The 91,301-nt window shown below is 61.2% G+C and carries 78 protein-coding genes and 3 pseudogenes; 44 read left to right on the forward strand and 37 right to left on the reverse strand.

Annotated features, from left to right (window positions below):
* Positions 1-31: 31 nt before the first annotated feature.
* On the reverse strand, positions 32-2,230 hold the full coding sequence (locus HX823_RS23475) for an OsmC domain/YcaO domain-containing protein (protein WP_177076963.1): 2,199 nt from the start codon (positions 2,228-2,230) through the stop codon (positions 32-34).
* A 222-nt stretch (positions 2,231-2,452) separates the two neighbouring features.
* Here HX823_RS23475 and HX823_RS23480 point away from each other — a divergent pair, with 222 nt between their 5' ends.
* Both HX823_RS23480 and HX823_RS23485 read left to right on the forward strand, forming a co-directional pair.
* On the forward strand, positions 2,453-3,958 hold the full coding sequence (locus tag HX823_RS23480) for a methyl-accepting chemotaxis protein (protein WP_371317979.1): 1,506 nt from the start codon (positions 2,453-2,455) through the stop codon (positions 3,956-3,958).
* Positions 3,959-4,228: 270 nt separating this feature from the next.
* Complete coding sequence (locus tag HX823_RS23485) at positions 4,229-4,849, forward strand: LysE family translocator (RefSeq protein ID WP_033896568.1); 621 nt, start codon at positions 4,229-4,231, stop codon at positions 4,847-4,849.
* On the opposite strand, the pseudogene HX823_RS32360 reads toward HX823_RS23485, so the two are convergent.
* From HX823_RS32360 to HX823_RS23500, 3 genes and pseudogenes are all read right to left on the reverse strand, one after another.
* A pseudogene (locus tag HX823_RS32360) lies at positions 4,836-6,013 on the reverse strand (arabinose transporter). The gene HX823_RS23485 and the pseudogene HX823_RS32360 sit on opposite strands and share 14 nt — an antisense overlap.
* A 13-nt stretch (positions 6,014-6,026) precedes the next feature.
* Positions 6,027-6,893, reverse strand: coding sequence for an SDR family oxidoreductase (locus tag HX823_RS23495; protein ID WP_038849643.1), 867 nt, complete (start codon positions 6,891-6,893; stop codon positions 6,027-6,029).
* Between the two features lie 15 nt (positions 6,894-6,908).
* Positions 6,909-7,565 carry an O-methyltransferase gene (locus HX823_RS23500; RefSeq protein WP_038849641.1) on the reverse strand — a complete coding sequence of 219 codons (657 nt, stop codon included), beginning with the start codon at positions 7,563-7,565 and terminating at the stop codon, positions 6,909-6,911.
* A gap of 111 nt (positions 7,566-7,676) precedes the next feature.
* Between HX823_RS23500 and HX823_RS23505 the strand changes: the two genes are divergently transcribed.
* Positions 7,677-8,342, forward strand: a complete 666-nt coding sequence (locus HX823_RS23505; protein ID WP_177076967.1) for a TetR family transcriptional regulator — start codon at positions 7,677-7,679, stop codon at positions 8,340-8,342.
* On the opposite strand, the gene HX823_RS23510 is transcribed toward HX823_RS23505, so the two are convergent.
* A complete protein-coding gene (locus HX823_RS23510; RefSeq protein ID WP_177076969.1) occupies positions 8,296-8,817 on the reverse strand; it encodes a GNAT family N-acetyltransferase in 522 nt (173 codons plus the stop codon). The two genes, HX823_RS23505 and HX823_RS23510, sit on opposite strands and share 47 nt — an antisense overlap.
* A 102-nt stretch (positions 8,818-8,919) precedes the next feature.
* On the opposite strand from HX823_RS23510, the gene HX823_RS23515 reads away from it, so the two are divergent.
* Positions 8,920-9,489 (forward strand): cysteine hydrolase family protein, encoded by a 570-nt coding sequence (locus HX823_RS23515; protein WP_177076971.1) that lies wholly within the window; start codon positions 8,920-8,922, stop codon positions 9,487-9,489.
* Here HX823_RS23515 and HX823_RS23520 read toward each other — a convergent pair.
* Positions 9,471-9,920: an HIT family protein gene (locus HX823_RS23520; RefSeq protein ID WP_177076973.1), complete on the reverse strand. Its 450-nt coding sequence runs from the start codon at positions 9,918-9,920 to the stop codon at positions 9,471-9,473. The genes HX823_RS23515 and HX823_RS23520 overlap by 19 nt on opposite strands.
* Before the next feature lie 66 nt (positions 9,921-9,986).
* Here HX823_RS23520 and HX823_RS23525 point away from each other — a divergent pair, with 66 nt between their 5' ends.
* On the forward strand, positions 9,987-10,637 hold the full coding sequence (locus tag HX823_RS23525; RefSeq protein WP_038849629.1) for an aspartate/glutamate racemase family protein: 651 nt from the start codon (positions 9,987-9,989) through the stop codon (positions 10,635-10,637).
* Here the strand turns inward: HX823_RS23525 and HX823_RS23530 are convergent.
* On the reverse strand, positions 10,605-12,104 hold the full coding sequence (locus tag HX823_RS23530) for an FAD-dependent oxidoreductase (RefSeq protein ID WP_177076976.1): 1,500 nt from the start codon (positions 12,102-12,104) through the stop codon (positions 10,605-10,607). The two genes, HX823_RS23525 and HX823_RS23530, sit on opposite strands and share 33 nt — an antisense overlap.
* 50 nt (positions 12,105-12,154) lie before the next feature.
* Between HX823_RS23530 and HX823_RS23535 the strand changes: the two genes are divergently transcribed.
* Positions 12,155-12,652, forward strand: coding sequence for a MarR family winged helix-turn-helix transcriptional regulator (locus HX823_RS23535; RefSeq protein WP_038849624.1), 498 nt, complete (start codon positions 12,155-12,157; stop codon positions 12,650-12,652).
* 52 nt (positions 12,653-12,704) lie between these two features.
* Here HX823_RS23535 and nirD read toward each other — a convergent pair whose 3' ends face one another.
* Positions 12,705-13,067 carry a nitrite reductase small subunit NirD gene (nirD, locus tag HX823_RS23540; RefSeq protein ID WP_122727345.1) on the reverse strand — a complete coding sequence of 121 codons (363 nt, stop codon included), beginning with the start codon at positions 13,065-13,067 and terminating at the stop codon, positions 12,705-12,707.
* Positions 13,067-15,607 (reverse strand): nitrite reductase large subunit NirB, encoded by a 2,541-nt coding sequence (gene nirB, locus HX823_RS23545; protein WP_177076977.1) that lies wholly within the window; start codon positions 15,605-15,607, stop codon positions 13,067-13,069. The genes nirD and nirB overlap by 1 nt, the downstream gene beginning before the upstream one ends.
* Before the next feature lie 587 nt (positions 15,608-16,194).
* On the opposite strand from nirB, the gene HX823_RS23550 reads away from it, so the two are divergent.
* The 3 genes and pseudogenes from HX823_RS23550 to HX823_RS32370 all read left to right on the forward strand — a co-directional run bounded on the left by HX823_RS23550 (position 16,195) and on the right by HX823_RS32370 (position 22,258).
* Positions 16,195-20,169, forward strand: a complete 3,975-nt coding sequence (locus HX823_RS23550) for a bifunctional nitrate reductase/sulfite reductase flavoprotein subunit alpha (RefSeq protein WP_177076979.1) — start codon at positions 16,195-16,197, stop codon at positions 20,167-20,169.
* A gap of 232 nt (positions 20,170-20,401) precedes the next feature.
* Positions 20,402-21,403 (forward strand): annotated as a pseudogene (locus HX823_RS32365) (cache domain-containing protein); the annotation flags it as partial.
* 87 nt (positions 21,404-21,490) lie between these two features.
* Positions 21,491-22,258, forward strand: a complete 768-nt coding sequence (locus HX823_RS32370; RefSeq protein WP_371317980.1) for a methyl-accepting chemotaxis protein — start codon at positions 21,491-21,493, stop codon at positions 22,256-22,258.
* Here the strand turns inward: HX823_RS32370 and HX823_RS23560 are convergent.
* The 3 genes from HX823_RS23560 to HX823_RS23570 form a co-directional block, all read right to left on the reverse strand.
* Complete coding sequence (locus tag HX823_RS23560; protein WP_177076983.1) at positions 22,248-23,042, reverse strand: alpha/beta fold hydrolase; 795 nt, start codon at positions 23,040-23,042, stop codon at positions 22,248-22,250. The genes HX823_RS32370 and HX823_RS23560 overlap by 11 nt on opposite strands.
* A gap of 78 nt (positions 23,043-23,120) precedes the next feature.
* Entirely contained in the window at positions 23,121-24,023 is a 903-nt protein-coding gene (locus tag HX823_RS23565) for a LysR family transcriptional regulator (RefSeq protein WP_177076985.1), read from the reverse strand.
* A gap of 55 nt (positions 24,024-24,078) precedes the next feature.
* Positions 24,079-24,855 (reverse strand): nucleotidyltransferase domain-containing protein, encoded by a 777-nt coding sequence (locus HX823_RS23570; protein ID WP_038849610.1) that lies wholly within the window; start codon positions 24,853-24,855, stop codon positions 24,079-24,081.
* 136 nt (positions 24,856-24,991) lie between these two features.
* Between HX823_RS23570 and HX823_RS23575 the strand changes: the two genes are divergently transcribed.
* Positions 24,992-25,942, forward strand: a complete 951-nt coding sequence (locus tag HX823_RS23575) for a transporter (RefSeq protein ID WP_016979971.1) — start codon at positions 24,992-24,994, stop codon at positions 25,940-25,942.
* 6 nt (positions 25,943-25,948) lie between these two features.
* On the opposite strand, the gene HX823_RS23580 is transcribed toward HX823_RS23575, so the two are convergent.
* Positions 25,949-26,977: a UV damage endonuclease UvsE gene (locus HX823_RS23580; protein ID WP_177076987.1), complete on the reverse strand. Its 1,029-nt coding sequence runs from the start codon at positions 26,975-26,977 to the stop codon at positions 25,949-25,951.
* A 172-nt stretch (positions 26,978-27,149) separates the two neighbouring features.
* On the opposite strand from HX823_RS23580, the gene HX823_RS23585 reads away from it, so the two are divergent.
* The 3 genes from HX823_RS23585 to HX823_RS23595 all read left to right on the forward strand — a co-directional run bounded on the left by HX823_RS23585 (position 27,150) and on the right by HX823_RS23595 (position 29,843).
* The gene (locus tag HX823_RS23585) at positions 27,150-27,563 is read left to right on the forward strand and encodes a DUF2231 domain-containing protein (protein ID WP_038849606.1); all 414 of its coding nucleotides are present in this window, start codon (positions 27,150-27,152) and stop codon (positions 27,561-27,563) included.
* The gene (locus HX823_RS23590; protein ID WP_033896589.1) at positions 27,560-28,852 is read left to right on the forward strand and encodes a sorbosone dehydrogenase family protein; all 1,293 of its coding nucleotides are present in this window, start codon (positions 27,560-27,562) and stop codon (positions 28,850-28,852) included. Before HX823_RS23585 ends, HX823_RS23590 begins: the two co-directional genes overlap by 4 nt.
* Positions 28,853-28,922: 70 nt before the next feature.
* Positions 28,923-29,843, forward strand: coding sequence for a helix-turn-helix domain-containing GNAT family N-acetyltransferase (locus HX823_RS23595; protein ID WP_177076989.1), 921 nt, complete (start codon positions 28,923-28,925; stop codon positions 29,841-29,843).
* A gap of 37 nt (positions 29,844-29,880) precedes the next feature.
* Here HX823_RS23595 and HX823_RS23600 read toward each other — a convergent pair whose 3' ends face one another.
* Entirely contained in the window at positions 29,881-31,284 is a 1,404-nt protein-coding gene (locus HX823_RS23600; protein ID WP_033896592.1) for an MFS transporter, read from the reverse strand.
* Between the two features lie 143 nt (positions 31,285-31,427).
* The gene (locus HX823_RS23605; protein ID WP_177076991.1) at positions 31,428-31,958 is read right to left on the reverse strand and encodes a GNAT family N-acetyltransferase; all 531 of its coding nucleotides are present in this window, start codon (positions 31,956-31,958) and stop codon (positions 31,428-31,430) included.
* 153 nt (positions 31,959-32,111) lie between these two features.
* Between HX823_RS23605 and proP the strand changes: the two genes are divergently transcribed.
* The 3 genes from proP (at position 32,112) to HX823_RS23620 (ending at position 36,829) form a co-directional block, all read left to right on the forward strand.
* Positions 32,112-33,614: a glycine betaine/L-proline transporter ProP gene (proP, locus tag HX823_RS23610; protein WP_038849597.1), complete on the forward strand. Its 1,503-nt coding sequence runs from the start codon at positions 32,112-32,114 to the stop codon at positions 33,612-33,614.
* Positions 33,615-33,666: 52 nt separating this feature from the next.
* Complete coding sequence (locus tag HX823_RS23615) at positions 33,667-34,173, forward strand: GAF domain-containing protein (protein ID WP_177076993.1); 507 nt, start codon at positions 33,667-33,669, stop codon at positions 34,171-34,173.
* 73 nt (positions 34,174-34,246) lie between these two features.
* Positions 34,247-36,829 (forward strand): EAL domain-containing protein, encoded by a 2,583-nt coding sequence (locus tag HX823_RS23620; RefSeq protein ID WP_177076995.1) that lies wholly within the window; start codon positions 34,247-34,249, stop codon positions 36,827-36,829.
* On the opposite strand, the gene HX823_RS23625 is transcribed toward HX823_RS23620, so the two are convergent.
* Positions 36,822-37,643 (reverse strand): helix-turn-helix domain-containing protein, encoded by an 822-nt coding sequence (locus HX823_RS23625; RefSeq protein WP_033896597.1) that lies wholly within the window; start codon positions 37,641-37,643, stop codon positions 36,822-36,824. The genes HX823_RS23620 and HX823_RS23625 overlap by 8 nt on opposite strands.
* Positions 37,644-37,741: 98 nt before the next feature.
* On the opposite strand from HX823_RS23625, the gene HX823_RS23630 reads away from it, so the two are divergent.
* A complete protein-coding gene (locus tag HX823_RS23630) occupies positions 37,742-38,953 on the forward strand; it encodes an MFS transporter (protein WP_016979981.1) in 1,212 nt (403 codons plus the stop codon).
* 109 nt (positions 38,954-39,062) lie between these two features.
* Complete coding sequence (locus HX823_RS23635; RefSeq protein WP_177076997.1) at positions 39,063-40,229, forward strand: GGDEF domain-containing protein; 1,167 nt, start codon at positions 39,063-39,065, stop codon at positions 40,227-40,229.
* On the opposite strand, the gene iolG is transcribed toward HX823_RS23635, so the two are convergent.
* Together iolG and HX823_RS23645 are read right to left on the reverse strand one after the other, a co-directional pair.
* Positions 40,226-41,230, reverse strand: a complete 1,005-nt coding sequence (gene iolG / locus HX823_RS23640) for an inositol 2-dehydrogenase (RefSeq protein ID WP_177076998.1) — start codon at positions 41,228-41,230, stop codon at positions 40,226-40,228. The two genes, HX823_RS23635 and iolG, sit on opposite strands and share 4 nt — an antisense overlap.
* A 34-nt stretch (positions 41,231-41,264) precedes the next feature.
* Complete coding sequence (locus HX823_RS23645; protein ID WP_177077000.1) at positions 41,265-42,290, reverse strand: LacI family DNA-binding transcriptional regulator; 1,026 nt, start codon at positions 42,288-42,290, stop codon at positions 41,265-41,267.
* A gap of 124 nt (positions 42,291-42,414) precedes the next feature.
* Between HX823_RS23645 and HX823_RS23650 the strand changes: the two genes are divergently transcribed.
* Genes HX823_RS23650 through HX823_RS23660 form a run of 3 tightly spaced genes read left to right on the forward strand, consistent with a single transcriptional unit; the run spans position 42,415 to position 45,349 of the window.
* The gene (locus HX823_RS23650) at positions 42,415-43,251 is read left to right on the forward strand and encodes an SDR family oxidoreductase (protein WP_177077002.1); all 837 of its coding nucleotides are present in this window, start codon (positions 42,415-42,417) and stop codon (positions 43,249-43,251) included.
* Entirely contained in the window at positions 43,251-44,384 is a 1,134-nt protein-coding gene (locus tag HX823_RS23655; protein ID WP_177077004.1) for a phytanoyl-CoA dioxygenase family protein, read from the forward strand. Before HX823_RS23650 ends, HX823_RS23655 begins: the two co-directional genes overlap by 1 nt.
* A gap of 41 nt (positions 44,385-44,425) precedes the next feature.
* Complete coding sequence (locus HX823_RS23660) at positions 44,426-45,349, forward strand: sugar ABC transporter substrate-binding protein (protein WP_177077006.1); 924 nt, start codon at positions 44,426-44,428, stop codon at positions 45,347-45,349.
* A gap of 174 nt (positions 45,350-45,523) precedes the next feature.
* Here the strand turns inward: HX823_RS23660 and HX823_RS23665 are convergent, their stop codons facing one another.
* Positions 45,524-45,829, reverse strand: coding sequence for a DUF2834 domain-containing protein (locus HX823_RS23665; RefSeq protein ID WP_177077008.1), 306 nt, complete (start codon positions 45,827-45,829; stop codon positions 45,524-45,526).
* Positions 45,830-45,913: 84 nt separating this feature from the next.
* On the opposite strand from HX823_RS23665, the gene HX823_RS23670 reads away from it, so the two are divergent.
* Together HX823_RS23670 and HX823_RS23675 are read left to right on the forward strand one after the other, a co-directional pair.
* Positions 45,914-46,702, forward strand: coding sequence for a helix-turn-helix domain-containing protein (locus HX823_RS23670; RefSeq protein ID WP_177077009.1), 789 nt, complete (start codon positions 45,914-45,916; stop codon positions 46,700-46,702).
* Between the two features lie 54 nt (positions 46,703-46,756).
* Positions 46,757-48,466, forward strand: a complete 1,710-nt coding sequence (locus HX823_RS23675; protein ID WP_177077011.1) for an amidase — start codon at positions 46,757-46,759, stop codon at positions 48,464-48,466.
* 169 nt (positions 48,467-48,635) lie between these two features.
* Here the strand turns inward: HX823_RS23675 and HX823_RS23680 are convergent, their stop codons facing one another.
* Both HX823_RS23680 and HX823_RS23685 read right to left on the reverse strand, forming a co-directional pair.
* On the reverse strand, positions 48,636-49,106 hold the full coding sequence (locus HX823_RS23680) for a RidA family protein (protein ID WP_038841835.1): 471 nt from the start codon (positions 49,104-49,106) through the stop codon (positions 48,636-48,638).
* A complete protein-coding gene (locus HX823_RS23685; protein WP_038841838.1) occupies positions 49,103-49,321 on the reverse strand; it encodes a DUF6434 domain-containing protein in 219 nt (72 codons plus the stop codon). The genes HX823_RS23680 and HX823_RS23685 overlap by 4 nt, the downstream gene beginning before the upstream one ends.
* A 247-nt stretch (positions 49,322-49,568) precedes the next feature.
* On the opposite strand from HX823_RS23685, the gene HX823_RS23690 reads away from it, so the two are divergent.
* Positions 49,569-50,000: a nuclear transport factor 2 family protein gene (locus HX823_RS23690; RefSeq protein WP_016979456.1), complete on the forward strand. Its 432-nt coding sequence runs from the start codon at positions 49,569-49,571 to the stop codon at positions 49,998-50,000.
* A 28-nt stretch (positions 50,001-50,028) separates the two neighbouring features.
* Here HX823_RS23690 and HX823_RS23695 read toward each other — a convergent pair whose 3' ends face one another.
* Positions 50,029-51,354: a PLP-dependent aminotransferase family protein gene (locus HX823_RS23695; protein ID WP_177077013.1), complete on the reverse strand. Its 1,326-nt coding sequence runs from the start codon at positions 51,352-51,354 to the stop codon at positions 50,029-50,031.
* A gap of 90 nt (positions 51,355-51,444) precedes the next feature.
* Here HX823_RS23695 and HX823_RS23700 point away from each other — a divergent pair, with 90 nt between their 5' ends.
* Complete coding sequence (locus HX823_RS23700) at positions 51,445-52,335, forward strand: DMT family transporter (protein ID WP_038841842.1); 891 nt, start codon at positions 51,445-51,447, stop codon at positions 52,333-52,335.
* On the opposite strand, the gene HX823_RS23705 is transcribed toward HX823_RS23700, so the two are convergent.
* Entirely contained in the window at positions 52,332-52,886 is a 555-nt protein-coding gene (locus HX823_RS23705) for a YceI family protein (protein ID WP_038841845.1), read from the reverse strand. The two genes, HX823_RS23700 and HX823_RS23705, sit on opposite strands and share 4 nt — an antisense overlap.
* A gap of 134 nt (positions 52,887-53,020) precedes the next feature.
* On the opposite strand from HX823_RS23705, the gene HX823_RS23710 reads away from it, so the two are divergent.
* The 4 genes from HX823_RS23710 to ampC all read left to right on the forward strand — a co-directional run bounded on the left by HX823_RS23710 (position 53,021) and on the right by ampC (position 56,328).
* Positions 53,021-53,515, forward strand: coding sequence for a PaaI family thioesterase (locus HX823_RS23710; RefSeq protein WP_177077015.1), 495 nt, complete (start codon positions 53,021-53,023; stop codon positions 53,513-53,515).
* A gap of 43 nt (positions 53,516-53,558) precedes the next feature.
* On the forward strand, positions 53,559-54,446 hold the full coding sequence (gene yghX / locus HX823_RS23715; RefSeq protein ID WP_177077017.1) for a YghX family hydrolase: 888 nt from the start codon (positions 53,559-53,561) through the stop codon (positions 54,444-54,446).
* Positions 54,447-54,598: 152 nt separating this feature from the next.
* Positions 54,599-55,126, forward strand: a complete 528-nt coding sequence (locus HX823_RS23720; RefSeq protein ID WP_177077019.1) for a hypothetical protein — start codon at positions 54,599-54,601, stop codon at positions 55,124-55,126.
* 47 nt (positions 55,127-55,173) lie between these two features.
* Entirely contained in the window at positions 55,174-56,328 is a 1,155-nt protein-coding gene (ampC, locus tag HX823_RS23725; RefSeq protein ID WP_177077021.1) for a class C beta-lactamase, read from the forward strand.
* A 132-nt stretch (positions 56,329-56,460) separates the two neighbouring features.
* Here ampC and dctM read toward each other — a convergent pair whose 3' ends face one another.
* The 8 genes from dctM to HX823_RS23765 form a co-directional block, all read right to left on the reverse strand.
* On the reverse strand, positions 56,461-57,741 hold the full coding sequence (gene dctM / locus HX823_RS23730) for a C4-dicarboxylate TRAP transporter large permease protein DctM (RefSeq protein ID WP_016979464.1): 1,281 nt from the start codon (positions 57,739-57,741) through the stop codon (positions 56,461-56,463).
* Positions 57,741-58,373, reverse strand: coding sequence for a TRAP transporter small permease (locus tag HX823_RS23735; RefSeq protein WP_033896622.1), 633 nt, complete (start codon positions 58,371-58,373; stop codon positions 57,741-57,743). The genes dctM and HX823_RS23735 overlap by 1 nt, the downstream gene beginning before the upstream one ends.
* 173 nt (positions 58,374-58,546) lie before the next feature.
* Positions 58,547-59,530: a TRAP transporter substrate-binding protein gene (locus tag HX823_RS23740; protein ID WP_177077023.1), complete on the reverse strand. Its 984-nt coding sequence runs from the start codon at positions 59,528-59,530 to the stop codon at positions 58,547-58,549.
* A 238-nt stretch (positions 59,531-59,768) separates the two neighbouring features.
* Entirely contained in the window at positions 59,769-60,584 is an 816-nt protein-coding gene (locus tag HX823_RS23745; RefSeq protein WP_177077025.1) for a CoA ester lyase, read from the reverse strand.
* Positions 60,585-60,602: 18 nt separating this feature from the next.
* Positions 60,603-61,796, reverse strand: a complete 1,194-nt coding sequence (locus HX823_RS23750) for a CaiB/BaiF CoA-transferase family protein (protein WP_177077027.1) — start codon at positions 61,794-61,796, stop codon at positions 60,603-60,605.
* A gap of 9 nt (positions 61,797-61,805) precedes the next feature.
* Positions 61,806-63,155, reverse strand: coding sequence for an MmgE/PrpD family protein (locus HX823_RS23755; RefSeq protein WP_177077029.1), 1,350 nt, complete (start codon positions 63,153-63,155; stop codon positions 61,806-61,808).
* Between the two features lie 10 nt (positions 63,156-63,165).
* Positions 63,166-64,329 carry an acyl-CoA dehydrogenase family protein gene (locus tag HX823_RS23760; protein WP_038841872.1) on the reverse strand — a complete coding sequence of 388 codons (1,164 nt, stop codon included), beginning with the start codon at positions 64,327-64,329 and terminating at the stop codon, positions 63,166-63,168.
* A gap of 28 nt (positions 64,330-64,357) precedes the next feature.
* Positions 64,358-65,176 carry a MaoC family dehydratase N-terminal domain-containing protein gene (locus tag HX823_RS23765; RefSeq protein ID WP_177077031.1) on the reverse strand — a complete coding sequence of 273 codons (819 nt, stop codon included), beginning with the start codon at positions 65,174-65,176 and terminating at the stop codon, positions 64,358-64,360.
* A 131-nt stretch (positions 65,177-65,307) separates the two neighbouring features.
* Here HX823_RS23765 and HX823_RS23770 point away from each other — a divergent pair, with 131 nt between their 5' ends.
* The 5 genes from HX823_RS23770 to HX823_RS23790 all read left to right on the forward strand — a co-directional run bounded on the left by HX823_RS23770 (position 65,308) and on the right by HX823_RS23790 (position 70,201).
* Complete coding sequence (locus HX823_RS23770; RefSeq protein WP_177077033.1) at positions 65,308-66,198, forward strand: LysR family transcriptional regulator; 891 nt, start codon at positions 65,308-65,310, stop codon at positions 66,196-66,198.
* A gap of 33 nt (positions 66,199-66,231) precedes the next feature.
* Positions 66,232-66,720, forward strand: coding sequence for a GFA family protein (locus HX823_RS23775; RefSeq protein ID WP_177077035.1), 489 nt, complete (start codon positions 66,232-66,234; stop codon positions 66,718-66,720).
* Between the two features lie 126 nt (positions 66,721-66,846).
* The gene (locus tag HX823_RS23780) at positions 66,847-67,743 is read left to right on the forward strand and encodes a dihydrodipicolinate synthase family protein (protein WP_177077037.1); all 897 of its coding nucleotides are present in this window, start codon (positions 66,847-66,849) and stop codon (positions 67,741-67,743) included.
* Between the two features lie 75 nt (positions 67,744-67,818).
* The gene (locus tag HX823_RS23785) at positions 67,819-69,393 is read left to right on the forward strand and encodes an aldehyde dehydrogenase (NADP(+)) (protein ID WP_177077038.1); all 1,575 of its coding nucleotides are present in this window, start codon (positions 67,819-67,821) and stop codon (positions 69,391-69,393) included.
* A 109-nt stretch (positions 69,394-69,502) separates the two neighbouring features.
* Positions 69,503-70,201: a GntR family transcriptional regulator gene (locus tag HX823_RS23790; RefSeq protein ID WP_177077040.1), complete on the forward strand. Its 699-nt coding sequence runs from the start codon at positions 69,503-69,505 to the stop codon at positions 70,199-70,201.
* A gap of 43 nt (positions 70,202-70,244) precedes the next feature.
* Here HX823_RS23790 and HX823_RS23795 read toward each other — a convergent pair whose 3' ends face one another.
* Both HX823_RS23795 and HX823_RS23800 read right to left on the reverse strand, forming a co-directional pair.
* Positions 70,245-71,246 (reverse strand): 4-hydroxyproline epimerase, encoded by a 1,002-nt coding sequence (locus HX823_RS23795; RefSeq protein WP_177077042.1) that lies wholly within the window; start codon positions 71,244-71,246, stop codon positions 70,245-70,247.
* 21 nt (positions 71,247-71,267) lie between these two features.
* Positions 71,268-72,512 (reverse strand): FAD-binding oxidoreductase, encoded by a 1,245-nt coding sequence (locus HX823_RS23800; RefSeq protein WP_177077044.1) that lies wholly within the window; start codon positions 72,510-72,512, stop codon positions 71,268-71,270.
* 371 nt (positions 72,513-72,883) lie between these two features.
* On the opposite strand from HX823_RS23800, the gene HX823_RS23805 reads away from it, so the two are divergent.
* From HX823_RS23805 to HX823_RS23835, 7 genes and pseudogenes are all read left to right on the forward strand, one after another.
* Positions 72,884-73,714 carry a transporter substrate-binding domain-containing protein gene (locus HX823_RS23805; RefSeq protein ID WP_177077046.1) on the forward strand — a complete coding sequence of 277 codons (831 nt, stop codon included), beginning with the start codon at positions 72,884-72,886 and terminating at the stop codon, positions 73,712-73,714.
* Between the two features lie 51 nt (positions 73,715-73,765).
* Positions 73,766-74,428 carry an amino acid ABC transporter permease gene (locus tag HX823_RS23810; RefSeq protein WP_177077048.1) on the forward strand — a complete coding sequence of 221 codons (663 nt, stop codon included), beginning with the start codon at positions 73,766-73,768 and terminating at the stop codon, positions 74,426-74,428.
* A 5-nt stretch (positions 74,429-74,433) separates the two neighbouring features.
* Entirely contained in the window at positions 74,434-75,093 is a 660-nt protein-coding gene (locus tag HX823_RS23815) for an amino acid ABC transporter permease (RefSeq protein WP_177077049.1), read from the forward strand.
* Positions 75,086-75,825 (forward strand): annotated as a pseudogene (locus HX823_RS23820) (amino acid ABC transporter ATP-binding protein). The gene HX823_RS23815 and the pseudogene HX823_RS23820 overlap by 8 nt, the downstream one beginning before the upstream one ends.
* A 110-nt stretch (positions 75,826-75,935) precedes the next feature.
* Positions 75,936-77,750, forward strand: a complete 1,815-nt coding sequence (locus HX823_RS23825) for a serine hydrolase (RefSeq protein WP_177077051.1) — start codon at positions 75,936-75,938, stop codon at positions 77,748-77,750.
* Positions 77,751-77,767: 17 nt separating this feature from the next.
* Positions 77,768-78,559 (forward strand): MipA/OmpV family protein, encoded by a 792-nt coding sequence (locus HX823_RS23830; RefSeq protein ID WP_080642322.1) that lies wholly within the window; start codon positions 77,768-77,770, stop codon positions 78,557-78,559.
* Positions 78,560-78,682: 123 nt separating this feature from the next.
* Entirely contained in the window at positions 78,683-82,750 is a 4,068-nt protein-coding gene (locus HX823_RS23835) for a hypothetical protein (RefSeq protein WP_177077053.1), read from the forward strand.
* A gap of 9 nt (positions 82,751-82,759) precedes the next feature.
* Here the strand turns inward: HX823_RS23835 and HX823_RS23840 are convergent, their stop codons facing one another.
* On the reverse strand, positions 82,760-84,037 hold the full coding sequence (locus tag HX823_RS23840) for an ATP-binding protein (RefSeq protein WP_177003597.1): 1,278 nt from the start codon (positions 84,035-84,037) through the stop codon (positions 82,760-82,762).
* Complete coding sequence (locus tag HX823_RS23845; protein ID WP_177077055.1) at positions 84,038-84,745, reverse strand: winged helix-turn-helix domain-containing protein; 708 nt, start codon at positions 84,743-84,745, stop codon at positions 84,038-84,040. It abuts the gene before it with no gap.
* 157 nt (positions 84,746-84,902) lie between these two features.
* Between HX823_RS23845 and HX823_RS23850 the strand changes: the two genes are divergently transcribed.
* The gene (locus tag HX823_RS23850; RefSeq protein ID WP_177077057.1) at positions 84,903-86,102 is read left to right on the forward strand and encodes an MFS transporter; all 1,200 of its coding nucleotides are present in this window, start codon (positions 84,903-84,905) and stop codon (positions 86,100-86,102) included.
* On the opposite strand, the gene HX823_RS23855 is transcribed toward HX823_RS23850, so the two are convergent.
* Positions 86,058-86,660 carry a tRNA-(ms[2]io[6]A)-hydroxylase gene (locus tag HX823_RS23855; protein ID WP_016979482.1) on the reverse strand — a complete coding sequence of 201 codons (603 nt, stop codon included), beginning with the start codon at positions 86,658-86,660 and terminating at the stop codon, positions 86,058-86,060. The two genes, HX823_RS23850 and HX823_RS23855, sit on opposite strands and share 45 nt — an antisense overlap.
* A gap of 151 nt (positions 86,661-86,811) precedes the next feature.
* Between HX823_RS23855 and HX823_RS23860 the strand changes: the two genes are divergently transcribed.
* A complete protein-coding gene (locus tag HX823_RS23860) occupies positions 86,812-87,675 on the forward strand; it encodes a universal stress protein (protein ID WP_038841892.1) in 864 nt (287 codons plus the stop codon).
* A 3-nt stretch (positions 87,676-87,678) separates the two neighbouring features.
* Here HX823_RS23860 and HX823_RS23865 read toward each other — a convergent pair whose 3' ends face one another.
* A complete protein-coding gene (locus tag HX823_RS23865) occupies positions 87,679-88,149 on the reverse strand; it encodes a DUF1289 domain-containing protein (protein ID WP_016979484.1) in 471 nt (156 codons plus the stop codon).
* Between the two features lie 397 nt (positions 88,150-88,546).
* On the opposite strand from HX823_RS23865, the gene acnB reads away from it, so the two are divergent.
* On the forward strand, positions 88,547-91,156 hold the full coding sequence (gene acnB / locus HX823_RS23870) for a bifunctional aconitate hydratase 2/2-methylisocitrate dehydratase (RefSeq protein WP_033898481.1): 2,610 nt from the start codon (positions 88,547-88,549) through the stop codon (positions 91,154-91,156).
* Positions 91,157-91,301 lie beyond the last annotated feature (145 nt).

The raw sequence follows: 91,301 nt of genomic DNA on the forward strand, positions 1-91,301 counted from the left end.
AAGCCCGCTCACTACAACAAGCCAAGTTGCGTCAGGCTGAGGTGATATTGGCCCGCGCCGCATGCAGCTTCTTGTAGCTGTCAATCAAGCGCAAATGCCGGTCCAGCCCTTCCAGCTTCATGCTGGTCGGCGTCAAGCCATAGAAACGCACATCACCCTGCACCGAGCCAATCACCGCATCCATCCGCTCATTACCAAACATGCGACGGAAGTTGGCTTCGTAGTCGGCCAGTTCCAGGTCGTCGTCCAACTCCATCTCCAGCACCGCATTCATCGCCTGGTAGAACAGGCCACGTTCAGCAGTGTTGTCGTTGTACTGCAGGAACATCTCCACGCACTCCTTGGCCTCTTCATATTGCTGCAAGGCCAGGAAGATCAGCAGCTTCAATTCCAGGATGGTCAGTTGGCCCCAGGCGGTGTTGTCATCGAACTCGATACCGATCAGCGTGGTGATATCGGTGTAGTCGTCCAGTTCGCTTTCGATCAGGCGCTCGACCAAGGCTTGCAACGCTTCCTCGTCGAGGCGGTGCAGGTTGAGAATGTCCTCGCGGAAAAACAGCGCCTTGTTGGTGTTATCCCAGATCAGATCGTCTACCGGGTAGATTTCCGAATAATCCGGCACCAGGATGCGGCACGCGGTGGCGCCAAGGTGTTCGTACACGGCCATATAGGACTCTTTACCCATGCCCTCCAGAATGCCGAACAAGGTTGCGGCTTCCTGGGCATTGGAGTCTTCGCCTTCGCCTGAGAAGTCCCACTCGACAAACTCGTAGTCCGACTGCGAACTGAAGAAGCGCCACGACACCACGCCGCTGGAGTCGATGAAGTGCTCGACAAAGTTGTTCGGTTCAGTCACCGCCTGACCTTCGAAGGTCGGTTGCGGCAAGTCGTTGAGGCCCTCGAAACTGCGGCCTTGCAGCAGCTCGGTGAGGCTGCGTTCCAGCGCTACTTCCAGGCTTGGGTGCGCGCCGAACGAGGCAAACACACCACCGGTGCGCGGGTTCATCAGGGTCACGCACATCACCGGGAATTCGCCGCCCAGGGACGCGTCTTTCACCAGTACGGGGAAGCCTTGGGCTTCGAGGCCCTGGATACCGGCGAGAATGCCGGGGTACTTGGCCAACACCTCGGCCGGTACGTCAGGCAAGGCGAACTCGCCTTCGATGATTTCACGCTTCACGGCGCGCTCGAAGATCTCCGACAGGCACTGCACCTGGGCTTCAGCCAAGGTGTTGCCGGCGCTCATGCCGTTGCTGAGGTAGAGGTTTTCGATCAGGTTGGACGGGAAGTACACCACCTCACCATCCGATTGGCGCACGAACGGCAGCGATACAATCCCGCGCGCTTCGTTGCCGGAGTTGGTGTCGAACAGGTGCGAGCCACGCAGTTCACCCTCGCGGTTGTAGACTTTGAGGCAGTAGGCATCGAGGATTTCACCTGGCAGCTCGTCGTTGGGGCCTGGCTGGAACCAGCGCTCATCCGGGTAATGCACAAACGGTGCATTCGCCAGTTCCTCACCCCAGAACTGATCGTTATAGAAGAAGTTGCAGTTGAGCCGTTCGATGAACTCGCCCAGTGCCGACGCCAAGGCGCCCTCTTTGGTCGCGCCCTTGCCGTTGGTGAAGCACATCGGCGAATGCGCGTCGCGGATATGCAGCGACCACACGTTGGGCACGATATTGCGCCACGACGCAATTTCAATCTTCATGCCCAGGCCGGCCAGGATGCCGGACATGTTGGCGATGGTCTGCTCCAGCGGCAGGTCTTTGCCGGCAATGTAGGTGCCGCCCTCGGAGGTGGAGTTGGGCATCAACAAGGCCTGGGCGTCGGCGTCCAGGTTTTCGACTTCTTCGATGACGAACTCAGGCCCGGCCTGCACCACTTTCTTGACCGTGCAACGGTCGATGGAACGCAGGATGCCTTGGCGGTCCTTATCGGAAATGTCCGCCGGCAGCTCGACCTGGATCTTGAAGATCTGGTTATAGCGGTTTTCCGGGTCGACGATGTTGTTCTGCGACAGGCGAATATTCTCGGTGGGGATATTGCGCGTCTGGCAGTACAACTTCACGAAGTACGCCGCGCACAACGCCGACGACGCCAGGAAGTAATCGAACGGCCCCGGTGCCGAGCCATCGCCTTTGTAGCGAATGGGCTGGTCGGCAATCACCGTGAAGTCGTCGAACTTGGCTTCAAGCCGGAGGTTGTCGAGAAAATTGACCTTGATTTCCATGGGGGCACACCAGAATAACGGCTAAACAAAAATGGCCGCCATTATGAGGGGTTTCACCGGGAAGTTTCAGGCTTTTGACCAGTGGCTGGCGAATTGGCCAATGTGGATTAACCTTTTCGCAGATGGCGCCGATGGACTGAGGGCAACCAGGGAGTAGTCGGAATGCGCAATAACCAGCCTGTAACACAGCGTGAGATTTCCCTCGCGCCTTCGCAAAAACTCATCTCCGCCACGGATGTCCGAGGTGTCATTACTTACTGCAACGACGCCTTCGTCGACATCAGCGGCTTTGAACGCGCTGATTTGATTGGCGCACCGCAGAACATCGTGCGTCACCCCGATGTGCCCCCCGCCGTGTTTGCGCACATGTGGAGTGCGCTCAAGCAAGGTCTGCCCTGGATGGGCATCGTCAAGAACCGCTCGAAAAACGGCGACCATTATTGGGTCAATGCCTACGTCACCCCCATATTCGATGGCAGCAAAGTGGTGGGTTTCGAGTCTGTACGGGTCAAGCCCACGGCCGATGAGATCCGTCGAGCCCAGGCCCTGTACCGCCGCATCAGCCAGGGCAAGCCGGCTGTTTCACGCCAGGAAGCCTGGCTGCCTGCCGCCATCAGCTGCGTGCCTTGCCTGGCAACCGGGTTAGCCGGCAGCCTCGCCGGCCTGTTCCTCAGTGCGCCCGTCGCCATTGCCGTGGCCGTTGCGGTCGCGGTACCGGTGGGCGTGCTCTGCTCGCGCGCGCGCCAAGGCAGCACATTGCGCCTGTTGCAAGGTGTGGAGCCCTCGACCTCGGATGCCTTGATCGCGCAGATGTACAGCGACGCACGTGGGCCCCAGGCACGTCTGGAAACGGCGTTTCTCAGCCAGAACGCACGCCTGAAAACCTGCCTCACCCGCCTGCAGGACAGCGCCGAGCAACTGAGCGCCCTGGCCGGGCAATCCGATCAGTTGGCCACCGCCAGCTCCAAGGGCCTGGACCGCCAGCGCGTCGAAACCGAACAGGTCTCGGCCGCTGTCAACCAGATGGCCGCCACCACCCAGGAAGTCGCAAGCCACGTGCAACGCACCGCCGACGCCACCCAGCAGGCCAACGTCCTGACCGGGCGCGGCCGCGAAGTGGCACGCGACACCCGCGAGGCGATCGAGCGCCTGTCTGCGGTGGTCAGCGAAACCGGCGCCACCGTGGCGCAACTGGCCAAAGACAGCGACGAAATCGGCAGCGTGGTGGATGTGATCAAAGGCATTGCCGACCAGACCAACCTGCTGGCCCTCAACGCCGCCATCGAAGCAGCGCGTGCCGGCGAACAAGGCCGAGGTTTTGCCGTGGTGGCCGACGAAGTGCGGCAGCTGGCACAACGCACGTCCCAGTCCACCACCCAGATCCACGGGTTGATCACCCAACTGCAAGCGTCCTCCAACAATGCCGTGCAAAGTATGGAACACGGCCAACGCCAGGCCCTGGAAGGCGTTGCCTGGGTGCTGGAGGCGGACCAGGCGCTGGTCGGCATCAGCGAAGCGGTGTCCCATATCACCGACATGACCACCCAGATCGCCGCCGCCACCGAGGAACAGAGCGCGGTCGCCGAGGAAATCAGCCGCAACATCACCACCATCGCCGAACTGGCTGACCAGACGTCGATACAAGCCCATCAATCCACGGACCTGAGCAAGGAGCTGACGAACACCGCATCTACCCAATATGCGTTGGTGGAGCGGTTCAATCGCTGAGCCTACGTTAACAGTGGCATGCCCGCTTTCTGTAGTGAGCGGGCTTGTTGTGGTGAGCAGGCTTGCCCCGCGCTGGGCTGCGAAGCAGCCCCATAGCCAGGCACCGTGGTATGCCTGACACACCACGTCGCTCATCGATGGGGCCGCTTCGCAGCCCAGCGCGGGGCAAGCCCGCTCACCACATAAAGCCTGCTCGCCACGACAAGCTCGCTCGCTCTCCGCTATTGCCTATATGCTGGGTGTAACGCCCAGCCAATCATGAATCCCCCCATGTCCATCACCGATAACCTCCTCGCTTTCACCTTCGCCGCCACGCTGCTGACGCTCACGCCCGGCCTCGATACGGCGCTGGTACTCAGGACCGCCACGGTGGAAGGCAAGCGCCAGGCGTTGCAAGCCACGCTGGGGATCAATGCCGGTTGCCTGCTGTGGGGCGCGGCGGTTGCCTTTGGCCTGGGTGCGTTGATTGCGGTGTCGGAAGTCGCCTTCAACCTGCTCAAGTACTGCGGCGCCGCGTACCTGGCCTGGCTGGGCTTGAACATGTTGCTGCGTCCACGTCGCTCATTGGCGAGCGCCGAGGTGCAAGGCAAACCTGCCGGCAACTGGTTTATCAAGGGCATGCTGGGCAACGTGCTCAACCCCAAAGTGGGGATTTTCTATGTGTCGTTCCTGCCGCAATTCATCCCCCAGGGTCAGCCGTTGATCCTCTGGACGTTCGGTCTGGTCAGTATTCACGTGCTGCTTGGCGTGATCTGGGCACTGGTGCTGATCGGTGCTACGCAGCCGCTTTCCGGCTTCCTGCGCCGCGAAAAGGTGATCCAGTGGATGGACCGCACCACCGGCCTGATCTTTGTGTTGTTCGCTGCACGGCTGGCGTTCAGCAAGCGTTGAGCAGCGGCTTTCTCGCCAGCAACGCCCAAGCGACCACCCCCGACAGCGCCACCGCGACCGCGCCTGCCAAATACACCGACGCCACCCCTGCCGCCCCAGCCAAAGCCCCCGCCAATGGGCTGGCGGTGCCCAGGGAAATATCCAGGAACGCCACATAGGCCCCCATCGCCAGCCCACGGGTGTGCGGCGGCGCGCGCTTGATCGCTTCCACTCCAAACCCCGGAAACGCCAGCGAATAACCAAAGCCCGTAAATGCCGCGCCCAGATACGCCATCAACGGATCATTCGCGCCCCAGATCAACAACTGCCCCGCCGCCTCGATCAGCACGCAGACCAGCGCCACCTTCGCACCGCCGAGCTTGTCCGGCAGATGCCCGAAGAAAATCCGCGCACCGATAAACGCCAGCCCGAATGAGGTAAAGGCAAACGACGCATTGCCCCAATCCTTGGACGCAAACAGCAGCGCGACAAATGCGGCAATCACGCCAGAACCGATGCTGGAAAATGCCAGCCCCAAGCCCGGCAGCCAGACCGCCCCGAGTACCGAGTAGAACGACGTACGCCGCTGACTGGTCGGTGCAACGCCCTTCGCACCGATCACGATGCCAACCGCCAACAACGGCATGATCAAGCTGGCATGGACAGCCCACTGAACCCCCATTGGTTGTTGATTGCCACACCCAACGGCGCACCCAGCGCGAAGGCGGCGTAGATCGCGATACCGATCCAGGCCATCACCTTACCGGCATTCTGTGGCCCTACCCGCCCCATGCCCCAGCCCATGGAGCCGGTGATGACCAGGCTTTCGCCCAGTGCCAACACCACACGCCCGGCCAGCAGCAACCAAACCGACAGCACCGGCGAATCGACAAACGCCAGCGAAGCCAGATACAGCAGCCCCGAACTGGCCGCCACCAGCATGCCCAGCAACATAGCGCGCTTGGGGCCACGCATATCAGCAAAGTTGCCGGCCCAAGCCCGCGACAGCAACGATGCCGCGAACTGCGCGCCAATCACCACGCCCACCACCAGCGTGCCCATGCCCAATGTCTGATTCAGGTGCAAAGGCAACACGGGCAACTGCATGCCGATAATCAGGAAACCGACGAACACCGCCAACGTAATCGGCAACATACTCATCAGCACGGTTCTGTGTTGCGTCATCAAAACTCTCCGCTCAGCACCGGAAGTAATCGGCGTGATCAAGGTCTGCCAACAAGCTTGGGCCCGTCGGTGTCCACCGCAGCCGCTCGCGGGTCTGCTCACTGGAAACGGCCATATCAGCGCCGGCCATATTGGCGAACCAGCCAAAATGTTCGCGTGGTCGGGATTCAACCGGCACGCCCAGCCGGCGCCCGATCACCTCGGCAATCGCCTTGAACGGCACCGCCTGGTCCGCGACCGCGTGATACGCCGCTTGGCTCAGACCATCATCCAGGACCCGGCGATACACCCGCGCCGCATCGGTGCGGTACACCCCCGACCAGCAGTTCTGCCCGTCGCCGATATACGCCGACACGCCAGTCTCGCGGGCCAGGCGGATCAGGATCGGCAAAAAACCGTGGTCGCCCACGCCATGCACCGAAGGCGCCAGGCGCACCGTTGCCGCCCGCACGCCGCGTGCAGCCAGCGCCCTCGCGGCGGCTTCGGACTGGCGTGGCGATGCGGCATTCGGCAGGTCTGCCTCGACCGCACCGCATGGCAGGCCGGACAAACCCGAAGTGACGATCAGCGGCGTGTCCGAACCTCTCAACACCGACTCGAACGCCTCGATCACCCGGCGGTCCTGTTCGCAGTTTTCGATAAAGCGCGAGAAGTCGTGATTGAACGCGGTGTGAATCACCGCATCCGCCGTCCAGGCGGCGCGGCGCAAGATGTCCAAGTCATCCAGGGTGCCGCGCAGCACCTTGGCGCCGGTGGCGGCAAGCGCCTGCGCCTTGTCGTCGGCGCGAGCCAGGCCGGTCACCAGGTAGCCTGCATTGAGCAGGTCCTTGACTACTTCGGAGCCAACCCAACCGGTGGCTCCCGTGACAAATACGTGCATGAGTTGAGTCCTCGATTAGCCCAGGCGCATTGAAAGTTCGATGTCATCGGTAAAGGGCACCGACAAGTAGCCGTTCTCCGGGGCGCGTACGTAGGCCAGGTATTCAGGGCAATAATCGGTGTTGTCTGCCACCACCAGTGCGCCGGGGCGCAGGTGGCGTTCCACCAGGTTCAACACGTCGCCATACAGCGTCTTGGCGCCGTCCAGCAGCAACAGATCGACAACTTCTGGCAAGTCGCTGGCCAGGGTCACCAGCGCGTCACCTTCGCGGATATGGATCAGGTCGCTCACGCCGCCTTCGATGAAATGCTCGCGCGCCAGGGCGATTTTCGAGGCTTCGAATTCGCTGCCGATCAGCACACCGCCGCCGTTGTCGCGCAGTGCGGCAGCCAGGAACAAGGTCGACAGCCCAAACGAAGTACCAAACTCGACAATCGCCCGCGCCTTATTGCTGCGCGCCAGCATGTAGAGCAGCGTGCCGGTGTCCTGGGACACGGGTAGCCACAGGTCCTTGAGCATCGAATACAGCGCCACGTACTCGGTTTTGCTGTGCATCAGCCGTTCGCGTTCTGCCTGAGAGACCGAGTTCAGCAGCGGGCTGGTGGCCGCATCGGCCTGGGCGTAAAGACGTTCAATCAGGGGCGCCAAAGGCGCGGTGGTCAGGCTCGACATAATTGATTTCCAGTGAGTTGGGACTAAGATGCGACTAATTCATCGCATTAAAAGTATGCGAGTGATTCGCATCCTTCGCTATTCGCATTAGCCCTGCTTCAGGAGCCCTGTATGACCAGCCGCCAGACCCCGCGCATTTCCACGCGCAAGCAGCCGCAACAGGCCCGCTCCACCGAGTTGGTGGCGGCGATTCTGCAAGCGGCTATTCAGGTTTTGGCCAAGGAAGGCGCCACCCGTTTCACCACCGCACGGGTCGCGGAAAAAGCTGGCGTGAGCGTGGGTTCGGTCTACCAGTACTTCCCCAACAAAGCGGCGATTCTGTTCCGGTTGCAGAGTGATGAGTGGCAGCAGACCACCCAGATGCTGCGCGACATCCTGGAAAAACGCGACGAAACGCCGTTGGACCGCCTGCGCGCGTTGGTGCACGCCTTTATCGAGTCGGAATGCGAAGAAGCACAGATGCGCGGCGCGCTGAGCGACGCGGCGCCGCTCTATCGCGATGCACCGGAGGCCCTGGAGGTGCGTGCGGCGGGACGCCAGGCGTTCAAGGGGTTCATGCTGGAGTTGTTGCCTGAGGTGTCGGTTGATACGCGGATATTGGCCAGTGATTTGATCCTGACCACGCTCAGTTCAGTGGGGAAGGAATTCTCCAACAGTCCGCGAACGGCTGAAGAAATTGCGGTGTACTCCGAGGGGATGGCTGATATGTTTCGTGCGTATGTGAATGCGCTCAACCTGGTCGAAAGGGCAACCGATATCTCATTTCTTCCAGAGTGACACCTCCCCTCTGAAGATGACGTTCACTCCCCGGGTCCTCAACGCAGCCCACCCTGCGATAAAACCGGACAGCCCTTTCATTACGGCTCAAGACCCAAAGCGTCAAACACTCATACCCCTGCTCCATCAAGAACTGCAGGCCCGCATTCCACAACGCCAGCCCAACGCCGGCTTGCCAATACTTGGCTAAAACATAAATGGCCATGACCTCACCGGTGTTTGCTCCGGCAGCTTCTTCGTCTCGACTGGCACCGACCGATATCCAGCCGACGACCTGCCCGTCCAGCTCCGCGACCCACACATCGGACTCGCCCGACTCAATCGAGCGAACCCAAAAGGATTCACGCCGAGCCAGCGTTGCGTCCAATCCCTTCAAGAACTCGGCGGGCATCAGGTCGCGATAGGCTTCCTGCCAACTGCGGATATGCACCTGGGCGATGGCGTTGGCGTCGCCAGGTAACGCTTTGCGGATCATTGATCGATTCCTTATTCAGTCAATGTCCTTCAAGTAAACCCAACCTTCATGACCGTTTACCCTCATGGTATGTTTCGACCCTCGACCGCAAAAGGAGGTGCCATGCAATCGTTAGCCACCAACGCTGCACTGCTGATCATCGACATGCAGCAAGGCATGAACCAGCCCAAGCTGGGGCGACGCAACAATCCGGATGCAGAAGTGCAGATGCAGCGCCTGCTGAATGCATGGCGTCAATCCAGCCGCCCTGTCGTGCATATCCGGCACATGTCCCGCTCGCCCGACTCGGTGTTCTGGCCCGGCCAGCCGGGCTGCGAATTCCAGCCCGCGCTGCAACCGCTGGCGCATGAGCATGTAGTCGAAAAGAACGTTCCAGACGCCTTCACCGCCACGGGGCTGGAGCGCTGGCTGCATGCACGCGGGATCCGGCAGTTGGTGATCGTCGGCGTGATCACCAACAACTCGGTCGAAGCCACGGCACGCTCCGGCGGCAACCTGGGTTTTGCGGTGACGGTGGTTTCAGATGCCTGCTACACCTTCGATCAAACCGATTTGTCCGGGCGCCTGTGGCCTGCTGAAGACGTGCACGCACTGTCGCTGAGCAACCTGGCGATGGACTATGCCCGTGTCGTAGCGACTGACGAGATCCTCGCTCACCTCACGACGGGCTGAGGCTCGCTTAACAGAGCCGCAATCTTTTTACGCAACTCCCCATGCTCACTTTCGGCATACAGCACCGCGTTTTTCCAGTCATAAAACCACGCCGGCATCTTGCGTTTGTCGTCCGGCTCCGAGGCATAGCGTGGGAAGAGGTGACAATGCAGTTCCGGCTCGGAATTACCCAAAATCTCGTAGTTCATACGCAGCGCACCAGAGGCCTGCAACACCGCATCGCCCAGGCGGGCCATGTCCAGCAGATAGGCAGTGCGGGCCTCGGTGTCCAAGTCGTTCAGGCTGGCAACGACTGGGTCTGGCAGCAGCAGGCAGTAACCAGGGAGAAACTGTACATCACCCATGACCGCCCAGCCCGAGGCCATGCGGCAGATGACTTTGTCGTTTGCGCCATTGCGGGCCAGCGCGACGCGTTCCGTGATAAGCGGCATGCAGTGTCCTTGATCTGAGTGAGTCCAGGCGGCATCTTAACGCTCTTACAGCACCGGACCTATTCCATGCGAATCGCCTGCCTGCACACCGCAACCAGCAATATCGGCGTGTTTGACACGGCCGCGAGCACCTTGGGTATCGACCCAGGCGTGATCCACCATACAGTCCGTGCCGACCTGCTGGCCGCAGCAGAACACGCCGGTCGCCTCACCGAAGAGATTGCCGAGTCAACCCAATCGGCACTGCTCGCCCTCGCCCAACACGCGGATGTGGTGGTGCTGACCTGTTCGACCTTGGGTCCATCGATCGAGAGCATCCCGCCTGATGTTCGAGTGCCTATCTTGAGAGCTGATGAAGCGCTGGCGGCGACGGCGCTGGGGGCTGGCAAAAAGGTCGTGGTGTTGTGCGCCGTCGAGACCACCTTAGAGCCAACCTCGCAGCTTTTTCACACGGCTGCACGGCGATCAAATGCAGTGATCGATATACAGTTGGTGGCGGGAGCATGGGCCTTGTTCAAGGCAGGTGACATTGACGGCTACCTGGCAGCCATCGCCAAAGCTGCTGATCAAGCCTATGAGCATGGCGCGGATGTGGTTGCGCTGGCACAGGCCTCAATGAGCGATGCCGCGCGCTATGTCACCTTGGGCCCGCGCCCCCTCACCAGTACAATAGCCGGGCTCGAGTCAGCCGTGCGCACACTGCAAAACCCTCTCTAGGTAAGCGTCCAGGACCTCGACATTCGCTGACGATACAATCGCGCCGATATAGCCATCAGGTCGCACCAGCACCCAATCGCCAATTGCCAGCCCGTAGGCCTGTTGAAAGTGACCCTGGTCGTCGAGCAGGTCACCCCCTGACCCAACGATGTGGACACGCATGCCTGGCCGTGCCTGCACTGAATCCCGTGTTACGCCATAGCCCAGCAGCGTCCAGTGCGTTCCCTTGAACAGGTTGAACAGCCGCACTACTTGCCCAGCGGCGCCTCGGACGGGCGCATCCGGTGCTCGATTCCCTGGCGAAACGTTGATGCGCACAGGGTGCGCCAGCGCCAGCGAGGACGCCGGATAGCCAATATCCAACTGATGCACTTCCCTGCCCCGACGCAGTTCACCGTTCTTCATCTCATCCAGCAGTTGGGTGGACAGACCTAGCACGGAAGCAGCGACAGGCCGACGCTCCTCTTCATAGCTATCCAGTAAATCATCACACGCCCCCTGTACCACCGCCGCCAGCTTCCAGCCAAGGTTGTAAGCGTCCTGCACGCTGGTATTCAGACCCTGGCCGCCGGTGGGCGGATGGATATGGGCGGCGTCCCCCACCAGCAGCACTCTCCCCACGCGGTATTGATCCGCCAGGCGAGCATTCATGGTGTAGGCCGACGACCAAGACACCGCGTGCACCTGGATATCGGCGCGACCGGTGCGATGGGCGATGATTGCGGTGAGCCCCTCGGCACTGAGATCGACGTCAAGATCCGCGGGAATCGGCCCCTGAATCTGGAACAGTTCGGTGCCGGCCAGGGGGCATATTGCAATCTGGTGCTGCATATCGCCTTCGCCAAAACGGTGCCAGGCATCACGCGTGAGGCCGCTAAGTTCGACATCCGCCACTAAAGCGCGTACGCCAAGGGTCTTGCCGGGAAAGCCGATATCCAGGGCATGTCGAACAAAACTGCGCCCCCCATCAGCACCCACCAACCAACGCACACGGATGTGCTCTTCACCTGCGTTGCCGATCAGCCGTGCGGTGACTGCGTTGCCGTCCTGCTCAAACCCTACCAGTTCACAAGCAAATTCAGGCTGATGCCCCCACTCAAGCAGACGTTCGCGCATCACGCGCTCGGTCAAAAACTGCGGCACCATCAACGGTTCTCGGTAAGGCTCGGCGGGCATCGACGCCTTGGATTCTGTGAATTCTGTTTCGCTGTAGCTGCCATCGTCGCGGTAGCGCCGGTCAGTCGGATAGACTCCACCCACTGCCATCAGACGGTCGAGTATCCCCAGGTCTTCGAACACTTCCTGAGACCTTGGCTGGATACCTTTGCCGCGTGAACCCTGGAAGGGATGCGCATTTTTTTCGATCAGCCGAAAAGTGATACCCCTTCTCGCCAGGTCGATTGCCAAGGTCAGGCCGGCGGCACCGGCACCGCAAATCAGTACATCGACAGCGAATTGCGCTTTCATACTGGACCACCTATATGTGCAATACGCACATATTAAGAGAGGCGAACACCGTGTCAATTAAAAATGTGCAAAACGCACATATATCCGCCCAGCTGCGTGACCTGCATGGTTCATTGGTTGAGATCGTGGGGGTGATGAACCGCCCGCAGCGCGACGAAGCGATGGTGCGCGAAGCCGGGATTTCACTGGATCGCGCCCTGTTTCCGCTGCTGGTGCTGGTGGAAAGGTTGGGGCCGATCGGCGTAGTCGAACTGGCTGACCGCGTGGGCCGTGACTACACCACCGTGAGCCGGCAGGTGGCGAAGCTGGAAAGCCTGGGCTTGGTTCTGCGCCAGGCAAGCGCAGTCGACCGCCGCGTACGCGAGTCGGTGATTACCGAGAAAGGCAAAGCCATGACTGACCGCGTCGACGACGCGCGGGAGAGGATCGGTGTATCGATCTTCTCCACCTGGGATGAAGGCGACTTCGACAATCTGGTGCGGCTGATGCGCAAGTTTGCCGAGGATATCAAGGATGACTCGGTGCGTGCGACGAAGGGCATTTCCTAAGGCCATGCACGTTTCCTGTGGCAAGCGGGGCAAGCCCGCTTGCCACACAGCATCAATCCAATGCCAATTCCACCACCCCAGCATTCAACCGCACCGGCCAAACCCGCAGCCTCTGATCAGGTGCCTCCAGGCACTGCCCATCCTCGAGCCGGTAATGCTGCTTGTAGATCGGCGCCGCCACCACCAGGTCGCCCTTGATGCTACCGATCAAGCCACGCCCGATCACATTCGCGCCGGATTCCGGGTCGTGGTTGTCGATGGCGAACAACGTCTGGTCCTGCGCACCCGGCAGGTAGAACAGCGCCACTTGCGCGCCGTCCAGCCACACCACCACGCCGGAATTGCTCACCAGGTCGGTCTCGCTGCACACACCTTTCCAGGTGGCCAGGTTGCGTTGCGGGTTGGCTTGGCTCATCAGGCAATCTCCTCGGTGACGGGAATCAGGTTGAGTTCGGCGGCCATGATCGGCCGGCGTTGGCCGCGTTCCTGGACGAAGTGGATGTCCGGGTCGGGGCGTTTGTCGTTGACGAAGGTGCGAAAGCGCTTGAGTTTTTCCGGGTCTGCGAGGGCGTTGGCCCATTCGCATTCGTAGCGGTCGACCACCAGTTGCATCTGCGCTTCCAGTTCTGCGCCAAGGCCCAGGCTGTCGTGCAGGATCACGTCCTTGAGGAAGTCCAGGCCGCCTTCGAGGCTTTCGCGCCAGACCGAGGTGCGTTGCAGCTTGTCGGCGGTGCGGATGTAGAACATCAGGAAGCGGTCGATGTAGCGGATCAGCGTGGCGTCATCCAGGTCAGTGGCGAACAGCTCCGCATGGCGTGGGCGCATGCCGCCGTTGCCGGCGATGTAGAGGTTCCAGCCCTTCTCGGTGGCGATCACGCCGACGTCCTTGCTCTGGGCTTCGGCGCATTCGCGGGTACAGCCGGACACTGCGAACTTGAGCTTGTGCGGCGAGCGCAGGCCCTTGTAGCGATCCTCGATCAACAGCGCCATTTTCACGCTGTCCTGCACGCCGTAACGGCACCAGGTGCTGCCCACGCAGGACTTCACCGTACGCGTGGATTTGCCGTAGGCGTGCCCGGTTTCAAACCCGGCGGCGATCAGTTCGCTCCAGATATCCGGCAGTTCATGCAGTTGCGCACCAAACAGGTCGATGCGCTGGCCGCCGGTGATCTTGGTGTAGAGGTCGTATTTCTTCGCCACCTCGCCGATCACAATCAGCTTATCCGCAGTGATCTCACCCCCAGGAATACGCGGCACCACCGAGTAGGTGCCGTTCTTCTGCATGTTGGCCATGAACGTATCGTTGGTGTCCTGCAACGGCACCAGCGACGCGTCCATGATCGGCTGGTTCCAGCACGACGCCAGGATCGAGCCCACCGCCGGCTTGCACACGTCGCAGCCGGTGTGACCACGGCCGTGTTTGGCCAGCAGTTCGTCAAAGGTGAGGATGCCTTCCACACGCACCAGGGCGTACAACTCTTGACGGGTGAAGGCGAAGTGTTCGCAGAGGCTTTTGTCGACGCTGACGCCACGGGCGATCAGCTCATGCTCGAACACCTGTTTCAGCAAACCGGCGCAGCCGCCGCAACCGGTGCAGGCCTTGGTCTGGGACTTGAGCAGGCCGAGGTCGCTGCAGCCGCCGTCGATGGCCGAGCAGATCGCACCTTTGGTCACGTTGTGGCAGGAGCAGACGGTGGCCGATTCCGGCAAGGCGCCGGGGCCGAGGGTCGGGGCGCCGCTGGAGGATGGCAGGATCAGGCTGGCCGGTTCGGACGGCAGCGTGATGCTGTTTTGCATGTATTGCAGCAGCGTGTCGTAGTAGCTGTTGTCGCCCACCAACACCGCGCCAATCACGTGCTTGCCCGAGGCATCCACCACCAGGCGCCGATAGCTGGCGCTGGCTTCGTCGATGAACTGGTAGCTGCGCGCGCCCGGCGTGTGGGCATGGGCGTCACCGATGGAGCCCACGTCGACGCCGAGCAACTTGAGTTTGGTCGACATGTCGGCGCCCACAAACGGTTCGGCGGTTTGCGCGCACAACAACGCGGCAACCCCACGGGCCATCTGGTAACCCGGCGCGACCAGGCCGAACAGGCTGCCGTTCCAGGACGCGCATTCGCCAATCGCGTAGATGTTCGGGTCGATGCTCAGGCATTCGTCATTGATCACCACACCGCCGCGCGGGCCGATGTCCAGGCCGGCCTGGCGGGCCAGTGCATCCTGGGCGCGAATACCGGCGGAGAACACGATCAGGTCGGTTTCAAGGAACTCGTCATTGGCAAAATTCATACGGTAGCGGTACTGCTCGCCCGCGCTGATGGATTGGGTGGCGCGCGACAAATGCACGCCCACGCCCAGCCGTTCGATCTGCGCCTTGAGCGCCAGGCCGCCAAAGTCGTCGAGTTGCACCGGCATCAAGCGCGGCGCGAACTCCACCACATGGGCCTCGAGGCCTAGGCTTTTCAGGGCGTTGGCGGCTTCCAGGCCCAACAGTCCACCGCCCACTACCACGCCGCGTTTCGCATTAGCGGCAGCCTTACGAATCGCGTCCAGGTCTTCAAGGGTGCGATATACCAACCGCGAATCGCCTTCGGCGCCTTCGATAGGCGGCACGAACGGATAGGAACCGGTGGCCAACACCAGCTTGTCATAGGCGACGCAGCCGTCGGCGGTAATCACTTCGCAGCGCGCGCGGTCGATCTCCAGCACCGGTACGCCGAGGTGCAGGGTCACACCTGGCGTCTGGTACAGCGAGGCGTCGGACAGGGCCAGCGACTCAGCATCGCGGCCGGTGAAGTATTCAGACAGGTGCACCCGGTCATAGGCGCGCATCGGCTCTTCGCTGAACACATGCAAACGGTAGTGATCCAGCGCGCCGCGCTCGATCAATTGCGCCACACAGTGGTGGCCGACCATGCCATTGCCGACGACGATCAAGGTTTTGAGATGGTTCATAGTAAGCACCCGACAAAGCTCATCACGGTTTTAAAAAAGCAAAAAAAAACGCCTGAAACCTTGCGGTTCCAGGCGTCTTTGCCTGTTCTTATGCGGGTTCGGATCGGGCGACTGCGCCAGATTCTCCGCTATTGCCCCTGGTGTCGATCGTCGTTGACCGAAGTGGGTTGAGGGGGAGCTTGCAGGGTCTGTGCCAAGCGGATGCAAGGCCTGTGTTCGCGCCTCAACAGGTGAGTCGACAATGCCAAGCACCCCCTCCAGCGCCTCCAACTGGTGCATCTCGCGTCATAAAAGTGCATAGCTCTCCATGAATGAATAGTTTCCTGTGGTGAGCGGGCTTGCCCCGCGCCGAGGGCACCTCGGTCTCAAGAGGGCTGCTGCGCAGCCCAGCGCGGGGCAAGCCCGCTCACCACAAAAACGGCCAGTTCACCCAACAAACCCCGCCGTGAAAAACCTGGCGCGTGACTTGCTAGGAACACTCCAACCAAGCAGTCAACGCTGACTGCCCTCTCACGACAAAGGCGCCGTGTAATCCCCGTTCTGAACGGAGGGTTGCAAGGCGCCTTTTTTGTTTACGCAGGTTTCAGATGGCCAACCAAAGCATACGCAGCGTGTGTCCTTATTGTGGCGTGGGCTGCGGCATCGTCATGCAGGTGCAAGACAATAAAGTGGTCAAGGTGATCGGCGACAAAGCCCACCCCACCAACTTTGGCCGCCTGTGCACCAAGGGCACCACCTGCGGGCAAACCATCGCCGAGTCCGGGCGCATGGAAAACGCCTTTGTACGCCAGGCCCGGCAGAATGACCCGGTGCGCATCGGCATGGACAACGCCATCCGCGAAACCGCTCGCCGCCTGCGTCATACCCTCGACACTCACGGCCCGGACGCATTGGCGTTCTACGTGTCAGGCCAGATGTCGCTGGAATCCCAGTACCTGATCAACAAATTGGCCAAGGGCTTTGTCCGCACTGCCAACATCGAGTCCAACTCTCGGTTGTGCATGGCCAGCGCCGGCAGTGGCTACAAACTCTCCCTCGGCTCCGACGGCCCGCCAGGGTCCTATGAAGACTTCGATCGCGCCGACCTGTTCTTTGTGATCGGCGCAAACATGGCTGACTGTCACCCCATCTTGTTCCTGCGCATGATGGACCGGGTCAAGGCCGGGGCGAAGCTGATCGTGGTAGACCCCCGGCGCAGCGCCACGGCGGACAAGGCCAACCTGTTCCTGCCGATCAAACCCGGCACCGACCTGGCGTTGCTCAACGGCCTGCTGCACCTGCTGGTGAAAAACGGCCACACCGACCCTGCCTTTATCGCCGCCTTCACCGACGGCTGGGAGGCGATGCCGGAATTCCTCGAGGACTATCCGCCAGAGCACGTCGCCGCCATCACCGGCCTGGCCGAAGCCGATATCCGCCAAGCCGCCGACTGGATCGGCCAGGCCGCCGAGTGGATGAGCTGCTGGACCATGGGCCTCAACCAGAGCACCCACGGCACCTGGCACACCAACGCCCTGTGCAACCTGCACCTGGCGACGGGCGCCATTTGCCGTCCGGGCAGCGGGCCGTTTTCCCTCACGGGTCAACCCAATGCCATGGGCGGGCGCGAAATGGGCTACATGGGCCCTGGGCTGCCGGGGCAACGTTCGGTGCTGGTCGAGGCCGACCGCGCCTTTATCGAAGACCTGTGGCAGATCCCCCACGACAGCCTGCCGCGCCAGGCTGGCAGCGGCACCGTGGCGATGTTCGAGCAAATGGCTGCCGGGCAGATCAAGGCCTGCTGGATCATCTGCACCAACCCGGTCGCCAGCGTGCCCAACCGCCAGACCGTGATCAAAGGCCTGCAAACTGCCGAGCTGGTGATCACCCAGGATGCCTTCCTCGACACCGAGACCAATCGCTACGCCGACATCCTGTTGCCCGGCGCGCTGTGGGCCGAGGCCGAAGGGGTGATGATCAACTCCGAGCGCAACCTGACCTTGATGCAAAAAGCCGTCGACGCACCCGGCGAGACCCTGCCCGACTGGCAGATCATCGCCAGGGTCGCGTGTGAAATGGGCTTTGCCGATGCGTTCTCCTATGCATCCGCCGCCGACGTATTTGATGAAATCAAACGTGCCTGGAACCCCAAGACCGGCTACGACATTCGTGGCGCAAGCTACCCGCGACTGCGTGAGAAACCGCTGCAATGGCCCTGCGCATCGGAGGACGGCGCGGACCGCAACCCGATTCGCTACCTGGGCACAGGCACCCTCGCCTTCGCCACCGAAAACGGCAAAGCCCAGTTCTTCGCCCGCCCGCATATGCCGCCCGCAGAGATGCCCGATGACGTGTTCCCCTTCGTGCTCAACACCGGCCGCGTGCAGCACCAATGGCACACCCTGACCAAGACCGGCAAGGTCGCCACCCTGAACAAGCTCAACCCCGGCCCCTTCGTGGAATTACACCCCGAAGACGCAGCAATGCTGGGCATCAAAAACAAGGATCAGGTCGAGATACGCTCCCAGCGCGGCCGCGCCGTGCTGCCCGCCGTGGTCACCGAACGTGTACGGCCAGGCAACTGCTTTGCGCCGTTCCATTGGAACGATGTGTTCGGCGAACACCTGGCCATCAACGCCGTGACCAACGACGCGGTAGACCCGATCTCCTTGCAGCCGGAGTTCAAGCATTGCGCCGTCGCCCTGGCCCGCGTCGAGCTGATCGACCACCAGTTTCTCGACCGCCCTTCCCCCTTAGCAGAGGACACTCCCATGTCGCGCCTCGACGCCTTCGCCGAAATCGCCGGCATCCGCAACCTACCCGCGCCATCCCTGAGCGAGCCTGAGCGCACCTGCCTCGCCGGCTTCCTCAGCGGCTTGCAGTCCAACGCCGCACGCCAGGCCCTCGGCGTGCCGACCCTGCCCGCCAATGCACCGCTGGCCGATGCGTCACGGCTGTGGCTGAACGGTTTGCTCGGCGGTTTGTTCAGCCATACGCAATCCCTCGCAGCGCCCTCCCCAGCCGTCACCTTGTTGTGGGCCTCGCAAACCGGCAACGCCGAAGCCTTGGCCGAGCGTTTTGCCCAGCGCCTGCGCGACGCAGGCATTACCGTGGAACTGAGCGCGATGGCGGATTTCCCGGCAAGCAGACTGGCAAGCACCCACACCCTGGCGCTGATCAGCAGCACCTTTGGCGACGGCGATCCACCGGACAATGGCGAAGGGTTCTGGCACAGCCTCAGTACCGCCGAGACGCGCCTGGAGTCCTTGCGCTTCGCGGTGCTGGCCCTGGGCGACCCGAACTACGAGCAGTTCTGCAACCACGGCAAACAACTCGACCAACGCCTGTTGGAACTGGGCGCCACCCGCCTGCTGGAACGCGTCGACTGCGATACCGAATTCGAAGCACTGGCCGATGCCTGGCTGGTGCGTTTCCAGCAAACCCTCGCCCCGGCAAAGCCCGTCGCGCCCGCCACCCCCGCCGGTAAAACCAAACTGTATGGCTCACGCCTGCTGCTCAACCGACACCTGAACCCGCACAGCGTCCACAAGGAAACCCGCCAGTTCGCCCTCGACCTGACCGACTCCGGGCTGACCTATGAAGCCGGTGATGCGCTGGGCGTGCGGCCGCGCAACTGCCCCGAACTGGTCGGCGAATTGCTCGACCTCACACGCTTGAACGCCCATACCTGCGTGAACATCGACACCTTCGGCGATGTGCCCCTGCATCAGGCCCTGACCCAGCACTTCGAAATCGCCCGGCCCAGCAGCGACACCCTGGCGTTCATCGCCGAGCGCAGCGCCAACCCTGGCCTCAAGCACTTGCTCAACCCCGAACACAAGGCCGAACTGAATGACTGGCTCTGGGGCCGGCAACTGGCGGATGTGTTGCTGGAATACCCCATCGAGTGTTCGGCGGATGAACTGCTGAGCACCCTCAAGCGCCTGCAACCGCGCCTGTATTCAATCGCGTCCAGCGCCAAGGCGTATCCGCAGGAAGTGCACCTCACCGTGGCCGCCGTGCGTTACGGCAAACGTAAAGGCGTGTCCTCGACCTTCCTGGCTGACCGGGTCGGCGACGGCGAGGTGCCGTTGTTCATCCAGCCGTCCAAACACTTCCGCACGCCCACTGACGGCGACGTGCCGATGATCATGATCGGGCCCGGCACCGGTATCGCGCCCTTTCGCGCGTTCTTGCAGGAACGTCGCGCACTGGGTCATCAGGGGCGCAACTGGCTATTCTTCGGCGAACAGCACGCCGCAAGCGATTTCTACTATCAGGACGAACTGCAAGGCATGCAGCGCGACGGCCTGCTCAACCACTTGAGCCTGGCGTTCTCGCGCGACCAGGCGCAAAAGGTCTACGTGCAGGACCGCATTCGCGAACAGGGGGCCGAGCTGTGGCGCTGGTTGCAGGATGGCGCCAAGCTGTACATCTGCGGTGACGCCAGCCACATGGCCAAAGATGTCGACCAGGCCCTGCGCCAAGTCGCGCAAACCCACGGCGGGCTTGGCGTCGAGGGTGCCGTGGAGTACTGGCGGCAGTTAAGTGAGCAGAAGCGTTATCTGCGTGATGTGTATTGATTGGATACAGAACAATAAGCACTTTGTATTGTGTACAAAAAACCCTAAAGATTTATCGAAGCCGGGCCGAAACAGCAGTGATAGCAAATCGCCGCAATCCTGATTGAGGTACGCGACGATTTGGCCGCCCTTCACGCTGATGGTCGTCTCGATGAAAATAAAAAATAAGCTGGTACTCGCATTTGTCTCCGTTGCATTCATCCCGGTAAGCCTGGTGGCCTTGATTTCTGTCATGAACACGCGGACCCAGGCGGTGGATCAGTTCATCGACGGCAGCACCCGGGAAATCCGTCAGATTGATGGCAACATCCGCCAGTTCTTCGACGGCACCTTGCAAAACGTCGATCAAATGGCCACCAATTCTGTATACACGTCCGTGAGCACACTGAAGAATTACCAGCCTGCCGACGCCGCCAACCAGCCCATGCCCGCCGAGGCGCAAGCCGTGATCGATCGCTTCGCGCGCTTTGGCGCCACACACCCGGCGGCGGCGATCCTGTCCATCGGCCTGGAAGACGGCACCTACGCCAAATGGCCGGATGACCCGCAACTGGCCAAGTACGACCCGCGCACCCGCCCCTGGTACAAAGCGGCCATGGCCAGCCCCGGCAAGACCGTGCGCACCCCCGCGTATTACTACGACAAAGACGACGTCGCCCTGGTGGGCACCGCACGCGCATTGCTGGAAAACGGCAAGGCCAAGGGCGTGTTCGTGGTCAGCGTCTCGCTGAAAAACCTCACCGAACTGCTCAAGAGCATCAAACTGGGCGAAAGCGGCTACGTGATGCTGGTCGAGGACGGCGTGGTGCTGGTGGATCCGCGCAACGCCGCCCACAACTTCAAGCCGCTCAAAGACCTGGGCACAGCCTATGCACAGTTGGCCGACACCGCACAGGGCTCCACTGAAGTGGTGATCGACGGCGTGCGCTACATGGCCAACGTGTGGACCTCCCCCGGCCTCGGCTGGCGCTATATCGGCCTGATCGAACACCGTGAGGTGATGGCCGAAGCCACGCGCATGACCTACCTCACCGCCATCATCGTCGCGGTGCTGGTGCTGATCTTCGGGCTGATCGCGGCGGCGTTCTCCAAGGTCATCGTCAAGCCTATCGGCCAGGTCAGCACCGGCTTGCAGTCCATCGCCCAGGGCGAAGGCGACTTGCGCCACGAACTGCAGGTCCAGGGCAAGGATGAAACCGCCGAACTGGCCGGCTGGTTCAACAAGTTCCTTGCGGCGATCCGCCAACTGATCCAGCACATCGGCGCAGCCTCGGCCAATTTGCAGAACGCTTCCAAGGTCAACAGCGAGGTGGCGCACAACATGAACGAGGCGGCCGGACGCCAGCGTGAGGCGGTCGAGCTGGTCTCTACGGCGTTCAACGAAATGGTCGCCACCGCCAACGAAGTCGCACGCTCCTGCAGCGGCGCGGCGCAATCCGCCGAGAACGGGCACCGTCGCGTAGCCGAGGGCAAGCAGCAGATCGAAGTCACCACCGACAACGTCAACCGCCTGGGGCGCCGCCTGGCCGAGTCATCCCAGGCCATGGTCGAACTGGAGGCCGGCAGCCGCAGCATCAACCAGATCCTTGGCACCATCCGCGCGATTGCCGAGCAAACCAACCTGCTGGCGCTCAACGCCGCCATCGAAGCCGCCCGTGCCGGTGACCAGGGCCGTGGGTTCGCAGTGGTGGCCGACGAAGTGCGCGCACTGGCCAAGCGCACCTCCGACTCCACCGGCGAGATAGAGCAACTGCTCGGCACCCTGGAAAACAAGACCCAGGAAGTCACGCAGAAAATGGGCAGTTGCCTGGACCTGTCGAAGGCCAGTGTGTCGTCCATCGAAAACGCGCGGGACAGCTTTGAAGGGATCCAGACCTCGGTCAACGAGATCCGTGACCAGAACCTGCAAATCTCCGCCGCCGCCGAGGAACAACACAGCGTGGCCGAAGAGATCAACCGGCATATCCAACAGATCTACGACGAGGCGCGCCTGGTGGAAAGCCTGGCCAACTCGGCGCAGGACGATTCGGGGCGGCTGTCGAACCTGTCGGATGAATTGAATGGACTGGTGGGGCGGTTCAAGTCCTGAGGATGTCGGCGATTGCCCGCCACATCGCGAGCGGGTTGGAATACATCGGGAAGTGCCCGCACTGGGCAATCGGTGCCAGGCGCACGCCGTTGGCCTGGATATGCGCCAGGTAGGACAGCCCGGCATTCTGCTCGCCGTACATGAACATCTTGGGGCACGGCAGCCCGAGGAACTTGCCCATCAGGTCCGCGTTGTCAGAGAGTTCGACCATCGACTGGAAGATCCCGCGCACGGCACCGGCACGCACCTTGTGGCGCAGGCTTGCCGAGTAAAGCGCGCTGGCATACGCGGGTGCCTGGCGGGTGCGTTCGATGAAGGCGCTGAAAAACGCCTCGGGATCCTCTGCCGGGTAATCCACGATCTGGCGGCTGAGAAAGCAGTCTTCAGGGGCGATATTGCCTTCAATGTCGGTAAAACTCAGCACGCGATCCGGAAAATGATGGGCCAGCATCAAGGCAGTCAGGCCGCCCATGGAGTGGCCGACCAGGTGGAAGCGTTCGACCTTGTAATGCGTCAGCACCTGCAAGGCGGTTTCCAGCAGGAACGGGATATTGATGCCCGCCAGGCCGGCGCATTGGCTCTCACCGCAGCCGGGAGCGTCGTAGGCGATAAAGGCATGCCCGTCGAACGCCGGGTGCAGGACGATGTCGGCGTAGTCCTCCTTTGTCGAGCCGAACCCGTGCAGGAACAGGATGGGCGCCCGCTCGCCGTCGCGGTGGATCGCCGCTATCTCCACAGCGGTGCAGTCTACGGTCAGTGGAATGAAGGAATGAACGAACGACATGCAAGAGTTCCTTGGCCGAAAAGGTGCCAATTTCAGCGGTTAGCCGCGAGGGTGTAAATGACCGATCGCGTAAGGTTGTCATGCGCCAATCGTATGAGCCTGGAACTGCGCGACCAACTCGGTCACCAAGGGATTAGGCCGCTCACTGTTCCAGGCCACCGCCGTGGTGACCACATTGAGTTTCTGGGTCAGCGGCCGTAGTACCACGTTGTCCGGCGCGAGCTTCTTCAGCGACGCCGGCACCAGCGCAATACCCTGGCCACAGCTGACGAACGCAATCTGCGAGGCTACCGAGCGCACTTCATGCAGCACCCGTGGCGAGAACCCGCTGGCGCGGCAGGTGGCGATCAGGTTGTCGAAATACACCGGGCTGACCTTGCGCGAAAACATCACCAGCGGCTCGCTGGCCAGGCTCGACAGGCTGATACGCGAACGTGCGGCCAACGGATGATCGCTTGGCAACGCCACCATCAAGCGATCTTCGCGCACCGGCAACGACTGGATCGCCGGGCCCAGGTCGCCGTCCAGCCGGGCGAAGGCCAGGTCGATATCCCCGGCTTCCAGCGCCGGCAGCGCCTCGACGCTGTCGATCTCGCGCACCGAAACGGTGAGGTGCGGATACTGCTGCTTGAGCCGGTCGATCAGGCCCGGCAACACATCAAACATCGCCGTGGAAATCGCGCCGATGGTCAGCATGCCCGACTGCCCCGCTACCGCCTCTTCCACCGCCAGTTCCAGGCGCTCCAGTTGCTCGGCGAACTTGCGCACCGCTGGCAGGATCGCCGCGCCCACCGGGGTCAACTTGGCGCCCCGCCGGGAGCGTTCGAACAGCTGGACCTTGAGCGCTTGTTCCAGCACCTGGATCTGCTCGCTCAACGGCGGCTGCGACATGCCCAGGCGCTTGGCGGCGCGGCCGAAGTTCTGCTCTTCGGCAACGGCGAGGAACAGCCAGAGGTGGCGGATAAGGCGGAAGTTGATCATGGCGTTTCCATAGGCTTGGCGTATGCAATCAGCAGTTTAGCGCCAATATACCTATCTATTTTTGTTGGGAAACCATCCAGTCGAGAAAGGCTTGAAGTCGAGCGGAGAATTTCTCGCCCTCCGCGCTGGGGTTTCGCGCCTCGAACAAAAAGAACGCGAGTTGGGCAACCATCGCCGGGTAATGCTGGAGGAACAGCTTGACGTGGTCCTCAAGCGATTGCGGCCAGATCAAAGCCTGCACCGGGCAAAACAGCTGCGTTGAGCGCACCAGCTTGCGCGATGCTTCACGCTGCAAACGCAGCCGCGCTTCGTCAGTCCGGGCCTGGTCGATGCGCAAGAGATAGCCCTTGAGCACCGCTTCAAAGTCACCGTTCAGCGCCCAGGCAATCTCACGGGATGGGCGGAACGCGTCGAAACACGCCGAAAGATCATTGCCCCACACACCACGGCAATGGTGTTTGAGCCAGAAACCCCAGCGATCTTTGTTCTCGGGTGACAGCACCTGCGCGCAATGACCGATATCGAAGTCGATCTTCGTCACTTCCGGATGCCGCTGTTCCAGGGACAGGCGCGTCAGTTCCAGCTGTTCAAGCAATTCAGGTTGAGGCGGTTCACGAAATACCAGCGTGAGATCCAGGTCGGATTCACCGGAAATGGCCTCCGCCCTGGCGACACTGCCATACACATAAATGCCGTCCAGCCCCCACTGCGCCGGTGAAAGGGTGGCGCAAACATCGCTGAGCAACGGCTGGAACTCAGGCTGCAGGGGCAAATCGGTCACGGCCAGGACACATCCTTGGGCGTCGACACCAGTAGGTTGCGATGAATTCACGGGGCACTGTTTCCTTGAGTCAGACCGGCAAGCATGACGGGCAAGGGGCTGACGGCGCAACGACCTTCAATCCTTGGACTATGCTCAAGCGGCCCCTGACAGCACGCACAGTATGGCCAATTGGATAGGAAGTCCTATGAACCCAACGACCCGCGTTTTAAGCCTGCTCACCCTGCTGCCCATCGCGATGGCGCAGGCCGACGACGGCGGTATCAGCTTCTGGCTGCCCGGCCAGTTCGGTGCCCTCGCCGCTGCGCCGACCACGCCGGGCTGGAGCCTGCCGCTGGTTTACTACCATGTGAATGCCAGCGACGGGCGGCACTCAGCCACCCCGCGCGGCGGGCGCACGGTGGTGGGGCTGGATGCCAAGGCCGATCTGTTGTTTGCCAGCCCGACCTACACCTTCGCCACGCCGGTATTGGGCGGTGCCCAGGCGGCGATTTCGGCGGTGGCGGCCGTGGGGCGTTCCGAGGCGAGTGTCGATGCCACCGTGACCGGGCCACGCGGGCGCTCGTTTTCCGGCGGTACCAACGATGCCCTCAAAGGTGCCAGCGATCTGTATCTGCTCGGAACGCTGAAGTGGAACCACGGCGTGCACAACTTCATGGCTTATTCCATGGGCAACCTACCCGTGGGCGCCTATGACCCGGATCGCCTGGTCAATATCGGCCTGGGCCATGCCGCCCTGGACGCGGGCGGTGGCTACACCTTTTTTGACAAGACCAACGAGTTCTCCGCCGTGGCGGGCGTGACCTATAACTGGGAAAACCGCGACACCCACTATCAGAACGGCATCGACGCGCACATCGACCTCAGCGCCTCGCACTTCTTTACCGCACAGACCCACGCCGGGCTGGTGGGTTATTACTTCCGTCAGGTCACCGGCGACAGTGGCAGCGGCGCGGTGCTGGGGGACTTCAAGTCCCGCGTTGCCGGAATCGGGCCCCAGGCGGGGCACTTCTTCAAGGTGGGTGATGAACTGTGGTACGCCAATATCAAGGGCTACTACGAATTCGATGCCAAAAACCGCCCGGACGGCTGGAACATGTGGCTGTCCCTGGTCATTCCGCTGTCTGGCAAAGGCTGACGCGACTCAGGCACTGTGCCGCTTCCAGTGTTCGTAGAACGCGAGAGCGGCGACGTTCTTGTCCTTGGCTTCAAGCATGATGTCGAAGCGATCGAGAAACTGCAGTGCGTAGTCGTTGGTCCAGCGGTTCCACATCTGGGCGCTGTGGGCATAAAGGTCACGCTTGGACACCACCTGCAACAGCGCGTCCATTTCCAACTTGTGCTCGGCGTCGAAACCCAGTTCCTGCAAGACTTCCTGGGGCTGGGAGTAATGCATGGTCGGGCGCACGCCGCGCCAGCTTTCAATCACGCGGGCGACCCGTTCCGAGTGGGGGTCGATATAGTCGTTTTCGTTGATCCAGCAATGATGGATGTCCAACACCACTGGCGCCAGGTCAGCGACTTGCAGGCAATGGTCGAGGCCGTAGGTTTTCTCGTCGTTCTCGAAGGTGATGCAGTTGCGCGCCACCTCCGACAGGCGCGACCACACCGCGCGGGTGCCTTCCACGCCAAGGCGGCCGGCGATGTGCACGTTGCACTTGAGGTCCTGGAAGCGACGGCCGTAGCCCATCATGCGGATCATGTCGGCGTGGTATTCGAATTCAGCCAGGCTGTTTTCCACCACGCCGGGGTTCTCCGAACCCAGCACGCAGTACTGGCCGGGGTGGAAGGACAGGCGGATATCCGACGCACGCGCCAACTCGCCGATGGCGGCGAACCCTTCTACCAACTGGCGCTCGATGGCCGGATCTTGGTACACGGCAGCGACTTTCGGGTGGCTGTAGAACGGCAGCAGGTCACTGCTCAGACGCAGCATGCGCAGGGTCGGCGGTAACTCGGCCACATAGGCCAACAGGCGCAACTGGGCGGCCAGGTTATGCGTAACCACTTCCACCAGCTTGTCGCGGGCCACTTGCGGGGTGACGCTGTCCATCCAGCGCAACGTGGTGGTGCGCGGGTTGAACGGGCCTTCAATCAGCTTCAAGGCACTGGCGGACAGCAGGCGCTCAGGATGTTTGTACTGGCACGCAAAGCCGATGCGAGGTTGAGTCATGGAGGCGCCTGGCGAGAGAAAAGGACGGGATGATACGGCGTTAGGCCGGGGCACCCCTAGAGGGTTCCCACTATTTCGAAACGTTTCACGCTGAACTTTCTCACACGCGACGCGTTCACTTCCTATGCGCTGTCCCGTCCAGGGGCGTTATACAACAAGGAGCCGCCACCCCATGACTACCCTTCCCGTCTACCGATACGGCCCAGGGCCGCTGCATGCGACCTTGCTCGCCGGCACCGTGCCGTTGTTTCTCGGTGCCTTGCTCAGCGACATTGCCTACACCCAGACCTACCAGATTCAATGGGCCAACTTCTCGGCCTGGCTGATTGCCGGCGCGTTGGTGTTCGCCGGCTTCGCGTTTTTGTTTGCGCTGGTCAACCTGCTCCGTGCCGAGCGCAAGGCCGGGCAACCCACGCGTTATGTCTTACTGCTGTTGGCCACCTGGATACTCGGCCTGGTCAATGCCTTCCAACACGCCAAGGACGCCTACGCGTCGATGCCCGGCGGCCTGATCTTGTCGGCGATTGTCTTGCTGCTGACACTGGCGGCCACTTGGACCGGCCTGCGCGCGAGAGGTGTTAAATGAAAACGTCCAGCACATTGACGCTATTGAGCGCCGCCCTGCTGCTCACCGCTTGCGGCGGTGAAGGCGACAAGACCCAGGCCCGTGGCCCCGACCCCAAACTGCCGGAGCAACAAAGCAGCCTGTTGCCGAGCATGAAGATTGCCGAGCCCGCACCCTGGGGCGATCAGAAACCCAAGGTGCCGCAAGGCTACAGCGTCACGGCGATTGCCACTGACCTCGCGATCCCACGTCAGACCCTGGTGCTGCCCAACGGTGACATCCTCGTCGCCGAAGGCCGTGGCGGCAGCGCGGCCAAGCTCAAACCCAAGGATGTGATCGCCAGCCTGATCAAGGCCGAGGGCAACACCAAGGTCAAGGGCGGCAACCGCCTGACGTTGCTGCGTGACGCCGACGGCGACGGCACCTATGAACTCAAGACGGTGTTCGCCGACAACCTCAACGCGCCGTACGGCCTCGCGTTTGCCAACGGCAAGCTCTACGTGGCCAACCAGGATGCGCTGGTGAGTTTCGACTACGCCGACGGCCAGACCAAGGCCGCTGGCCCGCCCACCAAGGTCACCGACCTGCCGGCGCAGATCAACCACCACTGGACCAAGTCCCTGGCGGTGAGTGCCGACGGCAGCCAGCTTTACGTGGGTATCGGCTCCAACAGCAACGTGACCGAGCGTGGCATGGAAGTGGAGATCGACCGCGCGATGGTCTGGCAGATCGACGCCGCCACCGGCGCGCACAAGCCGTATGCCACAGGCCTGCGTAACCCGACGGCGCTGACCATCCAACCGGACACCGGCCAACTCTGGACCGTGGTCAACGAACGCGACGAACTGGGCCCCGACCTGGTGCCGGACTACCTGACCTCGGTGCGTGAAGGTGCGTTCTACGGCTGGCCGTACAGCTACTGGGGCCAGAATGTCGACCCGCGCGCCCAGCCGCAGAACCCGGCCAAGGTCGCCGCCGCGATCAAGCCGGATTACAGCCTGGGCTCCCATGTGGCAGCGCTCGGCGTGGACTTCTCCATCCCCGAAATGGGCGAGCAGTTCGCTGATGGCGTGTTTGTCGGTGAGCACGGCAGTTGGAACCGCGACAACCCGGTGGGCTACAAGGTGATCTTCGTGCCCTTCAGCAATGGCAAGCCATCCGGTGAGCCGATCGACTTTGCCACCGGCTTTCGGGGTGACGACGGCAAGACCCGTGGGCGCCCGGTCGGTGTGACGGTGGACCCCAAAGGTGCGCTGATCATTGCCGATGACCTGGCCAATACCCTTTGGCGGGTGACGCGTAACCGCTAAGCAAAGTGTTTGACATGGTTGCCTGAAGCAACAATATAATTGCTTCAGGCAACCATTCGAGCATTCCAGCATGTCCACTCCCCTGCTTGTCGAACGCGCCGGCATCGTGCGCGGCTTCAATCGCTTCTATACCCACCAGATCGGCGTGCTGCAGGAACACCTGCTGCAAAGCGACTATTCGCTCACCGAAATTCGCGTGATGTACGAGTTGTCTACCCGTGGCGACCTCACCAGCGCCGACCTGTGCCAGATGCTCAGCCTGGACGCGGGTTACCTGAGCCGATTGACCAGTGGTTTCGAAAAGAAGGGCCTGATCCAGAAAGTCCGCTCCGCCACCGACGCCCGCGCGGTGCAACTGCACCTCTCCGACCATGGCCGTGCAGTGCTGGCGCCCCTGGAACAGCAGACCCAAAGCGAAGTCATCGCCCTGCTCGACAGCCTGCCGGAACCCCAACAGCGGCAACTCACCGACGCCATGAAACGCATCCAGGCCCTGCTGCAAGGCACGGCGCCCAGCTACCTGCTGCGCGACCCACAGCCGGGCGACATGGGTGTGGTGGTGCAACAACAAACCGCGTTGTATGCCCGTGAATATGGCTGGAACTGGGAGTTCGAAGCGCTGGTGGCGGAGACGGTCGCCAAGTACTTGAGAGCGTTTGATCCAACCTGCGAGCGTTGCTGGATCGCAGAAAAGGACGGCGACGTGGTGGGCTCGGTGTTCGTGATCCGCCACGGCGACAACACCGCCCAGCTGCGCATGCTCTACGTGGACGCCAGTGCGCGCGGCATGGGCATCGGCCAACGGCTGGTGGATGAGTGCGTACGTTTTGCCCGGCAGGTCGGCTACCAACGCATGCAGCTGTGGACAGTGGACATCCTCAGCGATGCGCGCAGGCTTTATCAGAAAGCCGGGTTCGAGTTGATCGAGGAAGAAACGATAGACAGCTTCGGCAAATCCCTGGTCAGCCAGACCTGGGCGCTCACGCTGTGAAGCGGTCCCGCGCCGTTGCGGCGCGGGACGTTGGACCTTACAGGTCAGTGATTTCCTTGTGACGCGGCACCAGCGTCTTCATCACGCTCCAGGCCACCAGGTAGGCCAGCGCGCAGATGGCGAACATGATCATGTAGCCGGTGTGGATGTCGCCCACGGATTTGTAGTAGTCGAACACCCAACCGCCGATCTTGGTCATGACCACGCCGCCCAGGCCGCCGGCCATGCCGCCGATACCGACCACCGAGGCCACGGTTTTCTGCGGGAACATGTCCGACACGGTGGTGAAGATGTTGCATGACCACGCCTGGTGCGCCGAGGCGCCCACGCCGATCAGCAATACCGGCACCCAGAAGCTGATATAGCCCAATGGCTGCGCCAGCAACACCACCAGCGGGAACAGCGCGATCACCAGCATGGCTTTCATGCGGCCATCGTAGGGCGCATCGCCGCGTGCCATGAAGTAGCTGGGGAACCAGCCGCCGCCGATACTGCCGACCATGGTCATGCTGTACAGCACGGCCAGCGGCATGACGATATCGGCGCCTTTCATGCCGTATTGCGCCGACAAGTAAGTGGGCAGCCAGAACAGGAAGAACCACCACACGCCGTCGGTCATGAACTTGCCGAAGGCAAACGCCCAGGTCTGGCGATAAGTGAGCAGCTTGAACCACGAAACTTTCTTCTCCACGGCGCCAGCAGGTGCAGGGGTGAAAGGCTGCACCGTCTGGTCGCTGCGGATATACGCCAGTTCTTCAGGCGACAGGCGTTTTTGCTCATCCGGTTTCTTGTAGAGCGCGATCCACACCGCCACCCACACGAAACCCAACCCGCCAATCACGATAAACGCCGCTTCCCACCCCCACAAACCGGCAATCAACGGCACGCAGATCGGCGCCAGGATCGCACCCACGTTCGCGCCGGAGTTGAAAATACCGGTGGCCAGCGAGCGCTCTTTCTTCGGGAAGTATTCGGCGGTCGCCTTGATCGCAATCGGGAAGTTGCCTGCCTCGCCAATCGCCAGTACCGCACGGGACAGCATGAAACCGGCAATCGACACCGGGATCACCGCCAGGCCAATCGCCCCGCTGATGGCCGCGATGCCCTCGCCCATCGGCACCGAGAACGCATGCATGATGGCGCCCGTGGACCAAATGCCAATCGCCACTACATAGGCTGCCTTGGTGCCGATCTTGTCGACAAAGCGCCCGGCAAACAGCATGGAGATCGCGTAGACAAACTGGAAGACTGCCGCAATGTTTGCGTAGTCGGTGTTGCTCCAGCCAAATTGCGTAGAGAGCTGCGGCGCCAGCAAGCTGAGCACCTGGCGATCGAGGTAATTGACGGTGGTCGCGAAAAACAGCATCGCGCAGATGGTCCAGCGATAGTTGCCTACCGCTTGGCCAACGCGGTGTGCGTTGATGGGCTCGTTCAAGTTCATGGCATCACTTTTTATTTTTGTTAGGTAGGACATATGTAACGTCATATGTCGTCGTACAACTGCAGCTTTTATATCGGGACGCCAGAACACTGTCAATCTGAAAGATTGCCGCCTATCGAGGTATTGCGCGGGTATGTGAAATGTCAGGCAAAAGGAGTTGTAGGATGACGAACGCGTAGTACCAGGCTTGGTGCCTTACCCGGCACATCGTCGAGCGTACCGAAAGGCTGCATGCCAATTTTTTCCAGCACGCGGATGGATGCCGCGTGATCCGGCCGTACCAATCCGAACACTTCGGGCAGGCCGAGTGTTTCGAAGGCCAGCGTTAATGCATCACGGCCCAACTCGGTGGCGTAGCCCTGCCCCCAAGCTTCCACCGCAAACCGATATCCAAGATTTATGCGCCTGTCGGTCAGGTAGTCCATCGGCGCAATGCCACCAAAGCCGATGATGTGATCCGGCGCTTCGACGCGTGCGATCGCCCACCAGCCGTAACCTTGGGATGCCCACTGTGCGAGCCAGTGATCCAGCAGGCGTTGTGCAACCTCCAGGTTGGCCATGGGGCCGGCCGGGTTGAACAAGTTGGTCTGCGGATCGCCGTAGATCGCGAATAATCGCTGCACGTCACTCGGTTGTGGTCGGCGGTAGGTCAGGCGCGAGGCGGCAACGGGCATTCGGTTTTCTCCTGGGTAAACCTGTGAAGTTCAATGCATGTGCAAAAAAACGCAAATAGAGGTGAATTATTTCATGTCCGCTTGTATCTGAACTGACAGAGCGGTGCCATCGCAACGATGGCACCTCCCCTGTTCTGCTTTAGAGTGTCCCGCATGAAATTACGTAAGAAAAGCGTCAAGCCCATCGGATTGAAAGACATCACCATCGTCGACGACACCAAGGTGCGCAAGGCAATCACCGCCGCTGCCCTGGGTAACGCCATGGAATGGTTCGACTTTGGCGTCTACGGTTTTGTCGCCTATGTGCTCGGCAAGGTGTTCTTCCCCGACGCCTCGCCCAGCGTACAAATGATCGCTGCACTCGGTACGTTCTCGGTGCCATTCCTGATCCGTCCCCTGGGTGGCCTGTTCTTCGGCGCACTGGGCGATAAATACGGGCGGCAAAAGGTCCTCGCCGCGACCATCGTGATCATGTCCTTGAGCACCTTTGCCATCGGCCTGATCCCCTCCTACGCCTCGATTGGCATCTGGGCGCCGATTTTGCTGTTGCTGTGCAAAATGGCCCAGGGTTTCTCGGTGGGTGGCGAATACACCGGCGCGTCGATCTTCGTCGCCGAATACGCCCCGGACCGCAAACGCGGCTTCCTCGGCAGTTGGCTGGACTTCGGTTCCATCGCCGGTTTCGTGCTGGGCGCGGGCGTGGTGGTGCTGATCTCAAGCATTTTGGGCGAAGCCGACTTTGAGTCATGGGGTTGGCGCCTGCCGTTCTTCCTCGCCCTGCCCCTGGGCATCATCGGCTTGTACCTGCGTCATGCGCTGGAGGAAACCCCAGCCTTCCAGCAGCACATGGACAAAATGGAGCAAGGCGACCGCGAAGGCCTGACCCACGGCCCGAAAGTCTCGTTCAAGGAAGTGGCGACCAAGCACTGGCGCAGCCTGCTGACCTGCATCGGCATCGTCGCGGCGACCAACGTGACCTACTACATGTTGCTCACCTACATGCCGAGCTACCTGTCGCACAACCTGCACTACAAAGAAAACAGCGGCGTGCTGATCATCATCGCGATCATGGTCGGCATGCTGTTCGTGCAGCCGTTCATTGGTTTTATCAGCGATAAGATCGGCCGCAAGCCGTTCATCATCGCCGGCAGTATCGGCCTGTTGTTCCTGTCCATCCCGGCGTTCATGTTGATCACCAGCGGCAAGATCGGCCTGATCTTCGCGGGCTTGCTGATCCTTGCCGTGATCCTCAACTTCTTCATCGGCGTGATGGCTTCGACGTTGCCCGCCATGTTCCCGACGCACCTGCGCTACAGCGCGTTGGCCAGTGCGTTCAACGTGTCGGTGCTGATCGCTGGTGTGACCCCGACCGCCGTGGCCTGGCTGGTAGAAAGCACCAACGACCTGTTTATGCCTGCCTACTACCTGATGGTGTTTGCCGTGGTCGGCCTGATCACCGGCCTGACCATGAAGGAAACCGCCAACAAGCCCCTGCGCGGCGCAGCGCCGGCGGCTTCGGACATGGAAGAAGCCAAGGAGTTGTTGCAGGAACATCACGACAATATCGAGCAGAAGATCGAAGACATCGATGCCGAGATTGCCGAGCTGGAAGCCAAGCGCAAGAACCTGGTCGAGCAGCATCCCCGTATCAACTAAACCCTGACCCTGCGTGGCGGCCAAGGCCGCCACGCTATAGGAGTGTTCACCTATGGTTCCAAGCTTCACCGCAGCCTCGTTACTCAGCGCAGACGAACGCGCCGCCATCGCCGAAATCGAAGCCACCACCAGCATCCTGCAACTGGTCACCCGCCTGACCGGCATGCGCTTCGCCGGGATCGCCAAATTCACCGACCTGGATTGGGTGGTGTGCTCGGTCTACGACCCGCTGCAAATGGGCATCAACGTCCACGATGTACTCGACCTGGAAACCACGCTGTGCAGCGAGTTCTGCATCAACCCCCAGGCCCTGTTCATCCCCGAGATCAGCAAGAACGGCCGTTTTGCCACGCGCCCGGTGGTCAAGCAGTTCGAGATTGAAAGCTACGCCGGAGCGCCGATTTTCCTGCCCGACGGCCGTTTGTACGGTGCGCTGTGCGCGCTGGACTCGCGCGCCATGCTGTTCGACGACCCCAACCTGCCGGAAACCCTCAGCCTGTTTGCACGGCTGATCGGCTGTATTTTCTATGCAAACTTGACGACGACCGGCGATACATAAGCACTCATTTTCTGACCCGCGCGGCCGATAACACGAGATACCCCTGACTTGCAGTGACGCCCTGCGGGAACCAATGCCGAATACTCTCGCTCCCATCGTCCGCTCGCTCTCCGATCGCACCAGCCTCTCCCTGGCGCGCACCTCGCTTCTGCGCTTCATGGCCTTGCTGGCCGTGGTGTTTGCCGCCGCGGCCTATTCCCTGGTCTACCTGGCTCATGAACTGGACCGCTCCGAGCAGGTTGAAAGTGCGTTCTATACCCGTAAAGCCGTGCAGTCGCTGGAAAAATCCTTGCGCGTGACGGTCAAGGACTACGCCTTCTGGAGCGACGCCTACAAACATTTGCATATGACGGTCGACACCGATTGGGCCTTTGCCCGTGGCAATATCGGCGCCACCTTGTTCGATGACTTTGGCTTTCAAGGCCTGTTCGTGGTCGACGACGCCAACCGCACGGTCTATGCCGTGGTGGACGGCCAGTTGCAGAGCGTCGAACTCACCCAGTGGCTCGGCGGGCCCATCACCGAGATTCTCGAGCAGGCTCGCGCGGGCGCCGAGGATGAAACGCCCACCACGGCCTTTATCAACGTACGTGGCAGCCCTGCACTGGTGGCCGCCGCCGCCATCACCCCCGGTACCGACCCCACGGTGTTGCCCGACGGCCGACCGGCGTCGGTGCTGATCTTCGTCGACATCCTCGACAGCGCCAAACTGGCGGTGATCGGCGATGAGTTCGGCGTGGACAAACTGCACATCGCCACCCCCGATGAAATCGGCAAGACCTTGCTCTTCCCCCTCGGCGACAACGGCGCAGCGGGCAGCCTGCACTGGGAACCGGCCCGCCCAGGCTTGCGTTTGATGGGGGTCGGCCTGCCCCTGCTGGGCCTGGCGGCATTGCTGGTGTGCTTGATGACCTGGGTCATATCGCGCCGCGCTACCGCCGCGGCGTTGGCCCTGGATGCCAGCCATACGTCGCTGCAGAACAGCCAGACCGCCCTGGCCACCAGCGAAGCCCGCTTTCGCGATGTGGTCGAGGCCAGTTCCGATTGGGTCTGGGAAATCGACGCCGGCTGGCGCTTCACCTACCTGTCGGAACGCTTTGAAGGCGTCACCGGGCTGGTACGCAACGCCTGGGTCGGCGCCGCGATAAACGACTTGCTGGAGACCGAAAGCGGCCAGCTGTCCCAGTGGCTGAGCACACCCGGACGTCGCCCGGACATCAGCGTGCAGTGTCGTTACGTCGATGCGCTGGGGTTGGAGCGCAGCACGCGGCTGTCCGCGCGGCAGATGCCCTGTGGCGGGTTTCGCGGCACCGCCACCGATGTGACGGAAGAGGTCGAAGCCCGTCGACGCATCGAGTTCTTGTCCCAACACGACGCCCTGACCGGGCTGCCCAACCGCACGCGCCTGCAAGCGTTCCTGGAAGGCAAGTTCAAGGCCATGCCCACTTCGGAGCAGCCGCTGGTGATGCTCAGCCTGGACCTCGATCGCTTCAAGCCGGTCAATGACCTGCTCGGGCACGCTGCCGGTGATCGGGTGCTCAACGAAGTGTCGTCCCGACTGGCCGACTGCGTACGCCACGGCGACCTGGTCGCGCGTATCGGCGGTGATGAATTTGTGTTGATCCTGACCGATGCCGGCACACAGGATGAAGTTGAAGCCCTGTGCAAGCGACTGATCGAATCCATCGAGCGCACCATCAGAATCGACGAACAAGAGGTGTTTGTCAGCGCCAGCATCGGTATCGCCATCGCCCCCAACGATGCCCACGAGGCCGCGGAGCTGCTGCGCTACGCTGACATTGCCCTGTACGAGGCCAAGGCTGCGGGCCGCAATACCTGGCGCTTCTACTCCGGCGACATGAACGCACGGATCATCGAACGTCGACGCCTGGAGAGCGACCTGCGCTATGGGATCAAGCACGGCGAACTGCGCTTGCATTTCCAGCCGCGCTATCGCATCGCCGACGGGCAGATGGTTGGCGCCGAAGCCCTGGTGCGCTGGCAGCATCCGGTGCGTGGGTTGATCGCGCCAGACACCTTTATCCCGATTGCCGAAGAGTCCGGGCTGATCCTGGCGTTGAGCGACTGGGTACTCGAAACCGCCTGCACGCGTGCCGCCCAATGGCCGGAGCACCTGTTTGTATCGGTGAACCTGTCACCCTCCGAGTTCAAACGCGGCAACCTGGTGGAGCGCACACGCCAGGCGTTGGCGAGCTCCGGTATCGACCCGGCCCGGGTGGAACTGGAAATCACCGAAAGCGTCATGCTCGATGATGCCAGCGGGGCACTTGAGGTCATGCACACGCTCAAGCACTTGGGCCTGCGCATCGCCATGGATGACTTCGGCACCGGCTACTCCTCGCTGAGCTACCTGCGGGCGTTCCCCTTCGATGGCTTGAAGATCGACCGCAGCTTCCTGACCCGCCTGGAAGAAAGCGATGACGACAAGGCGATCATCCAGGCGATTGTCGGCCTGGGCCGGGCATTGGCCCTGACGGTGACCGCCGAAGGCATCGAAACCGCCGAGCACCTTGCATTGCTCAAGAGCGTGGCGTGTGAAGAGGGCCAGGGCTATTTCCTCAGCCGACCGCTGGACGTCGATGGCTTCAACGACCTGCTGGGCCTGCACGCCCCTGCCACGCAGGGCGCTATCTGAAAAAATGGCTCGGCGTCTTGCCGAACTGTTTCTTGAACATGCTGGTAAAGGCGCTCGGGCTTTCATAGCCCAGCTCCAGGGCGATATCGATCACCTTCTCCCCCACCGCAATCCTCTCCAAGGCCAGCAGCAGCCGCGCCTGCTGGCGCCACTGGCCGAAGGTCATGCCGGTTTCCTTGCGGAACAGACGCTGGATGGTTTTCTGGTCCAGGTTCAAGCGCTCGCTCCAGTGGGCGACCGTGGAGGCATCGCCGGGCTCTTCCTGCAACGCCAGGCAGATGCGCTGCAAGCGCGGGTCGGAAGGTTGCGGCAAGGACAATGGCAGGGCCGGCAGGATGGCCAGTTCGTCGAGGATCAGGTGCATGATCCGCGCATCCCGTGAATCCTCGGCATACGGCGGTTTCAAGCTCACCGACGCCTTGATCAGCTCGCTCAGCAGCGGCGAAATGCTCACCGTCTTCGGTTCGCCCGGCATGTTCGGGAAACGATCCGGGCGCACAAACACGCTGCGCATTTTCAAGGTGCCCACGCACCGCAGGGAATGCACCTGCCCGGCGGGCATCCAGATCCCGCGATTGGGCGGCACCGTCCATTGGTTGAGCGCCGAGTACACCACCATCACGCCTTCGATGGCGTAGAGCAGTTGGTGCTTTTCGTGGCTGTGGTCGGGGATCACCCAGTTTTCCGGGTAATCCGTGGCGGAACTGATGACCGCCCAGGCGCCTTCGTTGATTTCCTGGAGGAATTCGTTCAGTGGTTTGATCATTTCGCCCTTTTTGCAATAGTTGCCGCCCGAATTACGCGAGACAGGCATTCCCGACGAATCTAGCATGAACGCCGAATCATTTTGTAATGGATGGCGACCTTAAGAAGTTGCCGCCTCTGATTAGCTGCCTTGTATGGAATGCCTGCATGTCGACCCTCACCGCGTCACCCGCCGCTGCAACCACCACACCCCAAGCCAGCCCTTTGGTCATGCGCGTCCTCGGCGCCTGCGCCCTGGCGCATTTGATCAATGACCTGATCCAGGCCGTGCTGCCGTCGATCTACCCGATGCTCAAGGCCAACTACGGCCTGTCGTTCACCCAGGTGGGCCTGATCACCCTGACGTTCCAGCTGACTGCATCCCTGCTGCAACCGTGGATCGGCTATCACACCGATCGCCACCCGAAACCCTGGCTGCTGCCGGCGGGCATGGTCTGCACCTTGATCGGCATTCTGATGCTGGCGTTTGTCGGCACGTTCCCGGCGATTCTGCTTGCAGCAGGCCTGGTGGGCGTCGGCTCGTCGACCTTCCACCCGGAAACCTCCCGCGTTGCGCGCCTGGCGTCCGGCGGTCGCTACGGCCTGGCGCAGTCGACGTTCCAGGTCGGTGGCAACACCGGCAGCGCTTTCGGCCCCTTGCTGGCGGCCGCGATCATCATTCCCTACGGTCAGAGCCATATCGCCTGGTTTGGGCTGTTTGCCGTGTTCGCCATCCTGGTGCTCTACGGTCTGAGCCGCTGGTATCGCCACCACCTCAACCTGTTCAAGCTCAAGCAAGGCGGCAAAGCCACCCACGGTTTGTCCAAAGGCCGCGTGACCTTTGCCTTGGTGGTGCTGGCCGTGCTGGTGTTCTCCAAATACTGGTACATGACCAGCCTTACCAGCTACTTCACCTTCTACCTGATCGAAAAATTCCAGCTGTCGGTCGCAAGCTCGCAGATGTACCTGTTCCTGTTCCTCGGCGCCGTGGCCGTGGGCACCTTCGCGGGCGGCCCGATCGGCGACAAGATCGGGCGCAAGAAAGTCATCTGGTTCTCCATCCTGGGTGCCGCGCCGTTCACCCTGGCCCTGCCCTACGTCGACCTGTTCTGGACGGCAGTGTTGAGCGTGGTGATCGGGTTCATCATCGCGTCGGCCTTCTCGGCCATCGTGGTGTACGCCCAGGAACTGGTGCCAGGTAACGTGGGCATGATCGCCGGGATCTTCTTCGGCCTGATGTTCGGGTTCAGCGGGATTGGCGCAGCGTTGCTCGGTTTGCTCGCGGATACCCACGGTATCGAGTACGTCTATAAGCTGTGTTCGTTCCTGCCATTGGTGGGCATCCTGACGATCTTGCTGCCCTCGACCAAGGGCGCCTGACCTGCCGATCATCGCCTGGCCGTGTGCCATCACGATGAATGCTCTGAAAAACCTGCGTGTGCGCTTACAATCCCGGTTCTAAACGCACACCAGGCAGACCCGGCAAGAAATGACGCTCGACCCTCCTACGATTTTGGCACTCACCGTTGCCCTGGCAGCCGCTGCCGCCCTGTACCTGGCCGTTGAATGGCGCAGCGTGCGCGAACCTTCGCTGCTGTGCTGGAGTGCCGGTTTCGCCACCATCACCGTCGGTTCCACCCTGGCCCTGCTGCGCCTTAATGGTTACCTGACGATTGGCATCTGGTTCGCCAACGGCTTGCTGGTCACCGCGCACTTCCTGTTTTTGCTGGGCGTGGCGCGGTTCACCCAAACGCGGCTGTCGATGCTGTGGCTGCTGATGCTGGTGGTCTGGCTGGGCATGCTGATGCTGCCGGCCGACCCTTCCTGGTCCAAAGCCATGCTGGCGGTGCAGTCGCTGCTGGTGGCGTTGCCGACCCTGCGCGCCAGCTTTTTGCTGCGGCCCCACGGCAAATCCCTGAGCATCGGCGCGGTGCAGTTGCGTTATGTGCTGCTGATCCATGGCGCGTTCTATGTGGCCAAGGCGCTGTCGGTGCTGATCCCTGGCACCTTGATCGACCTTGCCGCGTTCAAGGGCGAGATCATCCAGATTTCCCTGGTGGAAGGCGCCATGGCGATCATGCTGATCGCACTGTCGATGACCGGCTCCGAACGCTACCGCCGCGAACAACAGATCGCCCGCCTCGCTGCCCGCGACCCACTGACCGCCCTGTACAACCGCCGCGCCCTCGACCTGCGCGCACCGCGCCTGCTGGCCCAGGTCTCGCCGGCGCAACCCGGCGCTTTACTGCTGATCGACATCGACAACTTCAAGTCGGTCAACGACCTCTACGGCCACACCGCCGGCGACCGTTTGCTGATCGCCTTGAGCGAGATGATTCGTAGTGTGGTGCCCCAAGGCGCGCTGGCCGCACGCCTGGGCGGGGATGAATTCGTGATCCTGCTGAACCCGGCGTCCACCGAACAGATCGTCGAACTGGGCAGCAGCCTGCGCGACCAGTTCCATCAACTGGCCTCGCAGACCTTCACCACCCCGGCGCCGGTGACCCTGAGCATCGGCGCCACCCTGTTCGACCAGCCGCCACCAAGCCTCACGGCGTTGATCGAGCAAGGCGATACCACGCTGTATGAAACCAAGCGTGGCGGGCGCGACAGCATTCGCCTGGTCGACCGGACCGGCGCCAGTTCCTACGGCTAAAGGTCGTAACTGACCGCCACGCTGCGCCCGGTCTTCACCGACTCCAACGCACAGTCCGCCAAATGCAACGCATACAGCCCATCGCGCACACTGGTGGGCAGTGCATTGCCGCTGTTCAGTGCATCGATGAACTGCGTCAGCTCATTGCGATACGCATCCGCATAGCGTTCCAGGAAAAAGTGCTGCAACGGCTCCAGCGCCTCGGTGTGTTCGGCGCTCCAATGGCGCAAGGTGCTCGGGCGGTGGTTGTCGGTGAGCAGCACGCCGTTGGCGCCGGACACTTCCACGCGCTGATCGTAGCCATACACCGCCTGGCGGCAGCAGTTGATGTGGCATTGCTTGCCGGAGGCGGTGCGCAGCAGCACCATTACGCTGTCGTAGTCGTCGATCTCGGCCAGGCTCGGGTCCACCAGGCGGCTGGCGATGGCGCTGACCTCCACCGGTTCTTCGCCGAGCAGGTGGCGGGCGGTGTCGAAGTCGTGGATGGTCATGTCGCGCAGGATGCCGCCGGAATGGGCCAGGTAGTCACGCGGCGCCAGGCCGGGGTCGCGGCTGGTGATGATGACCTGGCGCACCGCGCCGATCTGCCCGGCGTCGAGGGCTTGGCGCAGGCGCAGCATGTCGGGGTCGAAGCGCCGATTGAAGCCGAGCATCACCTTACCGCCTTGGCGTTCCACGGCTTGGGCGGCGCTGCGGGCCTTGGCGATATCCAGGTCGATGGGTTTTTCGCACAGCACGGCCTTGCCTGCGGACACCGCCGCCAGGAGCAAGTCGATATGCGTGTCGGTAGGCGTGCCGATCACCACCGCGTCGATGTCGTTGCGGGTCAGCACGGCGGCGCAATCGTAGGCAGCCTCGCAACCCAATTGCGTGCTCAGCGCATCGACGCCTTCGCGCCAGGGGTCGGCCACCAGTACCAGCGTGGCATGGGGGTGGGCGGCGACGTTGGCGGCGTGGATCTTGGCGATGCGCCCCGCACCCAGAACGGCGATTCTCAGCATGGTCGAACTCCTGATGTTGTTTTTGAGGGAGTACTTAATCCGGCAGGTTGAACGGTGTGACGATCTGCACCTGGGAGGGCGCAATCGGCCCGGCCTTCCATAGCCGGTGGTACTGCAAGATGTGCAGGAACACGTGGCGTGCATCGATCTGCAGGTTGTGATCGATGATCGCCGCGACTTTTTCTTCGCGCAGCAGTTGGCGGTTTTCTTCGTCGAGGTCGTGGCCGATAAAGACCTCCAGCGTCCGGCCCTGGGCGGCAAAGGCATCGACAATCGCGCGGTTGCCGCCGCCGACGCTGTACACCGCCTTCAATTCGGGATGCTGTTGCAGCGCCTGGGTCACCCGCTCGAAGGTGCGGTCGTACACCCCGTAGCCGCCGCTGACATCCAGAACCCGCAAATGCGCAGCACGCCCACGCAGCCAGGCGCGAAAGCCCATCTCGCGTTCTTCTTCGCCACGGAACAATTCTCTGCCGATCACCACCGCCACGTCCTGGGGCAGCGCCGGCAGCCAGCGCGACATCAGGTAGGCGGCGGTCTGGCCGGCGGTGCGGTTGTCCATGCCGACGTAACCGATGCGCTCGCTTTGCGGCAGGTCCGTGACCAGGGTAACCACCGGAATGCCCGCCGCAATCAGCTGCTTGACCGCCAGGTTTACCGCCGGCTCATCTGCCGCCTTGAGCACCACGCCCTGGCTGCCGGTGTCCAGGCAGCGCAGCAACTGGTCGTGCATGGCCTGGGGCTCGATCTCTTCGAACAGGTGAAAACGCGGGGCGATCCGGAACGGCGCCAGGCTGCCCAGTTGCGCGGTAATCGCCGCCTGCACCGCCGCGCTGAAACGCTTGGGCGTGTGCATGATCACGTCAACGTGAAAAGTGCGCCCCACCGCCAGGCCGTTTTTCTCCTGGGACTCCAACTCATCCAGCGCCTGTTCAATACGCCGCCGGGTCTGGGCATGCACGCTGCCGCGCAAATGCAGCACACGGTCGACCGTGGCTTTGCTCACCCCCGCCTGGGTGGCGAGCTGCTTGATGGAGAAGTGTTTGGCGCGTTCGAGCATGAGTTTCGCCTGAGGTGTTTTTGAGGTGTTTTTTGGGCGTTACTGAGGTTTCGCAATGCTAGTCTCAGTTTTGCCCGGCGTCGAGCCAGGCGATGAACAACAACAAAAAATCCTGGAGAACTGCATGCCTAACACCGATCTCGCCACGTCGTTCAGCGGCCAATATTTTGTCGTCACCGGCAGCACCCAGGGCCTTGGCGCAGCGGTGGCGCGCACCCTGGCCGAGCGCGGCGCCGCCGGCTTGATCATCTGCGGACGCCGTCGCGCCCAAGGCGAAGAACAGGTACGGCTGCTGGCACAGCTGGATTGCCAGGCATTTTTTGTCGAGGCGGACCTGGAAAAAGTCGAGGATTGCCGGGCGATCATCGACGCGGCGCGCACCCACTTCGGCACCTTGCATGGGCTGGTGAACTGCGCCGGCATGTCGGATCGCGGCACCATTCTGGATACCTCGCCGGAGCTGTTTGATCGGCTGATGGCGGTGAATGTGCGGGCACCGTTCTTCCTGATGCAGGAAGCGCTGAAGCTGATGATCAGCAACGGTGTGGAAGGCGCCGTGGTGAATATCCAGAGCGTCACCGGGCATGGCGGGCAATCCTTTCTCAGCGCCTATGCGGCGTCCAAGGGCGCGTTGGCGATCCTCACCAAGAACGTGGCGTTCAGCGCGCTGCGCAACCGCATCCGCGTGAATGGCCTGAATATCGGCTGGATGGACACGCCCCATGAAGATGATATCCAGCGCCAGTACCACGGCGCCCAGGATGGCTGGCTGGAGAAGGCTGAACGCGCACAACCGTTTGGCCGCCTGCTCAAGCCCGAAGAGGTGGCGCGTAGCGTGGCGTTCCTGCTGTCCCGCGAGTCGGGGATGATGACCGGCTCGGTGATCGACCTGGAGCAAGGCGTGGTCGGTTGCACCGACGGCGGCAGCCCGCAGCCCAACCAGGCGCTGGGAGGTGTGTGATGTCGGTGTTCGTGACTGAAAAGGCCGTGCGCCTGGCGGATTTCAGCGAACTTTGCGCGCAACAGGTCAATCCCGAGGATTACCCGCTGTGCGCGCAAGTGCTGAACAATGTGCCGATCTATCAGGCCCAGACTCTGCGCAACGCTGAGCGTTTGACAGTGATGGATGAACTGCACCGCCTGTTCCGTGACGGGCCAGGGGTGATGGTGGTGCGCCGGGCTTATGAAGACCTGGAAGTGGTGGACCGCCACAGCCAGGTGTTCGAAGCGATTTTCGCCAACGAGGCCGCGCAAGGGGTGGCCGCCGACCACTTCGCCAAAGCCGGCAGCAATGGGCGCATCTGGAATTCGTTGCAGAAAGCCGCGCTGGAGTCGCCCGCCTCTTTTGTCGAGTACTACGCCAACCCGTTGCTGGGCTTGATCGCCGAGGCATGGCTGGGCCCGAGCTATCAGGTGACCGCCCAGGTCAACGTGGTGCACCCCGGAGGCCAGGCGCAGCAGCCCCACCGTGATTACCATTTGGGGTTCCAGACCAATGACGTGGTGGAGCGCTTTCCCCTGCCCCTGCACCTGTTGTCCCAATACTTGACGCTACAGGGCGCGGTGGCGCACTCGGACATGCCGCTGGAAACCGGCCCGACCCAACTGCTGCCGTTTTCCCAGCAATACGCCCTGGGTTATCTGGCGTGGCGGCGCCCGGAGTTCATCGACTACTTCCAGCAGCATGCCGTGCAACTGCCGCTGAACAAGGGCGACCTGTTGTTCTTCAACCCGGCGCTGTTCCATGCCGCCGGCACCAACCGCACGCCGGACCGCCAGCGCATGGCCAACCTGCTGCAGATCTCCTCGGCATTCGGCAAACCCATGGAAGCCCTCGACCGCGATCGCATGATGCTCGCAGTGTACCCGGCCTTGCTCGATAACACCGCACTGGATGCCCAGGCCGTACACGCCGTGATTGCCTGCACCGCCGACGGCTATTCCTTCCCCACTAACCTGGACACCGACCCACCTTTGAAGGGCCTGGCCCCGCAAACCGGGCAGCAGTTGATGCAGCAAGCCCTCGACGAACGCTGGCCGCTTTCGGACTTTGCCGCTGCCGTGGCGCAGATGCGAGCCAAACGCCAAGCGTGAACCCTCTGTTTTAACAACAACAAGAAGAACGGAGCACCACCATGAAGAAGCAAGTCCTTGCGGCACTCTTTACCCTGGCAATCAGCCCCTGGGCGCTGGCCGATATCCGTATCGGCGTGAGCATCGCCCAGGTCGACGATGTCTTCCTCGCGCAAATGCGTGACTACATGGCCGCCCACGCCAAGGCACTGCCCGGCGTAACCCTGCAATTCGAAGACGCCCAGGGCGACGTGGTGCGCCAGCTCAACCAGGTGCAGAACTTCACGGCCCAAGGCATGGACGCGATTATCGTCAACCCGGTGGACACGGCGGCCACGCAAAAAATGACCGCCAATGCCCAGCAAGCCCAGACCCCGCTGGTCTACGTCAACCGCCGCCCGGATGCCCAGCAGTTGCCAGCGGGTGTGGGCTACGTGGGCTCGGATGAGGTCAAGGCCGGTGAAATCCAGATGCGCTACCTGGCCGAAAAAATGGGCGGCAAGGGCAACCTGGCGATCATGCTCGGGCTGCTGTCCAACAACGCCACGCACAACCGCACGCTGGGGGTGAAGAGCGTGCTCAAGGAGTATCCCGACATCAAGATCGTCGAAGAGCAGACCGCCGAGTGGCAACGCAACAAGGCGATCGACTTGATGAACAACTGGATCGTGTCCGGGCGCAAAATCGACGCGGTGGCGGCGAATGCCGATGAAATGGCGATCGGCGCGGCCATGGCGATCAGCCAGGCAGGCATGCAGCCGGGCAAGGACATCCTGGTGGCCGGCAGCGATGGCGGCCCAGCGGGGTTGGACGCGGTCAAGAAGGGCCAGTTACTGGTGACGGTGTACCAGGACAATAAAGGCCAGGCGGTGGGCTCGATTGACCTGGCGGTGAAGATGGTGAAGAAGGAGCCGTACACGGCTGAGCTGACGATTCCTTATCAGCAGATCACCAAGGAGAACTACCAGGCCTTTCTCAACCCTTGAAACCTCACTCAATTCTCCTGCGACTCGACCTAATGTGGCGAGGGAGCTTGCTCCCGCTGGGCTGCGAAGCGGCCCCGCTCATTGTTTAAAAGAACGGGACTGCTACGCAGTCCAACGGGAGCAAGCTCCCTCGCCACAGGTACGGTGTTCGCCCTTGTTTGAATGGCAGGTAAGTCAAGACGGTCGCGACCTATTCACCACCAGATAAAGCAACGGCCCCACCGACACAAAAACCGCCGTCAGCACAAAATACGGCAGCAGCGAAACCACCGAGCGCCCGCGCCGCCGCGCATCCCGGTACATCCACACACACGCCAGCAGCGCCATCAGGTACAGATCGATCACCACTTGCGCGGTGTCCGGCCGCGACATCAATTCACGGCCAAAGGCCAACAGCGACTGCTCGGCCGTCAGCATCGTCGCCAGGGTGTAGAGCGAGAATCCGAGCAAACCGGCCAGGGCGATAAAGCGACTGTTCATGGGTTCTTCCTTGGCGTGATAGAGGCCCCACGTTAGTGATAAGGTTCGGCCCCTCGCAATGACCTCGGAGGTCATGATTCCGCCATGGACAACCCTGCTACTGCCGGCGAACAACTGCGCCAATTGCGCCGGCACGCCAAGCTGAGCCAGCTCGACCTGGCCCTGATCACCGGCATTTCCCAGCGCCACCTCAGTTGCATCGAGACCGGTCGCGCCAAGCCGAGTCCCGGCACGTTACACAACTTGTTGACCACGCTGGAGGCACCGCTGGAGCAGTGCAACCGCGTTTTCCTCGCCGCCGGCTATGCGCCGCGTTATGCCGCCACCCCGCTCGCCTCGCCCGCCATGGCGGCAATCCGCGAAGCCGTCAGCCATGTGCTGCACGCCAACAATCCGGCCCCTGCCATCCTGCTGGGCAGCCAGTGGGAAGTGCTGGCGGCGAATGCCAGTACCGGCCTGCTGTTTGAATTGGTGGGCATCCGGGCGGATGCCGCTGAGGGCGTGAACTTGCTGACGACGCTGCTGCAGCCAGGCGGCCTGGGCGATCACCTGAGCAATGCCGAGGAGATCCGCACACTGGCCTGGCAGCGCGCCACACGTGAGGCGTTGGGCAATCCTGAACTGGCCGCATTACTGTCGAGTTTGCCGACACCGGCCAACACCGAACTGCCCGCACACATGCTGCCGCTGGTACTGACCCGCGTGCGCTCACGTCAGGGTGAACTGAGCTTTTTGTCCACCTTCACCACGTTTGGCATGCCCCAGGACATCACCCTGACTTCCCTGCGGATCGAACATCTGATTCCTGCGGACGAGGCCACCTGGCAGGTGATGCGCGGCGCCTATGCGGAGTATGCCGCACTGGTTTTGTGAAATATCTGTCCGTAGACTGCCGCCATACCCCCACTTGAAGGCGGCGAAAAAAACGTGATGCAAGTTACCGAAGTTTCCATTGCCCAATTGCGCGCTGCGCTGGAATCCGGCCAGACCACGGCTGTTGAACTGGTCAACGCCTACCTGGCGCGGATCGACGCCTATGACGGCCCGCAGACCGCCACCGCATTGAACGCCGTGGTAGTGCGCAACCCCGAGGCCCTGAAAGAAGCCGAGGCGTCCGATGCACGCCGGGCCAAAGGCGAAACCTTGGGGCCATTGGATGGCATTCCTTACACTGCCAAAGACAGCTACCTGGTCAAGGGCCTGACCGCAGCCTCCGGCAGCCCGGCGTTTGCCCAACTGGTCGCCCAGCGTGACGCGTTCACCATCGAGCGCCTGCGCGGCGGCGGCGCCATCTGCCTGGGCAAGACCAACATGCCACCGATGGCCAATGGCGGCATGCAGCGTGGTGTGTATGGCCGCGCCGAAAGCCCGTATAACGCCGACTACCTGACGGCGCCGTTTGCCTCCGGCTCATCCAACGGCGCCGGCACTGCGACAGCGGCCAGTTTTGCTGCGTTTGGCGTGGCCGAAGAGACCTGGTCCAGCGGACGCGGCCCGGCGTCCAACAATGGCCTGTGTGCCTACACGCCGTCCCGTGGCGTGATTTCGGTGCGCGGCAACTGGCCGCTCACACCGACCATGGACGTGGTAGTGCCTTACGCCCGCACCATGGCCGACCTGCTGGAAGTGCTCGATGTGGTGGTGGCCGAAGACCCGGACACCCGTGGCGACCTGTGGCGTTTGCAGCCGTGGGTGCCGATCCCGAGCGTCGCCTCGGTGCGCCCGGCGTCCTACGCTGAACTGGCCGTGACTGCCGAATCCCTCGTCGGCAAACGCTTTGGCGTGCCGCGCATGTACATCAACGCCGACCCCGACGCCGGCACCAGTGAAAAGCCCGGCATCGGCGGCCCCACCGGGCAGAAGATCAACACTCGCGCCAGCGTGATCGACCTGTGGAACGACGCACGCCAGGCCTTGGTTGCGGCCGGTGCCGAAGTGATCGATGTGGACTTCCCGCTGGTGTCCAACTGCGAAGGTGACCGCCCTGGCGCACCCACCGTGTTTACCCGTGGACTGGTCTCCAAGGCGTTCCTCCACGATGAACTGTGGGAGCTGTCGGCCTGGGCCTTCGATGATTTCCTGCGCGCCAACAACGACCCTGCCCTCAACCGCCTGGCGGATGTGGACGGGCCGAAGATCTTCCCCCACGACCCCGGCACCCTGCCCAACCGTGAGGATGACCTGGCCGCCGGCATGGACGAATACGTGCGCATGGCCGAACGCGGTATCACGCCTTGGAACGAGATCAGCACAGTCCCCGACGGCTTGCGCGGCCTGGAACAAACCCGTCGCATCGACCTGGAAGACTGGATGGACACGCTCGGTCTCGATGCAGTGCTGTTCCCGACCGTGGCTGATGTAGGCCCGGCGGATGCTGATGTGAACGAAGCCTCTGCCGATATCGCCTGGAGCAACGGCGTGTGGGTCGCCAACGGCAACCTCGCCATTCGCCACCTCGGCGTGCCGACCGTCACCGTGCCGATGGGCGTGATGGCGGATATCGGCATGCCAGTGGGCCTGACCTTTGCCGGGCGGGCGTATGACGATTCGGCGTTGCTGCGGTTTGCTTCGGCGTACGAGGCCACCGGCAGCAAGCGCCTGGTTCCGCCACGCACGCCACCGCTGGCAGCCAGCTAAACGCGGTCAAACCTGTGGGAGCGGGCTTGCTCGCGAATACGGTCCTTCAGCCACAACTATGCTGACTGATCCACCACTTTCGCGAGCAAGCCCGCTCCCACACTTTCGCCTGTATTTCAAATCAGGCGATGTGGAGCACGGCAATCAACTGGATTACCGCATCGATGGCTCAGCCGTGCGCCACTGCAATCATGTCGATCTCCACCGCCGCCGATTTCGGCAACTGCATCACGCCAATCGACGTGCGCGTATGCACCCCGGCAGCACCCAGAATCTCGTGCAACAAATCCGACGCGCCGTTGGCCACTTCACTCTGCTGATCAAAATCCTCGGCACTGCGCACGTAAACGGTGATGCGCGGGATTGCCTTGACCTGGTCCAGCGAACCCAAGGCCTGCTTGAGCAACCCCAAGCAGCGCAAGGCGCTGATACCGGCGGCGATTTGCGCCTGGGCCAGGGTCAGGCTGTCGCCGACCTTGCCCGGCAGCACGATGGCATCGCCGACCCGGGGAATCTGGCCGCTGATGTACAGGTGGTGACCGTCGCGGACCAGTGGCGTGTAGTTGCCACCGACTTTGAATTCGTCCAGCTGGTAGCCGAGGCGTTCTTGGGCGGCCTGGTATTTTTCGTCGGGTGTCATGGGTGTGAATCCTCGTTTCGGCGTTGCCACTCCTCCACCACGTCGCCCAGGGTCTTGGGCACCTCGTTGCGGATCCAGGCCATGAACGGCCGGTCGAATTTGAACCCTGGGCCGCAGTGCTCACGCATGAAGCGGCGTACGTTTTGAGTGTTTTTGTAGTGCGGGGTTACCGGAGTGGCGCGGGTGAGGGTGTCGCTGTGCCAGTCAAAATCCATTTTGTCTCTCGGGCAGTGTCAGTTTTCGGCAGTAGCATAGCGATGTGCTACTGGCACAGGAAGCGAGGCATGATTCGATCAGCGTGTTGAGACATCGTATAAGTTGACCCGTGGTTTATAACGGCTTCAAGTCTAATCTTTTCAAGATATTTCGAAATTTCACTTTCCTTCCCCACCCGAAATATTGCATGGTTGTACGACGACTTAAGCTGTCGTGCCAGCCCCCAACAACAATAAGGAAACACCCATGCAAAACGTCAAAGTGCTGATCGGATTTCTGTGCCTGTTCACCGGTTACGTCGCAGCCGCGCCTGCCCCAGCCGAAAAGGACGTGGCCCAAGCGGTCGACCAACTGACCCAAGCCATGCTGCACCTGGACCTCAAGCAACTTCACGCGCTGACGGCCGACAAGCTCACCTACGGCCACTCCAGCGGCAAGGTGCAGAACAAAGACCAATTCATCGCTGACCTGGAAACCCATACCAGCGCCTTCAAGACCCTGGAAATGCAAAACCAGACCATCACCCTGCAAGGCGACACCGCGCTGGTCCGCAACCACTTCCACGCCCTGGCCGTGAACAGCGGTGTTGAAGTGCCTACCGACATCGACAACTTCCAAGTCTGGCAGAAGCAAAAAGGCAAATGGCTGCTGATCGGACGTCAGGCCTACAAGTACTGATACCTTGCGGTGAGCCGCTGAAACCGGCTCACCACGCCACCACTTTGCGCACCTTGAGCAACGCTTCGCGCAGTGCCGAGATCGGCACCGAACCCAAGGCCAACCGCAACGCATGCGGGACATGCGCCGAGACGGCAAACGGCTCGGCGGTCGACACGGCAATGTTGTCACGCTGCAAGGCCATGGCGATCTGATCGGCCCGGGCGTCTTCCGCCAGGGGTAGCCACAAGAAATACGACGAGGGATGGCTGATCGTGGTCAGCCCTTTGAACACCCGAGCGGCCAGGGCCTGTCGCGCCTGGGCATCCTCGCGCTTTTGCGCCTCAAGCTGCGCCACCGTGCCATCCTCCAGCCATGCCACCGCTATGGCGCTCATCACACCGGGCACATTCCAGGTGGTGGCCATGATGGTGCGCTCCAGCGTCTTCACCCACTCCATCGGCGCCGCGATAAACCCCACGCGCAGGCCGGTCGCGACACTTTTCGACAGCCCGCCCACGTACACCGTGCGTTCTGGCGCCAGCGTCGCCACCGGAGGTGGTGCGTCTTCAGCGAGGAACGCGTAGGCCGCGTCTTCAATGATCATCAGATTGTGCTGACGGGCGATGGACACCAGCCGTTCGCGCTGGGACAGAGCCATCACCCAACCGAGGGGATTGTGCAGGGTCGGCATGCTGTACACGGCACGCACCGGCCGCTTGCGACACAGGTTTTGCAAGGCCTGCAGATCCGGGCCGGTCGGCGTCACCGGGATCGCGACAATTTCCAGGTGCAGGGTCTCGGCCAATACCTTGAACCCCGAATAGGTCAACGCGTCCACCGCGATCACGTCCCCAGGCTTGAGTAACGCCATCATCGTCACGGCCAGACCATGCTGGGCGCCGCTGACCAGCAGCACCTGCTCGGCGTCGACACTGAGCCCACGACTGAGCAAATGCCGCGCGAAGGCTGCGCGCTCATGCAGGCGCCCGGCATGAGGCTGGTAGCGCAACAGTGCTTCGAGGTCGCCAGACAGCGCCAATTGGCGCAACGCCGTGCGCAACAGCTCCGCCTGGCCGGGCAACGAGGGATAGTTGAAATTGAGGTCGAGCATGCCCGCCGTCACCGTCATCTGCCCACTGCCCTGCCCTGGCGGCAACGCTATCTCGCGCACGAAGGTGCCACGCCCGGTTTCGCCGCTGACCAGGCCCATGGCTTCAAGCTCGGTGTATACGCGGCTGGCAGTGACCAGCGCCAGGCCGTGCTCGGCGGCCAGTTGCCGGTGCGTCGGCAGCCGCGTGCCGGGCGGCATTTGGCCGCTGCGGATGGCTTCGGCAAAGGAATCGACCAGGGACTTGTAGCGGGCGCGCGGCATTGGGATGTATCCATGACAATTTTTTGATTGTCCTAATGCTCGCCCCTAGGATGGCCAGAACGCAACCCCTCCGGCTACGGATATTCCCTCATGGAACGTACATCCCCCCTCAACACCCTGGACACCAGCACCCAGGGCTGGATCAACGGCTTTATCGGCGTGGTGATTTTCAGCGGTTCATTGCCCGCCACGCGCATGGCCGTGATGGAATTCGACCCGGTGTTTCTCACCATGGTCCGTGCCGCGATCGCCGCCTTTCTTGGCGTGATCCTGCTGTGGCTGTTCAAGGAAAAACGCCCCGCGCGCAATCAGTGGGTGCCGCTGGCGATTGTCGCCTTGGGCGTGGTGATCGGCTTTCCCTTGCTCACCGCCCTGGCGCTGCAATACGTGACCTCGGCCCACTCCATCGTATTCATCGGCCTGCTGCCTCTGGCCACCGCAGTGTTTGGCGTGTTGCGCGGCGGCGAGCGGCCGCGTCCGGTGTTCTGGTTGTTCTCGATTGTGGGCAGTGGGTTGGTGATGGGTTATGCCGTGGCCCAAGGCTTGAGCGCCGCACCGGCCGGCGATCTGCTGATGCTGCTGGCGGTACTGGTGTGCGGCCTGGGTTATGCCGAAGGCGCCAAGCTCTCGCGCAGCCTGGGCGGTTGGCAGGTGATCTGCTGGGCGCTGGTGGTGTCGATACCGGTGGTGGTGCCGTTGAGCCTGATGCTCGCGCCGTCGACCTTCAGCGCCATCAGCCTGCCCGCCTGGTTGAGCCTGGGCTACGTGTCACTGTTCAGCATGTTGATCGGCTTTGTGTTCTGGTATCGCGGGCTGGCCCAGGGTGGCATTGCCGCCGTCGGCCAGTTGCAGTTGCTGCAACCGTTTTTCGGCCTGGCGCTGGCGGCGGGCCTGCTGCATGAGCAGGTCAGCCTGGGCATGGTGCTGGTGACGGTTGCGGTGATCGGCTGCGTGGCCGGCGCGAAGCGGTTCGCCCGTTAACGCTGCGGCGCGACCATCTTGAACTTGATGTTGATGTCGTTGGACACCACGCTGTTGCCGGCCCACTCACCCTCGCCGATCTTGAAGTCGCCACGCTTGAGGATGAACTCACCGTCGAACACGCCAATGCCGCTCTGCTCCTTGAGCACCACGTCCACGTCCACCGGGCGCGTGGTGCCCTTGATGGTCAGGTTGCCGCTGATCGTGTAGCGGTTGTCGCCCAAGGCTTTGACACCGGTGGACTCGTACACACCCACCGGAAACGTCGCGGTATCAAACCAGGACGCGCGTTGCAGTTCGTCATTCGCGTCCGGGCTACCCGCGTCGATGCTGGCCAGCTGGATCTTGAGCAAGGCATGCCCGGTCTCCGGCTTTTGCGTGTCGAAGGTCAAGGTGCCTTCAAACTCGCTGAACGTACCGTACACCCGCTGCCCCAATTGCTTGTAGGTGAAGCTGATCTGGCTGGCGGTTCGATTGACGTCCTTGTACTCCACCGCCTGGGCGCTGGAACCATACGCAAGGATCAGGGCCAGTACGGTGACCGGGGACATAAAACGTTTCATGCAACGCTCCGCAAAGGAAAGGACACAGGTACTGAACTAACACGCCATACCAGGGATTTATTCCATTCGGGCGTTTGTCCTGCTAAACAGAGTAGTCGCCCCACCCATAATAAGGACGTTGCATGCACGCCCCCTCACTCCAGGACATCACCGCGCCGGAAGGCATCTGCTACGGCTGCGGCGGCAGCAACCCCCACGGCCTGCACATCAAGAGCCGCTGGGACGCGGACGGCATCCACCTGGTCGCCGAACACCTGCCCGAGGCCCACTACAGCGGCTGGCCCGACCTGGTCTACGGCGGCCTGATCGCCATGCTGGTGGACTGCCACTCCAACTGGACCGCCATGGCCTACCACTACCGCGCCGAAGCGCGCGAACCCGGCAGCCTGCCGCGCATCGACTGCGTCACCGGCAACCTGGGGATCAAATTCATCAAGCCGACGCCCATGGGCATCACCCTCACCCTGCGCGCGCGTGTCGACGGTGACGTGGGACGCAAGACCCGCGTGATCTGCGAGGTGTACGCCGGTGACGTGCTGACCGCCATCGGCGATTCGATCTTCGTGCGTGTCGACACCGGCCAATTGGCCGCCGCCGCCCATGGTCGCGAGGGCTGATCCTGGGCTACATTGACCGCCACCGCTAATCGAGGATGCACCGATGACTCGTCTCACCGCGAAAGACTTTGCCCCCGAACTGCTGGAACTCTATGACGGCTACGCCCACGGCAAGATCAACCGCCGCGAATTTCTCGACCGCGCTGCGCTGTTCACCTTTGGCGGCCTCACCGCTTCGGCCCTGCTCGCGGCCCTGAGCCCCAACTACGCGCTGGCCGAGCAGGTGAAATTCACCGACCCGGACATCGTCGCCGACTACATCACCTACCCATCGCCCAAAGGCAACGGCACGGTGCGCGGCTACCTGGTGCGCCCGGCCAAGGCCACGGGCAAGCTGCCGGCGGTGGTGGTGGTCCACGAAAACCGCGGCCTCAACCCCTACATCGAAGACGTCGCCCGGCGCCTGGCCAAAGCGGGCTTCATCGCCCTGGCCCCGGATGGCCTGACCTCGGTGGGCGGTTACCCCGGCAACGACGAAAAAGGCGTGGCCCTGCAACAGACCGTCGACCCGACCAAGCTGATGAACGACTTCTTCGCCGCCATCGAATGGCTGATGCACCACGACAGCAGCACCGGCAAGGTCGGGATTACCGGCTTCTGTTATGGCGGCGGCGTGACCAACGCGGCGGCGGTGGCCTACCCGGAACTGGGCGCGGCGGTGTCGTTCTATGGGCGCCAGCCGGAGGCCAAGGACGTGCCCCGGATCAAGGCGCCGATCATGCTGCATTACGGTGAGCTGGATACGCGGATCAACGAGGGTTGGCCGGCGTATGAGCAGGCGCTCAAGTCCGCCGGAACCACGTATGAAGCGTATATCTACAAGGGCGCCAACCACGGCTTCCATAATGATTCGACGCCACGCTATGACGAGGCGGCGGCGAATCTGGCGTGGGAAAGGACGCTCGGTTGGTTCAATAAATACCTGGTTTGAATGCTGTCGAGGCTCATAAACCTGTCGAAGGTGCAGAGCTGGACAAAACACGCCCGAAAAAAGCTAGCATGACCAGCCCTCACAACAGCGAACGTTTTCTCTGCGTGTGTGCGGTAAGGGATAGTGAAAAAATCGTAAGGACGATATGACGCATGAACGTAAAAACGCTGGCAGGTCTGGCTTCTGGCCTGTCTATCGCAGCAACACTGGTGTCCTTTGCAGATGCGTACTTCCTGGGCTCGGCGCTTTCAAAGCATCAGTATCTTCCAGAGCAAGTCCCTACCTACATCTACCTGTTCACCGTATCATTTCTCATCCTGGTGATGCTGCTACTGTCCAACAGGACGTTGAAACTCCCGTACAAGGATTACACCGAAAAAGTCGATGAGCTTCAAAAAAAGCTCGACAATCACTCAGATAAAAACGTCGAACTCGAAGACCTGAAAGCGCAGATTGGAACGCTGCAGCGGGCCATAGCTGAGGAAGTCGTATTGGAACGTCGGATTCGCGGCGTGTTGATGGCGAACTCTGAGACTGAGTCTGGACTTATCAGCAAATTAGATATCAGTTCTACCGATAAAGCTGCACTTGGTCACGTGCAATCAATGCTCGGAAAGATGGAACAGGAAAAAACCATTGAGGCCTCTTACGGCCGTTACAACCTGGTGAAATCGTTTTGATAGAACCGCAGCCCAATGAAACTCTCACCTGCAGAAGAAACGACCGCATGCCCCATAAAACTCAATTCGCAGTGCGCCATTTAACCGCCTTAGTTCTTTTCCTCACTGCCAGCCACTGCCTGGCCGCCGCCGACCTGCGCGCCGTGGTAGACGCCAGCGTCAAGCCGCTGATGCAGCAACAGTCTATTCCAGGCCTCGTCGTTGGCGTCATCAAGGACGGCAACGCGCAATACTTTAACTACGGCGTGGCCAGTAAAGATGCCAAACAGCCCGTCAGTGAAAACACGCTGTTTGAAATTGGCTCGGTGAGTAAGACCTTCACCGCCACCCTCGCCGGCTATGCCGTTGCGAGCGGCAAACTGACCCTCACCGACCCGGCCAGCCAGTACCTGCCAGCGTTGCGCGGCGGCGAGTTCGACCACATCAGCCTACTCAACCTGGGTACCTACACCGCCGGTGGCCTGCCGCTGCAATTTCCCCGCGAGGCGGACAACACCCAGCACATGATCAGCTACTTCCAGCAGTGGAAACCCGACTTCGCCCCGGGTACCCAACGCCTGTATTCCAACCCGAGCCTGGGCCTGTTCGGCTACCTGGCGGCGCAGAGCCTGAAGCAGCCGTTTGATCAACTGATGGAGAAAACCCTGCTACCGAAAATGGGGCTCAAGCACACGTTCATCACTGTTCCCAAGAGCCAGATGAACCTGTACGCCCAGGGCTATGGCAAGGACGGAAAACCCGTGCGAGTCGGTCCCGGCGCGATGGACAGCGAGGCCTATGGCATCAAGACCAGCGCTTCGGACCTGTTGCATTACGTAGAGGTCAATATGCGTCCGGCAACACTGGACCCAGTGCTGCAACAAGCCATCACCACCACACACACCGGCTACTACACTGTCGAGGCCATGACCCAGGGGCTGGGCTGGGAGATGTACCCTTATCCGATCAAGCTGGACGCCCTGGTGGAGGGCAACTCGACAAAAATGGCGGTAGAACCGCATCCGGTGAACTGGCTGACCCCGCCACAAGCGCCGCATGCCGATACGCTGGTGAACAAAACCGGCTCGACCAATGGGTTCGGTGCGTACGTGGCGTATGTGCCGAGCAAGGAAATGGGGGTAGTGATCCTGGCCAACAAAAACTACCCGAACGGGGAACGGGTGAAAGTGGCCCATGCAATCTTGAGTGCGCTGGACCACTAAGCACAGGCGCGGATCAAATGTGGGAGCCGGGCTTGCCCGCGATGAGGGAGTGTCAGCCGATGAATTTGGCAACTGACACACCGCTATCGCGGGCGAGCCCGGCTCCCACAGGTATTGCAGGGTGATTGGGATCTACATACCGAGCCAGTGCGGCAGTGCAAGGGAGATGAATGGCAAGTAGGTGACCATGATCAGGAACACCAACAGAATCATCAACCACGGCAACGCCGCACGAATGGTCTGCCCCAGGCTCAACCCGGTCACCGCCGAGGTCACGAACAGGTTCAACCCCACCGGCGGATGCACCAGGCCGATCTCCATGTTCACCACCATCACGATGCCCAGGTGAATCGGGTCAATGCCCAGCTTCATGGCAATCGGGAAGAAGATCGGCGCCAGGATCAGCACGATGGCCGACGGCTCCATGAAGCTGCCCGCCACCAGCAGCACCACGTTGACCATGATCAGGAAACCAATCGGCGTCAGCCCTTCGGAGATCACCCACGCGGTGATTTCCTGGGGGATCTGCTCGGTGGTCAGCACATGGGCAAACAGCATGGCGTTGGCGATGATGAACATCAGCATGATCGCCAGGCGCCCGGACTCCAGCAGCACCTTGGGGCAGTCGCGCAGCTTCATGTCCTTGTAGATGAACAAGGCCACAAACGCCGAGTACACCGCCGCCACCGCCGCCGCTTCAGTCGGGGTAAACATGCCGCTGTAGATGCCGCCGAGGATGATCACCAACAGCAACAAGCCCCAGAAGGCGCGACGTGCGCAGGTCAGCCACTCGCGGAAGGTCGCCCGTGGTTGCGCCGGTAGCTTCTTGATGCGCGCGACGATATAGATCGCGATCATCAGCATCAGGCCCAGCAGCAATCCCGGAATCACCCCGGCCATGAACAGCTTTCCGACCGAGGTTTCGGTGGCCGCCGAGTACACCACCATCACGATCGACGGCGGAATCAGGATGCCCAAGGTGCCCGCGTTACAGATGATCCCGGCGCCGAACTCCTTCGGGTAACCGGAACGCACCATGCCCGCCACGGCAATCGAGCCCACCGCCGCCACCGTCGCCGGAGACGAACCGGACAGCGCCGCAAACAGCATGCACGCCAGCACCGCCGCAATCGCCAGGCCACCACGGATATGACCGACACAGGCGTTGGCAAAGTCGATCAGCCGTTGCGCCACGCCGCCGGTGGTCATGAACGCGCCGGAGAGCAGGAAGAACGGAATCGCCAGGAAGGTATAGGCGTCAGAGGTCTCGAACAGCTTGATCGCCAGGGAACTCACCGAGTCCTGGCTGAACATCAGGATTGACACCGCGCCGGACAGCCCCAGGGAAATCGCAATGGGCACGCCAAGGAACATGAACACAAACAACAACAGGAATAGACAGAGCACGGCCATCAGTGACGCTCCTCATGGCTGCCGGCCAATTTGCTGGCCTCGCCAGCCTCGTCGGCCAGCCCCAACCCGACCTGACGGTGGGTAAAGATGCGGTAGAAAATTTCCAGGTAACGGATGAAGACCATGGCAAACCCGATAGGCACGATCACCACGATGTCGCCGACATCCACGCCGTACTGATCGAGGTCTTCGGCGCCGATGTGCGCGCCCATCACGGCGCTCACCCATTTGTAGCTGGCGACCATGAACAGCCCTGCATACGCCAGGCAGCACAGGCAGGCGAGCATGCCGAGCACACGTTGCACCGGGCGCTTGGTCAACTTCACCAGTGCATCCACGCCAAGGTGGCCGGCGGTACGCACGCCGTAGGAGATACCGAAGAAGATCAGCCAGCCGAACATGGCCTTGGTCAGCGCCACGCTCCAGGTCATGTCCTGGGCCCAGGTCATGGTGTGATCGCCCAGGGCATTGAAGAAGTTGCTGCTCAACGCCCACTTGTCAGCCAGGGCAAAGAACAGCGTGTAGATGTTGTTAAGCATGACGTAGACGAATGTCACCAGGGTCATGGCGGCCAGCAGGAAGGCAATAAAACCTTCCTCCAGGTGCTCCCAGACGCGCCTTAGCGTTTGCATGGCAAAACCTCGCGAAAATGAGATGGGTTATGCAAGGCTCAGGATGGAACCGGCTCTAAATGTGGGAGCGGGCTTGCTCGCGAATGCAGTCTGTCAGTTGATAACCCTGGTGACTGACCCACCGCTTTCGCGAGCAAGCCCGCTCCCACATTGGCGCTCGGTACCACCCGCGCTTACTGGTTGGACGCGTCCGCCGCCTTGATCAGGTCAGCCCCGATCTCACCCTCGAACTTCTGCCACACCGGGCGCATGGCTTCGCGCCACAGCTGGCGTTGCTCCGGGGTCAGTTCGATGATTTCACTGGTCTTGGAATCGACGATCTTCTGCTTGGCCGACTGGTTCAGCGCTTCGGCCTGCTTGTTCACCTCGACGGTGACCTCGACCATGATCTGCTCCAGCGTGCTGCGGATATCCGGTGGCAGGCCATTCCAGAACTTGGCGTTGGTGATCACCATGTAGTCGATCAGGCCATGGTTGGACTCGGTGAAGTACTTCTGCACCTCGTTGACCTTCTGGCTTTCATAGTTCGACCAAGTGTTCTCGGTGCCATTTACGGTGCCGGTCTGCAAGCCTTGATACACCTCGGCAAAACTCATCTTGCGCGGGTTGGCGCGGATCGCCTTGAACTGCTCTTCCAGCACACTCGAAGCCTGCACGCGGAATTTCAGGCCACGGGCGTCCTTGGGCTCATGCAGCGCCTTGTTCGACGAGAGTTGCTTGAGGCCGTTGTGCCAATAGGCCAGGCCGAGGATGTTCTTGTCCTGCATGGAGGTCAGCAATTCCTTGCCCTGGGCGGCCTGGAAACGGTCGACCGCAGCCAGGTCGTTGAACAGGAACGGCAGGTCGTAGATCTGCACTTGCTTGGTGTACTGCTCGAACTTGGCCAGGGACGGCGCGAGCATCTGCACGTCGCCCAGCAGCAGTGCTTCCATTTCCTTGCCATCGCCGAACAGCGACGAGTTCGGGTACACCTCGACCTTGACCTTACCGGGCAGGCGTTCTTCCGCGAGTTTCTTGAACAGCAACGCGCCCTGGCCTTTGGGGGTGTTTTCAGCAACCACGTGGGCGAACTTGATGACAATCGGGTCCGCCGCCTGGGCCAGGCACGCGGCAAACAAGGTGGCGGCGCACAGCAGCGCCCGGGAAAGCTTGAGCATGGGAAATCACCTTCTTATTGTTGTGTTGTAGGGCAAGGTGCCTGATGTCACGCGTGTAGTGAATTTCGATTTTTTGATACCTGCGTTCGGTCTGGACGAACGCCAATCTAAGCTACAACAGCGATCCAATGTGGGAGCGGGCTTGCTCGCGAATGCGGAGCGTCAGTCAATTTATATGTACCTGATAGACCGCATTCGCGAGCAAGCCCGCTCCCACATTTTGATTCGGTTTCTCCAGCTAGATAGAGGCGGCCAGCAGCCGTTGCGCGCGCAGCAACACCGGCGCATCCACCATCTGCCCATCGATCTGATACGCCCCTGCCCCATGGGCCCCGGCATCCACCACGCGCTGGGCCCAAGCCAGGTCTTCGGCGCTGGGCGCCAGGGCCTGGTGAATCACCGCCACCTGCTTGGGGTGGATACACAGCGCCCCGGCAAACCCCATCTCGTAGGCATGCCGAATCGAGCGACGCAAGCCTTCGGGATCGTCGATGGCCGGGTGCACGCCGTCCAGCGGTGCGACCAGGCCGGCGGCACGGGAATGCACGATCAGCGCCAGACGCGCCTGGTCCAGGGCGAACTGGGCGGCCGGGGAATGGCTGCTCAGGTTCAGGTCCAGCGCCAGGTCCAACCCGCCGAACGACAGGCGTTCTACCTGCGCTGCATGGGCGATCTCGGCCACCGCCAGCAAACCCCGCGCACTCTCGATGATCGGCCAGATGACTTTGCCGGTGGCCGCCACCACGGCGACCTGGGCTGCGCTTTCGACCTTCGGCAACAGCACGCCTGCCACATTCGGATGGGCCTTGCAGAACGCCACATCCTCAAAGTGCTCGGCATGTTCCGGCGCGTTGATCCGCACCCACACCTGGGCGGCGGGGTTGGCAGTCAAAAACGCTCCAAGGTTATCCCGCGCCTGGCGCTTGAGCGGCTCTTCCACCGCATCCTCAAAATCCACGATCACCGCGTCGGCACCGCTGGCCAAGGCTTTGGAAAATCGCTCCGGTCGACTACCGGGTACAAACAACGCCGAACGAACCAAGGGCTTAGGCATTTGTTGAACTCCTTATTATTAGATAACACCGCGCGTACGCAGGCCGTCGATGGCGTCTGCGGCGTAACCGAGCCCTTCGAGAATGCCTTGGCTGTGCTGCCCCAAACCTGGAACAGCGCCCATGCGCGGGGTAAACGCAGCATTGCGTGCCGGCGGCAACAGCGATGGCAACGCACCGGCCGGGCTATCGACTTCGCGCCAACTGTCCCGCGCCTTGAGCTGCGGGTGGTCCCACACGCCTTGCATATCGTTGACCCGGGCGCTGGCGATCTGCGCGTCTTCCAGGCGCTGGATCACCGCCTCGGCATCCAACTGCGCGAAGCTGTCCACGATGATCTGGCGCAGCACGTCGCGGTTGGCCGAGCGCTTGAAGTTGGCGCAGAAACGCTCGTCAGTCGCCAATGCCGGGGTGAGCAGCACCTTGTCGCAGAACGCCGCCCATTCGCGTTCATTCTGCAGGCCGAGCATTACCGTGCCGCCGTCGCCGGTGGGAAACGGTCCATAGGGATAGATCGTCGAGTGCGCCGCCCCGGCACGCGGCGGCTGCGGTGCGCCGTCGAACGCGTAGTACATCGGGTAGCCCATCCATTCCACCAGGCTTTCCAGCATGCTCACATCGATGCGGCTGCCCTTCCCCGTCTTGCCGCGCAACAGCAGCGCCGAGAGGATGCCGCTGTAGGCGTACATGCCCGCCGAGATGTCCGCGATGGAACAACCGGCCTTGGCCATCTGGTCGTCGCCAGGCCCGCCGGTGACGGAGAGAAAGCCGCCTTCGCTCTGGATCAGCAGGTCATAGGCCTTTTTCTTTTCGTACGGCCCGCCTTCGCCATAGCCGGAAATATCGCAGACGATCAGGCGTGGAAAGCGCGCATGCAGCGCCTCGAACGACAAGCCCATGCGCGCGGCGGCGCCGGGTGCGAGGTTCTGTACCAGTACGTCGGCGTCAGCCAACAAGGTATCGAGAATAGTGCCCGCCTCGTCCTGCTTGAGGTCCAGGGTCAGGCTTTCCTTGGAGCGGTTGGTCCACACGAAGTGCGAAGCCAGGCCACGCACGCGTTCGTCGTAGCCACGGGCAAAGTCACCGGCGCCGGGGCGTTCCACCTTGATCACGCGGGCGCCCAGGTCGGCCAGTTGACGGGTGCAGAATGGCGCGGCAATCGCGTGTTCCAGGCTGACAACGGTGATACCGTCCAGCGGTCTTGGGTTAGTCATGACAGTTCCTCAAAGCCAGTCGGCCATGGATGCGGCATTGCGCAGGTCCCAGACCTTGTCGATCAGGGCATTGGCCTCGGCCGGTGTGCGGGCGTTGCTGAACTGGCTGAGACGCTGGAATTTGTCGGCCAGCTCCGCACGGCTCAGGGTGTTGCCCGGATCACCCTTGGGCTCGTCGATGGCGCCGTGCAGCGTGCGGCCATCCAGCGTGGTGACGGTGACGCGACCGAGCCAGCGCTGCGGGTAAGCGCCATCGACGTCGGGGTCGAGGGTCATGCTGACCTTGTCGCGAAAGGCTGAGACCGCTGGATCGGTCAACGCCAGCTCATGGAACTCGGTGAGCCCGGCCTTGCCATGCACGGCAATCAGGCCCAGCACGGTGCCCATGGAGAACTTGGCCTGGTGCACGCTGGTCGGTACTTTCACCCGGCCCAGTACATCGATGGCGCCTTGGTGCACGTGTGTTTCCACGTGGGCGATCTGTTCGGCGTGCAGGCCTTCGCGTTGCATCAAATCCAACAGCGCATCGGCGGCCGGATGGGTGTGGCGGCATGAGGCGTGGAACTTGAACGAGGTTTCCAGCAACGCCCAGCGGCTACCCAGGTCGGCGGACAACTTGGCTGGCTCGGCATCACGGGACATACCGGCCGCCAGACCTTGATCGCCCTCCAGAATATTGCGCGCGCCGGTCAGGCCGTCCGCCGTGAGGTAAGCGGCGAGCAAGCCGTCCGCCGCCGCTTTCGCCGTGTGCAGTTGCTTGGAATCGGCGGCATCGCGCAGGAACTCCCACAAGCCGGCCGCCTGGGTGCCCGCGCTGCCGAGCAGGTTGATGAAGTGTTCTTCGTTGAAATCCAGCAACTTGCCTACAGCTACCGCCGCCGCCAACGTGCCGACGGTGGCAGTGGTGTGAAAGATACGGTAGTGGGAACGGCCCATGAATTCGCCGATGCGGATACCCGCTTCATAACCGGCTACCGACGCCAGCAGCAAATCGCGGCCGGATTTGCCGAGGTCCTGGGCGGCCGCCAGCGCTGCTGGAAATACCACGGTCGCCGGGTGCAGCACGGAGCTGTTGTGCAGGTCGTCCTGCTCGACCAGATGGGATGAAGCCGCATTGATCAGCGCGGCGAAATACGCGCTGGTGCTGCCGCCATTGACGATCACCTGCGCCGGACCGCTGCTGGGGCCCATTTTCTGCGCATAATGCTCGAACAACGGAATCGGGTGCGCGCCCTGGCTTGCCAGCGCCGAGGCCAGCCAATCCAGATACAAATCTTCGGTGCGCGCCAGCACGTCTTCCGGCAGTTGCGCGTAGTTCAGCTCGGCGAGGAACCGACACAAGGCTTGGGTATGGCTCATGGTCAGGCCCTCAGAAGCTGCGTGGCAGTTCGAGCAGATGCTCGGCCACGTAGGACAGGATCAGGTTGGTGGAGATCGGCGCCACCTGGTACAGGCGCGTCTCGCGGAATTTGCGCTCCACGTCGTATTCGCAGGCAAAGCCAAAACCGCCGTGGGTTTGCAGGCAGGCGTTGGCCGCCTCCCAGGACGCCTTGGCCGCCAGGTACTTGGCCATGTTGGCACTGGCCCCGGCATTGGCGCCGCTGTCGTATTCCTCGCAGGCACGCCAACGCATCAGGTCGGCCGCTTCGATCTCGATATGCGCTTCGGCAATCGGGAACTGCACGCCCTGGTTCTGACCGATAGGCCGGCCAAACACCACGCGATCGCGGGCGTAAGCACTGGCCTTTTCGATAAACCAGCGACCATCACCGATACACTCGGCGGCGATCAGTGTGCGCTCGGCGTTGAGGCCGTCGAGGATGTACTTGAAGCCCTTGCCCTCTTCACCAATCAGGCTGTCCAGCGGCAACTCCAGGTTGTCGAAGAACAGCTCGTTGGTTTCGTGGTTGACCATATTGGCGATGGGCTGCACGGTCAGGCCGTTGCCGATGGCTTCGCGCAGATCCACCAGAAAGATCGACATGCCCTCGGACTTTTTCTTCACCTCGGCCAAAGGCGTGGTGCGCGCCAGCAGGATCATCAGGTCGGAATGCTGGATCCGCGAGATCCACACTTTCTGGCCGTTGATCACGTACTTGTCGCCACGCTGAATCGCGGTGGTCTTGATCTTGGTGGTGTCGGTGCCGGTGGTGGGCTCGGTCACGCCCATGGATTGCAGGCGCAATTCGCCGCTGGCGAGCTTGGGCAGGTAGAAGCGTTTCTGGGCTTCGCTACCGTGCCGCAACAGGGTGAACATGTTGTACATCTGGCCATGCACGGTGCCGGAGTTGCCGCCGCAGCGGTTCACTTCTTCAAGGATCACCGAGGCTTCCGCCAGGCCCAGGCCGGAGCCGCCGTACTCTTCGGGGATCATCGCCGACAGCCAGCCGGCGTCGGTCAACGCCTTGACGAAGGCTTCGGGGAAGCCTTTTTCCTCATCAATCCTGCGCCAGTACGCGGCATCGAATTCGGCGCACAAAGCGCGCACGCCTTCGCGGATGGCATTGAGTTCTTCATTGTCATTGGGGTTCATTAACGGCTCTCCGCCTGTTGTTCTTGGATTATTCGAAATGCACGCTGGCTTGCTGCGCCAGCCCTTGGGCATTGCCGGCCCACAGCTGCGCCACACCGGTTTCGGTCACGCGGCCGCCCACTTCAAACGGCTGTGGCGCAATCAACGGGCGCACACCGCGATAGGCAAAACGGCGCAAGGTGGCGCCAGGGTTGGCGCGGCAGAATGCGCGCAGGCTCAGGGTGGCGATCAGCGGCCCATGCACCACCAGGCCTGAATAACCTTCGGTGCCGGTGACATAGGGGTAGTCGTAGTGAATGCGATGCCCGTTGAAGGTCACGGCGCTGTAGCGAAACAACAGGGTTGGCGTGGGATCGACGGCCTCAGACCATTCGCCCTGCTCCAGCGCATCACCGCTGCCGGATTTGGGCGGTGTGGGTTCGCGGTAGACGATGTCCTGTTCCTCACGGATCGCCAGGCGACCGTCCTGGGAATAGTCGTGGCGCACGGTGACAAACAGCAGCGAACCGGTGCGACCGGTTTTCTCTTCGACTTGGGTAATGGTCGACACGCGGGTCGCCGCCTCACCGGCCCGCAGTGCCTGCAGGAACTCGATGCGCCCACCGGCCCACATGCGGTTGCGGTTGTCGGCCGGCGGCAGGAAACCTCCGCGGGCCGGGTGGCCGTCGCTGCCTAGCGCGGTTTCCGGCAGCGGGTCTTGGAAGAAACACCACTGCCACAGCGGCGGGATGTCCGCGCCGTCTTCGGGCACTTCTTCACCGAAGGTGGCGGCAATACGCTTGAGCAGGTTATGGCTGAGGTGGTCGTGGGCGGTTTCGCTTCGGCCGATCCAATCGGTGGCGCTCATCGGGTGCAGGTCCTCGGGCAGTGAGTGTCTGCCCCGGATCATGCAAGCCTATCGCCGTTCTGAGAATTTGCATTTCAATAAACCGGCGTTCGGTTATGCTGAACGCCGCCATCCTGCCCTGGGAGTCTTGCATGCACTTCGATCTGGCCGACCTGCGCCTGTTTATCCATATCGCCGAATCCCCCAGCCTGACCCAGGGCGCCAAGCGCGCGTTCCTCTCGCCGGCTGCCGCCAGTGCGCGGATCAAAGCCCTCGAAGGCCAACTCGACACCCGCCTGCTGTACCGCGACAGCCGTGGCGTGGAGATCACCCCGGCCGGTGAGCGTTTGCTGCACCATGCGCGGTTGATCATGCGCCAGGTGGATTACCTCAAGAGCGAATTCACCCAATACGGCGTGGATTCGGCCGGGCATATCCGCATCTTTGCCAACACCACGGCCGTCACCGAATTCTTGCCGGAGGTGCTGGCGGGCTTCCTGTCACAACGCCCCGGCGTGACCGTCGACCTGCAGGAACGACTCTCCCGCGACATCGTGCGCGGCGTGCTGGATGGCACCAGCGACATGGGCATCATCGCCGGCCCGGTGGAAGCCTCGGGCTTGCAAGTGCTGCATTTCAGCACCGATGAGTTGGTGTTGATGGTGCCGGTCGGCCACCCCTTGGCGGAACAACCCTCGGTCACGCTGGAACAGACCCTCGCCTATCAGCATATCGGCCTGCACGAAGGCAGCACCTTGCTGAGTTTCCTGCGCGAGCACGTCGAGCGGCTGGGCAAACATTTGTCGCTGCGTATCCAGGTGTCGAGCTTCGAGGCGATCTGCCGGATGGTCGAGGCCGGTGTGGGGATTGGCATCATTCCGGAGTCGGCCGCCGTGCGTCACAGCCGCACCATGCAACTGGTGACGGTGAAGCTGGATGAGCCCTGGGCGATTCGCGAGCGCAGTATCCTGGTGCGGGAGCTGGAGGCGTTGCCCGGCACCATTCGTGCGTTGATTGCCACGTTGATGCCCGATAGCGCCTAAGCTGAGCAGTCACCTTGCCAAAGGAGACTCCCCATGCAGCTTGAAGGATCCTGCCATTGCGGCGCCGTCACGTTCAGCCTCGCCAGTGCCCACCCCTACCCTTACCAGCGTTGCTACTGCTCGATCTGCCGCAAGACCCAGGGCGGTGGCGGCTATGCGATCAACCTGGCCGGTGATACCGCCAGCCTGAAGGTACGTGGGCGCAAATTCATTTCGATCTACCACGCCAAGCTCAAGCCCGAAGGCGCCAGCCGTGCCCATGCGAGTACGGCCGAGCGGCACTTCTGCTCGCAATGCGGCAGCGCGCTGTGGGTGTTCAGCCCGGAATGGCCCGAGCTGATCCATCCATTTGCCTCGGCTATCGACACGCCATTGCCGGTGCCACCGGAGCATACGCACTTGATGCTGGGGTCCAAGGCGGCCTGGGTAGAGGTCACGCTACGCAAGGGCGACCTGCAGTTCGATGAGTACCCCGATGAGTCCATTGCCCAATGGCATGCGCGACTCGGGTTAGCGCGATAAGCGCCTCGGAATTTTTTTGCCATAAAAAAATCAAGCCTTGGGTGGACAAGTTGAATTATCAAATTGTAGATTGGATACAGTTGACAATTTAACGACAACTCCATCACAACAAAAAAGGTAATTGAAATGGCAATCTGGAAAGGCGTTTTCCCTGCAGTCACCACCAAGCTGACCCAGGATGGCGAGGTCGACTTGGCGGCAACCCAAGCCAGCATTGATCGACTGATCAACAATGGCGTCTCGGGCGTTATCGTCCTGCCGATGCTGGGTGAGAACGCATCGATGAGCCTGCAGGAGCGCGAGTCGGTCATTCGCGCGGCGGTCGAAGTGGCCGCCGGCCGCGTGCCGGTGCTGTCCGGCCTGGCCGAAATCACCCTGCACACGGCGAAGAAACATGCGGCGCTGTACAAGAGCTTCGGCGCCCAAGGCCTGATGGTGTTCCCGAGCCTGGGCTACAAGACCGACCATCGCGAGACGGTGGAGTGGTACAAGGGCATCGCCAACGCAACCGACCTGCCAATCATGATCTACAACAACCCGATCGCCTACGGCGTGGACTGCACCCCGGCGATCCTGGCCGACCTGGTCGATACGCCCGAAATCGTCTGCGTCAAGGAAGAAACCGGCGACATCCGGCGTGTGACCGACATGTATGTGGCCTTCGGCGAGCGTTTCAGCATTTTTTGCGGGGTTGACGACCTGATCGTCGAAAGCAGCGCACTGGGCGTCACCGGCTGGGTATCGGGCATGACCAACGTGTGGCCGGCAGAATGCGTAAAGCTGTTCAACCTCTGTGCCCAGCAACGTTTCAGTGAGGCCCGCGAGCTGTATCACATCCTCACGCCGTCCTTTCACTTGGACGTACACGTCAAACTGGTGCAGTACATCAAGCTGGCCGAACATCTGGTTTATGGCGCGCCTGAGTGGACTCGCGCACCGCGCCTGGCACTGGTCGGCCAGGAGCGTGAATACGTGATCAGCACCGTCCAGAAGGCCATCGACACCTTCGCCGTTCGCGGCTGACACCACGGGCCCCTTCGCCACTGCAAGGGGCCCGTTTTGTCGTGCACATCTATTTTTCGTTGAGGGAGGTTTGTCATGTCCATTACAGGTGAAATGCTGATCGGCCAGTCGAAGGTTCGCGGTAAAAACGCTCAGATCTGGGGAGTCAACGCCGCCACCGGTGAAACCCTTCCCCCGGCGTTCGGCGGTGCCACGTTAGACGACCTCGACAGCGCTTGCGCCCTGGCCAGCGCTGCTTTCGATCGTTACCGCGAAACCACGCCAGAGCGCCGTGCGGTTTTCCTGGAAACCATCGCGCGCAATCTCCTCGCGTTGGGCGATGCCTTGATCGAACGCTGCATGGCCGAAACCGGCCTGCCACGCGGGCGGCTCGAAGGCGAACGGGCCCGTACGGTCAACCAACTGGCGCTGTTCGCCTCCGTTGTCCGCGATGGCGGTTTCATGGAGGCGCGCATTGATCCGGCATGCCCTGAACGCACACCGCTGCCACGCGCAGACATCCGACTGCGCAACATTGCCCTCGGCCCGGTGGCGGTGTTCGGCGCCTCGAATTTCCCGCTGGCGTTTTCAGTTGCGGGAGGCGATACCGCCTCTGCACTGGCCGCTGGCTGCCCTGTGATCGTCAAGGCGCATTCGGCCCATCCAGGGACGTCCAAACTGGTGGGCCAGGCGATTCAACGTTCAATACGTGAATGCCAATTGCCGGAGGGTGTGTTTTCCCTGCTGTTCGATGCGCAGCACAGCATCAGCCAGGCCCTGGTTGCCGATCATCGGATCAAGGCGGTGGGCTTTACGGGCTCGCAACGGGCCGGCGTGGCCTTGATGAACATTGCCGCGGCGCGTCGGGAACCGATTCCGGTCTACGCCGAAATGAGCGCGATCAACCCCGTGGTGCTGCTGCCCCATGCGCTGGCCGAGCGCGGTGCGGCGATCGCTGACGCCTTCGTCGCTTCGCTCACCCTGGGCGCAGGCCAGTTCTGTACCAACCCTGGCTTGATATTGGCAATCGACGGCCCGTCACTCGCCGCCTTCGAGCGCGCGGCAAGCACCACCCTGAGCGAAGTGCCTGCGGCAAACATGCTGACGCCTGCAATCTACGAAAGCTATTGCAAGGGCGTTGAAAAACTCAGCACGCAGCCGGGTGTAGAGCTGGTTGGCCGAGGCCGCGCGGGTGAACGGTTTCAAGGGCAGGCCGCGCTGTTTGCCACCAGCGCGCAGGCGTTCCTCACACACACGGCATTGCGTGACGAGGTGTTTGGCGCTTCATCGTTGATTGTTCGATGCCCTGATGGCCCCACACTGCTACAGGTACTTGAGGCACTGGAAGGTCAATTGACGATTGCCGTTCACACCTGCGCCGACGACTACCCAGCACTCGCCGCACTGATACCCATCCTGGAAAAAAAGGCCGGGCGTATTCTGCTGAACGGGTTTGGTACGGGCGTGGAGGTGTGTCATGCGATGGTTCATGGCGGCCCATTCCCAGCGACTTCTGACCCGCGTGCTACCTCGGTGGGCAGCCTGGCGATCAACCGGTTTCTGCGGCCTGTGTGTTACCAGGACTTTCCCCAGGCGTTGCTGCCTCCCGCACTCCAGGACAGCAATCCATTTGGCCTCAACCGAAGGGTGGAGGGCTGCGTGCAACCTTGACCTGTTTCGCGCTCATTGACTGGAAGCGTCCTACACCCGCGTGCCTGAGGTATGATCGACCGATGGGGATCTCAAATCCTGGATCCATTCACCTGTCAGTAGTTGAAGAATGCCTAAAAAAGAGCCTTTGCCCAACCTGCGCATCAAACGTCAAAGCTTGCCCGAAACCCTGGCGGAATCATTGCGTGAGCGGATTCTGAATGGGGAGTTCAAGGAAGGCGAGTCACTGATCCAAGAGACGATTGCGACCGAGTACGGTGTGAGCCGCATGCCGGTGCGTGAAGCCTTCAAGGAGCTGGAGGCGTCGGGGCTGATCACCACGCAGATTCACAAAGGCTCGGTGGTGAAGTCCATTCCCCTGGAGCAAATCGCCGAGCTGTTTGATCTGCGCGCGTTACTGGAGTCCGAGCTGCTGGAACGCTCCCTGCCGAAGATGACGGACGCGCACTTTGCAGTCACCCAGCAACTGCTGCCGCAACTTGAAGCCGCCTACCTCGACGATGACATCGCGCAATGGGGCAAACTCAACTGGCGGTTTCATGAAAGCCTGTACGCAGCGGCTGATCGCGTGCAAACACTGGCCATCGTTCAAGGCATCAATATTCAGACGGATCGCTACATCCGCTTGCAACTGTTGCTGACAGCCGGAAAAAAAGAAGCCGAAGTCGACCACCGCGAACTGCTCAAGCTGTGTGAACAAGGCGATACCAAGAAAGCGGTGCAGTTCCTGCGCAAGCACATCCAGCGCGCAGGCACTGACCTTGTCACGCTGCTCAAGCAAAAACGCGACAAAGCCCCTCAGGTTTGAATGCCGGCGGCGGCGCCCTCGGAGGGCGCCTGCCGCCATCGGTTCAACCCAACTGGAATCCATGCGCCAGTGGGTCGCGGTCATCCACAAAGAGTGTGTTGTGACCGATTACCTGGGCCCAGCCCGCAACGCTCGGCATGATGCCTGGAAACGTGCCGACCTCAGTGGCCGACTCGACCCGGCAATCGAACATCGTGCCGATGATGCTCTCGTGGACAAACTCATCGCCCACCTTCAAGCGGTTTCGCGCAACCAGTTGCGCCATACGCGCTGAGGAGCCAGTACCGCAGGGCGAACGGTCAAGGGCCTTGTCGCCATAGAACACCGCATTGCGCGCGTGGGCGCGGGGGTTCCTGGGCTTGTCGCACCACATCACATGGCTGACGCCCTGAATACGACTGTCCAGCGGGTGTACCGGCGCCAGCAGCGCCTGCGCCGCTTGCCGCACCATGGGGCTCAATCGGACGATTTCACTGACCGCCATGGAATCCAGCCCGGCCCAACCGGCCTGCGGTTCAATGATGACGTAGAAGTTGCCACCATACGCCAGGTCGATATTCAGTTTGCCGAGGGTGGGCACATCAAGTTCCACATCGGCGGCGTGAAGGTAACTGGCAACGTTGTAGAGGCGCACCTGCTCCACCGCCGCGCCCGTCCTGACGTAGTCGATTGCGACGCGCCCCGCCGGCGCCTCGATGGCAAGCGTGCCTTCGACCTTCGGCACCACCAGGCCGGCTTCCAGCGCGGCTGTGACCGTACCGATGGTGCCGTGGCCGCACATGGGCAGGCAACCGCTGACCTCAATGAACAATACGCCGATGTCGCAATCCTCACGGGACGACGGATACAGAATGCTGCCCGACATGACGTCATGACCACGGGGTTCGAACATCAAGGCTTGCCGGACCCAATCATGGTCACGCTGGAAGATCTGACGCTTTTCAGCCATTGGAACAGCGGGCAGCAATGGCGCTCCACCGACCACGACGCGCACTGGATTGCCGCAGGTGTGCGCATCGATGCAAAAGAACGTATGACGAGACATAGGAACTCCCTTTTGAACGCGTTAGTTGAAACGGCTGATTGCATAGGGTGCAAGATCGACCAGAGGCGGTTTGCCCAGGGCAATATCGCTGACCAGACGGCCGGTGGTGGCCGCCTGGGTCAGGCCGAGATGACCATGGCCAAAGGCGTAGATCACGCCAGGATGGCGCGGTGACGCACCGATCACCGGCAGGCTGTCAGGGGTCGCTGGGCGATGCCCAGCCCAACAGGTACCGCCCTCGGTGCGTAGGCCAGGAAGATAGCGCTCGGCTAGCCTGGCCAAAGCCTGGGAGCGCTTGAAATTCGCGGGTGCATGCAGCCCACCGAATTCGGCGGCGCCGCCGATCCTCAAGCCACAGCTCAACGGCGTGGCGACGAAATGGCGCTCCGCGAAGATAACTTCTCTGGATAACACCACGCCAGGCTCGGGAATGGTGGTGTTGTAGCCGCGCTCACTTTCCAGCAAGACCTTGTCCCCAAGGTGTCGGGCCAGCAGGCCGGACCACGCGCCAGCGGCGACCACGACCTTATCGGCCGGCAACCAGCTGCCATCGCCAAGCCCCACCGACACGGCGCCGCCCTCAAGGCCTGGCCGGATACCGCAGACCTCGCCAACCTGGATGCAGAGACCTCTGGCCAACAATGACTGACGCAATTTATCGACCAGGGTCTTGGGGTCCCTGACGTGGGACCACTGGGGCGTGAACACCCCGCGTGTGATCGACTGACTCAATGCAGGCTCGATTTCACGTGCTTCGTTGCCAGTCAACGTGCGCACCTCAACACCGTAGGACCGCTTGAGGCCCCACTGCAGTGCATCTTCGTCGAACGCCGTTTTTTGCTCGTAAACCGTCAGGGCGCCGAGCTGCTGCAATTCTTCGCGAAGATCATGTTCGGCGAGCAACGGCAGCAGGTCGTCATAGACCCGAGTGTTAAGTGCCGCCAATGCCGCCGTGATGCGCTTGAACTCCGAGGGTCTGCCGGCACGGGAGAACCGTAGCAGCCACGGTATCAGCCTGGGCGCGTGCGCCGGACGTATCGCCAAGGGCCCCAGGGGGTCGGCCAGCCAGCGTGGCACTTTCCACAACACGCCCGGTACCGAGGCTGGAATCACTTCCGTGACCGCGATGCCCCCGGCATTGCCGAACGACGCCTTGTCACCTTCAGGGTCGCGGTCGACCACCGTCACGCAGACGCCCTCCCTCAGCAGATAGTGCGCCGCTGCCAACCCCACGATACCGGCGCCAATGACGATTATGTGCCCCATGAATCACACCCTTCTGAGATGGAAAAAATGCACCTTTTTTCAGGCAGTCATGCCTGGACTGATCGGCCTAGCTGATTCAGTGTAGATTGGATACATTAAACACAACCTGTCAACCATCCCGGTCGTTTTGGCCAACTCCTGACACAATTAATAGCCAGCAACATCTTTTCTAGAATCTACAACCTATTGTTTTTAGTGATTTAATTTATACGTTCATGCCTATCCCTTGAACCCAGGTACAAAAAACACCCTCCCGACCTCTTTTTCTGCGAATAAACATTTGGTAGATTTTTCGCCAGATGTAGATTGGATACAACGCACACAAAGTTACACCCCTAAAAAATACAATGCCAATCAGATCGGGGATCCCCATGAACATTGCACGCCACGCAAGCGCCTCACTGCTGCTCGCCCTCGCGACAACCACTTCCATGGTCTCAGCGGCTACCAGCTCCACCCTGGACCAGGTCATTTCTTCGAAAACCCTACGATGCGGTGTGCAGCTCGACTATCCGCCAGCCGGCTTTCGCAACCAGGCCAATGAGCCGGAGGGATACGACGTTCAATACTGCAAGGACATGGCCAAGGCCCTTGGGGCAAACGCCGTGATTGTCGAAACGCCTTCCTCCGAGCGCATTCCCGCGCTGGTCTCCAATCGCATCGACGTGCTGATCGCTTCCGCCTCTATCTCACCCCAGCGCGCCATGAGCGTGAGTTTTTCCCAGCCCTACGTGAACTACACCAACGTCGTGCTCACCCGCAAAGACGCCAACATCGAACGTTTCGAGGACCTCAAAGGCCGCAACATCGGCGGCGTCACGGGCACCACGACCGAGCAGGAGCTGCAGGCTCTGCGCAAGGGCTGGGGTGACCCGAACGGCAGCTACACGGGGTTCGGCAGTGAGGCCGAGGGCTACCTGGCACTGGCCCAGGGCAAGATAGACGGCGTGATCATTGGGAATGCGTCGGCAGCCGCGCTGGTTCAGAGCGGGCAATTTCCCACGCTCGCGATCAAGGGCGTTGCGCCGACACCTCCCGACCTGTGCGGCATCGCCGTGAGAAAGTCGGACGAGCAAATGCTCAATTGGGTGAAGACATTCGTCTGGACCCAGGTCAAGAACGGTCGCTACCAGGCGCTGTATGCGCAGTACTTCGGTGATGGCGAGGCGCCTTCGCTGACGGTCGCCGGCGTGGACTACTAACCCTACCTTTCGAGCGGCCGACCTCGGCCGCTCCTGCCTGGAGCCTGCGCTATGTTCGGGTACACGTTTTACTGGTCGATGGTCTGGGAAAAACTCCCCGAGCTGATCGAAGGGGCAAAAACGACACTGGTTCTCACCGTGCTCTCAATGATCATCGGCACGCTGCTCGCCCTTACGCTGACCCTGTTGCGCCAACAAGAAAAAGGCCTGGGGTACACCCTCGCCACGTCCTGGATAGAAGTCGCCCGCAACACACCTGCGCTGTTCCAGGTGTACATGATCTATTTTGGCCTGGGCGCACTGGGGCTGCATTTCTCCAGCTACCTGGCGATGTTGCTGGCCCTGTCGTTCAACAATGCTGGCTACCTCGCCGAGATTTTTCGCGGAGGACTGCAGGCTATTCCACGGCAACAACACCGGGCTGCGAGATCCTTGGGCATTTCATCATTCGCCGCCTACACCCACGTGGTCTTTCCGCAGCTGTTCAGGATTGTCTATTTCCCCTACGTCAACCAACTCAACTGGGCGCTGCTCAACAGCTCGCTGGGCATGATCATCGGCCTGCGCGAACTCACGGGCGCCACTCAAGCCGCCCAGTCCGAATCCTTCAGGACGTTCGAGTTTTTCATCGTCGCCGCCATGATCTATTTCGTCATGTCCAAGCTGATCGAGGGCGGCGCCCGATTCACTTTCTGGCGCATGTCCAAGGGGTAGTCACCATGCAATTCCAACTGGCCTACACGGGCTTGCACTGGGGCGATATTCCCTTTGTGCTCACCGGCATCTGGCACACCCTGTTACTGACGCTGCTGGCCACCGTTCTAGGTACCCTGCTCGGCGTGTTGGTCGGCTGGCTTCGCCAGGAATCGGTTTTCGCCCGACTCACACTCGGGCCCTTCGTCAACGTCATCCGCAGCATCCCGCTGATCATCCAGTTCATCCTGGTCAACAGTCTGTTTGCCATGGCCGGCTTCGGGTTGAGCCCATTGCTCATCGGTGTCGTTGTCCTCAGCCTTTACATGGGCATGTTGACCTCGGAACTGGTGCGCTCGGGTTTGCGATCCGTGCGCCCGCAACTGAAAAAAGCCAGCCGTTCACTCGGGCTTAGCTACTGGCAGGAGCTGCGGTGTATATCCGCCCCGCTTGCCTTCCGCACGCTGCTCCCCGGCTGGATCGGCACGGTGATTGGCCTCACAAAAGACACGGCCCTGGTGAGCGTGGTGGGCTACATCGAGCTGCTGCGGGCCTCACAGATCCTGATCAACCGCTCAAACGAAGCCCTCCTGGTGCTCGCGGGCGCAGGGCTCTTCTACTTTGCGATCTGCTACCCGATTTCTCGCTACAGCCGCCATCTTGAAAAGGTAATGCACCATGATTGATATCAAGGATGTCCGCAAAAGCTTCGGCGCTGTCGAAGTCATCAAGGGCGTCAACCTGACGATCCAAAAGCGTGAAGTGTTGTGCCTGATCGGTGCCAGCGGCTCGGGGAAGTCCACTCTGCTGCAGTGCATCAATGGCCTGGAGCCGATCCAAGGAGGCCACATCCTGGTCGACGGTACGGATGTGCACGCCAAGGGAACCGACTTGAACAAGTTGCGCCAGAAACTCGGCATCGTGTTCCAGCAATACAACGCCTTCCCCCATCTCACCGCGCTGGAAAACGTCGCGCTGGCACCGCGCCTGGTCAAGAAGATCCCCAAGGCCCAGGCCCTGCAGCTGGCCCACGACCACCTGACGTTCGTCGGTCTCGGCAATCGCGCAGACATGCGCCCGGCGTGCCTGTCCGGAGGCCAGCAACAACGCTTGGCGATTGCCCGCGCCCTGGCCATGCAGCCCTGGCCATGCAGCCCGACTACATGCTGTTCGACGAGGTCACCTCCGCCCTTGACCCTGAGCTGGTGGGAGAAGTACTCGACACCATTCGCAAGCTCAAGGACTCCGGCATGACCCTGATCATGGTGACCCACGACATTGCCTTCGCCCGCGAGTCCGCGGACCGGATTGCGTTCTTCGATAACGGGTTGATCTGTGAAGTGGGCGACGCCCGCCAGGTCATCAATGAGCCTCGGGAGGACAGGACCCGGCAGTTCCTCCAGCGTGTACTGCACTGACAGCAAGCACCGTTAACAGTCTTTGACAGTTTATCGACAAAGCTGTCAAAGACCGTCGGGTACCGTGGCCCTAGCATTCGAGCCTCCAAACCACCTATCGGGTGCTCGTCATGCTTCGCACATTGCGCGGTCTTCCGTTGCTCGGTTGCCTGTTGGGCAGTATCGGCTGCCACGGGCAGTCACCTGCCCCGCCGTCGATTCTTAAGGGCGACTACAGCGCGATCATCCGTTACCTGCAAACCCGGATCCCGCGGGACATGGCCCAGGACAACATTCCGGGCCTGTCGATTGCACTGGTCAACGGCCAGGAGTTGATCTGGACTCGCGGGTTCGGCATGGCCGACAAAGCCAAGGGCTTGCCGGTGACGCCAAACACCGCCTTCCGGGCCGGCGCAATCTCCAAGCTGCTCACCGCCAGCGCGGCCCTGCAACTGGTTGAACAACAGCGACTGGCGCTGGACGCACCGATCCAGCAAACCCTGCGCGAGTTCTATGTACGCTCGCGTTTCCACGCCGACCAGCAGGCCGCCGACCACGACATCACCTTGCGTCGCCTGCTCAGCCATCAGTCCGGCTTACCCAGTGAACACCTGCGCGACCTGCGCAACAGCTACGCCATGGGGCAGATGCCGATGCGCCTGTCCGGCGTCTGGCTGAGCACCCCACCCGGCACGCAAGTGGCCTACTCCAACCTGGGTTATGCGCTGGTGGGTGCGGCCATCGAGCGCAGCAGCGGCAAGGAGTTTGAAGCCCAGCTGCAACATAGTCTGCTCAAACCGCTGGAGATGGAACGCGCGAGCTTTGTCGGGACCGCCGCGCAAGTCGGCTATCGCGCCCAGGGCTACGAGGAAGGCGTCGCCAGCACCGATGCGCAACTGCGCGACATCGCCGCCGGCGGTTTGTGGGCCAGCCCCAGGGACCTCAGCCATTACGTGCAGATGCTGTTTGCCGAAGGCCTCTACAAGGGCAATCGGGTGATGGCCAGCCGCTCCATCGATGAAATGTTCACCCAGCAAAACACCGGCAATGCCCTGGACTTCGATTGCCAGATCGGCCTGGCGTGGTTCCTGGCCCCCTGCGGTGACGAGCCGATCGGCCCTGGGGTGCGCACCTACCAGCACAGTGGGGGTGGCGATGATTTCGCCGCACAGTTGACCCTGCTGCCGGACCATCAATTGGCCGTAATCATTATGGCCAACGACAGCAATGCCGAAGACCTGGTCGCCACACTGGCCACGGACGCCTTGCGCCTGATGCTTCAGGCGCAAACCGGCGAACAGGTATGCAGCGATGACTGCCAGGCACCCCGTCATGGGCTCAAGCTGCGCCAGGTGCCGGCCGCCATCGACCGCCAGCGCCTGGCCGGGTTCTACGCCACCGCCTGGGGCGTGTTCCGGATCAAAGATGATGACCAGAGGCTGCGCGGCGAACTCGCCGGCTTCAACTTCGAACTGTTGCGTGACGATCAAGGCTGGCTGCGCGCCCAGAAGAAACTCTTCGGTTTCTGGCTCAAGGACCTCGGCGAACTGGGCCAGGTACAACTCGACGTCATCACCGTGCAAGGCCGGCAGATGCTCACGGCGCGCAGCCATGGCCAGCGCATCCCCATCGGCGAACGCATCGACCCGCCGCCACTGCCCTTGGCCTGGGCCGACACCGTCGGCACCTACCAAGTACTCAACACCCATGAACCCGATGCGCCATTGAGCGGCATCAGCGTGCGCCTCGAAGAAGGCTTCCTGGTGATTCGCGGCCAACTGCACGACGAACCGCTGACCGACTACATCCTGCTGCCGGTGGACAACGCCCATGCCGTACTCGCCGGCAACGGCTATGGCCTGGGTGACACCGTCAGCCGCCAGATCAATGGCCTGAGCGCTTCGGGCTACTCCTTCAAACGTACCCATCCACCCTTGAGTTTCTAACCGACATGAAAACCCTGATGAACCCAAAAAATCTGTGCCTGTCCCTGACCTCACTGTGTTTGCTCGCGAGCGCCAACAGCGTACTGGCTGAGGACTGGACCTACAGCCTCAAGGCCGGCGTGGCCAACCTGCCCCGCTACAGCGGCAGCGACGAACGCATGACCGCCCCGGTATTCGGCGGCGCCATCGTCAGCCCCTGGGGGATTTTCCTCGACACCGACAAGGGCCTGGGCTGGGGCTACGAAGGCAATGCCTTGAGCTTCAGCGCTTATGTCGGCGCCAGTGGATCACGCAAAGACAAAAACGAATCCATGCACCTGGGCTCCAAACGCCTTAAAGGCATGGGCGAAATCAAGTCACGCCCGCAGTTGGGTGTGAGTGCCAGCTACAACCTGGGCGGCATGATTGTCGGCGCCACGCTGGAACATGCCCTCAAGGAAGATGACCACAAGGACAGCGGCAAAGCATTCACCCACCTGGAACTGAGCCTGGGCACCAACCTGTATGAAGGTCGTTTCGGCTCCGTCGACGCCAGCCTCAGCAGCCATTTCGGTGACCGTGACTACTTGCAGACCTGGTACGGCGTGACCACCGACCAAGCGGCCCGCAGCCGTTTCAAAGCCTACAAGGCGGGTGCGGGCAATATCAGCAATGGTATGAACCTGGTATGGAGCCTGCCAATCAGCGAGCACACGCAATTCTCGACCTTGCTGGATGTGCAGTACCTGGCGGATGAAGCGGGGAAAAGTCCGATTGTGGAGCGGCGGTTGCAAACATCGGTGATGGGCGTGCTGGAATACAGCTTCTGACTGTACGGATCACCAAGAGGTATTTATTTACACATCGGTCATGAACCGCTCCCAGAGGTTGGACACAAAAAGTAGTCAGGTTCCTTCCCTGCTGCCTTGTTGCCAACCCTTGAGAATGTCCAAATGACCGTGCCAGCATTGTCTCGCCCTCTACAAGCGTCGTCCATCAGCTCAAATGAGCACGAGCGCACTGAATCTCCTGCATCGACCCAACTGCAAACCGAGCCATCAGCGCTTGAAAAACTGATTGCTGAGACACCCAGGTTCAAGGCCGATGCAGCACTCAAAAATCTCTACGCCAATGCCTTGTCTAGCGCAGCGAACACGCCACCCCTTTTTACCCGTGCTATCACGGGCATTGAGCCGATCCCCAGCGACTGCACATTTGGACAATGGCGCCAGCACCTCGACACCTTGGTGGCAAGTGACGACTTCAAACAATGGACTGACGACAATCGTATTGATTTGACCAAGCCCGTGCGAATCTTCCCGTCTCGGAACTCCCGGCCAGGCTTTATCAGTGCCACCCTGAAACCCACTCCCTCGGCGGCCGCCAACATCAGCGCGTCGAACACCCCCGCATCACTGCCACGTACATTCGGTGCCGGCTTTGGTGATGGACTATCGCTGCCAGCCTCCTGGTCGCTGATCATGCAAGCCGCTGACACCCTGAGCAGCGGCAGGACGTCAGTCAGCGTGACCCCGGCAAGTCAATCGTCACCCGATGTGCACGCCGCACGTTCTGCACACATTGAGGAGGTGGCGGCCTTTTACGGAGAAACCATTCCCGATACCCGGAGTGCGCTGCAACAAAGGGCAACCGAGTTAAAACAGGCTCGCGCGTTCCCGCACCTCGATACATCTGTAATGCCCGACCCATTTGAAATGCGTGGGGAGGTGGCGCTCGAGAATCAACGATATGAAAGGGGCGACATTCAAAACATAACGCTTTTATCCAAGAGTCTTGACGCTGCCTTGCTATCGCTCGGCGCAGACGCTGCAACCTCCTACACGGACCCGACCTTTTTGGGCGTACGCCCCACTCCGGAACAAACCGTTCGCCAGGAGAAGGCCTCGATTGCGGCAACGCTGGAAAATACAGAGCTAAAGATCGACCCTGCCTCTTGGTACTTTCAGGACCAGCAACTGACACCTGAATCAAAGGTAACGCTCAAGCAGTTCATCGTCGACAACGGCTGGTTTGTACCTCAGACAAAAGACGATATAAGTAACCTGATTCAATCCCTGAGGCGAGGGCCATTACCCGCACTCCCCAACGGCAACCTCACTGGCGCCATGGGCTGGCAGGCACCGCTTGATCAACAAGAAAAAAGACAGCTCTACAGCAACGTCCGCTATAACAACCTCAACCTGCCAGGGCTTGACGCTCAGACACTGTTGGAGATTCGAGGCGGGGCATTTACCTACCTGACTAAACACCGCCACTGGACCCGTTCTGAGCTCGCTGATCCGCGCAACGTCATTGCGGATATTCTCGACTCGCCCAAAGCCGTGGCCCTGGAAAATGCCCTGCAGAAAAAGATGGGCGCAATTGAAAGCCCCAGCAGCCGAGACAGGGTCATGGGTGCGATGGTGGCCGGACTAGATTCCGATAACACCTTGATGCCCCCCAAACGCAATCAGACAGCCCGGTTCAATCTGGCTGATGAACGCTTCTACGGCAAACCGTTGAGTGACATCAAGCAAGGCCTGATTGACCATCTGACAGAAAGTCACCGCTGCACACAAGAGATGGCACCTGTCGGGGCCCACCTCTTGCTGTCGAGCGCAGCACCCGAACTGTTGGTCAAAGACGTTCCCGCTGAACTGACCTATGGCTCTCCGGCCTGGTTCCTCCTGAAGACAACGGTGGCGCTGATCGAAGCCAAGAGCCCCGGAAGCAGTTCTTCGTTGAGTTTCCCCGAGGTGCTCAAGTACGCGGCGATCGACCCAGTTTCGGAAGAAGACGCTGCACTGCTGAGTGAAGCCAAGCGCGAAACGTTAATCGACTGGGCATTGGTGCACGGTATTTTACCGGCCTCAACTGAGGCAACTTACTCGCCAGAGCAGCTCAACAAGGCACAGGAAACGTTTGCCAGCGTCATGGAATCACTGAGAAAGGTCTCCAACGACTTGACCGCCCCACTTCCAATGCAGAAAGACATGGCACTGGCGGTACTCAGCGAGCATTTCACCAATGTGTCGTTTGAGCGCGCGATTTTATCGAACCCGAGTATCCGACAAAAAAACGCCTTGGACAGCGGCCCCATGCACGTCACCTTGGGGCCCTATTCGTTGCTGGATGTTTACATTAAAAACCCTGAAGAAAGCGGATGGAGGTCGCGTGAAAACAACCCGGTGATGGGAAGCGCGCCCGACTACCTTGGTCAACTACCGGACATCAATAATCGGCACCGAATCGCAGTCGCCAATTACAAGCTGGGAAGAGAAGTGGGTCTTGTCAACCGCACCAAACACCTGATTGCACAACTTCCCCTTGAGGATCGCAAACAGCTGGAATACGGAGAGCTCGTCCCTTACGTCGAAGGAACGGTTATTAAACACACCAGTTATGTACCAGGCGCCACGCTCAATCATGATCGCAAGACACCCGAACAGGCCCAGGACAGGCGTTCACTCATCATCAAGTCGACACACGGCGCCAACGTAAAATTTTACGAAATCAGCCCACAGCAAAACTATATTAAACATCGCGAAGACTTAGGCGCCGACTTCAAGCCGGGTCCACAAGGCCAGTGGATCAAAGAGGATCCAGGTTTTTTGGGCGGCGAGAGGTATTCAAACACTGCAATTGAGACGTTCAGCCTGGAGGAAAAAGACAAAAGCAAATTAACAGCTACGCCGCCCCCCCACCTCACTAACCCAGCTTCGTATACCAGCGACCGCAGCCAATTTCTCGGTGAATTATTGTCCAGACACACCCTTGGCCCTGCGAGCCTCGAAGAACTGGTTGCCGCTACGCGCCACATCACTCAATTCGACAAGGAAGACGATGAGTTCGAGAAAAATCAGGAACTGTTGCTGGGCTCCATTCCGTTCGTCTCGCTTGCCAGAAATGCAATCAAGGGAGACTGGCTGGCAGTGGCTTCGGAACTCATATTTGACGGCATCATGTATGCGACAACGGCTGGATTTGGCAAGGCTGCGAGATCGGTAAAACCACTGGGAAGCGTTGCAAACAGTGTAGGGAAACCTGTGGGGAAAAAACTGTTTGAACAGGTAGCGGCCTCAACCTCCGAGAGCGTGTTAAACCGCTTGAATACGCTTGGACCGGGGCGAACCGGCTCGTACAATTTTCCGAAGACGGCCCGCCGTCCAGATATTGCAGAGGGCACTTACAAGAAAGGCCTGACCGAGATATCGACTCCGGCAGGAGTCGATGCAAAAACGGGAAAATACTTTGCAGCGGACCCGGTAAACCAACGGCTATACGGAAAGCCACTCGATAACTTCAAACCTCAGGTTTCTAATTGGGTCGACGATACATTGCCGGGACTACCCAGCACGTCCAACGCAACCAAACGCACCGCACTGGACATTGGGTTAGGGCGTGACAACGTCATTCAAATGGGTGGGCCCATGCGGGACTTAAAGTTGATTGACGAGGAAATTCATACATTTGCCGATACTTACAAAGGCACCAACCGACTCAACATTGTTGCACATGGCATCGAACGGAGCTGGACTGACAAACTGAAAGGAAACGGTACAAAAGTGTACATCGACGGCACGCTATATGACGCGCCTGACCTGGTTAACTTATTAAAAGGCAAAGGTGTGGACCCCTCCAGCTTCGATAACGTACGCCTTCTGGTTTGCCACTCAGGAGAAGGCAGGAGCAATGCATTCGCACGCCTTTTCCAAAAAGAAATCAAAAAGCCAGTCAAGGCGTTTGAGGGAACCGTATCAATAGCGCACGGATCAACAGAAATGACCCATAGGCGTAACATCGTGCGAAACGAAATCCAAAAAACCTACCCGCAAGCAACTCAGTCAAATGTCAATCAAGCCGCCGACATATTGGTACAGGACAAATTTATAGGAAAGATCACCCAGCACGTAGAGAAGCTGCACGGTAAGAAAATTCTTATAAATATCGCTCCCCCCGACTCGCCGGCACACTACCAACCCACAACCATCAGCTACCGACCGCGTCACTTCAATCGATAATCCGAGGGCCTATTCGGCATACGCCCACGTCATCCGAAACGAAGCCCCACCCCACTCCGAATCCAGCACCTGCACCTGGCCGCCATGCCACTGCGACACCCGCTGCACCAGCGCCAGGCCCAGGCCGAAGCCGCCGGTGCGGCGGTCCCGACTGGCGTCCAGGCGCATGAAAGGTTGGAAGATTTTGGAGCGACCTTCTTCCGGTACGCCAGGGCCGTCGTCACACACACGCACTTCGTAGCCACTGCCAAACTTGACCAGCGACACCTCCACACGACGCTCCGCGTAACGGATGGCGTTGCGCAACAGGTTGATCACCGCACGCGCCATGAAGCGCGGCTCGATCTGGATAAAGTCCACCTCGCACGTACGCAACGACAGTTGGATGCCCGCCGCTTCAGCCTCCAGGGCCACGCTGCCGATCACACTGTCGAGCCAGCTGTGGGCCTCGATGCTTTCGCGGGTGACCTGGGTCGCGCCACGCTCCAGGCTGGCGTAGGTCAGCAATTCGGAGACCATTTCCTCCAGCTCGCCCAGGTCGGCATACATGTCGGCAATCAATTCGCCACGCTGGCGTGGATCGGTCTGTTGCTTGAGCTGGTCGAGTTCGAACGACAGGCGCGCAATCGGCGTGCGCAGCTCGTGGGACACGGCGTTGGTGAGCTCGCGCTGGTTGGCGATCAGGCTTTCGATACGCTCGGCCATCTGGTTGAAGTGCCCGGCCAGCGAACGCACGGTGGAACGGCGTGGCAGCAGAATACGTGAACTGAGATCGTTATCCCCGAAACGTTGGGCGGCCAGGCGGATGTGCTCCAGGTCGCGCCAATGCGGGCGCACCCAGAAATACAGCACGATCGCCAGGCTCAAGCCCAGCAGGCTGTAGGCCCACAAGTACAGCCATTTCGGCTCGTCGGGCAGCTTGATATTGAGCAACTGAGGGCCGCCGTCGATATTGGCGATGAACTCCATGAAGTCGCCCCGCACCACCAATTGGCCGGCCGCCAGCAACTGTTGCTCACGCTGGTCCAGCGCCAACTCATCGCGCTGCACCAGTTTGAGGTGCAGACCGTAATGCGGTTGCAGCTCGCTCAGGCGCGCCTGACGGGCGTCGCCGAGCAAGGGCCGCAACTGCTCAACCAAACCATAGGCCGGGCCGCGCAGGGCTTCGCGGTTATAGGTTTCATTGGCTTCGGGCAGCAGCTCATCAAAGGTGTAGTTGACCAGCCAGATCGCCCCCGCCAGCCCCAGCGCCAGGATGATGTACAGGCGAATATAGAGCCGCAGCATCTAGGCCTCCCACGCGAACGGATTGAACAGATAGCCCTTGCCCCAGATGGTCTTGATGCACACCGGTTCGCGCGGGTTATCGTTGAGCTTGCCGCGCAGTTTGCTGATGTACACATCGACACTGCGGTTGAGGCCGTCGAACGCAATGCCACGCATGCGGTTGAGGATGTCATCGCGGGACAGGATCGTCCCCGAGTTACTGGCCAACAACCACAACAGTTCGAACTCCATGGTGGTGAGGTCGATCTTGTCGTCCCCCAGGCTGACCACCCGGCAACTGCGATCGATGGCCAGCCGCCCGAAAGCCAGTGACCCGCGCACGGTCGGCTCCGGCGCCTGGCGTCGTTGCAACGCACGCAAGCGTGCCAGCAACACAGGGGGCTTGATCGGCTTGATCACGTAATCGTCGGCACCGGACTCCAGGCCAAGGATGTGGTCCAGGTCATCTTCCTTGGCCGTGAGGATCACGATCGGCGTGTCGGACACCGTGCGAATCCCGCGACACACATGCAGCCCGCTCTGGCCGGGCAGCATCAGGTCGAGTACGACGATCTTCGGCTTGAACGCCAGGAACGCGGCCAGGGCCTCATCGCCCCGGTGCTCCACGCGCACCTCAAAGCCATGCTGCGCGAGAAAGTGCGCAATCAGCCCTGCCAGTTTTTCGTCGTCCTCAACGAGCAAGACCTTGCCCAGCCCCAGGTTTTCCATAAGTTCTCAGTTTGCAGACACGGATTGAAGAGCGGGCATTATAGGTGGCAAGCTGGGCAACTAAAGCAGCTGGCCAGCATTGGCCGACGAAGCTTCATGCTTTTAAGAGTTTTTAACAAATACCCTGCAATCTTTAACGCCATCCACAGGGAGTTGTATGCGCAAGGATTACCTGGCGTTCTTTATTTCGCTGTTCCTGTCGCGGCTGGCGGACCAGATTCTACTGTTTATCGTGCCCTTGATCGTGTTCCAGACCACCCAGAGCGTGGCCTGGGCCGGGCTGGCGTTCTTTATCGAGTCGCTGCCGCGCTATCTCGCGTTCCCGGTGTGTGGCGCAGTGTGCGACAAGTTCGCACCGGTGCGCATCCTGCATATCAGCCAGGTTTACCGGGCATTGGCCTGTGTGACGGCCGTGGTTCTGTACGGGGTATTCGACGGCATCGTCTGGATCGTACTGCTCTCGGCGCTGTGCGGCGTGCTGACTACCCAGGGCATCATGGCGCGGGAAGTGCTCATGCCCCATGTCTTCCCCCATTACAGCTACGCCAAGACGCTGTCCTATTCGCAGATCGCCGACCAGAGCGGGCTGGTGCTCGGGCCGCTGGTGGCGGCGCTGATGCTGGAAGTGTGGGCCTGGCACTGGGTCGTCCTCGGGGTGGCCGGGCTGTTCTTGTTGGCCGACCTGGCGATGCGGCTGTGGCAACGCTCCAGCACCGTCAACCTGGAAACCTTCGAGCAGCACCGGGATATCTGGCTGCGGCCGTTGAAGATTGCCTTCGGGCATATCCGCCGCCTGCCGGAACTGAAGCGGATCATCACCCTGGCCGTGGGTGTGAACCTGATCATTGGCGTGACGCTGGCCACGTCTGCGGCGATGGTGACCGGCCAATTTGCACAGGATAAGGACACCTATGCCCTGCTGCAGGCGGCCGGCGCCCTGGTGACCATCGGGATTCTGTTTTACCTGGCGCGGGCCGGGCTGCCGCTGAAGGTGCTGGGCGGCTTGTCGTATTCGATGATTGCAGTCGGTGCGGTGATCATGGCGGTCAGCCCCGGCGTGTGGCTGTACGCCGTGGGCTTCCTGCTGGTCACCGGCTTCGACAAGATGTTCAACGTCTACCTGCGCAGCACCCGTCAGCGGGTGATTCCCGTGCAGGACTTCGGCAAGACCGTAGGTGTGATCACCTTACTCAACAACCTGCCGCAACCCTTGGCGGGCCTGGCAATTGCGCTGTTGGCGGCACCGCTGGGCACGCAGGCGGTGATCCTGTTGCTGGCCGGGATCACCGCGCTGATCGGCGTGGCCGTGGCCTCAGGCTGGCACGCCACTGTGAAAGCGGAACTCGATGTCGGGTGACTCGATCAGCTCCTGCTCGGCCGCCCTCACCCGCTCAATCACCTGGGCAACATCCTTGGCGTCGCCGTACTGGTAGGCCAGCTTCAGGTAACCCTGGAAGTGCCGCGCTTCGCTTTTCAGCAAACCGAAGTAAAACTTGCCGAGTTCTTCGTCCAAATGTGGCACCAGCGCTTCGAAACGCTCGCAACTGCGTGCTTCGATAAACGCGCCCACCACCAGCGTGTCCACCAGCTTGACCGGTTCATGGGTGCGCACTACTTTGCGCAAACCCGAGGCGTAGCGACCAGCATTCAGTTGGCGCAACTCGACCTTGCGTTTTTTCATCAAGCGCATGACTTGTTCGTGGTGCACCAGCTCTTCACGGGCCAGGCGCGACATCATGTTGATCAGGTCCACATGGCTGTAGTACTTGGCGATCAAGCTCAGGGCGGTGCTGGCGGCTTTGAATTCGCAGTTCTTGTGGTCGATCAGCAGGGTGTCCTGATCGGCCAGCGCGGCCTGGACCCAGGCGTCAGGGGTGCGGCAACCGAGGAATTCGTGGATTTCTGGCAGGTTCATCGGGCTCACGGGCAAAAGGATCACAAAAGGCCGGCGATTATACCGACCCCGCCGCAGACCACCAGCCACCGGCCTTGATGTGCATCAACATGACGTGCGCCAGCCAGCAACTATAGTTGTTCCAGGCCCACCCTTTTTGGAGATCCCGACCATGCAAGCCATCCGCAGCATCCTGGTGGTCATCGAGCCCGAGCATTCGGAAAGCCTGGCCCTCAAGCGTGCCAAGCTGATCGCCGGGGTCACCGGCGCGCACCTGCATCTGCTGGTCTGCGACAAGAAGCATGAGCACTCGGCGCTGCTGGCTCTGCTCAAGGCCGGTTTGCAAGAGGACGGCTACAGCGTCAGCACCGAGCAGGCGTGGAATGCCAGCCTGCATGAAACCATTATCGACGTGCAGCAGGCCGAAGGCTGTGGGCTGGTGATCAAGCAGCACTTCCCGGACAGCCCATTGAAAAAGGCGCTGTTAACGCCTGCGGACTGGAAGTTGCTGCGTTATTGCCCGACGGCGGTGTTGCTGGTCAAGACCGCTACACCGTGGGCTGGCGGCGTGATCCTGGCGGCGATCGATGTGGGCAATACCGACGGTGAGCACCGTTCATTGCACAATTCGATCATTGACCATGGCTTTGATATCGCCCACCTGGCCAAGGCGCAGTTGCATGTGATCAGCGCCCATCCGTCGCCGATGCTGTCGGCGGCGGACCCGACGTTTCAGCTCAAGGAAACCATCGAGGCGCGTTATCGCGAGCAATGCAGGGCGTTTCAGGCGGAGTTCGACGTGGACGACAAGCATCTACATATCGAGGAAGGACCGGCGGACGTGCTGATACCGCATCTCGCCCACAAGCTGCAGGCGGCGGTCACGATCATCGGCACCGTGGGGCGCACGGGTATTTCCGGGGCACTGATCGGCAACACCGCAGAGGTCGTGCTGGATACGCTGGAAAGCGATGTGCTGGTGCTCAAGCCAGAAGAAGTGATGGACCGCCTAGTGGAACAGGCCACCAAAGCCTGACTGCTAGGCGCCAAACGCATCCTTGAGAAACCCCGGCGCGATATAGCGCTGGTAGTGGGCTTCGGACAGGATAAAGAACTCCCGATCAATGGCGTCGCGCAGGTCCGGCAACGGCCAGTCGCGAAACTCGGGCAACAGCACCATGCCGTAGGCCTCCAGGTTATTGATCACCCGCGCCCCGCGGGCGATCAACTGGTAGGCCCAGCAGTATTCGGACTGGTGCGGCACGAAGCGGATCTTGCGCTGTTCCAGTTGGCCGCGCAGGGTTTTAGGGTCAAAAACTTCCAGTTTGCCGGCCATCACCTGCACCAGCAGCTGCTCCAAGCGCAGCCAGACCGCACGTTTTTCCTCTTCGCCGTAGCCGTTCCACTGGATCACTTCGTGGTGGAAGCGCTTGCAGCCACGGCACACGAGATCGCCGTAGACCGTGGAGCACAGGCCGACGCAGGGGGTCTTGATGGTTTGGTTGGACATGGGCAACGGCACGCAAATCAGCGAAACAATGCGCCATGTTAGCCCTTTGTCTAAGCTTGATCACCCAGCAAACTTGGTTAGGCAACTTACCTTTAGATTTTTTTTGCCGTAGAATCATCCGGCCTTGTAAGGCGCCAATAATCCGCTGGAAGCTGTTTTCAAAGCGTCACGAGCACAGTCGTTCCTTCAGAACGGTGTTGGCGATGGTTAATGACTCGGTAGGTCAGAGCCCTCGCCAACCCTCATCAGCTCCGTTCTGCAGGCGTAAAACTTTGAAAGCAGCTTCTGTGAGGAATGCCGGCAGCGCTGGCTTTGCGGCCCAAAAAGCCCCCGAGCGCATGCGTGCCGTTCATTTCTGGATGAGCGTCCCGTGGGACCACTGATGAGGGTAATAACTGTGCTTGAAGCCTACCGCAAACATATCGAAGAGCGTGCAGCCCTGGGTATCGTTCCCCAGCCGCTTAACGCCGAACAAACCGCAGGCCTGGTCGAGCTGCTGAAAAATCCTCCGGCTGGCGAAGAAGAATTCCTCGTTGACCTGATCACCAATCGCATTCCACCAGGCGTTGACGAAGCTGCCTACGTCAAGGCCGGTTTCCTGTCTGCCCTGGCAAAGGGCGAAGCCACTTCCCCCCTGATCAGCAAGCAACGCGCCGTTGAACTGCTTGGCACCATGCAAGGCGGCTACAACATCGTGACCCTGGTTGAGCTGCTGGACGACGCCACTCTGGCACCGGTCGCCGCCGCCCAACTCAAGCACACCCTGCTGATGTTCGACGCGTTCCACGACGTGGCTGAAAAAGCCAAGAACGGCAACGAACACGCCAAAGCCGTGATCCAGTCCTGGGCCGACGGCGAGTGGTTCAGCAACCGCCCTACCCTGGCCGACAAGATCAGCCTGCGCGTGTTCAAGGTCACCGGCGAAACCAACACCGACGACCTGTCCCCTGCGCCTGATGCCTGGTCCCGTCCTGACATCCCGCTGCACGCCCTGGCCATGCTGAAAATGGCCCGTGAAGGCATCGTGCCGGACGAGCAAGGCAAGACCGGCCCGATGAAGCAGATCGAAGAAATGCGCGGCCAAGGCTTCCCGATCGCCTACGTGGGCGACGTGGTCGGTACCGGTTCGTCGCGTAAATCGGCAACCAACTCCGTGCTGTGGTTCTTCGGCGACGACGTTCCGTACGTGCCGAACAAGCGCGCTGGCGGCTTCTGCTTCGGCAGCAAGATCGCTCCAATCTTCTACAACACCATGGAAGATGCAGGCGCACTGCCAATCGAGTTTGACGTTACCAACATGAACATGGGCGACGTGATCGACCTGTACCCGCATGCTGGCAAAGTCTGCAAACACGGCACCGACGAAGTCATCACCACCTTCGAAATGAAGACCCCGGTCCTGTTGGACGAAGTCCGCGCTGGCGGCCGTATCCCGTTGATCATCGGTCGCGGCCTGACCGACAAGGCCCGTGCCGAACTGGGCCTGGGCCCAACCGATCTGTTCAAGCTGCCAGAAGCGCCTGTCGACACCGGCAAAGGCTTCACCCTGGCACAGAAAATGGTCGGCAAGGCCTGCGGCCTGCCAGAAGGCAAAGGCGTTCGTCCTGGCACCTACTGCGAACCGAAGATGACCACCGTGGGCTCCCAGGACACCACCGGTCCTATGACCCGTGACGAACTGAAAGACCTGGCGTGCCTGGGCTTCTCGACCGATCTGGTCATGCAGTCGTTCTGCCACACCGCGGCCTATCCAAAGCCGATCGACGTGACCACCCACCACACCCTGCCTGACTTCATCATGACCCGTGGCGGTGTTTCGCTGCGTCCAGGCGACGGCATCATCCACAGCTGGCTGAACCGCATGCTGCTGCCGGACACCGTCGGTACCGGTGGTGACTCCCACACCCGTTTCCCGATGGGCATCTCGTTCCCGGCCGGTTCTGGCCTGGTCGCGTTCGCCGCAGCCACTGGCGTTATGCCACTGGACATGCCGGAATCGATACTGGTGCGCTTCAAAGGCAAGATGAAACCTGGCATCACCCTGCGTGACCTGGTTCATGCCATTCCTTACTACGCGATCCAGTCGGGTCTGCTGACTGTAGAGAAGAAAGGCAAGAAGAACGCCTTCTCCGGCCGCATCCTGGAGATCGAAGGCCTGAACGACCTGACGCTGGAACAAGCTTTCGAGCTGTCCGACGCCTCGGCTGAACGTTCGGCTGCCGGTTGCACCATCAAGCTGTCGAAAGAGTCGATCACCGAGTACCTGAACTCCAACATCACCCTGCTGCGCTGGATGATCGGTGAAGGCTACGGTGACCCGCGTACCCTGGAACGTCGTGCTCAAGCGATGGAAGCCTGGGTCAAGAACCCAGAGCTGATGGAAGCCGATGCCGACGCGGAATACGCGGAAATCATCGAGATCGACCTGGCCGAGATCAACGAGCCGATCCTCTGCGCACCGAACGACCCGGACGATGCCCGTCTGCTGTCGAGCGTTGCCGGCGAGAAGATCGACGAAGTGTTCATCGGTTCGTGCATGACCAACATTGGTCACTTCCGCGCGGCCGGTAAGCTGCTGGAGCAGGTCAAGGGCCAACTGCCAACTCGTCTGTGGCTGTCGCCGCCGACCAAGATGGATGCTCACCAACTGACCGAAGAAGGCTACTACGGCATCTACGGCAAGGCTGGCGCGCGCATGGAAATGCCGGGCTGCTCGCTGTGCATGGGTAACCAGGCACGTGTAGAGCCGAACTCGACCGTTGTGTCGACGTCGACCCGTAACTTCCCGAACCGTCTGGGTGACGGCGCTAACGTCTACCTGGCTTCGGCCGAGCTGGCGGCAGTGGCTTCTACCCTGGGTCGCCTGCCGACCGTCGAAGAGTACATGGGCTACGCGGCGAAACTGGACACCATGGCCAGTGACGTTTACCGCTACCTGAACTTCGACCAGATTGCTGAGTTCCGCAAGATCGCAGCTAGCGCCAACATTCCGGTGATTCAGGCCTAAAGTGTTGATGTGAAGAGGCGCCGCGTATCGTGAGGTACGCGGCGCTTTTTTTATGTCTGGGATATAGTATCGGCCGGGGTGTTGGGTGAGATCGAGTACATATCCGTTATTTGGGTAACGGCTGGTATTGGTTCCGCTCTTACAG

The sequence above is a fragment of the Pseudomonas sp. P7759 genome, from assembly GCF_013386445.1.
Classification (GTDB): Bacteria; Pseudomonadota; Gammaproteobacteria; order Pseudomonadales; family Pseudomonadaceae; genus Aquipseudomonas; species Aquipseudomonas azotoformans_A.

Coding starts and splice junctions, on each gene's coding strand:
- HX823_RS23475 (WP_177076963.1), bottom strand. CDS start 2,230: ATGGAAATCAAGGTCAATTTTCTCGACAACCTCCGGCTTGAAGCCAAG.
- HX823_RS23485 (WP_033896568.1), top strand. CDS start 4,229: ATGTCCATCACCGATAACCTCCTCGCTTTCACCTTCGCCGCCACGCTG.
- HX823_RS23495 (WP_038849643.1), bottom strand. CDS start 6,893: ATGCACGTATTTGTCACGGGAGCCACCGGTTGGGTTGGCTCCGAAGTA.
- HX823_RS23500 (WP_038849641.1), bottom strand. CDS start 7,565: ATGTCGAGCCTGACCACCGCGCCTTTGGCGCCCCTGATTGAACGTCTT.
- HX823_RS23505 (WP_177076967.1), top strand. CDS start 7,677: ATGACCAGCCGCCAGACCCCGCGCATTTCCACGCGCAAGCAGCCGCAA.
- HX823_RS23510 (WP_177076969.1), bottom strand. CDS start 8,817: ATGATCCGCAAAGCGTTACCTGGCGACGCCAACGCCATCGCCCAGGTG.
- HX823_RS23515 (WP_177076971.1), top strand. CDS start 8,920: ATGCAATCGTTAGCCACCAACGCTGCACTGCTGATCATCGACATGCAG.
- HX823_RS23520 (WP_177076973.1), bottom strand. CDS start 9,920: ATGCCGCTTATCACGGAACGCGTCGCGCTGGCCCGCAATGGCGCAAAC.
- HX823_RS23525 (WP_038849629.1), top strand. CDS start 9,987: ATGCGAATCGCCTGCCTGCACACCGCAACCAGCAATATCGGCGTGTTT.
- HX823_RS23530 (WP_177076976.1), bottom strand. CDS start 12,104: ATGAAAGCGCAATTCGCTGTCGATGTACTGATTTGCGGTGCCGGTGCC.
- nirD (WP_122727345.1), bottom strand. CDS start 13,067: ATGAGCCAAGCCAACCCGCAACGCAACCTGGCCACCTGGAAAGGTGTG.
- nirB (WP_177076977.1), bottom strand. CDS start 15,607: ATGAACCATCTCAAAACCTTGATCGTCGTCGGCAATGGCATGGTCGGC.
- HX823_RS23550 (WP_177076979.1), top strand. CDS start 16,195: ATGGCCAACCAAAGCATACGCAGCGTGTGTCCTTATTGTGGCGTGGGC.
- HX823_RS32370 (WP_371317980.1), top strand. CDS start 21,491: ATGAACGAGGCGGCCGGACGCCAGCGTGAGGCGGTCGAGCTGGTCTCT.
- HX823_RS23560 (WP_177076983.1), bottom strand. CDS start 23,042: ATGTCGTTCGTTCATTCCTTCATTCCACTGACCGTAGACTGCACCGCT.
- HX823_RS23565 (WP_177076985.1), bottom strand. CDS start 24,023: ATGATCAACTTCCGCCTTATCCGCCACCTCTGGCTGTTCCTCGCCGTT.
- HX823_RS23575 (WP_016979971.1), top strand. CDS start 24,992: ATGAACCCAACGACCCGCGTTTTAAGCCTGCTCACCCTGCTGCCCATC.
- HX823_RS23580 (WP_177076987.1), bottom strand. CDS start 26,977: ATGACTCAACCTCGCATCGGCTTTGCGTGCCAGTACAAACATCCTGAG.
- HX823_RS23585 (WP_038849606.1), top strand. CDS start 27,150: ATGACTACCCTTCCCGTCTACCGATACGGCCCAGGGCCGCTGCATGCG.
- HX823_RS23590 (WP_033896589.1), top strand. CDS start 27,560: ATGAAAACGTCCAGCACATTGACGCTATTGAGCGCCGCCCTGCTGCTC.
- HX823_RS23595 (WP_177076989.1), top strand. CDS start 28,923: ATGTCCACTCCCCTGCTTGTCGAACGCGCCGGCATCGTGCGCGGCTTC.
- HX823_RS23600 (WP_033896592.1), bottom strand. CDS start 31,284: ATGAACTTGAACGAGCCCATCAACGCACACCGCGTTGGCCAAGCGGTA.
- HX823_RS23605 (WP_177076991.1), bottom strand. CDS start 31,958: ATGCCCGTTGCCGCCTCGCGCCTGACCTACCGCCGACCACAACCGAGT.
- proP (WP_038849597.1), top strand. CDS start 32,112: ATGAAATTACGTAAGAAAAGCGTCAAGCCCATCGGATTGAAAGACATC.
- HX823_RS23615 (WP_177076993.1), top strand. CDS start 33,667: ATGGTTCCAAGCTTCACCGCAGCCTCGTTACTCAGCGCAGACGAACGC.
- HX823_RS23620 (WP_177076995.1), top strand. CDS start 34,247: ATGCCGAATACTCTCGCTCCCATCGTCCGCTCGCTCTCCGATCGCACC.
- HX823_RS23625 (WP_033896597.1), bottom strand. CDS start 37,643: ATGCCTGTCTCGCGTAATTCGGGCGGCAACTATTGCAAAAAGGGCGAA.
- HX823_RS23630 (WP_016979981.1), top strand. CDS start 37,742: ATGTCGACCCTCACCGCGTCACCCGCCGCTGCAACCACCACACCCCAA.
- HX823_RS23635 (WP_177076997.1), top strand. CDS start 39,063: ATGACGCTCGACCCTCCTACGATTTTGGCACTCACCGTTGCCCTGGCA.
- iolG (WP_177076998.1), bottom strand. CDS start 41,230: ATGCTGAGAATCGCCGTTCTGGGTGCGGGGCGCATCGCCAAGATCCAC.
- HX823_RS23645 (WP_177077000.1), bottom strand. CDS start 42,290: ATGCTCGAACGCGCCAAACACTTCTCCATCAAGCAGCTCGCCACCCAG.
- HX823_RS23650 (WP_177077002.1), top strand. CDS start 42,415: ATGCCTAACACCGATCTCGCCACGTCGTTCAGCGGCCAATATTTTGTC.
- HX823_RS23655 (WP_177077004.1), top strand. CDS start 43,251: ATGTCGGTGTTCGTGACTGAAAAGGCCGTGCGCCTGGCGGATTTCAGC.
- HX823_RS23660 (WP_177077006.1), top strand. CDS start 44,426: ATGAAGAAGCAAGTCCTTGCGGCACTCTTTACCCTGGCAATCAGCCCC.
- HX823_RS23665 (WP_177077008.1), bottom strand. CDS start 45,829: ATGAACAGTCGCTTTATCGCCCTGGCCGGTTTGCTCGGATTCTCGCTC.
- HX823_RS23670 (WP_177077009.1), top strand. CDS start 45,914: ATGGACAACCCTGCTACTGCCGGCGAACAACTGCGCCAATTGCGCCGG.
- HX823_RS23680 (WP_038841835.1), bottom strand. CDS start 49,106: ATGACACCCGACGAAAAATACCAGGCCGCCCAAGAACGCCTCGGCTAC.
- HX823_RS23685 (WP_038841838.1), bottom strand. CDS start 49,321: ATGGATTTTGACTGGCACAGCGACACCCTCACCCGCGCCACTCCGGTA.
- HX823_RS23690 (WP_016979456.1), top strand. CDS start 49,569: ATGCAAAACGTCAAAGTGCTGATCGGATTTCTGTGCCTGTTCACCGGT.
- HX823_RS23695 (WP_177077013.1), bottom strand. CDS start 51,354: ATGCCGCGCGCCCGCTACAAGTCCCTGGTCGATTCCTTTGCCGAAGCC.
- HX823_RS23700 (WP_038841842.1), top strand. CDS start 51,445: ATGGAACGTACATCCCCCCTCAACACCCTGGACACCAGCACCCAGGGC.
- HX823_RS23705 (WP_038841845.1), bottom strand. CDS start 52,886: ATGTCCCCGGTCACCGTACTGGCCCTGATCCTTGCGTATGGTTCCAGC.
- HX823_RS23710 (WP_177077015.1), top strand. CDS start 53,021: ATGCACGCCCCCTCACTCCAGGACATCACCGCGCCGGAAGGCATCTGC.
- yghX (WP_177077017.1), top strand. CDS start 53,559: ATGACTCGTCTCACCGCGAAAGACTTTGCCCCCGAACTGCTGGAACTC.
- HX823_RS23720 (WP_177077019.1), top strand. CDS start 54,599: ATGAACGTAAAAACGCTGGCAGGTCTGGCTTCTGGCCTGTCTATCGCA.
- ampC (WP_177077021.1), top strand. CDS start 55,174: ATGCCCCATAAAACTCAATTCGCAGTGCGCCATTTAACCGCCTTAGTT.
- dctM (WP_016979464.1), bottom strand. CDS start 57,741: ATGGCCGTGCTCTGTCTATTCCTGTTGTTGTTTGTGTTCATGTTCCTT.
- HX823_RS23735 (WP_033896622.1), bottom strand. CDS start 58,373: ATGCAAACGCTAAGGCGCGTCTGGGAGCACCTGGAGGAAGGTTTTATT.
- HX823_RS23740 (WP_177077023.1), bottom strand. CDS start 59,530: ATGCTCAAGCTTTCCCGGGCGCTGCTGTGCGCCGCCACCTTGTTTGCC.
- HX823_RS23745 (WP_177077025.1), bottom strand. CDS start 60,584: ATGCCTAAGCCCTTGGTTCGTTCGGCGTTGTTTGTACCCGGTAGTCGA.
- HX823_RS23750 (WP_177077027.1), bottom strand. CDS start 61,796: ATGACTAACCCAAGACCGCTGGACGGTATCACCGTTGTCAGCCTGGAA.
- HX823_RS23755 (WP_177077029.1), bottom strand. CDS start 63,155: ATGAGCCATACCCAAGCCTTGTGTCGGTTCCTCGCCGAGCTGAACTAC.
- HX823_RS23760 (WP_038841872.1), bottom strand. CDS start 64,329: ATGAACCCCAATGACAATGAAGAACTCAATGCCATCCGCGAAGGCGTG.
- HX823_RS23765 (WP_177077031.1), bottom strand. CDS start 65,176: ATGAGCGCCACCGATTGGATCGGCCGAAGCGAAACCGCCCACGACCAC.
- HX823_RS23770 (WP_177077033.1), top strand. CDS start 65,308: ATGCACTTCGATCTGGCCGACCTGCGCCTGTTTATCCATATCGCCGAA.
- HX823_RS23775 (WP_177077035.1), top strand. CDS start 66,232: ATGCAGCTTGAAGGATCCTGCCATTGCGGCGCCGTCACGTTCAGCCTC.
- HX823_RS23780 (WP_177077037.1), top strand. CDS start 66,847: ATGGCAATCTGGAAAGGCGTTTTCCCTGCAGTCACCACCAAGCTGACC.
- HX823_RS23785 (WP_177077038.1), top strand. CDS start 67,819: ATGTCCATTACAGGTGAAATGCTGATCGGCCAGTCGAAGGTTCGCGGT.
- HX823_RS23790 (WP_177077040.1), top strand. CDS start 69,503: ATGCCTAAAAAAGAGCCTTTGCCCAACCTGCGCATCAAACGTCAAAGC.
- HX823_RS23795 (WP_177077042.1), bottom strand. CDS start 71,246: ATGTCTCGTCATACGTTCTTTTGCATCGATGCGCACACCTGCGGCAAT.
- HX823_RS23800 (WP_177077044.1), bottom strand. CDS start 72,512: ATGGGGCACATAATCGTCATTGGCGCCGGTATCGTGGGGTTGGCAGCG.
- HX823_RS23805 (WP_177077046.1), top strand. CDS start 72,884: ATGAACATTGCACGCCACGCAAGCGCCTCACTGCTGCTCGCCCTCGCG.
- HX823_RS23810 (WP_177077048.1), top strand. CDS start 73,766: ATGTTCGGGTACACGTTTTACTGGTCGATGGTCTGGGAAAAACTCCCC.
- HX823_RS23815 (WP_177077049.1), top strand. CDS start 74,434: ATGCAATTCCAACTGGCCTACACGGGCTTGCACTGGGGCGATATTCCC.
- HX823_RS23825 (WP_177077051.1), top strand. CDS start 75,936: ATGCTTCGCACATTGCGCGGTCTTCCGTTGCTCGGTTGCCTGTTGGGC.
- HX823_RS23830 (WP_080642322.1), top strand. CDS start 77,768: ATGAACCCAAAAAATCTGTGCCTGTCCCTGACCTCACTGTGTTTGCTC.
- HX823_RS23835 (WP_177077053.1), top strand. CDS start 78,683: ATGACCGTGCCAGCATTGTCTCGCCCTCTACAAGCGTCGTCCATCAGC.
- HX823_RS23840 (WP_177003597.1), bottom strand. CDS start 84,037: ATGCTGCGGCTCTATATTCGCCTGTACATCATCCTGGCGCTGGGGCTG.
- HX823_RS23845 (WP_177077055.1), bottom strand. CDS start 84,745: ATGGAAAACCTGGGGCTGGGCAAGGTCTTGCTCGTTGAGGACGACGAA.
- HX823_RS23850 (WP_177077057.1), top strand. CDS start 84,903: ATGCGCAAGGATTACCTGGCGTTCTTTATTTCGCTGTTCCTGTCGCGG.
- HX823_RS23855 (WP_016979482.1), bottom strand. CDS start 86,660: ATGAACCTGCCAGAAATCCACGAATTCCTCGGTTGCCGCACCCCTGAC.
- HX823_RS23860 (WP_038841892.1), top strand. CDS start 86,812: ATGCAAGCCATCCGCAGCATCCTGGTGGTCATCGAGCCCGAGCATTCG.
- HX823_RS23865 (WP_016979484.1), bottom strand. CDS start 88,149: ATGTCCAACCAAACCATCAAGACCCCCTGCGTCGGCCTGTGCTCCACG.